Here is a 97,372-nt window from a genome sequence, read left to right on the forward strand (position 1 = left end):
GAAATCGCCGAACTGATCGAGTGCGAAGCCGGCGGCGCTGTTCACCAGCAAGGCCGGCGGCGGCAGGCCGTCGAGCGCGGCGATGATCGCCTCCGCCGCATCCGGATCGGCGAGGTCGGCCTGCACGGTTGCAGCGCCGAGGTCGCGGGCAAGGTCGGCCGCGTCCGAGCTGTGATGGTGGATCAGCAGCTGCCACCCGTCCGCCGCGAGCGCCCGTGCGATCGCGCAGCCGATCCGCCGGGCGCCGCCGGTGACGATCGCGGTGCGGGGGGATCCGAACTCCGGCGTCATGCCGTCGCTCTCGGCCGTGCCGAGGCGCGCCCGTGCCAGGCCGCGAGCGCGGGCGGCAGATTGCCGTCCGACAGGCGTGTGGCCTGCGCGAAGTCGACCGCCATCAGCGCGGTCAGGTCGGCAAAGCTGTAGCTGTCGGTCGCGATCCACGCACGCCCGTCCAGATGCTCTTCGAGCGTTTCGACGAACCAGCGCCACATATTCTGTCCGCGCATCACCAGCTCCGGCAATTGCGGCACCGCCGGCCAATGACCGGACAGCGCACGATCGACCATGTTCTTGTGCCGGTTGCGGAATGCGTAGACGACGCCGGCATAACCTTCGGCCTCGATCTTGCGCGTCCAGGCCTCGATCCGGGCGATCTCCAGCGGGTCCTGCCCGAACAGCGGCGGGTCGGGATGCAAGGCTTCCAGATAGCGGCAGATCGCGACCGAGTCGGCAATCCGCTCACCGCTGTCCAGCTCCAGCACCGGCACGGTGCCGCGTGGATTCACGGACAGGAACGGCTCGCGCAGATTCTCGCCGCCGGCCAGATCGACGATCCGCCGTTCGATCGCAATTCCCTTTTCGGCCAGGAACATACGCACCCGTCGCGGGTTCGGGGCCCAAGCGGCATCATACAGGATCACGGCAGCGAGCTCCCCCTTAACATTCAGCTTTCATTCTCAAATCGTGACGCTAAAGCGCCGCGCTCCGGGCGTCCATGCCCGGTGCTAGGAGCACATCGTTGGCCGTAACCCTGACCCCGCTTGCGAAAGCCGATCCCGAAGCTGTTGAAACGCTGCTCGATGCCGCGTTCGGCGCGGATCGACGCGGGCGCACGGCCTATCGGCTGCGCGAGGGGGCGGTCGCGATTCCGGAGCTGAGCTTCGCCGCTTGGGAGGACGAGCGGCTGGTCGGCACGTTGCAGAGCTGGCCGGTGGCGCTCGGCACCGCGTCGGGCACGGAATCGCTGGTGATGGTCGGCCCGGTCGCGGTCGAGCCCGACGTGCAGTCCACCGGCATCGGCAAGGCGCTGATGGCCGCCCTGATCGAGGCTGCCGATCGCACGGGCGCCAGCGCACTGATGATGATCGGCGACCCCGAATATTACGAACGCTTCGGCTTCACCGCAGAGCCGGCGGCCGGCTGGCGGATCGACGGCCCTTACGAACAGCGCCGCCTGCTGGCGCGCGTGCGTGGACAGGTGGCGAGCGAGGGCCAGCTTCTCCCTCGTCATTCGGGCGAACGCCGGAATCCACCTGTCTTTGAAGCCGCCGAATAGAAGATGGATTCCGGCTTTCGCCGGAATGACAGGGTGGCTAGTCCGGGCCCATGCCGATGGCCGCTCCGCCTGCCGATCTGACCGGCCTTTCGCTCACCGAGATCGCGCGGCTGGCGGCAGAGCAGAGGCTGCCGCCGGTCGAGAGCTGGAACCCCACGCATTGCGGCGACAGCGAGATGCGGATCGCGCGCGACGGCACCTGGTATCACCAGGGCTCGCCGATCGGACGGCTGCCGATGGTGAAGCTCTTCTCGACAATTCTCCGCCGAGAGCCGGACGGCAGCTACGTCCTCGTCACGCCCGTCGAAAAGCTCGACATCGCCGTCGAGGATGCGCCGTTCGTGGCGGTCGAGCTGAAGAGCGAGGGCGAAGGCCCCGCGCGCTGCCTCGCATTCCGGCTCAACACCGGCCACCTGATTGTGGCCGGGCCCGAACACCCGCTTCGCTTCGAAGAAAAGCCGGACGGTCCCCATCCTTACCTGCTGGTCCGCAAAGGGCTCGAGGCGCTGGTCGCACGCCCGGTCTATTACGAACTCGCCAACATCGCCCTCGATGAAGGCGCGATGCCGCCGGGCCTTTGGAGCGGCGGCCAATTCTTTCCGATCGCGTGACGCTGGCGGACAAACTCAGGACGCGGCTGGAGCGCAGCCGCGGGCGCGGCCCGCTGCTGATCGAGGGCGACATGCGCGATGCGGTGCTGGAGCCGGTCTCCGGCCTCACGCCTGCCGCGGTGCTGGTCGCGATCACCGATCGTGCCGAGCCGGGCGTCATCCTCACGCGCCGCACCGAAACGCTGCGCCGCCATGCCGGACAGGTCGCGTTTCCGGGTGGCCGGATCGATCCCGGCGAAGATGCGATCGCGGCGGCGCTCCGCGAGGCCGAGGAGGAGATCGCGCTGCCCCGCGACCGGGTCGAGCTGGTCGGGCCAGCCGACCGCTATGTGACCGTTACCGGTTTCCAGGTGACGCCGGTGATCGGCGTCGTGCCGCCGGACCTGCCGCTCATCCCCAGCGCCGCCGAGGTCGCCGACTGGTTCGAGGCGCCGCTCGCCTTCGTGCTCGATCCCGCGAACCATCTGGAGCGCGAGGTCGATTGGCAGGGCCGCCGCCGCCGCTATTACGAGATTCTGTGGAACGAGCGGCGGATATGGGGCGCGACGGCGGCAATGATCGTGAATCTCGCGCGGCGGCTGCGCGATGACTGACCGCGTGTCCGTGCCGCCGGCGGGCTGGGATGCCGAGGGGATCGCCCGGCTCGGCAAGGCGATCGGCTTCGATGCGGGCCGCAGCCGCTATATCGGCGGTTGGGTGCGCGACGCGCTGGCGGGCGCTGTGCCCGGCGACCTCGACATCGGCACGCAGCTGCGGCCGGAAGACGTGCGGACGCGCGCCGATGCCGCGGGCCTGGGCGTCTGGACCAGCCCGTCGGGCCTCGCCCACGGCACGGTCGGGGTCACGATCGCGGGCAAGCCGGTCGAGGTCACCACGCTCCGTCGCGACGTCTCGACCGACGGGCGCCGGGCCACCGTCTCCTTCACCGACGATTGGGAAGAGGATGCCGCGCGCCGCGATTTCACAATCAACGCGCTGTCGGCCGATCCGCTGACCGGCGACGTCTTCGACTATTTTGGCGGCGTCGACGATCTGCGCGCGGGTGTCGTCCGCTTCATAGGCGATCCCCTGCAGCGGATCGCCGAGGATCATCTGCGCATCCTCCGCTTCTTCCGCTTCCACGCGCGCTTCGGCACCGGCGTGCCCGAGGCGGCGGCCTATGACGCCTGCGCGGCGCGCGCGAACGACCTGATGGCCCTCAGCCGCGAACGGATTGCCGACGAGCTGCTGAAACTGCTCGGCTGCGCCGATCCGGTGCCGGCTTTCAGCTATATGCTCGCGCGCGACGTGCTGAAGCCGGTGCTGCCGGAGATCGACGATGCTGGCCTGAAGCGGCTGCGCACACTGATCGCGGCAGAATATGACGCGGCGCTGCCCGGCGATGCGGTGCGCAGGCTCGCCGCATTGATCCCGCCGGATCCCGCGCGCGCCGAAGACATCGCCGCCCGGCTGAAGCTGTCGAACGCGGTCCGCAAGCGGCTGTCGCTCGCCGTCTCGGCACGGCCCGAGCCTCCGGAAGAGCTCGCCTATCGGATCGGCGTCGAGAGCGCTGTCGACCGACTCTTGCTGGCGGGCGCCCCCCAGGACGCGACGCGGATCGCAAGCTGGACTCCGCCGCGCCTGCCGATCTCGGGCGGGGCGTTGGTGACGCGCGGCCTCGCCGCAGGGCCGATCGTCGCAAGAGGCTTGAAGATGGTCGAGGACCGCTGGGTCGCCGAAGGCTTCCCGGCGCGCGACCGTGTCGATCGGCTCGCAGATCAGGTCGCCGCCGAATTGCTCCGCGACCAGTAGGCGTACGCCGCCTCGGCATCGAGGGGAGCCGCGTAGAAATAGCCTTGCGCCCGCGTGCAGCCGAGCGCTGCCAGTGTCTGCGACAGCTCCAGCGTCTCGACTCCTTCGGCCGTGGTCCTGAGGCCCAGGGCTTCGGCCAGCGACAGCACCGCGCGCACGATCGCGACCTTGTCGCGGTCGCCCAGCATGCCGGTCACGAAGCTCTGGTCGATCTTCAGTGCATCGATCGGCAGCCTCTGCAGATAGGCGAGATTTGAATAGCCGGTGCCGAAATCGTCGAGCGCGATCGTCGCGCCGACCGATCGGATCGCTTCCATCGCCTTGGCGGCCCGGTCCGGGTCGGCGACGATCGCGCTCTCCGTCAGCTCAAGCACCAGACGCTCCGGCGCGACATTGTGGACGCGCGCCGCTTCCTCCAGCATCGCGGGCACGTCGTCGCGCGTCACCTGGATGGCGGAGACGTTCACGGCCATGCGTACCGGCAGGGTCATGCCGGCCCTGCGGTCCCATGCGCGCAGCGTGCGCGTCGCCTCGTCCAGCGCCCAGCGGCCGAGCGGCAGGATCAGCCCCGATTCCTCGGCCACGGGGATGAAGGTGGACGGCGCGATGTCGACGCCGTCCTCGCGCCAGCGCGCCAGCGCCTCGAACCCGCTGATCTCCCCGGTCTGCAGCTCGATGACCGGTTGGTAGGCAAGCGTCAGCCGCTCCGCCTCGATCGCGCGCCTGAGGCAGGTTTCGATCGTGAATTGCTGCCGGGCAAGATCGAACGCGCGCGGCTGATACAGCTCGGTCCCGCCGTTCGCCTTGGCCCGCTTCAGCGCGAATTGCGCGCGGCGGATCAGCTCATCCGCGCTGCAATCGCCGTCATGAACCGCGCAGCCGATCGCGCAGCCGATGCGGATTTCGAGTTCCGAAAGACGGCAGGGCGCGGCGAGCACCGCATTGATCCGCTCGGCGACGGCCAGCACTTCCTCGGGCGCGTCCTTGATGCCGACGAACACGCCGAATTCGTTGCCGCCGGTCCGCGCCAGCGCGTCGCCCGCGCGCATCGTCGAGAGCAGCCGCCGCGCGACGGTGATCAGCAGCTCGTCGCCGACGACATCGCCGATCGATTCATTGATACGGCTGAACCGAGTAAGGTCCACCGCCAGCACCGCGATTTCGCCGGCTTTCGCCTGCTCCAGAACCGACTCAAGCTGGTCGCCGAACCCCGCCCGGTTCGGCAGCCCGGTCAGGCTGTCGCTGAACATTTCGAGCTTCAAGCTCTTTTCGGTCGCCCGCTCGCCGGTGCGGTCGAGCAGGCTCAACAGGCAGCGCGGTCCGCTCGTCTGGATATGCAGCAGCCGCGCCGCCCTGACGCTGTACTGGCGCCCCGAGATCAGGTCGCCGTCGACCCATTCGAAGTCGACCGTCGTGTCGGCGCCCAGCAGGAACTGGTGAAGCTTGTCGCGAAAGTCGCAGCGATCGAGCAGCCCCCCGCCTCCGGCCGCGTCAAGACGCTCGAACTCCGAATTGCCTTCAACGAGCTCCAGTCCGTGTTCGCCGACGCCGACGATGGCGCCGGGAAGCGGCAGGGCCTCCAGAAAAGGCCGCCGAAGCTGTTCGGCCTGGCGCGTAAGGACAAGCGGGTCGGGCGCGACGGCGCCACGCCGCTCGCGGACCTGTTTGACTGTTGCCGACCCACCCATCGCATCCGGGCCTAGCGCGCGGATGGTTAAGACCGCCTAAACCGCCCTACCCGAAGCGATTATCGCGCGGGAAGCCGATCGGCGCCATCCGGCCCGCGGCACCGCGGGCGCTGCGCCAGGGCGACAGATCGGCCTCGGTCCGCGTGCGCCCGCTGCCGCCGCCCATCGACCAGCTGAGCCCGTCGGCAAAGCGCAGCGCGATCGCATCCGCCAGTCCGCCGTCGCGATAGCGCTGCAGGGTCACGCCTTGGCCGCGGCCCATTTCCGGCAGCTCGGACAGGGGAAACAGCACCAGCTTCCGGTTATCGCCCACCACCGCGACATAATCCGCCTCGTCGGACACGCGGCGCACGATTTTCAGCTTGGCGCCGGGCCGCAGGTTCACCAGCTGCTTGCCCTTGCGCGTCTCGGCGATCGCATCCTCCACCTTGGCGAGGAAGCCCCGCCCGTCGGACGAGGCCAGCAGCAATTGGCCGGTGCCCGCGGCAAAGCAGGCGGCAACACCGACCTGCCCGTCCAGGTCGATCATCAGCCCGATCGGCTCGCCGAACCCGCGCCCGCCGGGCAGTTTGTCGCCGGCCAGCGTGTAGAAGCGCCCATTCTCGGCGGCGATCAGGATCTTGTCGGTCGTCTGCGCATGGAAGGCAAAGGCGGGCCCGTCGCCTTCCTTGAATTTCATCGTCTCGGCCGAGGCGAGGTCGGCATGCCCCTTCAGCGCCCGGATCCAGCCGCGCTGCGACAGCACGACCGTGATCGGCTCCTTGTCGATCATCGCCTCGCGCGCATATTCGCGCGCCGGCCCGGCTTCCTCGATCGTGGTGCGCCGCTTGCCCAGCGCCGTCTCCGGCCCATAGCGGTCGCGCAGCGCCGCGAGGTCGCGCTTCATCCGCGTCCGCTGCCGCGCGGGGCTGGCGAGCAGGGCGGTGAGGCTCTCGCGCTCTTCCTCCAGCTTCGCGCGCTCGCCCTTGATCTCCATTTCCTCGAGCCGCCTCAAAGAGCGGAGCCGCATGTTCAGGATCGCTTCCGCCTGCCGGTCGGTCAGCGAGAATTCGGCCATCAGCACCGGTTTCGGCTCGTCCTCGGTGCGGATGATCTCGATCACGCGGTCAAGGTTCAGATAGGCGACCAGATACCCGTCGAGCAGCTCGATCCGGTCGCCGATCCGGGTCAGCCGATGCTCCGACCGCCGGCGCAGCACCTCGAACTGGTGATGCAGCCAGCCCTCCAGCACCGCCTTCAGCCCCAGCACGCGCGGCGTGCGGTGCGCGTCGAGCACGTTCATGTTCAGCGGCACGCGGACTTCCAGGCCGCTCAGCCGGAACAGGCTGTCCATCAGCATGTCCGGATCGACAGTGCGGCTGCGCGGCTCCAGCACGATCCGCACCTCGGCGTCGGATTCGTCGCGGACGTCCTCCAGGATCGGCAGCTTCTTGTCGTTGATCAGGGCCGCGATCTCCTCGATCAGCTTGCCCTTCTGCACGCCGTACGGAATCTCGGTCACGACCGCGACCCAGGTGCCGCGGCCGGTATCCTCCCTGGTCCAGCGCGCGCGCACCCGGAACGCGCCGCGCCCGGTCGCATAGGCCTCGGCGATCGCGCCGGGGCCGTCGACGATGATGCCGCCGGTCGGGAAGTCCGGCCCCTTCACATGCTCCAGCAGCTGCGCCGGCTCGGTATTGGGCTGGTCGATCAGCAGCATTGCCGCGTCGATCAGCTCGGCGGCATTGTGCGGCGGGATCGACGTCGCCATGCCCACCGCGATCCCGCTCGCGCCGTTGGCGAGCAGGTTCGGGAACAGGCCGGGCATGATCTCCGGCTCTTCCTCCTCGCCATTGTAGGTCGGGCGGAAATCGACCGTGCCCTCGTCCAGGCCGGCCATCAGGTCGATCGCGACCTGGGTCAGCCGCGCCTCGGTGTAGCGGTAGGCGGCGGCGTTATCGCCGTCGATATTGCCGAAATTGCCCTGACCGTCGACCAGCGGGTAGCGCAGCGCAAAGGTCTGCGCCAACCGGACCATCGCGTCATAGACCGACTGGTCGCCGTGCGGGTGATATTTGCCGATCACGTCGCCGACGACGCGCGCGCACTTCTTGTACCCCGCCGCCGGATCGAGCCGCAGCAGCCGCATCGCCCAGAGCAGCCGGCGGTGAACGGGCTTCAATCCATCGCGCAGGTCCGGAAGCGAGCGGGCGGTAATCGTCGAGAGCGCATAGACAAGGTAACGCTCGGAAAGCGCGCTATCGAACGGAGCATCGGCAATGGCGTCGAACGGGTCGGCGAGGTCGGTCATGCCGATATCGACTAGACCTAGTTACCCGCTGGCGAAATACCCAGGAATTGAAGCGCCTCGCTCGCGGGAACAAAAAAATTGATGCCTTGAGGCGCATCGTTGATGCGAACACCAGCTACGGTCACGGCAACCAGCCTGCCGTTCTTGTCGATGAGTGGTCCACCGCTGTCTCCTGGAACCACGGAGGCATCGCTCTGAATAAACGTATAGCCGTCCAGTACCCGTTGGGCAGAAATGATCCCACGCGTAACGGTACTCTGAAGGGATTTGTCCAACGGTGTACCAATAGCAAACACCTCGGTTCCTACAGGGATCGACTCTGCGCGAAGCACAATCGGCTTGCGGCCCCGCCCATCAGCCTTGATGATAGCTACGTCTCGTCCACGATCGGCCTTGATAACCTCACCCACCGATTCGAGACCGTCAGACCAGCGCAGTTTCACATATTTTGCACCGCCGACAACGTGATAGTTCGTGAGAAAATAACCATCTCCCGAGATGAGAAAGGCACTGCCGTGACCATCTCCGGACAAGACCAGAACTGTAGCTCCGACAGCATCACTGACCGTTTCAACGCCCGTGGCGGGAAGCGACACATTGAGCCGCTCAACGTTTGACGGCGCCTTCGCGACGTTAAGATCGGTAGGCCGACCTGTAAGGATTTTTTGCAGCTTCCCGGATGCTGCCAAAGCCCTGACATTTTCCGCAAAGGCCGAAAAAACGATTGTCTCTATGCCGCCCGATTGAGTCTTTTTCTGTCGATAACCCGTATCAGTCGTAAAGACGTCAACAACCTTCCTGTTGAGCCGGTCGTAAAGTTGCCACTCCACTTCCATCAGAGCCGAACCCTTTGCAGACATCAAATCCCCAAACCCAGAATTCGGAAAGCAGACATCGACATTCATCGATTTAATGGTGCCACCTACGAGGAATTCAGCTTTTGTAGAGTCTCCTGTATCAAACATCTGTCCGGATACAGAAATCACGTTAAATCCGATCTTGCTTAGCTCATCTTGAAAAACTTCATCGAAGTCTTCGGTGTTTAGCTGGAATCGGCCTCCTTTCCAAATTAGGGGCTGGCCGATTGCGCAAATCAGTCCACCTTTAACTCGTCCAAATGCCTCCCCTCGATTTAGCTTGATCAGCATCTTGCTCAGCTGGACTGGCCGCGTGGCTACGTCAGGGGGGAGGTTCTTCACCACGGCCGGGAGAGGCAAAGGTACCCTTGCGGTCGACGACTGCGCCCAGACCAACGCTGACGCGGCCATGCCGATGGCGCTGGCAAAGGCCAACGCGCGTGCGACTGTCATCGAATCCCCCCGTTTCTTCCCCCGTTCACATCAGTGTAAGCGCGATTCCTAACCTACCGCAAGATCGATTCTGCTCCGATTCGGAGCGGTAAAGGGGCGGCGGCTCCGATCGCCGCCGCCCTCATTCTCAGCGTCCCCTGAGCGTATTCAGCAGCGCGACGCCGACGACGCCGGCCAGCGTTGCTGTCGCCCACGGGCGGTCCTTCGCGAATTGCGTCGCCTTGTTGACCATCTGGTTGTTGCCGAGCGCGTTCTTGATCGAATCCATCGTGCCTGTGCTGTTGTTGCTGTTCGTGGTGTTGCTGTTCGCCTGGTCCGGTGCGGTCGTGGCCATGATCGTCTCCTTTATCCAACGGCAGAACGATCAGGCGGCGGCTTGGTGTCCATGCAGGGGGGCGACTTGCGGCGCGTCGCGCGCGAGTGTCGGCAGGTCGAGGATATAGACCGGCACCGGCCGCGGCAGCGCGACGCGTTGCTCGGGCCGATGCGGATCGGGTGCCGGCAATTGGCCGCCGAACAGCCAGCGGTAGAGCACGGCCGCATGCTCCAGCCGCACGCACCCCGAGCTGAACCGGCGCGACGCCGCGCGGAACAGCCGCGTGTCCGGCGTGTCGTGAAGGTAGATGCCGAGATTGTTGGGGAACATGAACTTCACCCGGCCCATCACATTGTACGGCCCCGGTTCCTGGCGCAGTCCCACGTCCGCATCGCCGGCAGCAACGGCCGTCCAGTCGACCGCTTCCGGATCGAGCGCCGGCGCATCCGGCGCATAGCTGGCGACGGGCTCCAGGCCGGTGCGGCGCAGCCAGCCCGGTCCGTCCGGCAGCACATGCTCGGCGACGCGGTCCCGCACCAGGTCCGGCGGCACGTTCCAATAGGGGTTCAGCACGGCATAGCGGATCAGCGCAGCCATCTTGGGCGTGTCCATGCCGGGCTTGCCGGTGACGACTTTCATCGTGCCGGCAACCCTGCCCTCGCCGATCATCCACAACCGGCCGCTCGCAATGTCGACCAGCACGAAGCGTTCGGCCGGCCCGATCAGCCGGAGCTGGCGAAGATCATGCGCGATCGCCGCCTGATCCTCGGCACTAGCGCTGCGCAGCCGGCTCTCCAAAGCCGCATAAAGCGGATTGGCCGTTCGTATTTCGGCATCGGACCAGCGCGGATCGGGCCAGAGCGCGCGATCGACGAAATGGATATCCGCTGCTTCGGGCGGGAGCTGCGGCGCGGCGACGACGGGCATTGAAGCGGGCGCCGCAGGCTCGGCCGCCGCCATCCGGCCCCATGGCGCGCGCGGGTCGCTGCAGGTGCCCAGGCCGAGAAAGAAGAGGCCGGCCAGGACCCAGGTCCCGGCCGGTCGAGAAGGTGGGATGAAGCGCCTTCGGCTCAGCCGCGCTCGCCGGCCCTCATGGAGCCGGAGCCAGAGGTTCCGCCGCTCATGCTGCCGGAACCGCTGGTCATGCCGTTATCGCTCATGCCGCCATTGGCATCGCTCGACATGCCAGAGCCGGAGGTGCCGCTGGACATGTTGCCGTTGCGCGACATGCCGGAACCCGACGTGCCGCTGTTCATGCTGCCGGACATGCCGGAGCTGGACGTTCCACTGTTCATGCTGCCGGACGTGCCGGTGGCGCCGGTCATGCCGCTGCTGCCGGTGCCCGACCCGCTGCCGGTCTGGGCCAGCGCCACCGAAGCGATCAGCGCTGCCGATGCCGCGCCCGCGATCAAGAAGTTCCGATTCATGAGCTGATCTCCTGCCGTTCAGCCCGCGTTCAACCGGCCGGAACCGGCCGCCGTTCCGCCGATCTGATATGAGTTAGGGAGATTTGCGGACCTGCGTCAGACCGCGAGCGGCCGCTACTCGATCGTTGCGATCATCAGCGCAATCAGCACTGCCATCTTCGACACCAGACGACGGGCTAACGCTCCGTCACGCGCGTCGCAAATGCCGCGACGTCGTCGACCACCGGCGCCTTGCCGCGAAACGGCTTCGCGATCGCGGTCAGGATGCCGATATGGCCGATACCCGGATAATGCTTCACCTCGACCGGCACGCCGCCCGCGCGCAGCTTTGCCGCCAACTTATCGCTGTTGCGGGGGCGCACGATCGTGTCCTCTGCTCCGGCCAGCAGCAGCGCGGGGGGATCGCCGGCGCCGGCCCAGGTCACGGGCTGGGTCTCGGCCGGATTTCGCCAGGCGCCGAACGCGTCGATGCTCGCGCCGATCGTGAACGGCGCAAAGTCGTAGGGCCCGGCGAGCCCCACCAGTCCGCGCACCGCGGCCCGGTCCGCGCCCAGCCAGCGATCGTCCACCGCCAGCATCGCCGCGATATAGGCGCCCGCCGAGTGCCCGGCGAGCACGATCCGGTCGCCGTCGCCGCCATAGTCCTTCGCATGCGCGCGTACCCAGCGCACCGCGCTCGCCCCGTCCAGCACGAACCCGGGATAGACCACTTCCGGCACCAGCCGGTAATCGGGGATCACGGTCACGAACCCCCGCGCCGCCAGCGCCCGGCCGACAAACGCATAGCCGCTCCGCGATCCCGAATTCCACGAGCCGCCATAGAAAAAGACGATGACCGGCCGCAGCCCGGCTGCCGCCCCGGTCGGCGCATAGATATCGAGCCGCTGCCGCGGCGCCTCGCCATAGGGAATCCCGGCCGCGACCCGCGCGCCGCCGCGATCCTTCGGCACCAGCGCGTCGAACGCGGATAGCGGAGAGCAGGCGACTGCGAACAGCCCGAACAGGGGCAGGCCGCGTCGCAGATGCGAGACCGCAGCCGGCCTCACCCGAACACGAAATCCTGCGCATTGATCGCGGCGAGCCGCGTTCCAGCCAATGTCAGGCTGGTATTCTCATCCAGTGTGAAAACCACGTCGTCGCCTTGCTGCGCAGCCTTGTTCATCAACGCGCCGAAGCTGCCGATCGTGCCCGGCAGGAACCGGATTGTGTCGCCGGCCGCCGCCCCGTTTCCGGCAAAGTCCGCGATCACGTCGCGCCCGAAACCGGGGCCGAACACGAAGCTGTCGTCCCCTGCATCCCCGAACAGCTGGTCGTTGCCGCCATAGCTCCAGATGCTGTCGTTGCCGCCGCCGCCATGAATCGTGTTCGCCGCAGCGTTGCCGACGATCGTGTTCCCCAGCCCGTTGCCGGTCAGGTCCGCGGCGTAGCTGGTCGATGATCCGAACGTCCGCAGTTCCTCAACCGCACTGTTGTCGGCCAGCGTATAGCTGGTCGCCGTATAGACCGTATCGGTGCCACCCCCGGCCGCCTCGATCACCACATCGCCGGCATTGTCGACATAGTAGGAATCGTTGCCGCCAAAGCCGGCCATCACATCCGCATCGCCGCCGCCGTTGATCGTGTTCCCCGCCGCATTGCCGTAGATCGTGTTTGCAAGTTCGTTGCCGGACAGATTGACGGCATAGCCGGTCGACGAGCCGAACGTGCACAGCAATTCGATCGACGAGCCTCTCGTCAGCGCGAAATCGGCCTTCGCATAAATGGTGTCGAAGCCCTCGCCGGCTCGCTCCATCACGACGTCGCCGACATTGTCGACATAATAGAAATCGTCGCCGGCATAGCCCCACATCACATCCGCGCCGGCGCGCCCGTCGAGCCGGTTCGACGCGGCATTGCCGACGATCGTGTTCGCCAGCTCATTCCCGGTCAGGTCGGCGGCATAGGTCGTGGCCGATCCCAGCGTCCGCAGCTCCTCGACCGCTGAGCCCGCCGCAAGGCTATAGCTCGTGGTGGTATAAACCGTGTCCTTGCCGCCGCCGGCCAGTTCCGACACCTTGTCGCCGGCATTGTCGACGAAATAGATATCGTCGCCGCCATAGCCCCACATCACATCCGCCCCCGCGCGGCCATCGAGCCGGTTGGCAACGGCGTTGCCGACCAAAGTGTTGGCGATCTCGTTGCCGGTCAGATCGGCGGCGTAAGTCGTGCTGGACCCGGTCGTGCGCACCGACTCGATCGAAAGGCCGGCGGCGAGGGCGTAGCTGGACCGAACGTAAATCGTGTCGTTGCCCTCGCCCGCGCGCTCGATGATCGTGTCGTCGGCATCGGCGAAGTAGCTGTCGTCGCCGGTTCCGCCGATCAGCAGATCGGCCCCGGCGCCCCCATCCAGGCGATCATCGCCGCCCATCCCTGACAGGGTGTCATCGCCGGCACCGCCATCGAAGAATTCGGCATACGCGGTCCCGGACAGCGCATCTGCGCCCGCACCACCGATAAAATCATTGTCCTGCAGCGCGATCGTCACGTCCATCGTGTCCGTGCCGTTCTCGAAGATTTCCGCAGTCGCACGAACGCGAATGGTGATCGTCTCCGTCCCTTCTGCTCGCAGGTCATCGAACAATGAAATTGACGGCAGCATGATCGCGTGATCGCCGCCCGGCAGATCGGTCAGGTAGAAATTCCTGTCGAACGCTGGAACTGCCGCATCGGAAGAATCCGCTGTCGAGAGGTCGGCAGCGAAGAAAACGGTCACCGATGTCACCACGCGCGTCACGTCCCGCAGGATGAGCTGGAGGGGCAGCGAGGCCGTATTTCCCTCGACGGCCGTGCCCGCGACCATGATCGTCGCTGTCGCAGCGTCAGCGGCACTGACGACGCGCGGCGTGAATCCACCGAAATGCGCCGCCGTGAGCTCGTTCGCGTCCACGTTCTGGAAACGAACCAGGTTCGCGTAGGGCGTGTCCTGGCCCGGGCCATCGTGGTCGAACTGCAGCATCGTATCAGACCCGTATTGCACGAGCCGCATGTGACCCGACGCAAAGGGGTCGTCGCCGATACGATTTTTTACGAAATAGGAATTGTAGATCGGAGCAACGTCGACGATGTCGCCGCCCGCGCCGGTCGCAAAGTCGGTGACCGTGACGATTCCGGTTTGCTGCCGATAGGACAGGGACTGCTGAAGGCGCAGCGTGTCGGCCCCGTCTCCAAGCGTGACGGTGGCGGAGCCTGTTTCGACTTCGGTGGTCACTACGTCGTTGTCCGAACCCGCGTTCACGTCGACATGGTCGTCGCCATAGATCGTGACCGCGATATCGTCGGCACCGGCATCGCCATCGATCGTACTGGCAAGGCCGCTCAGAGTGTACGAATAGCTGACGCCCATCCGATCGTTGCCGACGCCGCCGGACAAACGATCCGAGCCTCCATAGTCGTAGACCTGATCGTCGCCGTCACCACCGTTCAGGATATCGTTGCCTTGCCCGCCCTCAAGATAGTCGCGGCCGGCGCCCCCATTGATCGTGTCGTTGCCGAGATCGCCGGAAAGATAATCATCCCCGTCGCCGCCGTCGATCAGGTCGGCGCCCGCTCGGCCGTGGATCGAGTCCGCGCCCCCCTCTCCGCGCAGATTATCGGCCGCCACCGAGCCGTCGATCGCATCCTGTCCGGATGTGCCCACCACGACCAGCCCCTGGGGCAGGGTTCCGTCGGGCGGATAGCCGAGCCCGGATATCCTTGCCGCCGATGAATGGCGGATTCCCGACGATATAGTCCGCTTCCGGCCACTCGGGCCGGCGCGGGTTAGGCAGCTCGGTGCCGCTGCCGTCCGCCTTCGGACGTTCGGGATCATGGGCCAGCACCGCATCTATCGCACGGATGTTGTCGAGCCGTTCCAGGACGGGATCGTGAATCGATCCGCGATTGCGGATTTGCCATTGGAGATAGCCGAGCCACAGCACCAGCTCCGCGATCGCCGCCGCGCGCGGATTCAGCTCCAGCCCGAGGAAATTGCGCGGATGGACGCTAAGCGTCTCCATCGCTAGCGCTTCCTGGCCGCCGATGTCCAGCAGGACCTCCAGCACCTCGCCTTCCAGCCGCTTCATCAGCTCCAGCGCGACATAAAGGAAGTTGCCGGTCCCGCACGCCGGATCGAGCACGCGCGTGTTCGCCAGCTTCACATGGAAATCATGCGCGACGCGGATCGCTTCTTCGGGATTGCCGGCCCGCTCCCGCTCCACCGTCGGCAGCACGATCCTTTCCCATTCATCGCGGAGCGGATCGATGATCGTCGCCGTGACCAGCCGCTCGACATATGGCCGTGGTGTGTAATGCGCGCCCAGCCGCTTACGCTCGGCCTTGTCGAGCGCCTGCTCCAGAAGCGTCCCGAAGATCGCCGGCTCCACGTCGCGCCAGTTGTGCCGAGCCGCTTCGTAGAGCTCGCCGATTTCTTCCCGGGCCAGCGGGATCGCGGTCCGGTCCGCGAACAGTCCGCCGTTGAACTTGCGGACATTGCGGCGAAGCACCGGGGCGAAGCCGCCCTTGTCCATCGCCCGCCACAGATCCTCGACCATGGGCCCGAAGCTCGCCGGATTGGCGCGCGCGTGGTCGAGCAGTTCCGCGAACACGCCTTCATCGATCAGCGCCACGTCCTCGGCGAACATCGTGAACAGGCAGCGCATCAGGAAATGCGCGACTCGTTCCGGGGGCTGGCCGGCCTTCTCTAGCCGCTCGCTCACCTTGGCGAGCCGCTCCGCGATGTCGCGCGTGACCGCCGCCGATCGCCGCGCCGGGTCCAGGCTTTGGGGCGCGTCCCATATCGCGCGCAGCCGGTCCCGGATGTCCGGTCGCTTCAGGTCTTCAAGATAGATTCGGAACCCGTCGCGGTCCGGAAACTGGCGGTAATTCTTCCCCTGCCCCGAAAAGTCCGCGAACACCTCGATCACGTGCCCGACGTCGCAGACCAGGATGAAGGGCGGCCAGCCATGCGAGGGCGGCAACCCTCGCGCATAATCCTCGGCCTGCACGCGGGCATTGCGCATCAGCACGTCCCAGCCCCGGTGCGCGCTCCGCCGGCCCTGTGCGGTGCCGAGGCCTAGGTCCAGCTCCGGCGCGAACGGGACTTCCTTTGCCGCACCTTTGATACGACTCTGCTTCGCCTCCAGCACGAAAGAGCCACGACGATACAGATCGATCCGCTTGTGACTGATCTTGCCGTCGTCCTCGATCGTGGTGACGTCGCGCTCGAACACATAATCGTTATGCTCGTGCGTCGCGTCGGCCGGGTCGGGCTGCGGCAAGTCCAGCAGCGCGCACAGCTCGGTCAGGAACAGCGGAAAATTCGCCCGCTCCGCCCCGCCCTCATTCTTCCGCCACCGCTCGATAAAGCGGTCGAACGCCCCCTCGTCCGCCATGTTTCCCCCTGCGCTGGGCAGGTTGGCGAACGCCCGGGGCTTTCTCCACAGGAGACAAAGCCGTTTCGGACCAAGTGGTTGTCACCATTTCGGATCGACCCGCGCGCGACTGGCGAAGCCGCCACCCCGTTCCTATCTTCCTCTCTGGATTCCCCTTAAGAACAGAAGTAGAACGGCCTCCATGCTGACTCACATCCAGGTCCGCGGCGCGCGGGAGCATAATCTGAAGGGCGTCGACGTCGATCTGCCGCGCGACAAGCTGATCGTGATCACCGGGCTGTCGGGATCGGGCAAATCCAGCCTCGCCTTCGACACCATCTATGCCGAGGGGCAGCGGCGGTATGTCGAGAGCCTGTCGGCCTATGCGCGCCAGTTCCTGGAGCTGATGCAGAAGCCGGACGTCGATCACATCGAGGGCCTCAGCCCCGCCATCTCGATCGAGCAGAAGACGACCAGCCGCAACCCGCGCTCCACCGTCGCGACCGTCACCGAGATCTACGATTACATGCGGCTGCTCTGGGCGCGCGTCGGCATTCCCTATTCGCCCGTCACCGGCGAGCCGATCGCCGCGCAGCAGGTCAGCCAGATGGTCGACCGCGTGATGGCGCTGCCCGAAGGCACCCGCGCCTACCTGCTCGCCCCCGTCGTGCGCGGCCGCAAGGGCGAGTATCGCAAGGAACTCGCCGAGTGGCAGAAGGGCGGCTTCACCCGCGTCCGCATCGACGGGGTGTTCTACGACATCGAAGACGCGCCCGCGCTCGACAAAAAATACAAGCACGACATCGAGGTCGTGGTCGACCGCATCGTCGTCCGCGAAGGCATTGAGAGCCGGCTGGCGGATTCGTTCGAGCAGGCGCTGAAACTGGCCGACGGGCTGGCCTATGTAGACCCGGCGGATGCGGCAGGGGCCCCAAAATCGGTTCGGCCTGAGCTTGTCGAAGGCCTCCCTTCTTCTTCGGGCGAGGAAAAAACAGGGAGGGCTTCGACAGGCTCAGCCCAAACCGGTGTGGGTGGACAGCCCGAGAGGAAGCTGGTGGCCGGAGAATACGCCCCCCCCGGCCGCATCACTTTCTCCGAACGCTTCGCCTGCCCCGTCTCCGGCTTCACCATTCCGGAGATCGAGCCGCGCCTGTTCAGCTTCAACGCCCCGCAGGGCGCCTGCCCGGCCTGCGACGGCCTCGGTGAAAAGCTGATCTTCGACGAGATGCTGGTCGTGCCGAACGAGACGCTGTCCTTGAAGAAAGGCGCGATCGTCCCCTGGGCCAAGTCGCAGCCGCCCAGCCCCTATTACATGCAGGTCCTCGCCAGCCTCGCCCGCGAGTTCGACTTCAGCCTGGAAACCCCTTGGAACGAGCTCAGCCCCCAGGTCCAGCGCACGATCCTGCACGGCACCGAGGGCCGCGCGGTCACGCTCCGCTTCATCGACGGCCGCAAATCCTATGAAGTGAAGAAGCCGTTCGAAGGCGTGATCGGCAACCTCAACCGCCGCCTGCTGCAGACCGAGAGCGCCTGGATGCGCGAGGAGCTCGGCAAATACCAGTCCGCCCAGCCCTGCGAGACCTGCGGCGGCGCCCGCCTGAAGCCCGAGGCGCTGGCCGTGAAGATCGCCGGCGAGCACATCAGCCACGCCACCCGCATGTCGGTGGTCGACGCCCTCGCCTGGTTCACGTCGCTCCCGCCCCAGCTCTCGCCCCAACAGCGCGCGATCGCCGAACGCATCCTGAAGGAAATCGTCGAGCGCCTCGGCTTCCTCAACAATGTCGGCCTGGATTACCTGAATCTCGATCGCACCTCCGGCACCCTGTCCGGCGGCGAGAGCCAGCGCATCCGCCTCGCCAGCCAGATCGGCTCCGGCCTCTCCGGCGTGCTCTATGTCCTGGACGAACCGAGCATCGGCCTCCATCAGCGCGACAACGACATGCTGCTCGCGACCCTCAAGCGCCTGCGCGACCTCGGCAACACCGTGATCGTCGTCGAGCATGACGAGGACGCGATCCGCACCGCCGATTACATCGTCGACATGGGGCCCGGCGCCGGCGTGCACGGCGGCGAGATCGTCGCGCAGGGCGACCTCGCCGAGCTGCTCTCCCACGAGAACAGCGTCACCGCCGACTATCTCGCCGGCCGCCGCGAGATCGAAGTCCCGGCCAAGCGCCGCAAAGGCAATGGCAAGAAGCTGACCGTCCACGGCGCCCGCGCGAACAACCTGCGCAACGTGACGGCCAGCATCCCGCTCGGCACCTTCACCTGCATCACCGGCGTGTCCGGCTCGGGCAAGTCGAGCTTCACGATCGACACGCTCTACGCCGGCGCCGCCCGCGCGCTGAACGGCGCCCGCCTGGTCTGCGGCCCGTGCGAGCGGATCACCGGCCTCGAGCATCTCGACAAGGTGATCGACATCGATCAGTCGCCGATCGGCCGCACGCCCAGGTCCAACCCCGCCACCTACACCGGCGCCTTCACCCAGATCCGCGACTGGTTCGCAGGTCTCCCGGAGTCCCAGGCCCGCGGCTACAAGCCCGGCCGCTTCAGCTTCAACGTGAAGGGCGGCCGGTGCGAGGCGTGCCAGGGCGATGGCGTCTTGAAGATCGAGATGCACTTCCTGCCCGACGTCTATGTGACGTGCGACGTCTGCCACGGTGCCCGCTACAACCGCGAGACGCTGGAAGTGAAGTTCAAGGGCAAGTCGATCGCCGACGTGCTCGACATGACGGTCGAGGACGCCGCCGAGTTCTTCAAGGCGGTGCCCGGCATCCGCGACAAGATGGCGATGCTGGTCGAAGTGGGCCTGGGCTATATCAAGGTCGGCCAGCAAGCGACGACGCTCAGCGGCGGCGAAGCCCAGCGCGTGAAGCTGGCGAAGGAGCTGTCACGCCGCAGCACCGGCCAGACCCTCTACATCCTCGACGAACCCACCACCGGCCTCCACTTCGAAGATGTCCGCAAGCTGCTGGAAGTCCTCCACGCCCTGGTCGAACAAGGCAACAGCGTGGTGGTGATCGAACACAATCTCGACGTCATCAAGACCGCCGACCGGATCATCGACCTGGGACCCGAAGGCGGCGTCAAGGGCGGCGAAGTCCTCGTGACCGGCACGCCGGAAACCGTGGCCGCGGAGCCGCGAAGCTATACGGGCGCGTACCTCAAGCCGCTGCTGGAGCGGGGGCGGCAGAGCGCGGGCGCGGAGAAAGAGGCTGTGGCGGCGGAGTAACACGCACACCGGCTCCGACGCTCTGCTTGTATTGATAGCGCAATCTGCTATCACTATGTCGTGAACAGCAAACACCGTAAGACATTGGCCGCGGTGTTTGCAGAGCCAGCGCCGGCCAACATCGAGTGGGCTGCGATCGAGAATCTGCTGATTGCGATCGGCTGCACCGCGATCGAGGGAAGCGGATCGCGCGTGAAGTTCGAGCGGAACGGACTGATCGTCAGCTTCCATCGCCCTCATCCGGCGAAAGAGGCGAAGCGGTATCAGGTGCGCGATGCGCGCGAGTATCTGGAGAAACTGGGAGTCAAGCCATGACGGGCGCGCTCAGCTACAAGGGTTATCACGCGGCGGTAGCGTTCGATGCCGACGACGCCATTTTGACCGGACGGATCGCGGGCATCAACGATGTGGTCGGATTCCACGCCGAAGATGCGCGCGGCCTCGTTGAGGCGTTCCACGAGGCGGTCGACGACTATCTCGAAACCTGCGCGAAGCTCGGCAAGTCGCCGGAACGGGCCTATTCGGGCCGGGTGATGGTCCGCATCCGGCCGGACGTCCACGCCCGCGCCGCGCTCGCTGCGCAGCTTTCCGGCATGAGCCTCAACCAGTTCAGCGAAGAAGCGCTCGACACGCTGGCCGAACGACGCCTGGCCAGCGCACGCTGAACGGGCGCAGCACCGGCCAGACCCTCTACATATTGGACGAGCCCACCACGGGCCTCCATTTCGAAGACGTGCGCAAGCTGCTGGAAGTCCTCCACGCCCTGGTCGCGCAGGGCAACAGCGTGGTGGTGGCCGTAGGCCGGACAGCGCGGGGCGCTGTCCGATTGAACACATGCGAAGCACGACGTCATCAAGACCGCCGACTGGATCATCGACCTGGGCCCCGAAGGCGGCGTGAAGGGCGGCGAGGTGCTGGTGACGGGCACGCCGGAAACGGTGGCGTCCGAGCCGCGGAGCTATACGGGCGCGTACCTCAAGCCGTTGCTAGAGCGGGGGCGGCAGGGAGCGGGGGTGGAGAAGGAGGGGTGGCGGCGGAGTATCGCGCGCGCCACAAGGCAAACATTAATTTCAGACTTGACCGTAACCTACTCGCCTATCGGACTTCGTCCGATCTGGCGTAAATTAATGTGGATAAGGTGGAAGGTTACTAGACGCTTGAGTTGCTCTGCTTAAGGTCACGCCAACTCTCTCCTAGGGAGAATAACGTGACTGTTTCACACAAGGCGAAGGTGGTGGTGCAATACCTTGTACCAGCTTCGACGGCCTATTTTCTTCTCGGTGCGTACCTCGTTACAGGGGTTCTTGAGCAAGGCGAGCTGAAAAAGGGACTTGGCTATCTGGCTGTAGCGACCGTGGTCACGACTCTTGTTCAAGACATAATACCTAAGCCGGTTAAGGAAGCTTGGGTGTTCTTGAGAGCCCGCCACAGGCTGCCGGGATATCGCGCCTTTACGAATGCAGCGAGCCATCCAGATCGGATAGATACCGCTAGAATCTCTGAATACGCGACTCTTCGAGATGAGCGGCCCGATGTTCAACAGCGTTCGTTTTACCAGGTTTTCAAGCGGAACGCCGACAAGCCAAATGTAGAGCACTACAGCTTCAGGTATTTGGCCTGGCGCGATACGTCTGCCCTCCTGTTGCTTTTGTCACTAGTCACTGTCCCAGCTTGGGCACTCTCGGAGACTGATATCCCGTTGAGGCCTACTGTGTGGCTCTCCGGCCTAACCTTGCTCGCCAGTGTTCTAACGGCGACCGCGGCTCGACAGATGGGCAACGAGCTCGTCGTGCAAGTTCTATCGACTGAAACTCTTGGAGAGACCAAATGAGCTTCCCAAATGATTTCTTTGAAGTTGATTTTCTTGCTGTCGAAACCGCAAAGAGTGGTGACGCCATAACCATTCGGTCAGCGATCAATGGCATTCAGTACGTCAATGTGGTGGACGGTGGCTTCACCGATATGGGCGAGACCATTCTTGAACACCTTAACGCTCATTATTCCAACCAGAGTTATATCGACAATGTTGTTCTGACACACTCCGATGGTGATCACGCGCGAGGTTTGAAGCACATCCTAGAAAACGGGACCGTCAACGCACTTTGGATGAACCGACCTTGGTTATATGCAGATGAGTTAGTCAACAGATTCAAGAATTATACGAACGTAGATAACCTAAGAAAGAAACTCCGGGAGTGCTATCCCAATGTAGCTGACCTTGAAGATATTGCCATAGACAAGGGCATCCCAATTTATGAGGCCTTTCAAGGGGCTAATATTGGCCACTTTACCGTTATGGCTCCCTCGAAAGGACGATACCTAGATTTGATTGTCGATAGCGAAAAGACACCAGAGCCAGCAGCAGAATCTGCTACGTATCTTCTCGAATCCTTATACTCCAGCCTCAAGACTATTGTGAAAGCGACGGCGAACTTCATCAAAGCGGCATGGGGAGAAGAAGTCTTCCCCGCGCAAGGCACCAGTTGCGAAAACGAGATGAGTGTAATTCAATACGCAAATATAGGTGGCGTGAAGGTAGTATTGACCGGCGACGCCGGCAGAGGTGCGCTATCAGAGATGATTTCCTATTCTCCATACGTCGGGTTAACACTGCCCGGGATCGACCGCTTCCAAGTCCCGCACCATGGATCGAGAAGAAATGTATCAACCGAACTACTGGATACCATACTTGGCTCTAGGCTTGATGGGGCCGTCTCCGATGAAAGTGCAACGTTCAGTGCTTTCATCAGCTCGGCTAAGGCTGATCCCGATCATCCTAGAAAGGCTGTTGAGCGTGCAATGCACCATCGCGGTGGAAAGGTCTTGGCCACTGAGGGACAGAACATCAGAACGGGTTGGAACGCGCCTGCGAGAGTTGGTTGGAGTGGAATCGCTGGACGACCATACCCGACTGAGCAAGAGGAATAACGCGCGGATACGGTCCATTTGGCCCTTACGGGCTGGGCACCTCGCCAGCTGTTTGCGAGGGAATCAGCGCACGACGCGGAAGTGAATCCCGCGTCGTCGGTCGCGGCTGCTAGCGGCGCCGGCCGATCGCGCATCGAACCTCGAGCCTCGATTTAGCTGCGCTAAATCATTAGGCCGGCGCGATGCGCAACGAGGCGCGTCGGATCGGGTGATTGGCGTGCGCCGCGGCATAGGCCAGCGCTGCCCGCACGTCATCCTCGCTCAGATAGGGAAAATCGGCCGCGATCTCCGCCGCCGAGGCGCCGCCCGCCAGCATGTCCAGAATATCCGTCACGCGCACGCGCGTGCCGGCGATGACGGGCCGGCCGCCGCAGACGCCGGGATCGACAGCAATGCGGGGGAAGCCAGCGAGCGTCATGCGCAAAAGCTGGAGAAGGATCGGTCACCCGTCAAGGGTGGCGAGAGAGCGGCTTGCCCGGGCGCGCGGCATCGGCAACGATGCTGCCGTGACTGGCCCCGCCCTCCCCTGGCGCCCCGAATTCCTCGCGGCATTGCGCATGCTCGCCCGCGCCAGCGAGGGGCTCGCGCAGCGCGGCTACTCGCGGCCGGTGCTGGTCGGCGGCGGGGCGGTTGAGTTCTACACCGGCTCGGCGATCATGACCGGCGACATCGACATAACGACGCCCGTCCAGCCGGAGCTGGAGGAGGAGCTGCAGAAGCTCGGCTTCGTTCGCCCCTCCGGACCGGGGAAGAGCACGCGCGGCTGGATACACCCGGATATCGGCCTCGGCTTCGAAGTCGTCGGCAGCAGCCCGATGGGCGGCAGCGTGCCGGCCACGCGCCTCGCCATGATCCGCGCGATTCCGAACGAGCCGGAGCTGGTTGTGCTTTCGGTCGAGGACATGATCGCCGACCGGATGGGCCAATACGCCAGCGGCACCGCACGCGAGATGATCGATCAGGCGCGCACGCTCTTCGGCCTTAACGTCGCGTTGGACATAGACTATCTAGATGGGCGCATTCGCGAGGAGAGTGTTGGCGATTATGGCGTCGAAGACCTCGAAGCCTGACGTGGAGAATTGGCCCGGCCGCACGATCGACTTCGTCGAATACGGCCGAACCCTCGCGCGCGCCCGCGCCGAGTATGAAGCCAAGAACGGCCCCATTCCCGTCCCTCGCAACGCCGGCACGCGCCGCACGGCAAGCAAGCAGGCGCTGCTCGACGCCATCAACGCGATCACCGACAAGCAGGGCTGGCGCTGGTGATCGCCTAAGCACATTCCCCACAGCCGGTTTGGGCTGAGCGCGTCGAAGCCCTCCCTTGTTCCTTCTCCGATCGCGATAAGGCAGGCCTTCGACAAGCTCAGGCCAAACCTGTGGTTCGAGCGGCGGAACACACCGGCAACAATTCCCTGTCCTACACCCCCGCGCCCGTGCCAGGCTCCCGCCCGGGCGCTTAACCCGCGTGCCGGCTCTTTGACCTGGTCAATCCGTCATCGGCGATTTTCCCCGGCAAAGGGAAAATTTCCCGGAATCCATGTAAAAGTCGTCCAAGTTGGCCAGGTCGGGCCACGGCGGCCATCGCCGCCTGCACCTTAGTAGCTGCGCCCGACCAGCACCCGCTCCAACGCCGGGCGGCCCGTGAAGATGCAGGTGCCCGTCGCCGGCGCGGCCTTCTCCGGCGCGTTGCGGAGCGTCAGCTTCAACGCCTTCAGCCGCTGGTCGACCGCGTCCAGCTCGGCGCCGGTCGGCCGCGCCCATTCGACCTCGACCCAGCCGGGGAACTTCACGCTCTCGGCAAAGAAGCGCTCCAGCTCGGCGAAATCGGTCACGTCGCGGCGAATGTTCGCATCCGTTCGCGCCTTCGCCTCGGCGAACAGGCCGGCCTGGATTTCCTCGAGCAGGCCCGCGACGCTCGCCACGAACTCGGCGCGCGGCTGGACCAGCGAGGCGAGCTTGCCACTCTCCTGGTACAGCCGGTCGCGGCGGATCACGCTGACATTGCCGCCGGCCATGTCGCGCGGACCGACCTCGACGATCAGCGGCGCGCCTTTCTTCACCCAGGCCCAGCGCTTGTTCGCCGCCTTGGCCGGCCGCGCGTCGAGCAGCGCCCGCACCGGCTCGCCCAGCGCTGCCTGCGCGTTCAGGTCGGCGGCCAGCGCGCGGCAATAGTCGAGCACCGCCGCATCCTCCTCGGTGTCGCGCAGCATCGGCACGATCACCACCTGGTACGGCGCGATCCGCGGCGGCACGCGCAGCCCGTCGTCGTCGCCGTGCGTCATGATCAGACCGCCGATCATCCGCGTCGACATGCCCCAGCTGATCGTGTGCGCGAACTCGATCTCGCCGGCGTCGTTCTGGTAGCGGATGTTCTGCGCCCGCGCGAAATTGTCGCCCAGATAGTGGCTGGTGCCCGCTTGCAGCGCCTTGCCGTCCTGCATCATCGCTTCGATCGAATAGGTCGCGACCGCGCCCGGGAAGCGCTCATTCTCGGGTTTCTCGCCGGCGATCACCGGCAGGGCCACGCAGTCCTCGGCAAAGCTGCGATAGAGTTCCAGCGCCTTCAGCGTCTCGGCAAGCGCCTGCTTGCCGTCGGCATAAGCGGCATGGCCTTCCTGCCACAGGAACTCGGACGTGCGCAGGAACATGCGCGTGCGCATTTCCCAGCGCACCACGTTCGCCCATTGATTGATCTGCATCGGCAGGTCGCGCCAGCTCTGCACCCAGCGCGAAAAGGCGGCGCCGATCACCGTCTCGGACGTCGGCCGCACGACCAGCGGCTCCTCCAGCTTCGCGTCCGGATCGACGACCAGCTTGCCGCCCTCGGACTTCAGCCGGTGGTGGGTGACGACCGCCATTTCCTTGGCAAAGCCTTCGACATGCTCCGCTTCCTTCTCGAAATAGGACAGCGGGATGAACAGCGGGAAGTAGCAATTGTCATAGCCCGCGGCCTTGATCCGATCGTCGAGCAGCCGCTGCATCCGTTCCCAGATGCCGTAGCCCCACGGCCGGATCACCATGCACCCGCGCACGCCCGATTCCTCGGCCATGTCGGCTTCGGCGATGACGGCCTGGTACCAGGCGGCGAAATCCTGTTCCCGCGTGACGGGCAGCGCGTGCTTGATGGTCATGGTGTCGCCCTAGCGGCGGTCGAGATAGGCTTGCAACCGGGACTCGTCGACTTCGCCCGTCAAGCCCAATTTGGTCCGACGCCAGAGCACGTCCTCGGCCGTCCGCGCCCATTCCCGCTCGACCAGCCAGTCGAGCTCGCGGGCGGAAAGCCCGGCGCCGAATTCCTCGCCCAGGTCGGTCCGGTCGCCGATCATCGCTTCCAGCATCGAGCCATAGGCCCGCGCCATGCGCAGGCTGCGCGCGTCGCCCAGAAACGGCCAGCGGGCGCGGACCCGTGCGAGGAAATGGTCGAACCGGTCGATCTCGCCGCCGGGGAAAATGCGCGCGACCGTCGCCGGCACGGCCTCGAAGCTCATCGGCCTGGCGAGCTTCTCGATCGCGACCTGCCCCAGATGCCGCGCGGTCGTGATCTTGCCGCCGAAGATCGAGAGGAGCGGCGGCCCGTCATCGTCCAGCTCCAGCACATAATCGCGCGTCACCTGCCGTGCTTCGCTCGCGCCGTCGTCGTAGAGAGACCGGATGCCGGCATAGGTGGAAATGATATCCCCGCGGCCCGTCTGCTGGGTGAAATAGCGGTTCACCGCAGCCAGCAGATAATCGGTCTCGGCCTCGCTGATCCGCGCCGCGCCGGGCTCGTCCACCGGCACGTCGGTCGTCCCGACCAGCGTGTGGCCGTGATAGGGGATCGCGAACACGATCCGCCGGTCGGGCTGCTGCAGGATATAGGCGTGCTCGCCCTCGAACAGCCGCGGCACGATCAGGTGGCTGCCCCGGATCAGCCGGGCGCCCGCCTTGCCGTTGACGCCCAGCCGCGCCGCCACGTCGCTGATCCACGGCCCCGCCGCATTCACCAGCGCCCGCGCCGTCACTTCGCCGTCGCTCAGCACCGCGCGCCAGACATCGCCCTGCCGGTGCGCCGACAGCAGTTCGGTCCGCGTCCGGATCTCCGCGCCATGATCGGCCGCGTCGCGCGCGTTCAGCACCACCAGCCGCGCATCGTCGACCCATGCATCCGAATAGACGAACCCGCTGGTCGCCTTTGTCAGCGGCGCCAGACAGGGGCCGCCTTTGATCCCGCGCGACTTCGGCAGCGACATGCGGCCGCCCAGATGGTCGTAAAGAAATAGCCCGGCGCGGATCATCCATTTCGGCCGCACCGCATGTTCGTGGGGCAGCACGAACTGCAGCGGATAGATCAGGTGCGGCGCCGCCTTCAGCAGCCGCTCCCGCTCGATCAGCGCCTCGCGCACCAGCTTGAACTCGTAATATTCGAGGTAGCGCAGGCCGCCGTGGATCAGCTTGGTCGACGCCGACGACGTGCCCGAGGCGAGGTCGCCTTTCTCGACCAGCAGCACCGTCAGGCCGTTCAGCGCCGCTTCGCGCGCGATCGCCGCACCGTTGATGCCGCCGCCGATGATCAGGAGATCGTAACTGGACACGAACGCGTTCTTAGCCGTTCGTTTCGAGCGAAGTCGAGAACGTCTGTCGAGCGTTGTCAGAAATCCGTGTCTCGACTTCGCTCGACACGAACGGAGCTGGGGACGTAAGCGCAATCATGGCCAAGCCAAAACGACCCGCCGGACTTCCGAGCCGCGAGCAGATCCTGGACTTCATCACCTCCTCCAGCGAGCCTGCGGGCAAGCGCGAGATCGCGCGTGCGTTCGGCCTGCACGGCGCGGACAAGGTGGCCCTGAAGGCGCTGCTCAAGGACATGGCCGACGAAGGGCTGATCGACAGCGCGCCCGGCCGCGCCTTCCACAAGATGGGCGGCGTGCCCAAGGTTACGGTGCTCAGGATCGTCGATATCGACGAGGACGGGCAGGCCTGGGCTGTGCCGGAGCGCTGGGAAGCGGACACCGCCGCGCCGAAGCTGCGCATCCGCGAACGCAAGAAGCAATCGGCGCTCGGGGTCGGCGACCGAATCCTGGCCCGCACAGAGGAAGCCGGAAAGGGCTGGATCGCCCACCCGATGAAGAAGCTCGCGCGCGGCGAAGAGCTGATGCTGGGCGTGCTCCACCAGGAAGGCGAGCGCTGGTTCCTGCAGGGCGTCGAGAAACGCGAGCGGCGGGAATTCCCGGTCTCCGACCGCGGCGAGGCGCAGGCCGGCGACTTGGTTCTGGCCGAAAAAACCGGCCGCCCGCCCCGGCTCACCGCGCGCGTGGTCGAACGGCTGGGCGACCCGTTCGAGCCTCGCAGCTTCTCGCTGATCGCGATCCACCGCCACGGCATCCCGCACGTTTTCAAGGAAGAGGTGCTGGCCGAAGCCGTGCGAGTTTCAAAGCTGGAGCTCGGCAAGCGCGAGGACCTGCGCCATCTTCCCATCGTCGCGATCGATCCGGTCGATGCGCGCGACCATGACGACGCCGTCTGGGCCGAGGCAACGGAGGACGGCTGGAACGCGATCGTCGCGATTGCCGATGTCAGCTTCTATGTCCGCCCCGGATCGCAGCTGGACCGCGAAGCGCGGCGACGCGGCAACAGCGTCTATTTCCCGGACCGGGTCGTGCCGATGCTGCCGGAAACGCTGTCGGCGGACGTGTGCTCGCTGAAGGAAGGCGTCGATCGCGCCGCGCTCGCCTGCCATATGGTGATCGGCAAGGACGGCAAGCTGAAGAGCTGGCGCTTCACCCGCGCGGTCGTGCGGATCGCCGCGAACATTCCGTATGAGGATGCGCAGGCGGCGATCGACGAGCATGAGGCTCGCTCGTCCCGAGCGCAGCCGAGGGGCGCGGGTACAGGCTCCGAGAAGCGCCCCTCGACTTCGCTCGGGACGAGCGGACTTGGCGAGCTGACCGAGAAGGCCCTCCTCCCCCTCTGGGACTGCTGGCGCGCTCTCTACAAGGCGCGCGAAAAGCGGGAGCCGCTGGAGCTGGACCTGCCGGAACGTCGCGTCGTGCTCGACGAGAAAGGCCGCATCCTCTCGGTCGCCCCGCGCGAGCGGCTCGATGCGCACAAGCTGATCGAGGATTACATGATCGCGGCCAACGTCGCCGCGGCCAAGGCGCTGGAGGCGAAGAAGGCGCCGGTCATGTACCGCGACCATGAGCCGCCCGGCCGCGAAAAGCTGGTCGCGCTGAAGGATTATCTGAAGACCTTCGACCTCGAATTCGCGCTCGGCCAGGTGATCAAGCCCGGCACGTTCAACCGTATCATCGAACGGATCGGCGACGCGGACTTCCGCCCGCAGGTGATGGAGCAGATCCTCCGCACCCAGACCCAGGCCTATTACTCGCCCGACAACAAAGGCCATTTCGGCCTGTCGCTCGGGTCCTACGCGCATTTCACCAGCCCGATCCGCCGCTATGCCGATCTGATCGTCCACCGCTCGCTGGTCGGCGCCTACGGGCTCGGGCCCGAGGTCGACAAGACGGCGCTGACGCCGGCCGAGAGCGAGGCGATGGAGCTGATCGGCGAATCCATCAGCCAGCTCGAACGTCGCGCGATGGAAGCGGAGCGCGAGACGATCGACCGCTATGTCGCAGCCTATTTGTCGGAACGTGTCGGCGAGGTGCTGGAAACGCGGATCACCGGCGTGCAGCCGTTCGGCTTCTTTGCCACGGTCGAGGGGCTGGGCGGCGACGGGCTGGTGCCGGTCTCGACGCTCGGCGCCGAATATTTCCGCTACAACGAGGCCAGCCAGACGCTCGTCGGCGAGGACACCGAGACCGTCTTCGCGCCGGGCCAGCGGCTGAAGCTCCGCCTCGCCGAGGCCAATCCGGTGACCGGCTCGCTGCGCTTCGAGCTGCCCGAAGGCGGCTCTCCGCGTGCGGCCCCAAGCCGCCGCGACCGCGAACGGCCGGGGCGGCGACGCGGCCGCCCTGCCAACATCCGGCATCAAGGGCGGCGGCGCTGAAATCTGCCAACGGCGAGGATTGCTCGACCGGCGCGCTTGGCCGTGTCGGTCAAGCGTCTAGGCTGACGCCATGCTTGCCCTCCTTCTCGCCGCCTCGACCGCGACCTGGCAGCTGATCCCAGGCGGCTGGGATCGCGGGCGCGAGCCGGACGGCAATTCGGTGCTGCTCGACGCCCCGGCCGGACTGATCGTCTTCGACACAGGCCGCCACCCGGCGCACCAGCAAGCGATCCTCGCCGCCGCAAGCGCACGCGGCAAGTCGATTGCCGCGATCGTCAACAGCCACTGGCATCTCGATCACACCGGCGGCAACCAGGAGATCCGGGCGGCTTTCCCCGATGCGCAGATCGTCGCGAGCGAAGCGGTGAACGGCGCCCTGACCGGCTTCCTGAAGCGCAGCCGCGCCGGGGCGGAGGCGTTCCTCGCCTCGGGCAAGGCAACGCCCGATCAGGCCGCGGACGCGCGGCTTGATTTCGCGGCGATGGACGATGTCGCCGATCTTCGCCCGTCGCGGCCGGTGCGGAGCAGCGGTCCGATGACGATCGCCGGCCGCCGGTTCGACGTGCATCTGGAGCGCTATGCCGCGACCGCGGGCGACGTCTGGCTGTATGATCCGAAGGCGCGGCTGGCCGCCGTCGGCGACCTGGTGGTCGGACTCGCCCCTTTCATGGACACCGCCTGCCCGGACGGCTGGCGCACCGCGCTCGGCCACATCGCTTCCGTGCCATTCCGGACGCTCGTGCCCGGCCATGGCGCGACGATGACGCGTGCCGAGTTCACCCGGTGGCGGGCAGCATTCGACGCGCTGCTCGACTGCGCCGGCAGCAGCGCGTCACGCCAGACCTGCATCGACGGCTGGATGCAGCATGCCGCACCGTTCATCCCCGCCGCCGACAAGGACCGCGTGCCGGCCATGATCGGCTATTATATCGACAGCCGCCTTCGTGCCGCTCCCGACGAGAAAGCGCGCTACTGTCCGGGCGGTTTGAGTTAAGTCGCGCTTGCCAGTTTCGTTCGGAAACCTAATCTGGCGCGCGAACCAGACTCGGGAGTGCGCGGCGATGATGAGCTATCTGAAGCAGTATATCGATGGCCAGTGGGTCGAGAGCGAAGGCGGCAAGCGCCACCTGGTCATCAACCCCGCGAACGAAGAGCCCTGCACCGAAATCACGCTCGGCAGCGCGGCCGATGCCGACAAGGCCGTCAAAGCGGCGCGGCGCGCGTTCGAGACCTTCTCGCAGACCAGCGTCGAGGAACGCGCGGCACTGCTGGAACGGATCATCGCCGAATACAAAAAGCGCATGCCCGACATCGCGCGGGCGATCTCGATCGAAATGGGCGCGCCGATGGCGCTCGCGATGGGCGCGCAGGCGCCGGCGGGCCTCGGCCACTTCGCCTATACGCTGCGGGCGCTGAAGGAGTTCAAGTTCGAAGAAACGATCGGCAGCACCAAGGTGCTTCACGAGCCGATCGGGGTGGTCGCGATGATCACCCCCTGGAACTGGCCGATCAACCAGATCGCGGCGAAAGTGGCGCCCGCGCTGGCCGCAGGCAACACGATGGTGCTGAAGCCGTCCGAAGAGACGCCGGCCTGCGCCGCGATCCTGGCTGAAGTGCTCGACGCGGCAGGCGTGCCCGCGGGCGTGTTCAACCTCGTGCAGGGCGATGGCCCGACGGTCGGCGCGGCGCTGTCGGCCCATCCCGACGTCGACATGGTGAGCTTCACCGGATCAACCCGCGCCGGCATCGCGATCGCCGCCGCCGCGGCACCGACCGTCAAGCGTGTCCATCAAGAACTGGGCGGCAAGGCGCCGAACCTGGTGCTGGAAGGATCCGACCTGAACGCCGTGCTGCCGCCCACGGTGATGGGCGTGCTCGCCAATACCGGCCAGAGCTGCATCGCGCCCACCCGCGTGCTGGTCCACCAGAGCCAGCTCGACGAAGCGACCGCCTTCATCAAGGCAATGATGGAAGCGACGCCGGTCGGCGATCCGCTTGCCGAGGGGCAGCATATCGGCCCCGTCGTCAACAAGGCGCAGTGGGACAAGATCCAGGGCCTGATCCAGAGCGCGATCGATGAAGGCGCGACGCTCGTGACGGGCGGCACCGGCCTGCCCGAAGGCGTGAACCGCGGCTTCTACATTCGCCCGACGCTGTTCCGCGACGTGACGCCGGACATGCGGATCGCGAAGGAAGAGACGTTCGGGCCGGTCGCCACCATCATCGGCTACGGCAATGAGGACGAGGCGGTGCGGATCGCAAACGACACTGCCTATGGCCTGTCGGCGACGATCTCGGGCGATCCCGCCAAGGCCGCCAAGGTCGCGCGGCGGATGCGCGCGGGGCTGGTCACGATCAACAGCTGGTCGCCCGATCCCGGCGCGCCGTTCGGCGGCTACAAGCAGTCGGGCAACGGCCGCGAGAACGGCCGGTACGGCCTGACCGACTTCATGGAAGTGAAATCGGTCGTCGGCGAGCCCGCCTGATCCGCCACAGGTGCGGTCGATCGATCTGCTGATCCCGGCGCCGGACGACGTCTATGCGGCGCTGGCGGCGGAGCAGGTGCGCGACTATGTCGCGGCCTTTTCCCGAGTGGGAATTGCGGTTCGGCCGCGCGTCTGGTCGGAAGCGGGCGACGCGCCGGCGCTCGCGCTGATGGCCTGGGGCTATCACCTGGAGCCAGAGCGCTGGCTGGCGCTGCTGGACGGCTGGCCCGCAGACCTGCCGTTGTTCAACCCGGCGCCGCTGCTGCGCTGGAGCACGCGCAAGACCTATCTGTCGGCGCTCGAAGCGGCGGGCGTGCCCACCGTCCCGACTTGGTGCTGCGATGCCGATCCGTCGACGATCATGGCCGCCTTCGACGCGCTCGGGGCCGAGGAGTTGGTGGTGAAGCCGCAAATCGCCGCGAGCAGCCACGGCATCGCCCGCGTGAAGCGCGGCGACAGCCTGCCGACCGTCGGGCAGGCTATGATCCAGCCCTTTCTCCCGGCGGTCCAGAGCGAAGGCGAATATGCGCTGTTCTATATCGGCGGTGAGCTGAGCCATGCGATCCGCAAGGTCGCACGCAGCGGCGAGTTCCGGGTCCAGCCGCAGTTCGGCGGGACGAACACCGCTTGGCAGCCCGACCGTGAAGCGATCGCCGTGGCCGAAGCTGCCCTGGCCGCGGCCCCGGCAGAGCCGCTCTATGCCCGGATCGACCTGCTGCGCCGGCTCGACGGCCGGCTGGCGCTGACCGAGTTCGAAGCGATCGAACCCGAGCTGTATTTCGCGCATGGCGAGCAGGTGCTCGAGCGGCTGGCCGAGGCCGTGGCCCGGTCACTGTAGCACGCGGCAGCCCTGCTCCCGTTCGCTTCGAGCGAAGTCGAGAAGCGCAGGCCTGGCGTCAGCCGGTTTCTCGACTACGCTCGAAACGAACGGAATGTGAGAGGTTTGGCGGCGCGGCAAGGGAGGGGAGCCGCGCCGCCCGTCAACAGCCGGCCGCAGCAGGGGCGGACACCCTGCGCAGAACCATTGCCGCCGACGATCTCGTAATACATCAACGAGATAAGATCGCGGCCTGGCGGTTCAATAGTCCTTGGAGACTCGCAGGTTCGCACTCTGCCGGCCGATCGTCGAAATCGTCGACAGCACGGAGAGCCAGCGCGTGATCTGGAACTCGACGCGGGTCGCCGAATAGCCTTGGCCATCCGTGATCAGCTCCACGAACGCGCGGCGCGTGATATATTTTCCGGCCGCGATGGCGGTCCCTTGGCCGATCGTCGGATCGGCGGCGATGATCCGCAGCCGGTCGAGCCCGACCGCCCGCCGCAGTGCGTTGATCGGATCGAGCCCGCCGCCGCTCTGCAGCGCAGCAACCGCGGATGCGAGCTGCACCGCCTCGGGCGCGGAGAGGTTGGTGATCGACGTGCCGAACAACAGCCGCGACAGCAACTCGTCCTCCGGCAAAGCGGGGTTGCTGGTAAAGCTGACCTCCGGCTTCAGGCCGGTGCCGGTCACGCGGATCGTGGCGGACAGGCCCTGGATGTTCGCGTTGGCGGCGATGTCGAGAACCGGATCGGGCGGGTTGCCGCCGTTGAAGCGGATCGTGCCTCGATCGAGATCGAAGCGGCGTCCGGCGAATTCATAGCCGCCGCGCAGCAGCGTCGCTGAGCCGAGCAGGACCGGCTCCCCGACGGTGCCGGTGATCGCGAGCGCTGCCCGCCATTCGCTGTCGAGCCCCAGACCGGTCACCATCAGCCGGTTGCGCGCGTTCGCCTTCAGATCGAGCCGCCACGGCGCGGAGAGCGCGGGCGGCTCCATCTCGTCGGCGGGGCGATTGCGTTCGCTGAGGTTCGCGAGGCGGGCCACGGTCGTTGCCGCGCGCGCGCGACCCAGCCGGTAGCGGCTGCGGTCAAGCGTCACCTCGCCCGCAATCAACCCGCCATATCCGCCGGAGGTGATGCGGAGCGGCCCGGTTACGGTCGCCCCGATATCGTCGCGGTTGAGCAGCACCGCGTTCTGCGCGTTCACCGTCAGATCCATGCCGACGCCCTGCCGCGTCCCGAAATCGAACGTGCCGGTGCCGGTGACGGAGCCGCCCGACCCCGCCGCCGCCGTCATGTGATCGATCACCAGTTTCGAGCCGCCGAACCGGCCGGTCGCGTCGACGTTGGTGAGCACCGTGCCCGACGTCGCGCTCTCAAGCCGCGCGCCGCTCGTCCGGATCGATCCGCGGATCACCGGGTTCGGCAGCCGGCCGCCGATATCGGCCGCAATGGCCACCGGGCCGGACAGATCGAATTGCTGAATGCCGGTCAGCCGCCACAGCGTGTCCGCCGGCCCGGCGTAGCGCAGTTGGGCGAGCAGCGGCGCATCGGACAGGCGCGTCGCGAGATCGCCGCCGGGCCCGAGCGGGGCCAGCCGGGCCTGGGCGCGGCCGATGACCTTGCCGTCGCTGGCCGCGACGGCCCGCGCCGCGGCCTGACTGCCGTTCAGCACCGCCTTGACGCCAAGGTCGATGGGCTTCGAGGTCAGCACCAGGCTCGATCGGGTGAGGCGTCGCACCGTCAGGTCGAGGCTGCCTGACGGGAGCGCTCCGGCCGGCTCGCGATATTGAATGCGGCCGGTTGCCGTGCCGCCGAGACCCAGATTCGGCGTGACGATATCGAACACTGTCATCGGCACGCCCGTCAGGGTCGCGTCCACCTCGGTCGCTGGGCCCCCGAACATGCCGGCAAGCTTCAGCTGTCCGCCGCTGTAGCTGAGCGCGGTGGGTGCAAGGCGCCAGCCGCCATCTTCTGCGGTCAGCACCGCCGGGCTGTCGATGTGCACGGGCTTGTTGTCGATCGTGCCGCCGCCGGTGACCGTCAGCCGGTCCGGCGCGACCTGGGCGACGGTCTGCAGGTCGAACGCCCGTCCGCGCGATCCGGCGAACGCCGCCTTCACCTGGCCCCGGCCCCCGCGCAGATCGATGCTCGCGGCGAGCCGCGCGAGCGCCAGCGGCCCCCGTCGCAAGCCGCGCGCGGTGACGGTCGCGCGCGTGACGAGACCAGCCGGGTCCAGCACGACTTCGCCATCGAGCCCGCCGCGCAGGACGCGGATTTCCGGGCTGGTCGCGATCCGTGCATTGGTCGCGTCGAAACTGAGCGCGATGCGCTGCAGGTCGCTGGGGCGGTCAAAGCTGAGCATGCCGGTCAGGCCGGGCCCCGTAACCCTCAACCGCCCGTCGAAGCCACGGCCCTGCGATGTCAGCTCGCCGGTCGCGGTCAGCCCGGCCACGGCCAGCGTACCGATATCGATCCGCGCCGCCTCGCCCTTGGGCAGCAGGATCGCGCCGGCGCTGGTCCATGCCCCCAGCATCGATCTGCCCTCAGCGCGATAGCCGAAGCCGTCCGCGTTCGGGTCGAGCAGCAGCCGCATGTCGGCGATGCCGAGCGCATCCAAGGGACGGGACAGCAGGATGTCGAGCCGCGGCCGCTCGATCCGGCCGTCGAGCGTGAGCTTGACCGGGCCATAGGTCGCCTGCCGACCGCCGCCTTCGAAATGGAAGCTGCCGTCCCGGCGCCGGAAGCCGCTGCCGCTCAGGACCAGGTGCGGCGCCGTGATCCTGAGATTGACGAAATGCAGGATGCCGTCGCGGTCCCGGACCAGGCTGGATTCAAGATACGGCAGCCCGCCCGCCAGTCCGGCGAGGAAGCCGTTGTCGAACCGCCGCACCCAGGCCTGGGCACGGCCTGTGACGTGGGTGCCGAGCCGATTGCTCCCCGGCACCACCGACAAGCTCGTCTTGACGTCGACGATGCCGAGGCCGGGGATGTAATAGCGCGTCAGTTCGCCTGCGAGCCGCACGTCATAGTCGCCGGTGCGCAGGTCGACGAACAGCGATGCGCGGCTGGTCAGCTTGTCGGAACGCACGCGCAGATTGTCGCCGGTGATCGTCTTGGACGTGACCTTCAGCAGCCCATCGACCTGCAGGTTGGCGAGGATGCCGCCGGCGACATCGCCGTCTCCGGTCACGCGGCGCGCGGTGAAGCGGATCGGCACCGTCACCGGCGAGGGCGACAGCCGCCCCGCGCCTTCGATCCGCGCTTGCTCGAACCCGGTATTGTCGAAGAACACGACCGGGCTGGAGATCAGATAGCGGAACTTTGCGCGGCCATACGGCCCGTCGAAAAGCCCGCGCAGCTGGACGTCGCGGCCGCGCATATTCTTGAACAGGGCCGGCGGCTGGAGCAGCGCCGCATGGACGACCAGCGCGTCATATTGCCCGCGTCTGAGATCCAGGCCGCCGTCGGCCTGCACGGCCAGCGCGGCGGAGCGCAGCTTGAGCTTGCCGGTCAACACGCCGCGATCGAGCACGCCGCGCCCGTCGATGCCGATCCGCTTGCCCGCAAGACGCTGCAATCGGCCTTTGGTGACCGTCTCGAGAAACAGACCGCCGGTCAGCCGGTATTCGCCTTCGCGCACCTGGAGCGCGGTGTCGACGATGCGCACGCCGCCCGCGTCGAGTTGGGCGGTGCCGTTCCAGATGCTCCAATTGCCCTTGCCGGCGATCCGCAGGCCGAGCGGACGGGAGGTGCCGACCAGCTTGCCGATCACACCGCCTGCGGGTGCTGCGAGCTGTGCGCCCAGATCGAACCTGCGGCGCGACGGTTCGGCATCGAGCAGCAGCTTCAGCCGATCGCCTGCGCTGGTCCAGGCGGCGCCTTGCACCATCGCACGGCCGCTGCGCACATCGGCGGCAAAGGCGAGCGCGCCGACCCGCTCGGGGCCGGCAATCCCCTTCTCGATCCGCAACCGGTCGATCGCGACCCGGCCCAGCCGGATATCGAAGCTCGGCAGCGTGAAGGGCCTGCCGGTCGGGCGGAAATGCGGGATCTTGTGCAGCGTTGCGGTCGCAGCGGTCAGCTCGTCGATATCGAGCCGATTGATCGTCCAGCGCCACGGCGTCCAGCGCAGCCGCACGTCGGGCGCGGACAGGAACAGGCCCTTGGGGTCGTAGAGGCGCACGTCCTTCAGACGGGCGCTGCCATAGATCGACCCTTCGATCCGGCCGATGCGGATGCGCAGGCCCGACCGGATCTGCAGCCGCTCGATCCGGTCGATCAAGAAACGGTGACCTGCGCTGGTGTCCAGGCCCCAAATCCCCGCGAGCACCGCCAGCAGCAGCGCGACCGGCAGCAGCGCCAGACGCCAGCGGCGCCTGCGAGACGTCACCGGTGCGGGCGCGCCCTCCTCCATCTAGAAGGCCTGGCCCAGCGAGACGAACACGGTGATCCGGGAATCGCCTTTTTGCGGGTTGATCGGTGTCCCGACATCGACGCGGATCGGGCCGAAGCTGCTGTGATAGCGCACGCCGAGCCCGGCGCCGTAGCGCAGGCCGCTGAAGTCGGGCAGCGCGGCGCGGTAGATATTGCCGCCATCAAGGAACGGCACGATCCCGAAATTGCCGAACCGGATGCGGGCTTCCGCCCCAAACTCGGCGAGGCTGCGGCCCCCGGTCGGGTTGTTGTCGGCGTCGCGCGGACCGATCGCCTGGTAACCGAAGCCGCGTACCGATCCACCGCCCCCTGCGAAAAAGCGTCGCGACGGCGCGATGCGGTCCGCCGACGCCCCGACGATCGAGCCCAGCCGGATGCGCCCCGCCAGCACGACGCGGTCGCTGACCCGCTGATAGGCGCTGCCGTCGATCTGCAGCCGCGCATAGCCGAACACGGTGTTCTGCAGCGACACTTCGGGGCTCAGCCGCCCGGACAAGCGGAAACCCTTGGTCGGGTCGAGCAGATTGTCGCTGCCGTCATAGGCCAGCGTGCCGGGCAGCGCGCCGATCAGGTAGGTGCGGCGCACAGTGCTGGTCAGCGTGTTGATCGCACCGCGCTCGTTCGACGCGATCAGCTGGACGCCTGCGCTCCAGGTCCATTTCTTCTGGAAGATGATGTTCGATTGCCGCTCGATCCCGGCGCCGAGCAGGAAGGTGCGCGCTTCATAGCCCGGCTGGTCAAGATGGCTGAGCGCGACGTCGGCCGTCAGCACGTGATCGCGCTTGCGGTAATTGCTGCGGCGGAAGCTCGCGGCCGCCGATTGCTCGCGGGTGCCGGCGACGGCGCGAAGGGTCAGCGCGCCTTCCGGCGGGAACAGGTTGCGGTGCTGCCAGCTGATCGCCGCCCGCGCGCCTTCTCCGGTACCGTAACCAAGCTCGCCGGCGATCGTGCGCGGCGGCGCCCGGTCGACCTTGACGGCAATGTCCACCGTATCGGGCGTCGCCCCCGGCTCCGGCGTGACCGTTACCGCGGATGCAAGGCCGGTTGCGATCAGGGCGCGACGAAGGTCCTCGACATCGCTCGCTTCATAGGGCTGGCCGGGCCTGAAGCGGGCGATCTGCTGAACGTGCTTCGCGCTGAACAGCGCGCCCGGCGGCACGACGATCTTGCCATAGCGTCGCGCCCCGCCCGGTTCGACGTTCAGCACCAGGGTCGCCATCTTGCTCTCGTGATCGACGATCACCTCAGGGTCGGGAACCGATGCGAACGGGAAGCCGCCCTGGCCGATCCGCTGGCGCAATGCGGCCGTGCCGGCATTGATCGCAGCGGCGTCGACCGGGTCCTGCGGCTTGACCCCGAATGCCTGGCGTAGGGCATCCGCCTGCTTGGGCGCCGCGTCCAGCCCGCGAACCTCGACCTTGGCGAAGCGGTAGAGCTCGCCCGGATCGGCAGCGAGAGTGACGATCACGCGCCCGGCTTCGGGCGTCACTCGCGGCTCGACCTGCGCGTCGTAATAGCCCCGCGACTGAAGCAGCTCGGCAAGCAGATCGGCGTCTTCGCGCGCGCGGCGGTCGATCTGGGCGACGTTGGCGGGTTGCTTCTCGCCGGCTCTGAGCGTCGACAAGGCGTCGAACTGCGCGGTGATCAGCTCCAGCTCTTCGGGATCGAGGCCGTCGAAGCGCACCTCGTAATGAAGGTCGGCCCCGGCTTCGGTCGTCACGCCCCCTGCCGCAGGAGCGGGCTCGCCGGGCTGCGGCGTGAGGTCGGGCCAGTCGACCCCCAATCCCGGCAGCGGATCGAGCGGCGAATTGGGGTCGAGCACAGGCCCCGCCTCAGGCGTGGCCTGCGCGAGGAGGGGAGAAACGGGACCGGTCGCCGCAGCCAGGAACGCGGCCACGGCCAACGCCGCGCCGGGGCGCCGCGACGAGCAGCACATCATGGACCGTGGCTTATCGCGTCAGCGGGCGGCCCGCCAGCGTTAGTGAACGGTGCCGGTCACTTCGTCCGCGTTGAGCAGCACGACCAGTCGCTCGACCTGTCGCCAGCGACAGAAATGGACGACATTGCCGAGGTCCCGGCTGCGATCGGCGCGCGATGCAGCCTCGATCGCCGCATCGATGCCGAAGCGCGCGATCAGATCGGTCGCATCCGCCAGGACGGCGCGATCGGCGACATAGGGGGGTGAGGTGACGCGGCTCTTTTCCACGGCGGCGGCCTTAGCGCGGCGAAGCTTGCGGTCCGGCGGACGAGAAGGGTCAACGCCGTCTTGACCATCTTCGCTGGCGTCGGGCCTGTGGGCGTGGCATGCGCCGCCGCGATGTCCCGTTCGCCCAGCCCCCGATCCGCCGGAATCCTGTTCGCCATCCTCCCGCTTGCCGGCGCAATCGGGTTGGGATTCCGCGGCCAGCCGGTGATCGGCCTTGTCGGCGGACTGGCGCTGGCGGCCGTGCTGACGACGCTTTTCTGGCTTGCCGATCGGCGGCGCTGAGTTACGCCCGATATCCCCGTTATCCACAGCCCGTTGGGGGCAGATTCCGCTTTGCGCGACTCGGAGAGCGTGAGACCATCTGTTTCGTGATCGGAACGAGATCGCGGAAGGTTCCGCCCCCGGCGGAACCCAGGCGAAGCAGGGAAGATCATCGCCGATACGGAAGTCCGAGAGCTTCGGCTCAAGGTTCGACCCATCGGCACAGGCGCCGGAAGCGATGTTGCCGGCGCGCCTGCCAAAGCCTGAAAAGGTCGAGGCGAGCGCGACAGCGTCATCCCAAGAAGGGCCGCGGAACCGCCCCGATCTTCCCCGGAAGAGCGAGGCAGCGAAGCGACGCCTGAGTGCGAGAGACTTGAGGTCCGCAAGGACCAAGACGATCTTGAGGCTCGGCGCAGTGGGGGCTGGCGGCAACGCCGGCCCCCATTTCGATTCGGGTTGCCCCCCTTGCTCGTCACCCCGGACTTGATCCGGGGACCACCTTTCTTTGCACGCACTCGAAAGGCAGGTGGATGCCGGATCAAGTCCGGCGTGACGATGGAGCTTACTCCGCCGCCAGTGTGGCCGGCCCGTCGAGCTTGCCGACCTCATTCCCCCAGGCGTCCCAGCCGGGCCGCTCGCTGCGTGCGAACAGTTCGAGCTTGGACGCATCCGGATAGAGCCGGTCGATCGAATCGCGCACTGCCTCCGGCTTCTGCGAATGGGCCCGCTTGGGCGCGAGGATGACGTTGGGCACGCCTTCGTCGCCAAGCGCCATCGGCCGGCCCTTTGCGACGCGGCTGGCGGCGAGCACATATTCGGCGGTCGGCTTGACGATCGACGGCCGCACGCCTTGCGCGCCGATCGGCTGGCCGTCCTTGCGCGCCTTGACCCAGACGAAGGCGATGCCGCGGAAATGCAGCTGCCAGGTGGCGAGGCAGGCCATCGCGACGTCCAGACGCGGCGAGGTGGCCCACAGGAACAGCACGCCGCGATCGGACAGCAGCTCCGGCAGCGGCAGGCGCACGATCGCCTCGTCAGGAGCGGTCGCGTAGAATTTTGCTGCCGCGCCCCATTTGTCCTGCTGGCCGTAATAGGCCCAGGGCGGATCGGCGAGGATCACGTCGTAACGCCGGTCGGGCAAGTCGCGCCAAAGGGTCATGGCACCCGACTAGCGCATCCCGCACCGCCGCGTCAGCCCCGTGCGCACGCCATGGCGACGTGGGCAACATGGACGACATTCACATGGAATCGGGAAAATTTTCCCTTTCCGGCGAAAATCCGGAAACAGGTGTTGACCAGGTCAAAGAGCCGCGCGGCCAGCATCGGACGCCCCAGCAGCATGGCACAGCGGCGCGCCTGTAGGACAGCATTTTGTTTCTCGTCTGTTCCTGCGCCGATGGAGGCGATCCGCTACATCGCCGGTTCGACATTGTTCGGATTGGGCAAAGTTGCCGGGGCGAGAGCGTCGCGGCGGTCCTTCGGCACAGGCGCGGTCGGGTCGGGCCGGAAATCCATGTTCGCGCGGTCGCCCGGGCCGTGATGAGGCTGGTCGAGCGCGAGATCGGCGGCGCTGCTGCCGCCTTCGGTCGCGCCGAGACCGCGGCTGCGGCGTGCAAACGCGACCAGCCCGACAAGGCCGAGACCGCCGGCGATCACCGCCGCGATCGTGCCGGTGCTGGACGAGGTCCGCTTCGCCTTCTTGTTCTTCTTCTTCGCCATGACGCGCTCCGTTGATGCCGTTTCGGCTCCAACGGGCGGGCATGGCCCCTGTTCCGGCTATTGCTCGCCGTTCAGCATCCGGATGATGCCGGAGAAATCGAGCCCGGCACGGCCGCCGTTCGCAAAGGCCTGGTAGAGCGCCATCGCCTCCGCGCCCATCGGCACCGAGGCATTCGCGTCGCTGGCCGCCTGGACGGCGAGCTTCAGGTCCTTGAGCATCAGGCCCGCTGCAAAGCCGCCCTGATAATCGCGATCGGCCGGCGTTTCCGGGCCGACGCCCGGCAGCGGGCAATAGCTGGTCATCGACCAGCTCTGGCCGGACGAGACCGAGCTGATATCGAAGAAGGTCTGGGGGTCGAGCCCCAGCTTCCTGGCCAGCAGGAACGCTTCGCACGTGGCAACCATCGTCGCGCCGAGCAGCATGTTGTTGCAGATCTTCGCTGCCTGGCCCGCGCCGCTGGAGCCGGCGTGGATCACGGCCTTGCCCATCAGCGTCAGGATCGGCTCCGCGCGCGCGAACGCGTCCGCCGGTCCGCCGACCATGAAGGTCAGCGTGCCCGCCGCCGCCGCCGCGATGCCGCCGGAGACGGGCGCGTCGACCGCAGCGAGACCCTTCGCGGCCGCGGCTTCGGCCACCTTCTTTGCGGTATCGACGTCGATCGTCGAGCAGTCGAGCAGCAGCGTGCCGGGCGTAGCGGCGCCGAACAGCGAGTCTTCATAAACCTGGGCGACATGCTTGCCGGCGGGGAGCATGGTCACGATCGCCTCGGCACCGTCGGCCGCCGCCGACGCGCTCTCGACCGGAAGGCAGCCGGCGGCCTTTGCCTTGTCCAGCGCGTCCTGCGACAGGTCGAAGGCGCGCACGTCGTGGCCGCCCTTGGCGAGGTTCGCCGCCATGCCGCCGCCCATGTTGCCGAGCCCGATGAAACCGATGCGTGCCATTCCAATTCCCCTCCCGCTTGCGGGAGGGGTCAGGGGTGGGCCCGACCTCAACCGCGGCGTGTGTCTCTAGTGCCCACCCCCAGCCCCTCCCGCAAGCGGGAGGGGAGCATTTACCGCCCCTTCCACGCCCCCGGCCGCTTCTCGACGAACGCGGCCATGCCTTCGCTCTGGTCCTCGGTGCCGAACAGGCCGTGGAACAGGCGGCGTTCGAACAGGATGCCTTGCGCCAGGCCGGTTTCGAACGCGGCGTTGATCATTTCCTTGTTCGCGATCGCGGCCAGCGGCGGCATGTCGGCGATCGTCTTCGCGGTCTTCAGCGCCTCGTCGACCAGATCGGCGGCGGGCACCACGCGCGCGACCAGGCCCGAGCGTTCGGCTTCGCCCGCGTCCATCATCCGGCCGGTCAGGCACATTTCCATGGCCTTGGCCTTGCCGATCGCGCGCGTCAGCCGCTGCGAGCCGCCCATGCCGGGCGAGACGCCCAGCTTGATCTCGGGCTGGCCGAATTTCGCCGTGTCCGCGGCGATGATGAAGTCGGCCATCATCGCGACTTCGCAGCCGCCGCCCAGCGCATAGCCGGCGACCGCCGCGATCCAGGGCTTGCGCGTTGCCGTGACCTTTTCCCAGCCGGCGAAGAAGTTGCTGCCGTACATGTCGGCGAAGCTCTGGGACGACATTTCCTTGATGTCGGCGCCGGCCGCGAACGCCTTTTCGCTGCCGGTCAGCACCAGGCAGCGCTGCGCCGGATCGGCATCGTATGCGGCCATCACCTCGATCAGCTCGCCGAGCACCCGGCTGTTCAGCGCGTTCAGCGCCTGCGGGCGGTTGAGGCGGACGAGCGTGACCGCGTCGTGGCGCTCGATCAGCAGGGTTTCGTAGTCGGCCATTACCGTTCCTTCCCGTCATCCCGGCGAAAGCCGGGACCTACCTTTTTCTCTGCCCTCACGCACAAGAAGAAGGTGGGTCCCGGGTCAAGCCCGGGATGACGATTGCTCGCTCACGCCGGCGTCCACGCCTCGTCGTCCGGCAGCGGTGCGAAGATCGTGTCGAGCATGTGCTCGGTCACGCCCTCGGGCGTCGCCGGGTTCCATTTCGGCGCATTGTCCTTGTCGACGATCACCGCGCGCACGCCTTCCAGGAAATCGTGGCGCTGCACGACATGCGCGCCGACTGCATATTCCTGCCGCATCTCGTCGGCGAAGCTGTGCATGTGCGCGCCCTCCTTCAGCAGGCGCAGCGCCACCTTCATCGTTTGCGGCGATTTGGTGTGGAGCGTCGCCAGCTCTTTCTGCGCCCAGTCCGAGCCGTCCGCCCCTAGCGCGGCATAGATGTCTTCCAGCCGGTCGGACGCGAACAGCCGGTCGATGCGCTCCATATTCTGCTCGATCCGCGCCGGCGGCGGCTCTTCCGAGAAGGCGTCGAGGATCGCTTCGATCGCGGACGGATCGGCGGCGATCTTCGCCTTCACTTCGCCAAGCGCGGCGGCAGGGACGAAATGGGTGGCGAGGCCCAGATATACGCACTCGGCGCCGTCCATCTGCGCACCGGTGAGCGCGAGGAACTGGCCCGCCCGGCCCGGCAGGCGCGACAGATACCAGCCGCCGCCGACGTCCGGGAACAGGCCGATCCCCGTCTCAGGCATCGCGAAACGCGTGTTCTCGGTCGCGACGCGGAACTTGCACGGCAGCGCAATGCCGACGCCGCCGCCCATCGTGATCCCGTCCATGAAGGCGACCGTCGGCTTGCTGTAGGTGAACAGCCGGTGATTCAGCTGATACTCGGTATGAAAGAACTCCCGCGCCTCCGCTCCGTCCTTCGCTCCGCTGGCGGCCAGCATACGAATGTCCCCGCCCGCGCAGAACCCGCGCCCCTCCGCATGATCGAACAGCACCGCGCGCACGGCATCGTCGCTGCGCCAGGCGGCGAGCCGGTCCAGGATTGCGCGGCACATCGCCGTGGTCAGCGCATGGATCGCCTTGGGCCGATTCAGCCGGATCCGGCCGACATGGCCTTCGGTGAAGGCAATGATCTCGTCGGTCATGCGTGCGCCCCGTTGAGGTTCACGCGGAGGCGCGGAGGCGCGGAGGAAGAAGGGAAATGGGGTTCACGCGAAGACGCGAAGGCGCGAAGAGAACTCCGCGAAGCGGATCGCCTTGCCCCAACGCGACAGTGATTCTGAGGCTTCGCCTCACCAATCTTCGCGTCTTCGCGTCTTCGCGTGAACAACACCTTCTTTTCTCCGCGCCTCCGCGCCTCCGCGTGAACCATCGTCATTGCCGCGTCAGCTCGCGGCCGACGATCATGCGCATGACCTGGTTGGTGCCTTCGAGGATCGAGTGGACGCGCAGGTCGCGCCAGAAGCGTTCGACCGGATAGTCCATCAGATAACCATAGCCGCCGTGCAGCTGCAGCGCGCGGTCGACGACCGACGAGCCAGTGTCGGTCGCGAAGCGCTTCGCCATTGCGGCGAACTTGGTCTTGTCCGGCGCGTTCGCCGTCACCTTGGCGGCGGCGGTGTAGAGCAGCATGCGCGCCGCCTGGAGCTCGGTTTCCATATCGGCCAGCATGAACTGCGTGTTCTGGAAATCGGCGATCGCGGTGCCGAATTGCTTGCGTTCCTTGGTGTATTTGACCGCCTCGTCGAGGCAGCGCTGCGCGCCGCCCAGCGAGCAGGCGCCGATGTTCAGCCGGCCGCCGTCGAGGCCCATCATCGCGATCCGGAACCCCTCTCCTTCCGCGCCGACGCGGTTTTCGACCGGCACGCGCACGCCGTCGAAATTGACCTGCGCGGTCGGCTGCGAATGCCAGCCGAGCTTGCGCTCGTTGGCGCCGAAGCTGACGCCGGGCATGTCCTTTTCGATGACAAGGGCCGTGATGCCCTTCGGCCCTTCAACGCCGGTGCGGACCATCGTCACATAGACTTCGTTCTGCCCGCCGCCCGAGATGAACGCCTTGGAACCGGTCACGACATAATGGTCGCCGTCCAGCACCGCCTTGGTCTTCAGCGCCGCGGCGTCGGAGCCGGACGAGGGCTCGGTCAGGCAGTAGCTGGCGATCCGGTCCATCGTGACGAGGCTGGGCAGGTATTTCTGCTTCACCGCATCCGAGCCGAACCGGTCGATCATCCAGCTCGCCATGTTGTGGATCGAGATGAAGGCGCTGGTCGAGGGGCAGCCATAGGCCATCGCCTCCATGATCAGCGCCGCTTCCAGCCGGCCGAGGCCGATGCCGCCCATCTCCTCCGACACGTAGATCGACGCGAAGCCGAGCTCGGCCGCGGCCTTGATCGTGTCGCGGGGGAAGATGTGCTTTTCGTCCCACTCGGCCGCGAACGGCGTGATCGCGTCGGCGGTGAACTTCTGCGCCATTTCCTGGATCTGGCGCTGATCGTCGGTCAGGTCGAACTGAGTCATGGAGGGCGCCTAGCAGAGGCTTGGGGGCCGCCGCCAGAGGCTCACTGGCAGCGGGTATAGCGCAGCGGCTTCGGCAACTCCTTGTCCTCGCGGACGAGGGTGTTGCTGCTGTTGGTCAGCGACAGCGTCTCGGTGCGCGTCCAGCTCTGGCCCTCGCCGGTGAAGGCGAACTCTGCTTTCAGCTTTTCGGGCCAGTTGCCGACGATCTTGGTCAGCTTCGCGCGCGATTCGTAGAATTGCAGCGTGTCGGGCGTGATTGTCAGCAGGCCCTTGGCGTCGCCGCGGGTGGAGGTGCAGTCGGCGGGGACGAGGCCCCAGCGGCCGCGCATGCTTTTCGGGATCGCCGCCTCTGCGACATCGGCGTTGTCCGGCTCGACGACGGTCTCGTCGGGCGGCAGCGTTTCGATATCCTTGACCGGCGCCGCGGCCTGATTGGCGGCGATGGCGTCGTTTGCCGCATTGTCGGGCGCGTTCGCCTGGCACGCAGCGAGCGCGAGCAGCGGAAGGACGAGCAGCCTGGTCATTCGCCGACCAATGCCTCAGCCTCGATTTCGACCCGCCATTCGGGGCGGAGCAGTGCCGAAACCACGACCATCGTCGCTGCCGGCCGCACATCGGCAAAGCGGCGGCCGTGCGCGCGGCCGATCGCCTCGCCGTCTGCGGCGTCGGTGATGAACATCCGCGTCCGCACGATATCCGTCCGCGCCCCGCCGAGCTGACGGATCGCGTCGACGATGATGTCGAAGCAGCGGTCCGCCTGCGCCTCGGCATCGCCGGGCGTGCTGGAACCGTCCGCCTCGACCGGCGCCGTGCCGGAGACGAGGATGCGGTCGCCGACGCGAACGGCGCGGGAAAAGCCGATCGTCTCCTCGTAGGGCGAGGCGGAGGCAGTGCGCTGGCGTTCGGTCATTGTCCCTCCCTTGCCCTCCCCCTTCAGGGGAGGATTTTTAGCCCATCGTCGGGATCACGAACGCGTTTTCGCCCGTCACCGAGCCATCGGGCCAGCGCTGGGTGATGGTCTTGGTCTTGGTCCAGAAGCGGACGCCTTCCATGCCGTGCTGGTTGATGTCGCCGAACGCCGAGCGCTTCCAGCCGCCGAAGCTGTGGTAGGCGACCGGCACCGGGATCGGCACGTTGATGCCGACCATGCCGACATTGACGCGCGCCGCGAACTCGCGCGCCGCATGGCCGTTGCGGGTGAAGATCGCGACGCCGTTGCCGTACTGGTGGTCGGACGGGAGCTTCAGCGCCGTTTCGAAATCCGGCGCGCGGACGATCTGGAGGACCGGTCCGAAGATTTCCTCCTTGTAGCTCTGCATCGTCGGCTTGACGTGATCGAACAGGCTCGGCCCGACGAAGAAGCCGCCTTCATGGCCCTGGAGCGTGAAATTGCGGCCGTCGACGACCAGCTCCGCACCTTCGTCGACGCCGGTCTGGATCCAGTTCTCGACGCGCTGCCGGTGCGCCGCGTTGACGACCGGGCCGTAATGCGCATCCGGATCGGTCGAAACGCCGACGCGTAGTGCGGCGATCGCGGGGAGCAGCGCCTCGCGCAGCTCGTTCGCGGTCTTCTCGCCGACCGGCACAACCACCGGGAGCGCCATGCAGCGCTCGCCCGCCGAGCCGAACGCGGCGCCGGCGAGGTCCTTCACGACCTGGTCCATGTCTGCATCGGGCATGACGATGCCGTGATTCTTGGCGCCGCCCATCGCCTGGACGCGCTTGCCGTTCTCGACGCCGCGCCGGTAGACGTAGTGCGCGATGTCGGACGAGCCGACGAAGCTCACCGCCGAGATCGCCGGGTGATCGAGGATCGCGTCGACCATTTCCTTGTCGCCGTGGACGACCTGCAGGATGCCTTCGGGCGCCCCCGCTTCGACCATCAGCTCGGCGAGGCGGACCGGCACCGACGGGTCGCGCTCCGACGGCTTCAGGATGAAGGCGTTGCCGACCGCGATCGCGACGCCGAACATCCACATCGGGATCATCGCCGGGAAGTTGAACGGCGTGATGCCGGCAACCACGCCCAGCGGCTGGCGCATCGAATAGACGTCGATGCCAGGCCCCGCGCCATAGGTATATTCGCCCTTCAGCGCGTGCGGGATGCCGGCCGAGAACTCGATCACGTCGAGCCCGCGCTGCACGTCGCCGCGCGCATCCGCGACGACCTTGCCGTGCTCCGACGCCAGCAGATGGGCCAGTTCCTCGAGGTTGGCCTCGACCAGCTCCTTGAACTTGAACATCACGCGCGCGCGGCGCTGCGGATTGGTCGCGGCCCAGCCCGGTTGCGCCTTTTCGGCGGCAGCAACGGCGCGGTCGAGCGCAGCCTTGTCGCCGAACGCGACGCGGGCCTGCACTTGGCCCGAATTCGGGTCAAACACCTCGCCGAAACGGCTGGAGGAACCGCCGGGGCCGCCGACGATATGATGATCGATGTCACGCATGATGTGAGTCCTTTCTTCCCCTTGCCCCTAGCCCTTTCGGCGCTTTCGGGACAAGGGACGCGGCGTGACATCCGCCCCCGCCGAACGTCGTCTGCTCGCAATCCTGCTGCGGCTCGTCACCGCGCTTGCGCTGACGGCGATGTTCGCGATCGTGAAGCTGGCGGACGCGCATGGCGTGACGCTGTTTGAAAGCCTGTTCTACCGCCAGGCACTGGCGCTGCCGCTGGTCCTGGGCGTGGTCGGCTGGGGGCCGGGATTCCGGTCGGTCAGGACGCAACGGCCGGGCGCCCATGTCTGGCGCACGGTGCTGGGCATGACCGGCATGGCGCTCAACTTCCTGACCTTCACCCTGCTGCCGATCGCGGAGGCGACGGTGATCCTGTTCACGGTGCCGATCTTCGCGACGATCCTGTCGGCGGTCGTGCTGAAAGAGCCGGTCGGGCCACACCGCTGGAGCGCCGTGATCCTGGGCTTCGCAGGCGTGCTGATCGTCGTGCAGCCCGGCGGATCGACGCTGCCGCCCGAAGGGATCGCCGTCGGCCTGGTCGCGGCCACTGTCGTCTCTGCGATCAACATCACGCTGCGTCAGATCGGCCGCACCGAAAGCGCGACCACGACCGTGTTCTGGTTCACGATCCTCTCCGCCCTTCCCTTCGGCGCGCTGATGCCGGTGCTGGGCAAGGCGCATGACGGCTGGACGTTCGGCCTGCTGTTCGCATTGGGCCTGATGGGCGGCCTTGCCCAGCTGACCTCGACCGCGTCGCTGAGGCTCGCCCCGGTTTCCGTGGTGCTGCCGATCGACTATTCGAGCCTGGTCTGGTCGGCGCTGATCGGCTGGCTGGTCTTTTCGACCGTGCCGAGCCCGCACCTCTGGCTCGGCGCGCCGCTGATCATCGCGAGCGGCCTCTACATCGTGTATCGCGAGCAGAAGCTGCACCGCGAACGGACCGCGGGCGCAGTCGCGACGGACTGAACACTTAGGGACGAAGCGGCTTGTCCGTCATGACGAGCACAATCGAGAGCAGCGCGCAGGCGAGCCCGACACCGACCGCTTCCTTGAGCAGCCCGAGCGAGACGAACACCGCGCCGGCCAGCACCGGAAGAACCATTGCGAGCGCCAATTTCATATGCGGACCCTTAGCAGCCCTGTGCGGACGGGAAAAGCTGCGGCATCCGCTACAAGCGCCTGAAGATCACCGACAGGTTGTTGGCAGGCATTTCGACCAGACGTTCGAAGCGGAGCCCGACGCGCTCGGCAAGCGCGATCACGTCGTCGAGCTGCCGCAATCCCCAGGCCGGATCGCGTGCCTTCAGCGACTCATCGAACGCTTCGTTGCTGGGTGCGGTGGGCATAGCTGTGCGGCGATACGGGCCGTAGAGATAGAGCGGCGCACCCGGCGGAAGCAGGCGCGCGGCGCCGGCGAACAGGCCCTCGGTCGCGGCCCAGGGGCTGATATGGACCATGTTGATGCAGAGCATCGCATCGGCCGCCGCGATCGGCCAGTCGGGGTCGCGCGCGTCCAGCTGGAGCGGCGGGCGGATGTTCGGGACACCTTCGCTCCAGGCCGCGATCGAGGAGAGCGCGTCCGGATCGGGATCGCTCGGCTGCCATTCCAGCTGCGGGAAGCTCTCGGCAAAGAAACGGACATGCTCGCCGGTGCCGCTGGCGATTTCGAGGATCAGGCCGGATGTGGGGAGGCTATCGCGCAGGACGGCGAGGATCGGCTCGCGGTTACGCGCGGTCGCGGGGGCGTGGCGGGCGTGAGGGTTCGGCACCTGAAATCCGGTTTGGCCTGAGCTTGTCGAAGGCCTCCCTTCTTCCTTCGGCTCAGAAAAAGAAAGGGAGGGCTTCGACAGGCTCAGCCCAAACCGGTTCTCTACGGACTTGCCGGATTATTCCGCCACATACCGCCACGGATCGCCCGGCGCCGGTCGGGCCCAGATCGTGAAGAACGGAACCACTGTCGGCCCGCCGGGCTTCGGCTGGTTGATGTGGAGCAGGCCGTAGCTGAGGCCCATGTCGCCCGACGGCGCGACCATCACTTCGTCGGCGGCCCAAGTGACGGAGCTGACCGGTTCGGGTGGGCCGACCAGCTCGCCGATCGCCTGCGCGCCGACCGCGAGGCCGTCCGGGCTGCCGAGGTTGATCGAGTCCGCGCGGCCCCATTTCTGGAAGGCGGCACGCAGGCCGATCTTCTGCGCCTCATCGGAAAAGGCGCCTTCGGACGCCTTCAGCGTCGCACCGGCATCGTCCGGGCGGGTCGCGCCCCAGCCGACGATCGGGCCCGCGGGCGTGAGCGCGACCGCCTCGCGCATGCCGAGCCGCTTGTAGCCGGCGACGCGCCAGCCGTCCGGCCGCTTCACCCAATAAGCGAGATATTTGAGGGGCTGCGGCGCAGCCTGCTTTGGGCGGACGGTCATCGTGCCATAGGTGAAGCCGTGGCTGCCGTCGGCGGAGATGCCGCCGCCGACCGGCGCCCATTCGACCGCCGAAACCAGATTCTCCGGCTTGGCCGCGAGCCGGGCGCGAATCGCTTCGGGGCCACGGATCAGTTCCGACGCGCCGCCCGAGATCATCACGGCCTGTGAGTCCATCATGGCCGTGATCGCGGAGACCAGGTCCTTGTCGCTGGCCTTGTCGGACCAGCCGCGATCGGCAGCAAGCAGCGCCTGATAGGCGGCCTGCGACGCCGCGACCGGCGCCGGCTTCGCAGCCACGGGCACAAGCGGCGTGGCCAGAGCCAGCGCACAGAACAGCAGGTGACGCATTGATCCTCCCTCGTTTCGCGCCGCTCAACAGCGCGAACGAAAGGGAGGAACAACGCGGCTTCTATCGGCGGCGGCCCCGGTTCGACGAACCGACCGGCGGCGGCTCTTGTTCGACCAGCGCCGGGGGAGCCCTACTCCGCCGCCTGCGCGACCTCCGGGTCTTTCCAGACCAGCACCGGCTTGCGGGCCGCGAGCGTTTCGTCGAGGCGGCGGCGCGGCGCAAAATGCGGCGCCGCCTTCAGCGCTGGATCGCCGTTCTTCGCGCGCGCGGCGACGGAGCGGAGCGCGCCAATGAACTGGTCGAGATTGCCCTTCGACTCCGTCTCGGTCGGCTCGACCAGCATCGCACCATGGACGACGAGCGGGAAATACATCGTCATCGGGTGATAGCCTTCATCGATCAGGCCCTTGGCGATGTCGAGCGTGGTGAAGCCCTCGGCCATGCCCTCGTCGGAGAACAGGGCCTCGTGCATGCACGGCCCGCTGTCGCCGAACGGCGCGTCGAGCAGGTCGTCGAGCGAGCGCAGGATGTAGTTCGCGTTCAGCACCGCATCCTCGCTGACCTGGCGCAGGCCGTCGGCGCCGTGGCTCAGCATATAGGCGGCGGCGCGAGTGAACATGCCCATCTGGCCGTGAAACGCGACCATGCGGCCGAAGCTGTGCGCGTGATGCTCCTCAGCCGTTTCCTCTTCGACCAGGTGATAGTGATCGCCCTGCTTCTCGACGAACGGTAGCGGCGCGAACGGCGCCAGCGCCGCCGAGAAGACGACCGGGCCGGAGCCTGGGCCGCCGCCGCCGTGCGGAGTCGAGAAGGTCTTGTGCAGGTTGATGTGCATCGCGTCGACGCCAAGATCGCCCGGGCGGACGCGGCCGACGATCGCGTTGAAGTTCGCGCCATCGCAATAGACGAACGCGCCGGCGGCGTGGACGGCGTCGGCGATCCGCTTCATGTCGCGCTCGAACAGCCCGCAGGTGTTCGGGTTGGTGATCATCACCGCCGCGACATCGGGCCCGAGCCGGCGCTTCAGCGCTTCGAAGTCGACGCGGCCCTCGGGCGTGGCTGGGATGTTCTCGACCGCATAGCCGGCAAAGGCGGCGGTCGCAGGATTGGTGCCGTGCGCCGATTCCGGGACCAAAACCACGGAGCGCGCATCGCCCCGCGCTTCCAGCGCCGAGCGGATCGCGAGCAGGCCGCACAGCTCGCCATGTGCGCCGGCCTTCGGGCTCATCGCGACCGCGGGCATGCCGGTGAGCTTGCACAGCCAGTCGGCGACGAGGTGGATCAGCGCATAGGCGCCCTGCACCGTTTCCTGGGGTGCAAGCGGGTGGATGTCGGCGAAACCGGGCAGCCGCGCGACTTTCTCGTTCAGCCGCGGATTGTGCTTCATCGTGCACGATCCGAGCGGGAACAGGCCGAGATCGATTGCGTAATTTTGCCGCGACAGGCGGGTGTAGTGACGGATCGCTTCGGGCTCGGAGAGACCGGGAAGGCCGATCGGGCGGACGCGCTCCAGCCCTGCTCCTCCCCGGAACGGGGAGGGGGACCGCGCGCCGTCAGGCGCGTGGTGGAGGGGTCGAGGTACCGAAGGGCTCGCTTCGCTCGCGACCCCTCCACCATGCTTCGCATGGTCCCCCTCCCCGTTCCGGGGAGGAGCTAGGCTGGGCAGGTCGACCCCCGTCGTGTGCTCGTCGCCGATCTCGAAGATCAGCGGCTCTTCGAGCATCAGCGCGCGGTTGCCGGTGAAGGTTTCGGTGTTGGCGGCGGTCTCGCCTTCGGGGCGGGAGACGCGGCCCTGGCGGTTCATGCTCATGCGAGGTCCTCCTGGAGGGCGGAAGCCAAGGCCTCGACATCCTCCGGCGTGGTGGTTTCGGTGACGGCGACGACGAGGCCGTGCTCCAGCGCGTCGACGCCGGGATAGAGACGGCCCAGCGACACCCCGGCGAGGATGCCGCGATCGGCGAGGCGGCGGACCAACGGGCGGGCTTCCTTCGACAGCTTCAGCGTGAACTCGTTGAAGAAGCTGGTGTTGACCAGCTCGACGCCCGGCACCTTGGCCAGCCGCTCCGCCGCGGCGACCGCGCCGGCGTGGTTCAGCTCGGCAAGGCCACGCAGGCCCTTTTCGCCGAGCAAGGTCATGTGGATCGAGAAGGCGAGCGCGCACAGCCCCGAGTTGGTGCAGATGTTCGATGTCGCCTTTTCGCGACGGATATGCTGCTCGCGCGTCGAAAGTGTCAGCACGAAGCCGCGCTTGCCCTCCGCATCGACGGTCTCGCCGCAAAGCCTGCCCGGCATCTGGCGGACGAATTTCTCCTTGCACGCGAACAGGCCCACATAGGGCCCGCCGAACTGCAGGCCGACGCCGATCGACTGGCCTTCGCCGACAACGATGTCCGCGCCCATCTCGCCGGGCGACTTCAGCAGGCCGAGCGCGACCGGCTCGGTGACGACCGCGACCAGCAGCGCGCCTTTCTCATGCGCGCGGGCGGCGAGCTCCGACAGGTCGGCGACGCGGCCGAGAATGTCGGGATATTGGACCACGACGCACGAGGTGTCGCCGTCGATCTGGCCGATCAACGTGCCTATGTCGGTGTTCGCCTCCAGCTTCGGCAGCGCGGTGTGCAGCTCATCGCCGGTGAAGCGGGCCATCGTCTTCGCGACCGAGACGTAATGCGGGTGGAGGCCGGCGGAGATCAGCGCCTTGGCGCGACGCGTGATCCGGCGCGCCATCGTGATCGCTTCCCAGCAGGCGGTCGAGCCGTCGTACATCGAGGCGTTGGCGACGTCGCAGCCGAGCAGCCGCGCGACCTGCGTCTGGAACTCGAACAGCATCTGCAGCGTGCCCTGCGCGATTTCCGGCTGATAGGGCGTGTAGGCGGTCAGGAATTCGCCGCGCTGGATGATGTGATCGACGGTCGCCGGCACGTGGTGACGATAGGCGCCGCAGCCGAGGAAGAAGGGCACCTCGCCGGCCACGGTATTCTGCCGGGCGAGCGCGGCAAGCTGGCGCTCGACCGAGAGTTCCGAGGCATGGTTCGGCAGGCCGGCGATCGGGTCCGACAGCCGTGCTTCCTGGGGCACGTCGACGAACAGGTCGTCGATCGACTTGGCGCCGACAGCCTGCAGCATCGCGCTGCGGTCGGCGGGGGTGAGGGGCAAGTAACGCATCAGGGCTTTCTCATCGTGAAGCGGAGGCGGACGTAATCGGCGATCCAGCGGCCGTCGGGCTGCCTGAGCGCGGGCGCGGCGCGCTCTTCGGCCTCGGCGGTAACGGCATCGATTTCGGATTCGGGGACACGCGCGGAATCGAGGAAGCCGGCGCGGAAGGTCTTGTACCAGGCGGCGGCGCCCGCCGGGAGCGGCGTCGGGCGGTCGATCAGCCAAGCCTCGATATCGGCGAAACCGGCATCGGAATAGATGCCGCTAAACTCCGCGGGCGAGGCATACCATTGCGGGTCTTCGCCCGGCACCGGATAGCCGCGCGCCGTCAGCACCTCGCGCAGCGCGCCGCGAAGCTGGGCGATGTTCCCTGCCCCGCCCTGCTCGCCGACAAAGCGGCCGCCGGGCTTCAGCGCGCGAAACACGCCGCGCGCGACGGCGCCGGGGTCGAGCATCCAGTGGAGCGCGGCGTTCGAGAAGACCGCGTCGAACGCGCCGTCGAAGTCGAGCGCCTGCCCGTCCATCACGCGCGCGTCGAGACCGCGCGCCTTGGCGGCGGCGATCATCTCGGGCGAGGCATCGACGCCGACCACCTCCGCGCCGGCCGCGACCAGCGCCTCGGTCAGCACGCCGTCGCCGCAGCCGAGATCGAGGATGCGCTCGCCCGCCTTGGGCGCCAGCAGCTCCACCACCGCGCGGCCAAGCTCCGGCACGAAGGCGGCGTTCTTCGCGTAATCGGTCGGGGACCAGCGGGAGGTGGGGTTGAGCATCCTGTTTCTCCTCCCCTCCCGCTTGCGGGAGGGGCCGGGGGTGGGAACGTCAGGGGCGCGGCGCTTCTAGCAGGCCCACCCCTAACCCCTCCCGCAAGCGGGAGGGGAAATCGGCTCACAGCCCGGACACGTATTCCTTGTACGCGCCCTCATCCATCAGCCCGTCCAGCTCGGAACGGTTCGACAGCGTCAGCTTGAAGAACCAGCCGTCCGCTTCCGGCGAGGTGTTGACCAGGTCGGGCGTGTCGCTGAGCGCGGCATTGCCTTCGGTGACGGTGCCGGAGACCGGCGCGTAGACGTCCGACGCGGCCTTGACCGATTCGACGACCGCCGCTTCGCCGCCTTGGGACAGCTGGCGACCGGCATCAGGCACTTCGACGAACACGACGTCGCCGAGCTGGCTCTGCGCGTAATCGGTGATGCCGACGGTCGCGGCATCGCCGTCGACCTCGATCCATTCATGATCCTTGGTGAAATAGCGGGTCATTTGGCGGCTCCCTTGCGGTGATAGCGGTGGGGGACAAGCGGCATGGCGGCGACTTCCGCCTCGAAAATCTTTGCGCGCTGGTTGAGGCGCACCTTGGTGCCCGGCACGGCGGAGGCGGCAGGCACATAGGCCATCGCGATCGGCCGCTCGAGGCTGGGCGAGAAGCCGCCCGACGTGACCTTGCCGACCTCGTTGCCGTCGGCATCGACCACCGCGGCGCCTTCGCGCACCGGCTGGCGGCCTTCGACAAGCAGGCCGACGCGCTTCAGCACCGGCTCCTGTTCGCGCTCCAGCAGGATGCGCTCGGCGCCCGGGAAGCCGCCTTCCTCGCGGCGGCGCTTTTGCAGCGCGAACCCGAGATCGGCGGAGATCGGCGTCGTCTCTTCGTCCAGATCATGACCGTAGAGCGGCAGGCCTGCTTCCAGCCGCAGCGAGTCGCGCGCGCCGAGGCCGATCGGCTTTACTTCGGGCTGGTCGCACAGGAGGTCCGCGATCCGCTCGGCGTGTCCTGCGGCGATCGAGATTTCGAACCCGTCCTCGCCGGTATAGCCGGAGCGGCTGATCCAGGCGGGGACGCCGTCCAGGTCGAACGCGCCCGCTTCCATGAAATAGAGCCGCGCGACCTCGGGCTGGATGCGCGCGAGCGCTTCGCCGGCCTTCGGGCCCTGCAGCGCCAGCAGCGCGCTTTCCTCCAGGTGATTGAGCGTGATCTCGTCGGGCAGATGCTCACGCATATGGCCGATATCGTCATACTTGGTCGCACCGTTCACGACCATGTAGAAGCCGTCCGCCTGACGCGTCAGCATCAGGTCATCGAGGATGCCGCCGCTGTCGTTCAGCAGCAGCGAATAGCGCATCTTGTCGACGCCCAGGCCCTTCACGTCGGCCGGAAGGAGCTTTTCCAGCTCCGCATCGACATCGGGACCGCTGATCAGCAGCTGGCCCATATGGCTGACGTCGAACAGCCCGGCATTCTCGCGCGTCCAGAGATGCTCGGCCATGATGCCTTCATACTGGATCGGCATGTTGTAGCCGGCGAACGGCACCATCCGGGCGCCGCGCGCGCGGTGCCAGCCGTCCAGCGGCAGGCTCTGGGGGGGAAGGTCTTCCGTCTCGCTCACACTCGCCTCCGTGACCGGCAGCCGCGTCCCTTGATCGAAACGCATCCGCTGCCCCCTCTGTCACGGGACCTGAGAGCTTTCACCGGGCGCAAACCCGACTTACCCCTTCGGTGGCCCGCACTGGCGCACGGACGCTTTCCAGAGTGTCGCTGAACAGGCGGTCGCGGTCCTTTGACCTGAGAGATTCCGGGGCGGTTGCTCCTTCGGCGGAAGCCGGGTCCTTGTTGCTCAAATCGAACCGTCGGCTTGCGCCGCCTACGATTTGAGCGGGCCCTGCCTCACTCTCCCGCGAACGCCCGGCGGTTGCCCGCCGGCGACGTCAGCGCCTCTGGCCGGGGTCCGCGCCGGAGTCAACGCCCACGCCGTGCCGATAGACGAGCGTCGCGCCCTGCCAGCCCGAATAGCCGAGCAGCAGCACCACGACGGTCGAGAGCACCAGGCCGGTCGGCACGACATAGGCGGGGCCGCCGTTCATCCGCCAGATGAAGTTCGCGACCTGGATGCCGACGACGAGAAGGTTCACGACCAGGTGATGATGCGCGGCAGGAAGCGCGCGAATGCGGGCGTCGCCGAAATAGTCGATCAGCCCGAATATGGCCGCAAACGCCGCCAGCACGATGCCGAGCGCAAGCGCCAGCATGCCCAGCGTCGCCCAGACCAGGTCGTGCCGATGCCAGAACATCAGGTCGCAAACCCAGACCAGCAGGAACAGCACGACCGGGAACATCACCGTCATCGGGTGAATCGGGTGACCGGCGATCCTGGCCGTGCTGCGGAAGCGTTCCATCGGGCGATCCTCTTTCCCGCGCGAACGCGGGAGGAAACGCCCCCGTTCCGACGTCAGCGCGTCGCGTTGTACTGAAGCTGGTCCGGCGTGAGCTGGAACCCGATCAGCTGCTCGAAGCTCGCGCGGGCAACTGCGGCGCGGACGCCGGGCCGGGAGAAGGGATCGATCGCCGCGTCTTCCTCACCGGCCTTGCGCTTGCGGGTGATCTCCTCGCGAACCTTGTCGGGCAGCGTCGCCGCCGAGCGGCTGATGATGCTCGACCCCAGGCCGGTCGTTTGCGCCCGATCCTGGCCCGCGGCGAAATTCAGCGACACGCGGCTGATCCGCTTGGCGACGACCACGTTGCCGCCACGCACGATCGTGACGAAATAAGGCAGCACCACTTCGCGCGGCGCGCTGCTATCGCGGCGGCGCGCGATGACGTCGAACGTGGTGTTGGCGATCACGTCGGGGCCGCTCGTTTCGTCGCAGGTCGTGCGCAGGTTGGTGATCGTCGCGGTGACGTCGATCGCGCGCGCATCGCGGCTCTGCGGCGGGTCGAACAGCGTGATGTCGCCGGTGTAGGCGGGCACGCCGACCGCCGGACAGGTCGTGCGGGCGATGCGGATCCCCCCCAGATAATCCATCTCGCCGTTTCGGGAGCAGGCCCCGAGCGTCAGGGCAATGGCGGCAGCGGCAAGGGCAAGGCGAAGCGACAAAGACGGATCCTCGGGAGCGGGAAAGACGCGCAAAAGCATAGGAAGGCGCTTTGATGCAGGCAAGCAATCGCTTAAGGGGAGCAATCATGTCCTCTCTAACCAAGCTCAAGCTGCTGATCGCGGCTCCGCGCGGATTTTGCGCGGGCGTCGATCGCGCCATCCGGATCGTCGAACTCGCGATCGAGCGCCTTGGCGCGCCGGTCTATGTGCGCCACGAAATCGTCCACAACCGCTTCGTCGTCGACGCGCTGAAGGCCAAGGGCGCCGTCTTCGTCGAGGAATTGGAGGACGTGCCCGACGGCGCGCCGGTCGTCTTTTCCGCGCACGGCGTGCCGAAATCGGTGCCGGCAGAAGCCGAGGCGCGCGGCCTCGATTACCTCGACGCGACCTGTCCGCTGGTGTCGAAAGTGCACAGCCAGGCGGAGCGGCTGGTCGCAGCGGGGCGCCATATCCTGTTCGTCGGGCACAGGGGTCATCCGGAAGTGATCGGCACGTTCGGCCAGGTGCCCAAGGGCCGCATGACATTGGTTGAGACCGTCGCCGACGTGGCGGCGCTCGCGCCCGAAGAGCCGGACAATCTGGCGTTCCTGACCCAGACGACACTCTCCGTCGACGACACGGCGGAGATCATCGCCGCGCTGAAGCGGCGCTTCCCCAACATCCACGGTCCGCGCGGCGAGGATATCTGCTACGCGACCTCGAACCGCCAGTCGGCGGTCAAGGCGATCGCGCCACTGTGCGACGCGATGCTGGTGATCGGAGCCCCGAACAGTTCCAACTCGCTGCGGCTGGTCGAAGCCGCCGAGCGCGCCGGCGCACGGGCGATGCTCGTCCAGCGCGGGCGCGACGTCGATTTCGGTTGGCTGGAGGGCGTGTCGACGCTGGGCCTGACCGCCGGCGCGTCGGCACCGGAACTGCTGGTCCGCGAAGTCGTCGACCGCCTCGCCGAACGCTATGCGGTCGACGAGGAGCAGGTCGAGACCGCCCGCGAGCAGATGGTCTTCAAGCTCCCGCGCGAATTGCAGGCGGCGTAGCCTTTATAGCCCTCCCCCTGGTGGGGAGGGTTGGGCGGGGGCGCGAGATCGGCGAAGCCGGGCTCGCCAACAAAGACTTTTCTCGGCCCGCAGACGCGGGCCGGCCCCCTCCCCTTGCCCTCCCCACAAGGGGGAGGGAGTTCTTACCCGGCCCGCTTCACGGCGCCCTTGTGCGCGCCGACGCCGGAGCGGCGGCCGCGGAACGGGCGCTTCGGCCGGTCGCCGGCGGGACGGGCGCGCTGCTCTTCGTGGCGGCGCTGGGCGGTCGGCTTGGCCTGGACCGGCTTCGGCAATGACGCGCGCTGCGCCTCGAAATTCTCGGGCAGCGGCACAGGCTGGAGCTGGACGCGGGTCAGACGTTCGATCTGCTTCAGATAGGCGCGCTCCTCGCCGTCGACGAAGCTGATCGCGATACCGTCACGCCCGGCGCGCGCGGTGCGGCCGATGCGGTGGACATATTGCTCGGCAACGTTCGGCAGCTCGAAGTTGAAGACGTGGCTGACGCCCGACACATCGATGCCGCGCGCGGCGATGTCGGTCGCGACAAGGATCTTGATCTCGCCCGAACGGAACGCCTGCAGCGCCTGGGTGCGCTGCGGCTGCGACTTGTTGCCGTGGATCGCCGCGCAGCCGATGCCGGCCGCCTGGAGATGCTTCACGACCTTGTCGGCGCCGTGCTTGGTGCGGGTGAAGACCAGCGCGCGATCGATCGGTTCGGCCTTGAGCGTCAGCGTCAGCAGCGCCTGCTTCTCGGCCTGGTTGACGAAGGTCACGAACTGCTCGACGCGCTCGGCAGTCGAGGCGACGGGGGTCACCGCGACCTTGACCGGATTGGTCAGGAAGCGGTCGCCCAGCTCCGCGATCGTCTTCGGCATCGTCGCCGAGAAGAACAGGGTCTGCCGCTGCTTCGGCAGCATCTGGCTGATCCGCTTCAGCGAATGGATGAAGCCCAGGTCCAGCATCTGGTCGGCCTCATCGAGCACGAAGACTTCGACGTCACGAAGCGTCAGCGCGCGCTGGTCGATCAGGTCGAGCAGGCGGCCGGGGGTTGCGACGACGATGTCGACGCCGGGGCGCATCTTGTTGATCTGGCGCCCGATCGGAACGCCGCCGAACACGGTTTCGACGGACAGCCGCATGAAGCGCGCATAGTCGCGGAACGATTGCGCGATCTGCGCCGCCAGCTCGCGGGTCGGCGAGAGGACAAGCATCCGGCAGCCGCCGATCGGCGTCGGCTTCGGGTGGCGCGCGAAATAGTCGAGGGCAGGCAGCGCGAAGGCCGCCGTCTTGCCGGTGCCGGTCTGGGCGATGCCGCACAGGTCGCGGCCTTCGAGAACCGGCGGGATCGCCTTAATCTGGATCGGCGTCGGGGTCGCGTAGCCCTTGGCATTGAGCGCCTTGAGAATGGGCTCGGCGAGGCCGAGGTCGGTGAAATTGGTCATGAAATACTCGCAAAATGCGCAAGGCGGCGCGCGCAGTCGCGCGGCCGCATGACGCGGGGTTGGTTTGACAACCCGCGTGAAAAGGGAAGCCTGTTGCAGGGAGCGCTAAGCGGTGCGGCCGGGCTCGTATTCGAGCTGTTCACGCTGCCGTACCATCGGGGCCAGGCCCCGTGCGCGACGGTCATATGGAGGCCCATTACGGCGGAAGCAAGGCGCTAAAGCCGATCGAGCGTGAGAAGCGCCTTGTCGCCTTTCCAAAGCGTGTCGACCTGCGCGCGCGTGGCGGCGCTCGCCGCGGCGTCGCCCAGCGCGGCCTGGGCCTGAGCGCGGCCCCAGAGCACCCAGACATTGTCGGGCTGGCGGGCAAGCGCACGGCCGAACGCGGCATAGGCTTCGTGGGCGTCGCCGGCTTTCAGCAGCGACGCGCCGACGGCGGCATCGAGCGGCTGGAGCCAGATCGGCGCATCGGCCTTCGCCTCGATCTCCGCAGCGCGCCCGAAGCGCTGGGCGGCGCCGCGGTAATTCTTCGTGGCATAGTTGATGCGCGCGACGGCGACGTGCTCGGCAATCCGCAACTGCGGCGGCTCGTTGCCGAGGAATTTATCGCGCAGCGCCTCCTTGCGCATCAGCGCCAGCTCGTCGCGGGCCTGATCCACTTGCCCGCCCCGCGCCATGGCCTGGATCCGAAGCGCCCGCCAGATCTGGTGGAGCAGCAACTGGTCCGAGGTCGGTTCCGGCAGCTTCAGGAATTCGGCGCTGGGCAGGAATTGCGCCCGGATCTGAAGCGCCAGCGAACGGTCCGCATAGTCGGCCGATTTCTCCAGCCGGCCGGCGGCGGCGAGCGCTGTCGGCGCATCGCCCGTCTGCTCGGCGCTGATGGCGACGCGCTGTTCGCCGGCGACGGTCTGCGAAAAGGCGGGCGACGAGGCCAGCACCAGTGCAAGGATCAGCGTGCGCATAGAACCCCCTTCTTGCGCAGCGACCGTAAGAGCAGCCATGGGGCTTGTCGACACGAGCGCGCTTCTGCAAACCGCCCGCTGCACATAAGAATTGAGAGGTCGCCTTGAAATATTTGCCTGCCGCCCTGCTGCTTGCCGCCGCCACACCTGTCCTTGCCGCGCTGAGCCCGGCCGAGCAGAAAATGACCAAGACCGTCGATGCCGAATATGAGCGGTCGGTCGCGCTGCTCGAAAAGCTGGTCAACCAGAACTCGGGCTCGCTGAACATCGAGGGCGTGACGAAGGTCGGCGAGATGATGCGCGCCGAGCTGGAGCCGCTGGGCTTTCAGGTGACCTGGATCCCGATGGGCGAGGTCAAGCGCGCCGGCCACATCGTCGCCGTCCACAAGGGCAACGGCAAGGGCAAGCGGATGCTGCTGATCGGGCACCTCGATACGGTGTTCGAGAAGGACTCGCCGTTCCAGACATTCGTGCGCAAGGGTGAGAAGGCGGAAGGTCCGGGCGCGGGCGACGACAAGGGCGGCATGGTCGTGATGGTCGCGGCCCTGCGCGCGATGCAGGCCGCGGGCACGCTGAAGGACGCCGATATCGAGATCGTGCTGACCGGCGACGAAGAGGATTCGGGCGACCCGCACAGCATCTCGCGGCGCGACCTGGTCGCTGCCGGCAAGCGCGCGGACGCCGCGCTCGATTTCGAGGCCCTGTCGGTGATCGACGGCCAGGATTATGGCTCGATCGCGCGCCGCAGCTCGATCAGCTGGACCTTGAAGGTGACGGCCAAGAGCAGCCATTCGAGCGGCATCTTCACGCCGTCAGCGGGCGAAGGCGCGATCTATGCGGCGAGCCGCATCATCTCTGCCTTTCGCGACGAGCTGCGCGAGCCCAACCTGACCTACAATGTCGGGCTGATCGCGGGCGGCACCCAGGCCGCGTTCGACGCCGGCCAGATCCGCGCCACGGCGGCGGGCAAGACCAACATCATACCGTCGATTACGCTCGCCCGCGGCGACATCCGCACCCTGTCCGACGAGCAAAGCGACCGGGTCGAGGCCAAGATGAAGGCGATCGTCGGCCGCGCCTATCCGGGCGCGCAGGCAGAGATCAGCTTCGATCCCGGCTATCCGGCGATGGCGCCGACGGAGGGCAATCGGGCGCTGTTGCAAAAGCTGAACGGCGTGAACGCCGACCTGGGGCTGAAGGCGATGCCCGCGCTCGACCCGCTGAAGCGCGGTGCCGGCGACATCGCCTTTGTCGCCAAGGACGTGGACGGGCTGGTCGGGCTCGGCACCGACAGCGACGGCGATCATGCGCCGGGCGAGACGGTCGACCTCGATTCGATCCACCGCCAGGCCAAGCGCGCGGCGATCCTGATGACCCGGCTCAGCAAGGAATCGCGCTGAGGCGCAGACGAGGAGTCCCTGATGTCCTTTGGTATCTACCAAGCCTCGGTGCCGGTGTTCGTGAACGCCCTCACCAACATGCGCGCCTGGCTCGACAAGGCCGCGGCGGAAAAGCCGGAAGCCGAGCTGGTCGAGGCGCGACTTGCGCCCGACATGCGGCCCCTCACATTCCAGTATCAAAGCGCCTCTGACTCGGCGAAATTCGCGGTTGCGCGGCTAACCGGTGTCGAGGCGCCGTCAATGCCCGATACCGAAGCGAGCTTCGCCGAGCTTAGGGAAAGGTGCGACAAGACGATCGCGTTCGTGAAAAGCGTGGATCCGTCCGCCTTCGCGGACAGCGCCGGCCGAACGGTCGAACTGAAATTCCCGAACGGTATGGGCTATCGCCTCGATGGCCAAAGCTATCTGACCGGCTTCGCGCTGCCCAATTTCTTCTTCCACGTGACCACCGCATACGCGATCCTGCGGGCATCTGGCGTCAGCCTCGGCAAACCCGATTTCCTGCAGCATCTCGGGCAGCCGAACATCCAACCCGGAAGCTGATCGCGCCGCCTCGCCTCGATCCGGCGCCTGGCTAAACCGGCGCTGAACGCCGGGTTCAGGACTGACTCACGCAGCCCCTTCTATTTTCGCGCGTTCGGGCATGGGGCGCGGAGACAGGAGAGTCACATGCGCAAACTCTTGATCGGGCTGCTGCTCGCCGCCACCGCGGCGTCGCCGGCCCTGGCGGACAAGGGTGGTCACGGCCACGGCGGCGGCGATCATGGCGGCGGTGGGCATGGCGGTCCGCACGGGGGCGGCAACCCGCATTGGGGCGGCGGCAATCCGCATCGGGGTGGCGACAATGACCATGGCGGAGGCTGGAAGCATGCGGCTCCGGCGATGAGCTTCGCCGCCCCGGCCTTTCGCGGCAACAGAGGTGGACACGGGCCGCAGATAGCGCGCGGCTGGGAGCGCCCGGCCCCGTTCCGCGCCGCCCGCTTCGACGACAAGCAGGCGCGAAAGGCCTGGAAACACGAGGCGCAGGACCAGCGCAAATTCGCGCGGGCATGGGATCGCCAGGAGCGCTTTGGTCCTGCCCAGCGTGTCGTCCGGGTCGAACGCTACGTTCCGCCGCACATCGTCCGGTACGTCGAACCGCGCGTGGTCCGGTATGTCGAACCGCCCGTCCGCTACGTGCAGCCGCGCGTCGTCCGCTATGTCGCGCGGCCACCGGTCCGGTATGTGGCCCCGGTCCGGTATGCGACGCCGGTCCAATACGTGGCGCCGGTCCGCTATGCGCCGGTCTATGCGCAGCCAAATGCGGGTTATTGGCCCCGCCAGTACGGTTATGACGATTACACGCCGACCTACCCGGCAACCTATTATCACCCGGCGACCTATTACGGAGCCGCCGACTACTGGCCGGAGAGCTACAGCCCGATCGATCCGGCCTATCGCGCCGGTTCTGGCGGGCTGTTCGGCAGCGGCGGCAACGGCCTTCTCGGCGCGCTGCTGCCCATCGTGCTGCAGAGCATGATCGGCAGCAATATCGGCGGCCTCGGCTCCTATGGCTCGCTGGGCGGCTTCACCGGCCTCTACTCGCCGGACGTGCTGCCGCTGCAGGACGCGAGCTACGCGCCTTATGCCAACGGGCTTGGCAACACCGATCTCGCATCGCTGCTGCTGCCGTCGCTGTTGGGAAGCGGCTCGATCTTCTGATCCGTGGCCTTGATCGGCATGGACGTTCGGCCCACATGACGCCCATGCTGATCGAGACCGAAACGACGCCCAATCCGGCGACGCTGAAATTCCTGCCGGGCCGTCCGGTGATGACCGGCGGCACGCGCGACTTTGCCAGCCCCGAGGAAGCGGAAAGCTCGCCTCTGGCGGAAGCCCTGTTCGATCTTGGCGACGTCGAAGGCGTCTTCTTCGGCTCCGATTTCGTGTCGGTCACCGCTGCGCCCGGCGGCGACTGGCGGGACCTGAAGCCGAATGTGCTGAGCGTGCTGCTCGATCATTTCTCGGGCGACATGCCGCTGTTCCGCGCCGGTTCCGCTGCCGGAATAGCGATCGAGGACGAAGCGCCGCTCGAAAATCCCGAAGACGCCGACATCGTCAGCCAGATCAAGGAGCTGATCGACACCCGCGTCCGCCCGGCGGTCGCCAATGACGGCGGCGACATCGTCTATCGCGGCTTCCAGCAGGGCACGGTGTTCCTGAAGATGCAGGGCGCCTGTTCCGGCTGTCCGTCGTCAACCGCGACGCTGAAGCAGGGCATCGAGCAGCTGCTGAAATATTACGTGCCGGAAGTGACCGAGGTCCGGGCCGTCTGATGCCTGCCTTATCCGATCAAGCGCTCGACCAGCTGTTTCGCACCGCGCGCACCTATAACGGCTATCTCGACCGGCCCGTCGCCGAAGGCCAGCTCCGCGCGATCTGGGACCTGATGAAGATGGGGCCGACTTCGGCCAACATGCTGCCGGCGCGGATCATCTGGTGCGTGAGCGACGACGCCAAGGCGAAGCTCGCGTCGTGCGCCTCGGCGAAGAATGGTGCCAAGATCGTCAAGGCGCCGGTCACCGCGATCATCGGCATGGAGGTGGATTTCCACGAACTGCTGCCGGAATTCTTCCCGCACGACCAGACCGCGAAGACATGGTTCCCCGATCCCGAGGTGCGCAAGATTCACGCGCTTCGCAACAGCTCACTGCAGGGCGGCTATTTCATCATGGCGGCGCGGGCGCTGGGGCTCGATACCGGGCCGATGTCCGGCTTCGACAACGCCCGGGTGGATGAGCTGTTTTTCGCGGGCACGACCGTCAAGTCGAACTTCATCTCGACGCTTGGCTATGGCGATCCGTCGACGATCTTCGCCCGCTCGCCGCGCCCGGCGTTCGAACGCTTCAATCGCATCCTTTGAGACGGCTGGCGATCGAGACCGCGACCGAGGCCTGTTCGGTCGCGCTGTTCGAGGATGGACGGCTGATCGGCCACGTCCATGAATTGGTCGGCCGCGGCCATGCCGAGCGGCTGATTCCGATGATCGCCGAGCTGCCCGACAAAGGCCGTGCCGACTCGATCCTGGTCGATTGCGGTCCGGGCAGCTTCACCGGCGTGCGGGTCGGGCTGGCGGCGGCGCGCGCGCTGGCGCTCGCCTGGCGTGCGGAGGTTTCCGGTTATTCGTCGCTTGCGCTGATCGCGGCATCGGCGTTCGCGGAACCTGACGCTTTCGAAACGCTTTCCGTTGCAATCACCGGCGGACATGGCGAGTATTTCGTCCAGCGTTTCGAAAAGCAGGGAGTGCGCCCGATCACGCTGCTCGCGTCCTTGAAGCCCGACGACGCCGCGCGATTGTGCGGCACCGATGCGATCGCCGGATCGGGCGCCGACGCTTTGCGCGCAGCCGGCGCCGCCGGTCGGTCGATCGCGGTCGAGCCCGATGCGCGAAAGACCGTGCTGCTGCCGCCCGACCTCGCCGCCCTGCCGCCGAGCCCCATTTACGGACGCGCCCCCGATGCGCGTCTGCCTGGCTGACCTTGGCAACCGATCTCGCCATCCGCGTCGAACCGGGCGGCATGGCCGACCTTTCCGATGTCATGATTGCGATGAGCGACGCGTTCGATCCCGAATATGGCGAAGCGTGGACCGAGGCCCAGTGCGCCGGCATCCTCGGCATGCCGGGAAGCTGGTTGCTGATTGCGCGATCGGGCGCCGATCCCGCGGGCTTCGCGCTGCTCCGCACCGTTGCCGATGAAACCGAGCTGCTGTTGATTGCCGTCCGCAATCGCTATCGCCGGCAGGGCATCGCCCGCGCGCTGCTCGACCAGGCGATCGGCGACGCCGCAGCCGACGGGGTGGAAATGCTGCATCTGGAGGTGCGCGACGGCAATCCGGCGGTCGAGCTTTATCGCGGCGCCGGGTTCGTCCCAATCGGCGTCCGCCGCGCCTATTACCGCGGCCGAAGCGGCAAAGTCTTCGACGCATTGACCTTCAAAAGACGTCTTGGCGTCAACTGACGGCGGATCATCATTTTCGGCTTGAACTCATGTCGACTTCAAGACATGGGCAGTTCCGACCATCTTTCCGATGATCGCCCCAAGACGAGAGACAAAAGTCCGATGACCGAACAATCCGAAATGAAAGAAACGCTGATCACGCTGACCGCCGACATTGTCGCCGCGCACGTCAGCAACAACAGCGTTGCGGTGAATGATCTGCCGACGCTGATTTCGAACGTTCACACGGCGCTGACGGCGCTGGGCGGCCCGCCGCCGCAGCCGGAAACCAAGCCCGAGCCCAAAGTGTCGATCCGCGCTTCGGTCAAGCCCGACTATATCGTCTGCCTGGAAGACGGCAAAAAGCTGAAAATGCTGAAGCGTCACCTGATGACGCACTACAACATGACCCCGGACCAGTATCGGGCCAAGTGGAACCTGCCCGCCGACTATCCGATGGTCGCGCCGAACTATGCCGAGCAGCGCCGCACGCTCGCCAAGAAGATCGGCCTCGGCACCAAGCGTCGCCGCGGGCGGTAAGCGCCTTCAGCCCCTCCCCTTCACGGGAGGGGCTTTCCATGCCTTTCCCCTTTTCCCCAAACGCATTACACCGACGTCATGCATCGCAAGATCGACGTCGAAGCCCTGTGCGCTGAAAAGGGGCTGCGCATCACCGACCAGCGCAAGGTGATCGCCCGCGTCATATCGGAATCCGAAGATCATCCGGACGTGGAGAAGGTCCACGCGCGCGCCGCGTCGATCGATCCCGGCATTTCGATCGCGACCGTCTATCGCACCGTCCGTCTGTTCGAAGAGGCGGGCATTCTCGAGCGCCATGATTTCGGCGATGGCCGCGCCCGCTACGAAGCGGCCCCCGAAGCGCACCACGATCACCTGATCGACGTGGAAACCGGCCGGGTCATCGAGTTTGTCGATCCGGAACTTGAACTGCTGCAACGGCAGATCGCAGAGAAGCTGGGTTTCCGCCTCGTCGATCACCGAATGGAGCTTTATGGCGTCGCGCTCGATCGCAAAGGGTGAAGCAAGCCCCTCCCCCGAAGTGGAGGGGCTGATGAGACATGTGCGCGGCTGCGCACGCCTGCTGGCGTTGGCCCTTGCCTGCGCTTTCTGCGTCGCCGCTCACCTGCTGACGAGGGCGCTCCGTATGCAATCGCATTGGCCGCAGCGCTGCCTGGGCTGGACCGCGCGCATCTGCGGCGCCGTCGTCGAGCTGCGCGGAAGACCGCTGGCGCACGACGTCCTGTTCGTCTCAAATCACACGAGTTGGCTGGACATTCCGATCATCGCCGGCGCGACCGGGACCGCGTTCGTTGCGAACTCCGGCGTCCGGGACTGGCCGCTGATCGGCTGGCTCGCGGGTCTCAATAATACCGTTTACGTCGACCGCACCGATCGCAAGGGCGTGCAGGCGCAGATCGATATCATCCGCCAGGCGCTCGCCCGGCACCAGCCGATCGCGATCTTCCCCGAAGGGACGACGTCGAACGGGCTGGACCTGCTGCCGTTCAAGCCGTCGCTGCTCGAAGTGCTCGCATCCACTCCGCGCGCGATCCGGGTGCAGCCGCTCAGGATCGATTATGGCGCTGCCCGCGATCTGGCCTGGATCGACGACGAGCCCGCGCCGCGCAATGCCTGGCGCGTGCTGACGCGGCCCGGCCGCTTCGTCGTCCGGCTCGAATGCCTCGACCCCTTCTCGCCGGCCGAGATCGGCGACCGCAAGGCAGTCGCGGCGGAGGCGCGGCGCCGGATTCTCGCGGCTTCCGCGCGGAGCCCGTCAGGCGTATAGGCGCGCCGGTGAATCGCTCCCCCAAGACCTACCGCGTCAAATCCTTCGGCTGCCAGATGAACGTCTATGACGGCGAGCGGATGGCCGAATTGCTCGACGCCCAGGGCCTCACGGCCACGGATGGCGACGACGCCGATCTCGTCGTCCTGAACACCTGCCATATTCGCGAAAAGGCGGCCGAGAAGGTCTATTCCGATATCGGCCGCCTGCGCCGCGACGACGGCAGCCGGCCGCTGGTTGCCGTCGCCGGTTGCGTCGCTCAGGCCGAAGGCGCGGAAATCCACCGTCGCACCAAGGATGTCGATATCGTGGTTGGCCCGCAGGCCTATCACCGGCTGCCGGAGCTGGTCGCCGACGCCGCACAGGGCAGGCGCGTGGCCGACACCGACATGCCGGCGGACTCGAAGTTCGACGCGCTGCCGAAACGCGCGCGGCAGGTGCGGCCGAGCGCATTCCTCACCGTCCAGGAAGGCTGCGATAAATTCTGCACCTATTGCGTCGTGCCCTACACGCGCGGCGCCGAGGTCTCGCGGCCATGGGCCGCGATCGTCGACGAGGCGAAGGCGCTGGTCGACGCCGGCGCGCGCGAGATCACGCTGCTCGGCCAGAACGTCAATGCCTGGAGCGACGGCGGACGCGGGCTGCACGACCTGATCGAGGAATTGGCAAAGCTGCCTGCCCTCGCCCGCATTCGCTACACCACCAGTCATCCCAACGACATGGCTGACGGGCTGATCGCGGCCCATCGCGACATCGACAAGCTGATGCCGTTCCTGCATCTGCCGGTGCAGTCGGGCAGCGACCGCATCCTGAAGGCAATGAATCGCAGCCACACGTCGGAGTCGTACCTCCGCATCCTCGACAAGGTGCGCGCGGCGCGGCCGGACATCGCGATCTCGGGCGATTATATCGTCGGCTTCCCCGGCGAGACCGATGAGGACTTCGAAGCGACGCTGGAGATCGTCCGCCGCATCGGCCATTCGATGGCGTTCAGCTTCAAATACTCGCCGCGCCCCGGCACGCCGGCGGCAACGATGCCGGACCAGATCGCGCCGGAGGTGATGGATGAACGCCTCCAACGCCTCCAGGCGCTGATCGTCGAGCAGCAGCTCGCGTTCAACCGGCGGACGGTCGGCGCCCGCACCTCGGTGCTGCTCGAGCGCCCCGGCCGCCATCCCGGCCAGCTGATCGGCAAGTCGCCGTGGCTGCAGTCGATTGTTGTGGATGAAGGGGCCGTCGGCGATCTTTTGGACGTGGACATTGTCGCGGCGGGACCGAATAGTCTGACGGGCGTTCTGACTCGCAAACAGGCCGCCTGATTAGGAGGTGCATGTCGCGTAAGCCCGTCCCCGCCCAGCCGGGCGATCGCAGCCGGATCGAGGTCATGTTCGACCGGCCCCAGCTTCTCGGCCAGCTGTTCGGCCATTTCGACCAGAACCTGGTCGCGATCGAGAACAGGCTTGGCGTCTATATCGCGGCGCGCGGCAACAAGCTGCAGATCGAGGGAGAGGCGGAGCAGGCGGCGCGCGCGCGCGACGTGCTGACCGGGCTCTACAACCGCATCGTCCAGGGCCAGGAGGTCGATGCCGGCACCGTCGATGCGGTGATCGCCATGTCCTCCGAGCCGACGCTGGAAGGCATCATCCGCACCGATGTCAGCCAGCCGCCGCCGGTGATGATCCGCACGCGCAAGAAGACGATCGTGCCGCGCTCCGCGACCCAGATCCGCTATATGGAAGCGCTGGCGCGCGACGAGATCATCTTCGCGCTCGGCCCGGCCGGCACCGGCAAGACCTATGTCGCGGTGGCGCAGGCCGTGCAGCAGCTGATCGCGGGCTCGGTCGACCGGCTGATCCTGTCGCGTCCGGCAGTGGAGGCGGGCGAAAAGCTCGGCTTCCTGCCCGGCGATATGCGCGAGAAGGTCGATCCCTATCTGCGCCCGCTCTATGATGCGCTCTACGACATGCTGCCGACCGAGCAGGTCGAACGCCGCATGGCCTCCGGCGAGATCGAGATCGCGCCGATCGCCTTCATGCGCGGCCGCACGCTCGCCAACGCCTTCATCATCCTCGACGAGGCGCAGAACACCACGCCGATGCAGATGAAGATGTTCCTGACCCGCTTCGGCGAGAACAGCCGCATGGTCGTCTGCGGCGACCCGCGCCAGGTCGATTTGCCCGATATCGGCAAGTCGGGCCTCGCCGATGCGGTCGCTCGCCTCGAAGGCGTGCGCAACATCTCGATGATCCGCTTCGGCAGCGCCGACGTCGTCCGCCACCCGCTCGTCGGCGCGATCGTCGATGCGTATGAGGGCGGAGAGAGTTGAAGCGTTACCCGACGAGGAGTAGTCTTCAGACGTGGGCCGTATCGAACTCCGGGACGAACTTCTTACTCGACAGGCGAGCCGCCTCGCCGAACGCCTTGGCACGAGTGAAGAAGAAGCCATCGCCAAAGCGTTGGACGCTCTGGAAGAAAGCCTGAACAAGGCTGCCGCCTCGAAGCGAACGGCGCAATCGATGACAGAGTGGATTTTGGAGAGAAGAAAGCGGTTCCCTCTCAAGCCCACCGGCCTCGTCGCCGACAAGGCATTCTACGATTCTCTGAACGACGAGGATGAGGATTGAAGCGGTTCGTGGACGCGTCCGCTCTCGTTGCCATTCTCACGACCGAGCCGGGTTTTGAGCAGCTCATATTGTCCGCAAGCGAGGCTGATCAGCTCATTACCTCCGCCATAGCCCAATGGGAAACCATCCGAGCGCTTACGAGAACAAGTGATTTGACCCCAGAGGAAGCCGCTCGCGAGTTTGACGAACTCCTGATGCGCTTTGGCATTGGCACAGTCCAAATCGGTGCCCGCGAAGCTGAACTCGCGATCGAAGCCCACCGCCTACACGGCAAGGGCAATCACCACGCACGTCTGAACATGGGCGATTGCTTCGCCTATGCGTGCGCCAAGGCGAACGGCGCGAAGCTGCTCCACAAGGGCGACGATTTCGCGCTGACGGACCTCGCATGATCGACGTCGCCGTTCAGGTCGATCCGCCCTGGCCCCCGGGCGATTGGGAAGCGCTTGGCACGCGCGCGGTCGCGGCGGCGCTCGCGGCCACGCCGCATGCGGAGCTGGCGACCACGCCCGAGCTGGTCGAGGTGTCGGTGCGGCTGACCTCCGACGAGGAAGTCCATGCGCTCAACCGCCACTATCGCGGCAAGGACAAGCCGACCAACGTCCTCTCCTTCCCGATGGTCCAGCCCGACCTGCTCGAGACGGTGTCGCAGAACGGGGATGATGGCGAGCTGCTGCTCGGCGATATCGTGCTTGCCTATGGCGTCTGCGCGCGCGAGGCCGAGGAGAAAGGCGTGGCATTGGACGCCCACGCCACCCATCTGATTGTCCACGGCCTGCTGCATTTGCTAGGCTATGATCACCAGGGGTCGGTCGAAGCCGAGCACATGGAGTCGCTGGAACGCGACGTCCTGGCCCGGCTTGGCCTGCACGACCCCTATAACAGGGACGAACCGGAGTTCGATGCCAGAGGATTCGAGTAGCTCGGAAGGGGGCGGCAGACTTTGGCGTGGGTTGCGCGACATGCTCTTCGGGAGCGAAAGCGAGCCCACGCTGCGCGACCAGATCGAGGAAGTGATCGAGGAGCATGAGGGCGAACCGGCCGAAGCCGGCGACCTGACCCCGATCGAGCGGCAGATGGTCCGCAACCTGCTCCATTTCGGCGAGCGGACGGTCGCGGACGTGGCGGTGCCGCGCGCCGACATCATCGCGGTCCCGGAATCGGCGAGCTTCGACGAGTTGGTGGCCCATTTCGCCGAGGCGGGCCACAGCCGGCTGCCAGTCTATCGCGAAAGCCTCGATGCGATCACCGGCATGATCCACATCAAGGACGTGTTCGAGTTCCTTGCGAACGGCGCGCCGCGGCCCGACGGCATCGCCGGGCTGATCCGCGAGCCGCGCTATGTGCCGACGTCGATGGGCGTGCTCGACCTGCTTGCCGAGATGCGGGCGACGCGCACGCACCTGGCGATCGTCGTCGACGAATATTCGGGCACCGAAGGCCTGGTCACGATCGAAGACCTGGTCGAAGAGATCGTCGGCGAGATCGAGGACGAGCATGACGAGGCGCCCGAGGCGACTTTGGTCGATCTGGGCGGCGGCATGTGGGACGCCGATGCCCGCGCCGAGCTGGAGGACGTCGCGGCCGAGATCGATCCGCGCCTGGCCGATGTGGAAGAGGATGTGGAGACGCTGGGCGGCCTCGCCTTCGTTCTCGCCGGCCACATTCCGGAGCCGGGTGAAATCGTCACGCACCCGAGCGGCTGGCGGATCGAGGTCACCGCAGCCGACGCACGCCATGTGACTCGCGTCCGATTGCACGCGCCGGAACCGATTCTCGAGCAGGAATAGCCCGGATTCGTCCGCTTCTGCGGACAAGTCTGGGGATAAGAATTGAGCGTCTTCGTCCTGTCGCAAATCCGACTCGGTTCACCCGATGCCGATTGTGCCGCCCCCGAAATTGATTCATGTGGGCAACGAGAATTCTGTCTCATGCGGGGACGTTTCGAGGCCGAGCCTCAAGGCGAAGCCATCGGAGCCTGAGGGTCGCTATCAGGAAGCGCTTATCTTGCTTCCGCTGTGCCGCCGGTTCTTTCACCCCCTGGCCGGCGGCACTTTTTTGCCATGCCGATTGCGCCTAGAGAAAGGGCGACATTCCCTAATCCCGGAGTGCCGATGCTCGGCCGAATTACCCGCCCGCTGATTTTCCTGGTTGTCGTCCTGCTGCTGATCCTCGGCGGCATCTGGCTGATGACGCGCCAGCGCAATGCCGACCTGCCGGTAACGGCGGTCGAAGGGCAGCGGCCCAGGATCGCCGACCCGGATATCGAGCAGATCCCGACCATCGACATCGCGCCGCCCGTCGCCTGGGGCAATGACCGCCCGGCGCCCGCCCAGGGGCTGAAAGTCCAGGCGTTCGCGCAAGGGCTGGACCACCCGCGCTGGCTGTACACGCTGCCCAACGGCGATGTGCTGGTCGCCGAAGCCAATTCGCCGCCGCGCAAGGGCAAGAGCCTGGTCGACCGGGTTATGGGCTGGCTGCTGGGCCGCGCGGGCGCCGGCGTGCCGTCGGCCAACCGCATCACCCTGCTGCGCGACGCGAACGGCGACGGCGTTGCCGAAACACGCTCGGTGCTGCTGTCCGGCCTCAACTCGCCGACCGGCATGGCGCTGGTCGGTGACAAACTTTACGTCGCCAACACCAACGCGGTCATCGCCTTCCCCTACCAGCCCGGGCAGACGCAGATCACCGCCAAGCCCGAGAAGATCGTCAGCCTTCCCGGCGGCGGCAATCACTGGGCGCGGAACCTCCTCGCCAGTCCTGACGGGCGGCTCCTTTATGTGACGGTCGGTTCGGCGAGCAACATCGGCGAACGCGGGATGGACAAGGAAGAGCGGCGCGCGGCGATCTGGGAAGTTTATCCGGAGAACAAGACCTTCCGCATCTATGCCGCAGGCCTGCGCAACCCCAACGGCCTCGCCTGGGAACCGCACCGGCACGATTTGTGGACGGTGGTCAACGAACGCGACATGCTCGGCGGCGACGGCCCGCCCGATTACCTGACCTTCGTCGATTTCGGCGGCTTCTACGGCTGGCCGTACAGCTATTGGGGCGGCTATGTGGACAAGCGCACGGAATCGCGGCCGGACCTGCTCGAATATACCCGCCGCCCCGATTACGCGCTCGGCCCCCACACCGCCCCGCTCGGCCTTGTCTTTGCAGAGGGCGCGAAGCTGGGGGATCAGTTCGGCAACGGCGCCTTCGTCGCGCTGCACGGATCGTGGAACCGCAAGCCGCTTTCCGGCTACAAGGTGATCTACGTGCCGTTCGGCGACAACGGCATGCCCGTGAAGGGCGCCAAGCCGATCGACGTGCTCGGCGGGTTCCTCGACAAGGACGAACACGCCCGCGGCCGCCCGGCCGGCCTCGCCCTCGACAAAACCGGCGCGCTTTTGGTGGCGGATGATGTGGGCAACCGGGTGTGGCGGGTGAGCCGGTAGGACGGCCTCAGCTCAGTCCCGCGGCCAAGTCTCCGCCCCTTCCAGCGGCGGGTAGCAGATCGGCTTGTCACCGAAATAAGCGCGCACAATCGGCTCGCGGCGGTCGCCTTCGTCTTCGTCGGGCGACCAGCCTTCGCCGTAATCGAATTCGGTCCGGAACTCATTTCCGTTTACGAGCAGAGTAATGCCCCGCCATTTTTTGTCAGGCGGCGCGATCTCCCAAAGATGCATTACCACATCCAGAGGATCGTCCTCCCGCACGTCCAGCCAGACGATCCTATCTGGGTATGAAGCGAAAATGGACCCGCCAACCCAGGCTCGCCCGGCCTCCGCATAGAGGAGCACCGGAGCATTTTCAGCAAAACTTAGCTTGGCGACTCGTTCGGCGAGCTCATTAACGAGATCTGCTTCCACCCGCTTATCCACTGCGGCCTCCCGCTTGGTTCCTAAACTTCGCTTGCCGCGCCATCCCAAGACCCGGCTTGGCTGAGCCTGTCGAAGCCCTCCCTTCTTCTTTCTGCGCCTCTATAAACGGGAGAGGCCTTCGAGCGGCCAGGCAAGCCGGCGAAAAGAGCGGCGCCCGATTCCGAAGGTCCGCTATCGGTGGGTAGAAGACATTAAGGCGCCCTTCGCCAGACCGGGAAAACGGCGTTTTCAGTGGAGGCCATGGCTTTGATCATGGCCTCGTAGTCAAATGCCGGAAGCCTCATGATGTAGTCGATCACAGCCTTCTCTCCGGTCGCGCCTTGAGGGAAGGCGCACGCCAGTCGATCGCTACAGTCGAACAACAGCCACCAAACATCCGCTCCCCACGGTCCGCTGTCGTTCGTCTCGACGGCAACGGCCGAAAGATCGCTTTTAGCGACGGTTTTGGTCTCACCAACATTATCACGGACGCTGATCCTCTCGCCGTCTATGGCGATCGCCCACCTGCTCTCCGCCTCAAGAGGCCGAGTCTTCCGTTTGAACCAGTCAAACACGCGTAATCCCCCGCAAAGAACCAACAGTCATCGGCGAGGGCAGACGTCCGCCATTGGACGATTGCCGTCATTGACCGCTCGTCGCAATCGCTCAGAGCCAGCGCGCTATTCCAGCAGCTTCGGCCCTTCCTTCGCCAGCTTGGCGCGGATCTTGTCGGCGAACAGCGCCAGGAACGGCGGCAGGTCGAAGCTGGCGTGGACCTTGTCGTCGAACACGGTGAGGCGGCTCGCGACGCGCTGGCCCATGGCCTCGACCGCGAACCTGAGCGTGTCGCCTTCCCAATGATGCTCGGTGACTTGCCCGCCGGGGATGAAGCTTGCGAGCCTGCCGAAGCCCTGCTCGATCCGGGCGCGGGCGGCGGCGCGGCCGAGCTTGTGCGGCAGGTCGAGTTCGATCGGCGCAGTCATGACGTCAGCATTGCCGAGCGCCGCGCCGGCTGCAATGGGAAAGGAACAGCGGACGGGAGATCGACCATGAAGCCTCGCCTCAACCCCTATCAGGCCGCGCCGGCCGCGATCAAACCGATGCTCGATTTCGAGAGCGCAGTGCAAAGCCTGGGGATCGAGCCCAAGCTGATGCACCTGATCAAGATGCGCGCGTCGCAGATCAACGGCTGCGCCTTCTGCCTCGACATGCACGCGCACGAGGCGCGCGCGGACGGCGAAGCGCAGCAGCGGCTGGACGTGCTGCCGGCCTGGCGCGAGACCAACCTGTTCGACGAGCGCGAGCAGGCCGCGCTCGCCTGGACCGAAGCGCTGACTCGCATCGCCGACACGCATGCGCCGGACGACGTCTATGAGCGCCTGGCGGCGGCGTTCGACGAAAAGGAGCGGGTCGCGATCACGCTCGCGATCGTCGCGATCAACGGCTGGAACCGCATCGCGATCGGTTTCCGTTCCGTGCCGGGACGCCGCCACGGCTGATCGCGCCAAGGCTTGACCCCCCGCCGCAACAGGAGGACCATCCAGCCTTCGACTCACAGACGCGCCCGGGCCCGCGTCTCCCTCGTGGGTCTGCCGCGCGGCAGACGAAGGAGACAATCATGCCTGGTAGATCAGCTGGCACACGCGCGATCGCGCTTGTCGGGCCCGGCGGAGCTGGCAAGACCAGCCTTGCCGAGGCCCTTCTTTTTTGCAGCGAGGCGATCGCCAGGCAGGGCAGCGTCGATGCCGGCACCTGCGTCGGCGATTCGTCGCCCGAAGCCCGCGCCCGCCGCGGCTCGACCGAGCTGAATGTCCTGCATTTCGATTATCTCGGCGATCATTTCGCGCTGATCGACTCGCCCGGATCGGTCGGCTTCGCCGCCGACGGGGCGCTCGGCATCGCCGCCTGCGATCTGGCCGTCGTGGTGATCGATCCGGATCAAAACCGCGCCCAGCTCGCCGAGCCGACGCTCAGGCAGCTCGAGGCGATGGACATTCCGCACATCATCTTCGTCAATAAGATCGACCAGGCGCGCGGGCGCCTGCGCGACTTGCTCGAAGCGTTGCAGCCCCTGTCCGCCAAGCCGCTGCTCGCCCGGCACATCCCGATCTGGGAAGGCGACCGGATCACCGGCTTCGTCGATGTCGGGCTTGAGCGGGCCTTTCACTATGTGGCCGGCAAGCCCTCCGAGCGCACCGAAATCCCGCAAGCGCTGATGGACCGCGAGATATCGGACCGCATGCACCTGCTGGAACAGCTCGCCGATCACGACGATTCGCTGCTTGAGCAATTGCTGATGGACGAGACGCCGGACCAGCAGACGGTGCTCGCCGATCTGGCGAAGGAAACGGGCCAGAATCTGGGCGTGCCGGTGATGTTCGGATCGGCGCAGAACGGTTTCGGCGTGCGGCGGCTGCTGAAGGCGCTGCGCCATGAAGCTCCGGCTCCCGATCGCGCGGCCGAGCGGCTGGGCGCGGACGGCGCCTGCGCGCTGGTGTTCAAGGTTTCCAACGGCAATCAGATCGGCCGCCTCGCGCTCGCCCGCTTGTTCGGCGGGTCGCTGCAGGAAGGCGCGGACCTGAACGGCACGCGGATCGGCACCTTGCTCCGCCTGCAGGGGGACAAGACGGTAAAAATCCCCCGCGCCGAAGCCGGCGACGTGATCGCTATCGCCAAGCTCGAGGGCGTCCAGGCGGGCGAATGGCTGACAGCCGACGGCAAGGCCGCTCCCGCACCCGCGACCGAAAGCCTGGTCGCCAACCATGTCGTCGCGATCGCGCCCAAGAACCGCAACGACGACGTGAAGCTGTCGACCGCACTGCATAAGCTGACCGAGGAGGACTGTTCGCTCACCTGGGAACAGGACGAGGTGCACCACGAAACCCTGCTTCGCGGCATGGGCGACGAGCATCTGAACGTGGTGCTGGCGCGGCTGAAGCGCCGCTATGGCGTGGACGTCAGCGCCAGGCCGGCGACGATCGGCTACAAGGAATCGATCCGCAAGACCGTGACCCAGCGCGGCCGGCACAAGAAGCAGTCGGGCGGCCATGGCCAATATGGCGATTGCGTGATCGAGCTCCGCCCCCTGCCCCGCGGCTCCGGCTTCGTGTTCGAGGACAAGATCACCGGCGGCGCGATCCCGCGGCAGTACATCCCGGCGGTCGAGGCCGGCATCAAGGACGCGATGGCAAAGGGCCCGCTGGGCTTTCCGGTGGTCGATGTCGCGGTCACGCTGACCGACGGCAGCTTCCATTCGGTCGACAGCTCCGAACTCGCCTTCCGCACCGCCGGCCGGATCGCGATGAGCGAAGCGCTGGCCGCCGCCGCGCCCTATCTGCTCGAGCCGATCGTGAAGGTGACGATCCTCGCCCCGAACGCGGCGACCTCGCGCGTCACCTCGGCGATCTCGTCGCGGCGCGGACAGATGCTGGGGATGGAGCCGCGCGAGGGCTGGCACCGCTGGGATCGGGTGGAAGCACTGATGCCCGAAGCGTCGCTGCGCGGGCTCGATGCGGAGCTGCGCTCGCTGAGCCAAGGCCTCGCCACCTACGTCGCCGAGTTCGATCACCTGCAGGAAATCAGCGGCAAGCTGGCTGACGAGGTCGTGCAGCAGAAGCAGCTGGAAGCGGCTTAGTTCAAGAACAATCCGTTCGTATCGAGCGAAGTCGAGATATGCTTCTCGACTTCGCTCGAAGCGAACGGCTCTAAATTACCGGCACTCCACCTTGCGCGTGGCCTCGCGGCCGAGCAGCGCACCGGCGGCGGCGCCCAGCACGGTGCCCGTGGTACGCTCCCCGTGCGTATCGATCGCGCGGCCGAGCAGCGCTCCGGCGCCGGCGCCGACGATCAGGCCGGTGGTACCGTTCGAGCGGCGGCAATAGACGCGACCGCCACGGCCTTCCCACACCGGACCCGAATAATGCTCCCCGCGATAATATTGGCGAGCCTCCCGATCATGGGCGCGGCGACCATGCGCCGGCGCCCAGGACGGCGGATCGGCCAGAGCCGGCATCGGGGCCGCAACAGCCGCAAGCGCGACACTCAGAATCAACTTACGCATTACTCTTCTCCTCCCAGTGAACTGATTAGCGGTAGCAATTCCGCGTCTGGCGATTGCGCTGGACCTCGCGGCCCAGCAGGGCGCCACCAGCGGCGCCGACGACGGTGCCGAGCGTATGATCGCGGCCGCCGTCAAGCGATCGGCCCAGCAGCGCACCCAGCGCACCGCCCAGAATCAGGCCGGTCGTGCCATTGCCGCGACGGCAGCCATAGTAGCGCGGGGCGGCCTGATAGGTGCGGCCGTGGCTGTAGTAATGCGGCCGGGCCTGCGCGGGCGCTTCGATCGCGGGAACCGCGGTGCCTGCCACTGCAAGGGCCATCATCAGCTTACGCATGATCTTCTCCTCTTAAGAACTTGCGAATCAGGGTTTGCCAGACCGCGCCTGAACCGATTCCAATCGGCTCGTTCATCACAGGGCAGGAATGATTGACGCGCGTGACGTGCGGCCGATTGCCCGCTAAGGAGCCGCTTTGATGTCCGACGCACGCATGTTCCCCCACCGCCATCTGCTCGGGATCGCGGGGCTCCAGCCGCACGAAATCATGTTCCTGCTGGATGAGGCCGAGCAATGGGTGGAGCTGAATCGGGCCACGTCCAAGCATGACGACCGGCTGCGCGGGCTGACGCTGATCAATGCCTTTTTCGAGAATTCGACGCGGACGCTGTTGAGCTTCGAGATCGCGGGGAAGCGGCTCGGCGCCGACGTCGTCAACATGCACGCCGCCCAGTCGAGCGTGAAGAAGGGCGAGACGCTGATCGACACTGCGATGACGCTGAACGCGATGCGGGCCGACATGCTCGTCATCCGTCACGCCAGCTCCGGCGCCGTGCAGCTGATCGCGGACAAGGTCGACTGTCCCGTGCTGAATGCCGGCGACGGCCGCCACGAGCACCCGACCCAGGCCTTGCTCGACGCGCTCACCATTCGGCGGCGCAAGGGCCGCGTTCATGGGCTGACCGTCGCCATCTGCGGCGACGTGCTGCACAGCAGGGTCGCCCGTTCGAACATCCTGTGCCTGACGTCTTTGGGCGCAGACGTGCGCGTAGTCGGGCCGCCGACGCTGATCCCCGCCGACGTCGCGCGGATGGGGGTGACGACCTTCACGGATTTCGATGCCGGGCTGGACGGCGCCGACGTGGTCATGATGCTGCGCCTGCAGATGGAGCGGATGACGGGCGGGTTCGTGCCCTCCTTACGCGAATATCACGCCTTCTGGGGCCTGACCCCAGAGCGCCTGGCCCACGCCAAGGCCGACGCGCTGGTGATGCACCCGGGACCAATGAACCGCGGCGTGGAGATCGCGTCCGGCATCGCCGACGATCCGGAGCGATCGGCAATCACCGAGCAGGTCGAAATGGGCGTTGCCGTCCGCATGGCCTGCCTGGACGTGCTGACCCGGCGTCGCCGCGGCGTGGAGGGCTGGGCATGAAGGCCTTCACCAATATCCGCCTGCCCGACGGCCGCGCCGCCAACGTCCTGATCGACGGCGAACGCATTGCCGGCATCGGCGGCGACCTTCCGGCCGGGGCTGAGGTCATCGACGGCGGCGGCAAGCTGCTGGCGCCCGGCATCGTCGATCTGGGCGTGTTCCGCGTCGATGCGCCCGCCTTCCGCTTCGGCGGCATCGTCCGGGCCGCCTTGATGCCCGACCAGTCGCCGCCGCTCGACGATCCCGGCCTGATCCAGCGCGCCGCCTATTCGGGCAAGCCCGACATCTGGGTGCACCCGCTCGCCGCCGCCACGCGCGGCCTGAAGGGCGAGGAGCTGGCCGAATTCGGCCTGATGAAGGCGGCCGGCGCGAAGGCGGTCGCAACCGGCCGCCATTGGATTCCGGATTCAGGCGTGATGCTGCGCGTGCTGAGCTATGCCTCGGCGTTCGGCCTGACCGTCGTCGCCCATGCCGAAGATGGCGGCCTGACCGCAAATGCCGTCGCGACCGCCGGAGAAACGGCGACCCGTCTCGGCCTTCCCGCGGCGCCGGCCGTTGCCGAAGCGATGGCAATCGCGCGCGATATCGCGCTTGCGGACATCAGCGGCGCCCGCATTCATTTCCGGCAGGTCACGACGCGCGCGGGCTTCGACCTGATCCGCGCCGCGAAAGCAAAGGGCCTGCCTGTCACCTGCGGCATCACGCCGGTGCACCTGTTCCTGTCGGACATGGCGGTCTCGGACTTCCGGACCTTCGCGCATCTGTCGCCGCCGCTGCAGAGCGAAGCCGACCGCCAGGCCGCGATCGAGGCGGTGCGCGACGGCACCATCGACGTGATCGCCTCAGGTCATGATCCGCGCGGGCCCGAAGACAAGCGGCTGCCTTTCGCCGATTCGGCGCCGGGCGCGGCGGGTGCGGAAACGCTGCTCGCGCTGTCGCTGAACCTCGTCCGGGATGGCGTGATCGGCCTGGAGCGGCTGTTCGAGCTGCTGGCGACCAATCCGTCGCGCATTCTGGGCCTGGACGGCGGCACGCTGGCCCCCGGCGCGCCGGCGGACCTGATCCTCGTCGATCAGGATGCCCCCTGGCGAGTCGATTCGGACAAGATGCGCGCGGCCGCCGGCAACACGCCGTTCGACAAGCTGCCGGTGCAAGGCCGCGTGCTCCGCCTGTTCAAAGGCGGCCGCGAGATCGCCTAGCGCGCCGCGAATTTCGGGCCGCTGCCGCGTTCCGCCCATTGCAGCGGCGCGTCGCCGGCCTGTTCGCGGACGAAGCATTGGCCGCCGCGCGTGCGGAAGGTCTCGCAGAAGCTCACCGCCGTCGCCCGCGTGTCGAAACCCGCGACCGACAGGCGGTAGAAGGTCCGCGAACCCTTGACGAACACGGCCGTGGACGGCGTGAACGCGCGGAAAGCGGCAATGCGCGTCGCCATGCGGCCCCAGGCATCCTCAGCCACGCCGACGCTGTCATAGGCGCCGAGCTGGACGACATAGCGCCCGCCCTCGGGCTGCACGAACGCAGCGCGTTGGAGGCTGGCAGCCGGCTTGAGGACGGCCGGCGCCGTGGCCGGCTCGGCGATCGCCTGCACGATTTCGGACCGCGGCCCGAATTTCACGGCCGGCTCCGGCGTCGCGAACAGCGCCTTCGCTTCGGCGGCGACGGTCTGCACCGCCGGCGCCTCGATCGTCTGCGGCTGCGGGACCGAGACTTCGGCGACCTCAGGTGCCGGCATTTCGGCGGCGGCCGTCTGGACCGGCTGCGCGTCGGCCATTGCGACCGGCGGCGGCGGGACCGAGGCTTCCGCCGTCTGCACCGGCGCTGCTGCCGTCACGTGCAGCGCCAGCCGCTCCGGCCGGCCGGAATCGTCGGTTGGTTGCACGCCGAGCAGCGACGCGACCTGTGCCGTCGGCCCGTTGTCGAGCGCGAACTGCGACCATTGCAGCATCCGCTGCGTCAGCATGTGCGGGTCGAGATCGTAGGAGGCCATCACCTTGGCTTCGGCCCAACGGCCGGCAAGCGCGTAGGAAAGGGCGAGGTTCTGGCGGGTCTTTGCATCCGCGCCGCCGCTCCGCACCGCCGCCTCGAGCAGCGCCACGCCGGCCTGCGGATCGCCGGCAAGGGCCAGCGCGAGACCGCGGTCACCTGGAGCGATCGCGGTGCCATATTTGCCGAGCACCGCGCGCGCGCCGTCCCGGTCGCCGGCACCGATCCGCGCCAGCGCAAGGTTCAGCGCCGCACCGTTCTGCGCCGGATCGAGTTCCAGCGCGTCGGCGAAGCTTGTCGCCGCGGAATGGAAACGGCCGCTCTGCAAATAAGCGCGGCCGAGCAGCACCCGGTAATTCGCGTCGCGTGGGGCAGCGGCGACCGCCGCTTCCGCCTCGGAGACCGCGGTCGCGGGCTTGTTCTTGTCGAGCGCCTTTTCCGAACGGAGCGCAGACTTCGCCGCATCGCTGATCTGCGCCGCGTGCGCGGCCGCCGACAGGACGATGACGGAAGCGGCTGCGAACCGCAGCATCGACGATTTAGGCATGACCCTTCCCCGGATTGCGCCCGGCCTTGGCGACCATCTCGTCGAGACCAGGCATCGAATTCAGGAGCTCGTCGAGCGCTTCCGTCACCAGGCGCTGCGACGAACGCCGCTGCAGTGCGGAGGCGAGGCGCAGCCGCAGGTGCCGCTCTTCGTCCAGACGCAGCGTGAACGCCGCCTTGTGGCCGTTGAGCGCGACACTCTGCCGCGGGGCGCGCGGCTTGGCGGCCGGCTTATCCGTGACCGGCGGCGGCGCGCTGAAGGTCGCGGCCAATGCTTCCTGCTGGTGAACGACCGCGGGCGCGTCGGCGGGTGCCGGACGCGGCGTGTCGAACCCCATGTCGTTCCAGCCCAGGTCTTCCTGCGGCGTACCGAATCCGTTGAACCCCTGCGGGCGCATCGCAGGCTTTGCCTGACCCTTGCGTGCGAGCAGCGAGGAACTGAGCGAAGCGAACGGCTTTGCTTCCATGTCCGCGCCCCCTTACTGGCCGACGACGCGACGGCCGAAGCCGCCGGCCTGGCGCTGCGTGCCTGCAGCGGAACTTGCGCCCGGCACGCTGAACACGGTGCGACGGAAATTCTTTTCCAGCCGGTCGGAGATGTAGCTCCACAGGCCTTCGACTTCCTGCGCCGACTTGCCCTTCGGATCGACCTCCATCACCGTGCGGCCGTCGATCATCGAGGCGGCGAAATCGGTGCGCTGGTGGATCGTCACCGGCGCGACGGTGCCGTGCTGCGACAGCGCGACGGCGGCTTCGGCGGTGATCTTGGCCTTGGGCGTCGCCGCGTTCACGACGAACATCAGCGACTTGCCGGCGCGATCGCACAGGTCGACCGTCGCGCCGACGGCGCGCAGGTCGTGCGGGCTCGGCCGGGTCGGGATCACGATCAGCTCGGCGACGGCGATCACGCTCTGGATCGCCATCGTGATCGCCGGCGGCGTGTCGATGACGGCGAGCTTGAAGCCCTGCTGCCGCAGGATATCGAGGTCGCTCGCCAGCCGGGCGACGGTGGTCTGGGCGAAGGCGGGCAGTTCCGCCTCACGCTCGTTCCACCAGTCGGCGAGCGAGCCCTGGGGGTCGATGTCGATCAGCACGACGGGGCCTGCGCCCGCCAGCTGGGCCTGCACGGCGAGATGGCCGGATAGGGTCGTTTTGCCCGATCCGCCCTTCTGCGATGCCATTGCGAGTACGCGCATAGGATCCCTTCGGCGTATGGTGTTCCGAACCCGAAGTCGCACCCAGAGGCTAAGATGTGGTTAAGCGCGCGGGCCAACTTTCCCGGCGCGCGCTTCGCCTCTAAGGCTGCGGGATGCTTACTCCTGCCCAGGCCGATCAGCTTGTCCGCGACGGCGTCGCCGCCATGCAACGCGGCGACGGCACGAGCGCCCGGCGCGCGTTCGAGCAGGTAGCGTCCGCGGGAAACGGCATCGCGCCGCCCTGGCTGCTGATCGCCCAAGCCTGCCGCCTCCAACGGGACGAAGACGCCGAGCTTGCGGCGCTCGACAGATTGCTCGCCGACCAGCCGCGGCACCTGCGCGGGCTGATCATGAAGGGCGATCTGTTCGGCCGCCGCGGCGACCTGCGCGCGGCGCATAGCTTCTATCGGGTCGCGCTCGGCGTTGCGCAGAACACGCCCAACCTGCCGCCAAGCCTTGCGGCCGAGGCGCAGCGAATCGCGGCGGAGCTCCAGCGCGGCCAGGGCGATTATCGCGCGCATCTCGACCAGGCGCTGGCAGCGGCGGGCTTTGCGGGCGCGGCGCTCAAGCCCCGCGTTCGCGATGCAGTGGAGATCGCCAGCGGCGAGAAGCAGCTCTACCTGCAGCAGCCGACCAGCTTCTATTTCCCCGGCCTGCCGCAGATCCAATTCTATGAGCGCGAGGCGTTCGATTGGGTACCGGCGGTCGAGGCGCAGACCTCTGCGATCCGCGCCGAACTGGACGCCGTGCTGGCCGAAACCCACGATTTCCCGCCCTATGCGGAAGACGAACCCAATCGGCCGAACAAGTCGCATTCATTGGTCGACAATCGCGACTGGGGCGCCTTCCACCTGCTGAAGGGGGCACCGGTCGAACCGAATGCCTCCAAGTGCCCGAAGACAATCGCCGCGCTGAAGGCCGCGCCGCAGCCGGTGATCCGCGGCCGGTCGCCAATGGCGCTGTTCTCGCTGCTGAAGCCGGGCGCCCATATCTTCGCGCACAACGGCCTGCTCAACACCCGGCTGATCTGCCACCTGCCGCTGATCGTGCCCGATGGCTGCCGCTTCCGCGTCGGCAACGAAGTGCGTCAGTGGGAAGAAGGCAAATTGCTGATTTTCGACGATTCGATCGAGCACGAAGCGTGGAACGACGGCACCTCCCGCCGCGTGGTGCTGCTGTTCGAGATCTGGCGCCCCGAGATCGACGAAGAGGAACGCGCCGCGCTCACGGCCCTGTTCGAAGCGATCGACGAATTCCGAGGCGCCCCGCTGGATGTGAGCTCCTGAACCACCCTCTCCCTACAGGGGAGAGGGCGACTCGGCCCTGCGGGGCCGAGCGGGGAGAGGGTTCCTGTGGTACGCGGCCAACCACCCTCTCCTAGCTGCGCTAGGCAGTCCTTCGACAAGCTCAGGACTGCCAAGCTCCGCTGTTCCTCTCCCCTCAAGGGAGAGGAAGGCTCGTAACCCACTCCCCACGCGGTACGCCCAGGCCGTGGAGCACCGCCGTCAAATCTCCGAAGCGCACCGCCGCGTCGGCCGCTGCCACCACCGCCGGCTTGCCGTGATAGGCAATGCCGAAGCCGGCGGCCTGGAGCATCGGAATGTCGTTCGCGCCATCGCCGATCGCGACCACGGCGGCCGGGTCGATCCCCTGGTCCAGCAACTCCGCACGCTTTGCCTCGGCCCCGAGCACCGGGTCCGCAACCGTCCCGTCCAACGTGCCGGCGCTCACGCCGAGGATATTGGCGCGCCCTTCGTCAAACCCGATCGCCTGCGCGACCCGTTCGGCGAAGACGGTGAACCCGCCCGACACCAGCAGCGTCCGCACGCCCCGCGCGCGCAGAGTCCGCACCAGCGTCGTCGCGCCCGGCATGATCCGCACGCGCTCGTCATGGCAGCGGCCGAGAACGGCCGTGTCCAGCCCGGCAAGCAGCTTCACCCGCGCCCGCAGCGAGCCGGCGAAATCCAGCTCCCCGCGCATCGCCGCTTCGGTGATCTGGGCAACCTGGGGCTTCACGCCGGCATAGTCGGCCAGCTCGTCGATGCATTCGACGGTGATCATCGTCGAATCCATGTCCGCAACCAGCAGCCGCGGCGCCGGCGCATCGACGGGGCGGACGAAGATGTCGGCCGGAAGCTGCTCGAGAACCCGGCGGGCCTCGACCGGATCTCCGTCGAAGGACATGCGCCACACCTGCGGCTCGACGGCCTCGACCGCGCGCGCGCCCGGCATTCGCGGAAGTGACTGCTCCGTTAACCATTCCGCTGCTACGACTGTCGCGATGAACACGCCCGACCTCCCGCCGCTGGCGCTCATCGCAGGGCCGACTGCCAGCGGCAAGAGCGCGCTCGCGCTGGCGCTTGCCGAGCGGGCGGACGTCACGATCATCAATGCCGATTCAGCCCAGGTCTATCGCGACCTGCGCATTCTCTCCGCGCGCCCCGACGAGCTCGACATGGCGGCCGCTCCGCACCGGCTGTTCGGCTATATCGACGGCGCCGAAGCCTGCTCGGCCGCGCGCTGGGCGACGGATGCGCGCGCCGAAATCGCAAAAGCCCATGACGCCGGCCACCTTCCCGTCCTGGTTGGCGGCACCGGCCTTTACATCCGCACGCTGCTGAACGGCATCGCCCCGATTCCGGAGATCGAGCCCGCGATCCGCGCCGCCGTCCGCGGCATGGCCGTCGACGCCGCGCACATCGCGCTTCGCCAGGAAGACCCGGAAAGCGCGGCCCGGCTGGCGCCTGCCGACACCACCCGCGTCCAGCGCGCGCTGGAAGTGGTGCGCTCGACAGGCCAGCCGCTCGCCTATTGGCATCAGCGGCGGACCGGGGGGATCGGCTCCTTGATGCAGCTTCGCCCGTTGGTCCTCGTGCCCCCGCGCGAATGGCTGGTGCAGCGCAGCGATACCCGTTTCGTCGGCATGGTCGAAAGCGGGGCGATCGACGAGGTCGAGCGCCTGCTGATGCGCCGCCTCGATCCCGACCTGCCCGTCATGCGCGCGATCGGGGTCCGCGAAATCTCCGCCTGGCTGCACGGCGAGATGACCCGCGGCGAAATGGTGACCGCCGGCCGCCTCGCCACGCGCCAATATGCAAAGCGCCAATACACCTGGTTTCGCCACCAGGCGCCGGAGGACTGGCAGCGGATCGAGGAGCCGCTGACGCCGTATCTGACCGAACGGCTGGCCAGGCAGCTGATCGGATAGGATCGAAAATATCCGAAAAGTTGGTTTGCCTTTAACAAAGTTGCTGCTACCGAGCAGTCGATGACTCGGGCCGCCCTTCTTCGCGACTGCCGCAGCGCCGCCGGCGCCGTGGTCGCGCGCGCGCTCGTCCTCTCCGTACGGAACCTTATTATTATCCCCTGATTCGCCGTCCGGAGCCTATGGCCACATGCAGGCCGCTCGGTTCTCCGGGCGGCCTTTTTCTTCGCCCTCGTCTATTGCTGCCAGCAATAAAGTTACGCGTGCGGGCCCCATCGAATCGTTTTCGATCTCCAAGCGGCGCCTGCAAACAAGGTTGATGAAGATGCCACGAGAATTGAGCGGAGCCGATATCCTGGTCCAGGCGCTGACGGATCTCGGCGTCGAACACGTCTTCGGCTATCCGGGCGGCGCGGTGCTGCCGATCTACGACGCGCTGTTCCGGCAGTCGCGGATCAAGCACATCCTCGTCCGCCACGAGCAGGCGGCGACCCACGCGGCCGAAGGCTATGCGCGCTCGACCGGCAAGCCCGGCGTCGTGCTCGTCACCTCCGGGCCCGGCGCGACCAACGCAGTGACCGGCATCACCGACGCGCTGCTCGATTCGATCCCGATAGTGGTCATCACCGGCCAGGTGCCGACCGCGCTGATCGGCACGGACGCGTTCCAGGAAGCCGACACCGTCGGCATCACGCGTCACTGCACCAAGCATAATTATCTGGTGAAGGACCCGGCGCAGCTCGGCACCGTCGTGCACGAGGCCTTCCATATCGCGATCTCCGGCCGCCCCGGTCCGGTCGTCATCGACGTGCCGAAAGACGTGCAGGTCGCGACGGCCACCTACCGCACGCCGGGCACCATCCAGCACAAGACCTACCGGCCGCAGGTCAAGCCGGACACCGCGCTCGTCGAAGCGGCCGTCGAGATGCTGGCGGCCGCCGAACGGCCGATCCTCTACACCGGCGGCGGCGTCATCAACTCAGGGCCGTGCGCCAGCATGCTGTTGCAGGAACTGGCCCGCATCACCGGCGCGCCGGTCACCTCGACGCTGATGGGGCTGGGTGCGCTGCCGGCCTCGTCCGACCAGTGGCTCGGCATGCTCGGCATGCACGGCACTTATGAAGCGAACATGGCGATGCACGATGCCGACCTGATGGTCTGCCTCGGCGCGCGGTTCGACGATCGCGTCACCGGCCGGCTCGACGCCTTCAGCCCGCGATCGAAAAAGATCCACGTCGACATCGATCGCTCCTCGATCAACAAGACCGTCCGCGTCGATCTCGGCATCGTCGGCGATGTCGGCCGCACGCTCGAGGACATGGTCCGCATCTGGAAAGCCCGCGGCCATCAGAAGAACGACCTGACCGGCTGGTGGCGGCAGATCGGCGAATGGCGCGCGAAGGACTGTCTCGGCTTTCCGGAGGACGGGCCCGAGATCATGCCTCAACGCGCAATTCGCGCGCTCTATGAAGCGACCCGGCAGAGGAAACCGATCGTCACCACCGAAGTCGGCCAGCACCAGATGTGGGCGGCGCAGCATTTCGGCTTCGAGCGGCCGAACAAGTGGCTGACCTCAGGCGGGCTCGGCACGATGGGCTATGGCCTGCCCGCCGCGATCGGCGCGCAGATCGGCAATCCGCAGGCACTGGTGATCGACATTGCCGGCGAGGCCTCGATCCAGATGAACATCCAGGAGCTGGCGACCGCGAGCCAGTACCGGCTGCCGGTCAAGATCTTCATCCTGAACAACGAATATATGGGCATGGTCCGCCAGTGGCAGGACCTGACCTATGAGGGCCGCCATTCGGAAAGCTATTCGGAAGCGCTGCCCGATTTCGTGAAGCTCGCCCAGGCCTATGGCTGGACCGGGCTGCGCATCGAGCGCCCGGACGAACTCGAGGGCGGCATCGCGATGATGCTCGACACGCCGGGCCCGGTGCTGGTCGATTGCCGCGTGGCCAAGCTCGCCAACTGCCTGCCGATGATCCCGTCGGGCGCCGCGCACACCGACATGATCCTGCAGGAAACCCAGGTCTCCGGCACCATGGACGATGAAGCGAAGGCGCTGGTCTGATGGGGCCCGCGATCAAATTTAGCCCCTCCCCTTCAGGGGAGGGGAAAGGGGTGGGGAAGCAGACGGAGCGGCTCGATGCCGCTTCGGCTGCTGCGACGCCGGCACGGCAGAGTCTTTTGGGCGCGCAGACGCGCGCACCCACCCCAACCCCTCCCTTAAAAGGGAGGGGCTAAGCTCATGCACATCCACCCCGAACTTCACGAGCGGCACACCCTGTCCGTCACCGTGGACAATGAAGCCGGCATCCTCGCCCGGATCGCGGGCATGTTTTCCGCGCGCGGCTACAATATCGAAAGCCTGACCGTCGCCGACGTGACGGAAGACGAGAGCGTCAGCCGGATCACGATCGTCACCTCGGGCGCGCCGGCGAATATCGAGCAGATCATCGCCCAGCTCGACCGGCTGGTGCCGGTACACAAGGTGAACGACCTGACCGCGCTCGGCCCGCATGTCGAACGCGAGCTGGCGCTGGTGAAGGTCGCAGGCGCGGGCGACCATCGGATCGAGGCGCTCCGCCTGGCCGACGTCTACCGCGCCCGCGTGGTCGACGCGACGACCGGCAGCTTCGTCTTCGAAGTGACCGGCAGTTCCGAAAAGCTCGACACCTTCATCGGCCTGATGCGGGAGGTCGGGCTCGTCGAAGTCGCCCGCACCGGCGTCGTCGCCATCGCCCGCGGGCGGGAGGCGGTGTAAGCGAACAGAATAGAAGAAGGGAGGCCTTCGACAAGCTCAGGCCAAACCGAGCTTGTGTTGACTTCCTCACTTGCCACGGTTTGGGCTGAGCTTGTCGAAGCCCTCCCTTTCTTTTCAAAACTCAGGGAGCAAAGAATGCGCGTTTATTACGACCGGGACGCCGATATCGGCCTGATCAAGGGCAAGAAGATCGCCGTCCTCGGCTATGGCAGCCAGGGCCATGCCCATGCCCTCAACCTGCGGGATTCGGGCGTCGCCGAGGTCGCCGTCGCCCTCCGTCCCGGCTCCGCGACCGCGAAGAAGGCGGAAGCCGCGGGCTTCAAGGTTCTGTCCAACGCCGAAGCGGCGACATGGGCGGACCTGATCATGATCCTCGCGCCCGACGAGCATCAGGCGGCGATTTATGCCGAGGACCTTGCTCCGAACATGAAGCAGGGCGCCGCGCTTGCCTTCGCGCACGGCCTCAACATCCATTTCGGCCTGATCGAGCCGCGCGCCGATCTGGACGTAATCATGATCGCACCCAAGGGGCCCGGCCACACGGTCCGCTCCGAATATCTGCGCGGCGGCGGTGTGCCCTGCCTCGTCGCGGTTCAGCAGGACGCATCCGGCAATGCGCACGACCTCGCCCTCGCCTACGCTTCGGCGATCGGTGGCGGCCGCTCCGGCGTGATCGAGACCAATTTCCGCGAGGAGTGCGAGACCGACCTGTTCGGCGAGCAGGCCGTGCTGTGCGGCGGCCTGACCCATCTGATCACCGCCGGGTTCGAGACCTTGGTGGAGGCCGGCTACGCGCCCGAAATGGCCTATTTCGAGTGCCTCCACGAAGTGAAGCTGATCGTCGACCTGATGTATGAAGGCGGCATCGCCAACATGCGCTATTCGATCTCGAACACCGCCGAATATGGCGACATCACCACCGGCCCGCGCATCATCACCGACGAGACCAAGCGCGAGATGAAGCGGGTGCTGGACGATATCCAGGCCGGCCGTTTCGTCTCCAGGTTCGTGCTCGACAACCGCGCCGGGCAGCCCGAGCTGAAGGCTGCCCGCAAGCGCGCCGCGGCCCATCCGATCGAAAAGGTCGGCGCCGAGCTCCGCGCCATGATGCCCTGGATCGGCGCCAACAAGCTGGTCGACAAGGAGAAGAACTGAAAGACCTCGTCATGCCGGACTTGATCCGGCATCCACCTTCTTCAAGAAGTGAGGTGGACCCCGGCTCAAGGCCGGGGTGACGAGGAGAGAAGCAATGCGCCTAGCCTATGCCGCCGCTCTGGCCCTTGCGTCGACTATTGCCGTCGCCCAGGCGCCGATGTCGAGGCCGGGGTCTCCGAACCCGGCGGCGGTGACCGGCGGGACCTACAAGGCCGATCCCGATCACACGCTGGTCGTGTGGACCGTCGATCACCTTGGCTTCACGCCGTACACGGGCATCTTCGGCGGCGTGACCGGCACGCTGACGCTCGATCCGAAGAACCCGAATGCGGCCAAGGTCGACGTCAGCACCCCGGTCTCGAAAGTGACGACTGCCAGCGCCGGCCTGACCGACCACCTGCTCCGCGCCGGCAAGGATGGCGGCAAGCCCGATTTTTTCGGCGCCAACCCCGCAGACGCGCGCTTCGTCTCGACCCGCGTGACTGCGAATGGCGACAAGGCCAGCATCACCGGCAATCTGACGCTGAACGGCGTCACCAGGCCGGTCACGCTCGACGCGACCTTCTACGGCGCGGGCAAGATGCCGCCGGAAATGGGCGGCCAGGAAAATGTCGGCTTCCGCGCGACCGCGAGGATCAAGCGCAGCGATTTCGGCGTGTCGATGGGCATTCCGCTCGTTTCCGATGACGTCGCGCTCGAGATCGCGGCCGCGTTCCAGAAGTGAGCGCGGACGAACCGGAAGGGCGCGCCGGCGTCGGCCGGATCGAGGCCTTTTCCGACGGCGTGATCGCGATCATCATCACGATCATGGTGCTGGAGCTGCACCCGCCCGTGTCCGAGCGGATGGATCAGCTCTGGAGCCTCTGGCCGGTCTTTCTCGCCTATGTGCTGAGCTACGCCTATGTCGCGATCTACTGGGTGAACCATCACCGCATGTTCGCGCATGCGACGCATGTCTCCAACGCGCTGCTCTGGTCGAACATCCTGCTGCTGTTCACCCTGTCGCTCGTCCCGTTTTCGACTTCCTATCTGGGCGAGCACCATATCGGGCGCAACGCGACCATCCTCTATCTCGGCACGATGCTGCTGCCGTCGATTGCCTATGCGTGGCTGCAGCGGGTCATCCGCCGGACGGGGCGGCAGACGGAGGCGGCGCTCGCCTATCACCGCCAGACGCTGCGCAAGGGCGCGCTCAGCAGCTTTCTTTACCTGCTCGGGATGCCGCTGACTCTGGTTTCGCCATGGCTCGGCATCGCCTGTGCTGCCGTGGTCGCCCTTCTGTGGATCCTGCCGAGCGGTCCGGCGGACCGATTATTCGGCGGCCGGGCCTAGACATCCTTAACCCGCAACGGCTAACCCGCACGCGATGACCGCGCTTCGCGCCCTTCTTCTTCGACTTACGCGCCCTTAGGCGCGTCGTTTCCGCGCGCGGGTCCGTCCCGCGGGTAAGCGCCTAAGGGCCCATCAGACCCCGCTGTTCCCGCCCGAGGAAGACACCCATGTTGCGCGATCCGTCCGTCAAATACCGTCCGTTTCCCCAAGTTCCCCTCCCCGACCGGCAATGGCCCGGCCGGACCATCACCCAGGCGCCGCGCTGGCTGTCGACCGACATGCGCGACGGCAACCAGGCGCTGATCGACCCGATGGACGGCGAGAAGAAGCAGCGCTTCTTCGACCTGCTGGTGAAGATCGGCATCAAGGAGATCGAGGTCGGCTTCCCCTCCGCCGGGCAGACCGAATTCGACTTCATCTCCGGCCTTGTCCGCGCCGGCCGCATTCCCGACGACGTGACGATCCAGGTGCTGACCCAGTCCCGCCGCGACCTGATCGAGCGCAGCTTCGAAAGCCTGGAAGGCGCGAAGACCGCGATCGTGCATCTCTATAATGCCGTGTCGCCGTCATGGCGCCGGATCGTGTTCGGCCTCGACGTCGCCGGCGTGAAGGCGATCGCGGTCGAAGGCGCCTCGATCCTGCGCGACGAGGCGGCGAAGCGGCCGGAGACGGACTGGCGCTTCGAATATAGTCCCGAAACCTTCTCCACGGCCGAGCTGGACGTGTCGCTGGAGGTCTGCACGGCGGTGATGGACGTGCTGCGCCCCACTCGCGAACGCCCGATCATCTTCAACCTTCCGGCGACGGTCGAGGCTGCCACGCCCAACATCTATGCCGACCAGATCGAATATTTCTGCCGCAACATCCCCAATCGCGAGGCGGTGATCGTCTCGCTGCACACCCACAACGACCGCGGCACCGGCGTAGCGGCGACCGAGCTGGGCCTGCTCGCCGGCGCCGACCGGGTCGAGGGCTGCCTGCTCGGCAATGGCGAGCGCACCGGCAATGTCGACCTGGTGACGGTCGCGCTCAATATGTACTCGCAAGGGATCGATCCGGGGCTCGATTTCTCGAACATCGACGAGGTGGTGAACACGGTCGAATATTGCACCGCGATCAAGACGCACCCGCGCCAGCCCTATGCGGGCGAGCTGGTGTTCACCGCCTTTTCGGGTTCGCACCAGGACGCGATCAAGAAAGGCTTCGCTGCCCAGGCACAGCGTAACGACGAGACGTGGGACGTCCCCTATCTGCCGATCGACCCGGCCGATCTCGGCCGCTCGTACGAAGCAGTGATCCGCGTCAACTCCCAATCCGGCAAGGGCGGCGTCGCCTGGGTGCTGGAGCAGGACCGCGGGCTGAAGCTGCCGAAGCGCCTGCAGGCGGATTTCAGCCGCCACGTCCAGGCGCTCGCCGACGAGACCAGCCGCGAACTGAACGCCGAGGATATCTGGTCGGTATTCGAGACGACCTATCTGGCGCCCGGCCGTTTCGCGCTGATCGACTATCGCGAGCAGCAGGACGCCAGCAAGCGCATCTTCGCCGGCCGCATCGCCTGCGATGGTGAGGAACGCAGCGTCAGCGGCCGCGGCAACGGCCTGATCTCGTCGATCCTTGCCGCACTGCGCGAAAGCTACGGCATCGAGCTCGACGTCGCCGACTATAATGAGCACGCGATCGGCCACGGCGCCGATGCGCAAGCCGCCGCCTTTCTCGAATGCCGCACCCCGGATGGCCGCACGGTCTTCGGCGTCGGCATCGATTCGGACGTGGCGACGTCAAGCGTGCAAGCCGTGCTCGGCGCAGCGAACCGCCTCTAGCGCGGACCGGCTCGCTCGTCCCGAGCGAAGTCGAGGGGCGCTGCTCGGAGCCCTACGCCCCTCGACTTCGCGCTTCGCGCTTCGCTCGGGACGAGCGACAAAACCAGTGCGGTTACAAACGGTTCTAGCGCAAGCTGGTCGCGATCTTGACCGATTTGTCGGGCGAGCCGGAGAGCTGGACGAGGTAGCGGCCGGGCGCGACCTTGAAGGCGAGCATCTTCTGCACGCCCTGGCAGCCCTTCATCTTCGGCTCGGCCGCGAGCGCGAGCGGCTTGCCGGCGCGCACCAGGTCGACATAGGTCTTGTTGTCGACCGCCAGCTCGAGCGTTCCGGCCTTCGGCACGTCGATCGCCGCCAGCCCGGCATAGCCTTTGCGCGTCGCCTTGCCGGCCGCGAACGTCACCTGATCCTGCGGCAGCAATCCGATCTGCACCGCTCCGCCCGGTTTCAGGCCGAACTTCATCTCCGGCACGCGGGCCGCCAGATGCCGCTCCGGCTTCGCCCAATCCTGCGGTTTCGGGCAGCTTTGTGCCAAGGCCGGGCCGGAGCCCGCCAGCACCATCGCCGCAATCAGCACACGCATAGAACCTCCCCCTGCTGTTCAGCAGGGGGTCTAGCGCGTGATTTCAATGTTGCGAAGACGTTCCGGAAGCGGAACTTATGCGGCTTCGGCGTACTCGTCGTCGGTCTGGACCGGGCCCGAATCCTGACCCTTGGCCGAAACGTCGCGGTCGACGAACTCGATGATCGCGATCGGCGCCGCGTCCGAGGCGCGGATGCCGGCCTTGATGACGCGAGTATAGCCGCCGGCGCGCTCGGCGTAGCGCGGGCCGATCACGTCGAACAGCTTCTTCAGCTGCGTGTCGTCGAGGAGCCGCGCGTGGGCGAGACGGCGGTTCGACAGCCCGCCCTTCTTCGCCAGCGTCACCAGCTTTTCGACATAGGGCCGCAGCTCCTTCGCCTTGGCGACGGTGGTGGTGATCTGCTCGTGTTTGATCAGGGCAGCCGCCATGTTGCGGAACAGGGCTGCGCGGTGAGAGGCGGTGCGCTGAAGCTTACGGCCGCCGACGCGGTGACGCATGGTCTTTCCTTTCGTTCGTCAGGGCCCCGTATCAGGTAAGCCCAGCCAGGCGGCACCCGGATGGCATCCGCCGAAGCGCGGGCCTAAAGCGGAAGGAGCGCGAAAAGTCAACCGTTCAGAACCGCCGTGCGATCCCGGCGATCAGTTCCAGGTCGGGGCTGGCGCGGTTGAGGCCTGCGACCGCGCCGATATCGAATTGCGTGTTCGGCCCCGGCTGCCAGGCAAGCGATGCCTCTCCCAGCGCCCGCGTGCTGTGCCCGGCCGGATCGCGGTCGCGGATCAGCTGCGCCTCGACCGACATCGAAACCGCGGCAGTCAACGCGACCTGCACGCCCGCCGCGCTGCCCCAGGCGAGGTGACGACCGCTCCCGTCCTGATCGGGCGCGGCATCGATCTCAGGCGTCGCGATCAGCTGCGCGCCTTTGCCGAGGGAATAGCTGACCGGCAGCAGCAGTCCGGTGCTCCACGTGCCCGCCCCGATCGCCTGACCGCCGGTCGGGAGCGTCGCCACGGGCTTGAGTGCGATGGCCAGCCCACCGCCGCCGGGATTGAGCAGGCCGAGCTTCAGCGCGAGCGTCACGTCGCCGACACCCGCCATATGCATCACGCCCGACTCATCGCGCGTGCGGACCCTGCCGAACGCAGTCCAGCCGATCTGCGCTTCCAGCCGATCCGTCATCCCTGCCCGCATCAGCGTGTCGCCGACCAGCAGCGTGTCGACCCGGCTCCCCGGCTGACGATCGAGCGTCCAGTCGACCGCGCTCGATTCCAGCACGACATGACCGCGATCGACGATGCAGGGCGGCGTGTCGAGCCCCGGCCGCTCCGGGCAGAAATCCCGCTCCTCCGCCAGAGCAGGCGCCGACAGCGTGACCAGCGCCGCGATCAGGTGACGCACGCATTGGCTTCGGCTAGCAAAGGGCATGGCCACGCGCGCTCGTCCCCGTTCCGTTTCGCGTTCTCGCACCCGCTCCTTCCGCCCGTTCCGGTTCCTGATCAAGATGGTGATCGGGCTGATTCTGTTCTCGATCGCCTGGGTTGCCGTCTACCGCTTCGTGCCGCCGCCTTTCACGTTCACGATGCTGGGCGACGTGCTGTCGGGGCGCAGCGTCAACAAGGACTGGATGCCGCTCGACCGCATCGATCCGGACATGGCGCGCGCGGCGATTGCGGCCGAGGATTCCAAATTCTGCAGCCATCACGGCTTCGACGTCGACGCGATCGGCGCGGCGATGATGCGCAACGCGGCGGGCGGCCACATTATCCGGGGCGGCTCCACCATCAGCCAGCAGACCGCGAAGAACGCGTTTCTGTGGCAGGGCGGCGGCTATGTCCGCAAGGGAATGGAGGCCTGGTTCACCGTCCTGATCGAGGCGATCTGGGGCAAGCACCGGATCATGGAAGTCTATCTGAATGTCGCCGAGACAGGCATCGGCACCTATGGCGTCAACGCCGGGTCGCAGCGCTATTTCAAGCACGATGCCTCGCGGATGAGCCCGGTCGAAGCCGCGCGCATCGCCGCCGTCCTGCCGCTGCCGAAAAAGCGGCCCGGCGTGGCCCCGACCGGCTACACCCGCCGCTACGGCAACGCGATCGTCCGCCGCCTGGGCGTGGTGCGCCGCGAGGGACTGGATGCGTGTGTGCGGTAGGGTCGGACGTAAGCCCCTCTCCCGCTT

Annotated in this window: 98 protein-coding genes, 2 pseudogenes and 2 riboswitches (1 of these 102 running past the window's edge); of the genes and pseudogenes, 51 read left to right on the forward strand and 49 right to left on the reverse strand. The window is 66.9% G+C overall.

Annotation, left to right across the window (positions count from 1 at the left end):
- Positions 1 to 291, reverse strand: partial view of an SDR family oxidoreductase gene (locus tag SCH01S_RS14295; protein ID WP_046349500.1) — the 5' end (the start) only. 462 nt of this gene lie to the left of the window's left edge; the window shows 291 of its 753 coding nt (coding positions 1–291); the start codon lies at positions 289 to 291; the stop codon falls past the left edge of the window.
- Entirely contained in the window at positions 288 to 920 is a 633-nt protein-coding gene (locus SCH01S_RS14300; RefSeq protein ID WP_046349501.1) for a glutathione S-transferase family protein, read from the reverse strand. The genes SCH01S_RS14295 and SCH01S_RS14300 overlap by 4 nt, the downstream gene beginning before the upstream one ends.
- A gap of 98 nt (positions 921 to 1,018) precedes the next feature.
- Here SCH01S_RS14300 and SCH01S_RS14305 point away from each other — a divergent pair, with 98 nt between their 5' ends.
- From SCH01S_RS14305 to SCH01S_RS14320, 4 genes are read left to right on the forward strand one after another with little or no spacing between them, the layout of a single operon-like run.
- Positions 1,019 to 1,555, forward strand: a complete 537-nt coding sequence (locus SCH01S_RS14305; protein ID WP_245612281.1) for a GNAT family N-acetyltransferase — start codon at positions 1,019 to 1,021, stop codon at positions 1,553 to 1,555.
- A 50-nt stretch (positions 1,556 to 1,605) separates the two neighbouring features.
- Positions 1,606 to 2,166, forward strand: a complete 561-nt coding sequence (locus SCH01S_RS14310; RefSeq protein ID WP_046349503.1) for a DUF1285 domain-containing protein — start codon at positions 1,606 to 1,608, stop codon at positions 2,164 to 2,166.
- Positions 2,163 to 2,759 (forward strand): CoA pyrophosphatase, encoded by a 597-nt coding sequence (locus SCH01S_RS14315; protein WP_046349504.1) that lies wholly within the window; start codon positions 2,163 to 2,165, stop codon positions 2,757 to 2,759. Before SCH01S_RS14310 ends, SCH01S_RS14315 begins: the two co-directional genes overlap by 4 nt.
- A complete protein-coding gene (locus SCH01S_RS14320) occupies positions 2,752 to 3,957 on the forward strand; it encodes a CCA tRNA nucleotidyltransferase (RefSeq protein WP_046349505.1) in 1,206 nt (401 codons plus the stop codon). The genes SCH01S_RS14315 and SCH01S_RS14320 overlap by 8 nt, the downstream gene beginning before the upstream one ends.
- Here the strand turns inward: SCH01S_RS14320 and SCH01S_RS14325 are convergent.
- The 5 genes from SCH01S_RS14325 to SCH01S_RS14345 all read right to left on the reverse strand — a co-directional run bounded on the left by SCH01S_RS14325 (position 3,924) and on the right by SCH01S_RS14345 (position 10,488).
- Positions 3,924 to 5,645: a putative bifunctional diguanylate cyclase/phosphodiesterase gene (locus SCH01S_RS14325; RefSeq protein WP_084689592.1), complete on the reverse strand. Its 1,722-nt coding sequence runs from the start codon at positions 5,643 to 5,645 to the stop codon at positions 3,924 to 3,926. The two genes, SCH01S_RS14320 and SCH01S_RS14325, sit on opposite strands and share 34 nt — an antisense overlap.
- A gap of 46 nt (positions 5,646 to 5,691) precedes the next feature.
- Entirely contained in the window at positions 5,692 to 7,935 is a 2,244-nt protein-coding gene (gene parC / locus SCH01S_RS14330; RefSeq protein ID WP_046349506.1) for a DNA topoisomerase IV subunit A, read from the reverse strand.
- A gap of 17 nt (positions 7,936 to 7,952) precedes the next feature.
- Positions 7,953 to 9,245, reverse strand: coding sequence for a S1C family serine protease (locus SCH01S_RS15935; RefSeq protein ID WP_052733958.1), 1,293 nt, complete (start codon positions 9,243 to 9,245; stop codon positions 7,953 to 7,955).
- A gap of 127 nt (positions 9,246 to 9,372) precedes the next feature.
- Positions 9,373 to 9,579 (reverse strand): hypothetical protein, encoded by a 207-nt coding sequence (locus tag SCH01S_RS14340; RefSeq protein WP_046349507.1) that lies wholly within the window; start codon positions 9,577 to 9,579, stop codon positions 9,373 to 9,375.
- Between the two features lie 30 nt (positions 9,580 to 9,609).
- Entirely contained in the window at positions 9,610 to 10,488 is an 879-nt protein-coding gene (locus SCH01S_RS14345; protein ID WP_052733959.1) for a L,D-transpeptidase family protein, read from the reverse strand.
- 216 nt (positions 10,489 to 10,704) lie between these two features.
- On the opposite strand from SCH01S_RS14345, the gene SCH01S_RS14350 reads away from it, so the two are divergent.
- Positions 10,705 to 10,995 (forward strand): hypothetical protein, encoded by a 291-nt coding sequence (locus SCH01S_RS14350; RefSeq protein WP_157032989.1) that lies wholly within the window; start codon positions 10,705 to 10,707, stop codon positions 10,993 to 10,995.
- A gap of 169 nt (positions 10,996 to 11,164) precedes the next feature.
- On the opposite strand, the gene SCH01S_RS14355 is transcribed toward SCH01S_RS14350, so the two are convergent.
- The 3 genes from SCH01S_RS14355 to SCH01S_RS17005 are packed head-to-tail and all read right to left on the reverse strand — an operon-like array spanning position 11,165 to position 16,396.
- Positions 11,165 to 12,034, reverse strand: coding sequence for an alpha/beta hydrolase (locus SCH01S_RS14355; protein ID WP_052733960.1), 870 nt, complete (start codon positions 12,032 to 12,034; stop codon positions 11,165 to 11,167).
- The gene (locus tag SCH01S_RS16880) at positions 12,031 to 14,667 is read right to left on the reverse strand and encodes a beta strand repeat-containing protein (RefSeq protein ID WP_157032991.1); all 2,637 of its coding nucleotides are present in this window, start codon (positions 14,665 to 14,667) and stop codon (positions 12,031 to 12,033) included. Before SCH01S_RS16880 ends, SCH01S_RS14355 begins: the two co-directional genes overlap by 4 nt.
- Positions 14,615 to 16,396, reverse strand: coding sequence for a type IIL restriction-modification enzyme MmeI (locus SCH01S_RS17005; RefSeq protein ID WP_217995440.1), 1,782 nt, complete (start codon positions 16,394 to 16,396; stop codon positions 14,615 to 14,617). Before SCH01S_RS17005 ends, SCH01S_RS16880 begins: the two co-directional genes overlap by 53 nt.
- A gap of 181 nt (positions 16,397 to 16,577) precedes the next feature.
- Between SCH01S_RS17005 and uvrA the strand changes: the two genes are divergently transcribed.
- The 6 genes and pseudogenes from uvrA to SCH01S_RS16245 all read left to right on the forward strand — a co-directional run bounded on the left by uvrA (position 16,578) and on the right by SCH01S_RS16245 (position 22,535).
- The gene (uvrA, locus tag SCH01S_RS14370) at positions 16,578 to 19,607 is read left to right on the forward strand and encodes an excinuclease ABC subunit UvrA (RefSeq protein ID WP_046349510.1); all 3,030 of its coding nucleotides are present in this window, start codon (positions 16,578 to 16,580) and stop codon (positions 19,605 to 19,607) included.
- A gap of 60 nt (positions 19,608 to 19,667) precedes the next feature.
- A complete protein-coding gene (locus SCH01S_RS14375) occupies positions 19,668 to 19,922 on the forward strand; it encodes a type II toxin-antitoxin system HicA family toxin (RefSeq protein WP_046349511.1) in 255 nt (84 codons plus the stop codon).
- Positions 19,919 to 20,272: a type II toxin-antitoxin system HicB family antitoxin gene (locus SCH01S_RS17370; protein ID WP_046349512.1), complete on the forward strand. Its 354-nt coding sequence runs from the start codon at positions 19,919 to 19,921 to the stop codon at positions 20,270 to 20,272. The genes SCH01S_RS14375 and SCH01S_RS17370 overlap by 4 nt, the downstream gene beginning before the upstream one ends.
- A pseudogene (locus SCH01S_RS17295) lies at positions 20,263 to 20,605 on the forward strand (hypothetical protein); the annotation flags it as partial. The gene SCH01S_RS17370 and the pseudogene SCH01S_RS17295, both read left to right, overlap by 10 nt.
- A gap of 209 nt (positions 20,606 to 20,814) precedes the next feature.
- On the forward strand, positions 20,815 to 21,438 hold the full coding sequence (locus SCH01S_RS16630; RefSeq protein ID WP_157032993.1) for a hypothetical protein: 624 nt from the start codon (positions 20,815 to 20,817) through the stop codon (positions 21,436 to 21,438).
- Positions 21,435 to 22,535: an MBL fold metallo-hydrolase gene (locus SCH01S_RS16245; protein WP_084689595.1), complete on the forward strand. Its 1,101-nt coding sequence runs from the start codon at positions 21,435 to 21,437 to the stop codon at positions 22,533 to 22,535. Before SCH01S_RS16630 ends, SCH01S_RS16245 begins: the two co-directional genes overlap by 4 nt.
- Positions 22,536 to 22,704: 169 nt before the next feature.
- On the opposite strand, the gene SCH01S_RS14385 is transcribed toward SCH01S_RS16245, so the two are convergent.
- Positions 22,705 to 22,953, reverse strand: a complete 249-nt coding sequence (locus tag SCH01S_RS14385) for a DUF433 domain-containing protein (protein ID WP_046349513.1) — start codon at positions 22,951 to 22,953, stop codon at positions 22,705 to 22,707.
- Positions 22,954 to 23,041: 88 nt separating this feature from the next.
- Between SCH01S_RS14385 and SCH01S_RS14390 the strand changes: the two genes are divergently transcribed.
- Together SCH01S_RS14390 and SCH01S_RS14395 are read left to right on the forward strand one after the other, a co-directional pair.
- Entirely contained in the window at positions 23,042 to 23,605 is a 564-nt protein-coding gene (locus tag SCH01S_RS14390) for a hypothetical protein (RefSeq protein WP_245612282.1), read from the forward strand.
- A complete protein-coding gene (locus tag SCH01S_RS14395) occupies positions 23,580 to 23,801 on the forward strand; it encodes a hypothetical protein (RefSeq protein ID WP_157032995.1) in 222 nt (73 codons plus the stop codon). Before SCH01S_RS14390 ends, SCH01S_RS14395 begins: the two co-directional genes overlap by 26 nt.
- 329 nt (positions 23,802 to 24,130) lie before the next feature.
- On the opposite strand, the gene proS is transcribed toward SCH01S_RS14395, so the two are convergent.
- Complete coding sequence (proS, locus tag SCH01S_RS14400; protein WP_046349516.1) at positions 24,131 to 25,666, reverse strand: proline--tRNA ligase; 1,536 nt, start codon at positions 25,664 to 25,666, stop codon at positions 24,131 to 24,133.
- A 9-nt stretch (positions 25,667 to 25,675) separates the two neighbouring features.
- Entirely contained in the window at positions 25,676 to 27,106 is a 1,431-nt protein-coding gene (glpD, locus tag SCH01S_RS14405) for a glycerol-3-phosphate dehydrogenase (RefSeq protein WP_046349517.1), read from the reverse strand.
- Between the two features lie 116 nt (positions 27,107 to 27,222).
- Between glpD and SCH01S_RS14410 the strand changes: the two genes are divergently transcribed.
- From SCH01S_RS14410 to SCH01S_RS14425, 4 genes are all read left to right on the forward strand, one after another.
- On the forward strand, positions 27,223 to 29,520 hold the full coding sequence (locus SCH01S_RS14410; protein ID WP_046349518.1) for a ribonuclease R family protein: 2,298 nt from the start codon (positions 27,223 to 27,225) through the stop codon (positions 29,518 to 29,520).
- Positions 29,521 to 29,590: 70 nt separating this feature from the next.
- Positions 29,591 to 30,514 (forward strand): MBL fold metallo-hydrolase, encoded by a 924-nt coding sequence (locus tag SCH01S_RS14415; protein ID WP_046349519.1) that lies wholly within the window; start codon positions 29,591 to 29,593, stop codon positions 30,512 to 30,514.
- Between the two features lie 67 nt (positions 30,515 to 30,581).
- Positions 30,582 to 32,006, forward strand: coding sequence for an aldehyde dehydrogenase family protein (locus SCH01S_RS14420; RefSeq protein ID WP_046349520.1), 1,425 nt, complete (start codon positions 30,582 to 30,584; stop codon positions 32,004 to 32,006).
- A 10-nt stretch (positions 32,007 to 32,016) separates the two neighbouring features.
- The gene (locus SCH01S_RS14425) at positions 32,017 to 32,844 is read left to right on the forward strand and encodes an ATP-grasp domain-containing protein (RefSeq protein WP_052733961.1); all 828 of its coding nucleotides are present in this window, start codon (positions 32,017 to 32,019) and stop codon (positions 32,842 to 32,844) included.
- Positions 32,845 to 33,084: 240 nt separating this feature from the next.
- Here the strand turns inward: SCH01S_RS14425 and SCH01S_RS14430 are convergent, their stop codons facing one another.
- Genes SCH01S_RS14430 through SCH01S_RS14440 form a run of 3 tightly spaced genes read right to left on the reverse strand, consistent with a single transcriptional unit; the run spans position 33,085 to position 39,465 of the window.
- Positions 33,085 to 37,215, reverse strand: coding sequence for a translocation/assembly module TamB domain-containing protein (locus SCH01S_RS14430; protein ID WP_369385566.1), 4,131 nt, complete (start codon positions 37,213 to 37,215; stop codon positions 33,085 to 33,087).
- 24 nt (positions 37,216 to 37,239) lie between these two features.
- Positions 37,240 to 39,198 (reverse strand): autotransporter assembly complex protein TamA, encoded by a 1,959-nt coding sequence (locus SCH01S_RS14435; protein ID WP_439645815.1) that lies wholly within the window; start codon positions 39,196 to 39,198, stop codon positions 37,240 to 37,242.
- 39 nt (positions 39,199 to 39,237) lie between these two features.
- A complete protein-coding gene (locus SCH01S_RS14440) occupies positions 39,238 to 39,465 on the reverse strand; it encodes a hypothetical protein (RefSeq protein ID WP_046349522.1) in 228 nt (75 codons plus the stop codon).
- 60 nt (positions 39,466 to 39,525) lie between these two features.
- On the opposite strand from SCH01S_RS14440, the gene SCH01S_RS14445 reads away from it, so the two are divergent.
- On the forward strand, positions 39,526 to 39,747 hold the full coding sequence (locus SCH01S_RS14445; RefSeq protein WP_046349523.1) for a hypothetical protein: 222 nt from the start codon (positions 39,526 to 39,528) through the stop codon (positions 39,745 to 39,747).
- Between the two features lie 541 nt (positions 39,748 to 40,288).
- On the opposite strand, the gene SCH01S_RS14450 is transcribed toward SCH01S_RS14445, so the two are convergent.
- Positions 40,289 to 40,885: an MT-A70 family methyltransferase gene (locus tag SCH01S_RS14450; RefSeq protein ID WP_046349524.1), complete on the reverse strand. Its 597-nt coding sequence runs from the start codon at positions 40,883 to 40,885 to the stop codon at positions 40,289 to 40,291.
- 68 nt (positions 40,886 to 40,953) lie between these two features.
- Between SCH01S_RS14450 and SCH01S_RS17375 the strand changes: the two genes are divergently transcribed.
- Complete coding sequence (locus SCH01S_RS17375; protein WP_281175001.1) at positions 40,954 to 41,088, forward strand: hypothetical protein; 135 nt, start codon at positions 40,954 to 40,956, stop codon at positions 41,086 to 41,088.
- Positions 41,089 to 41,136: 48 nt separating this feature from the next.
- On the opposite strand, the gene SCH01S_RS14455 is transcribed toward SCH01S_RS17375, so the two are convergent.
- The 8 genes from SCH01S_RS14455 to SCH01S_RS14490 form a co-directional block, all read right to left on the reverse strand.
- Complete coding sequence (locus SCH01S_RS14455) at positions 41,137 to 41,445, reverse strand: hypothetical protein (protein WP_046349525.1); 309 nt, start codon at positions 41,443 to 41,445, stop codon at positions 41,137 to 41,139.
- Positions 41,446 to 41,502: 57 nt separating this feature from the next.
- On the reverse strand, positions 41,503 to 42,393 hold the full coding sequence (gene mmsB, locus SCH01S_RS14460; RefSeq protein ID WP_281175002.1) for a 3-hydroxyisobutyrate dehydrogenase: 891 nt from the start codon (positions 42,391 to 42,393) through the stop codon (positions 41,503 to 41,505).
- 104 nt (positions 42,394 to 42,497) lie between these two features.
- Positions 42,498 to 43,274, reverse strand: a complete 777-nt coding sequence (locus SCH01S_RS14465) for an enoyl-CoA hydratase (RefSeq protein ID WP_046349527.1) — start codon at positions 43,272 to 43,274, stop codon at positions 42,498 to 42,500.
- 110 nt (positions 43,275 to 43,384) lie between these two features.
- Positions 43,385 to 44,428 (reverse strand): enoyl-CoA hydratase/isomerase family protein, encoded by a 1,044-nt coding sequence (locus SCH01S_RS14470; protein ID WP_046349528.1) that lies wholly within the window; start codon positions 44,426 to 44,428, stop codon positions 43,385 to 43,387.
- Positions 44,429 to 44,657: 229 nt separating this feature from the next.
- Positions 44,658 to 45,800 carry an acyl-CoA dehydrogenase family protein gene (locus tag SCH01S_RS14475; protein ID WP_046349529.1) on the reverse strand — a complete coding sequence of 381 codons (1,143 nt, stop codon included), beginning with the start codon at positions 45,798 to 45,800 and terminating at the stop codon, positions 44,658 to 44,660.
- A gap of 41 nt (positions 45,801 to 45,841) precedes the next feature.
- Positions 45,842 to 46,324, reverse strand: a complete 483-nt coding sequence (locus SCH01S_RS14480) for a hypothetical protein (protein WP_157032997.1) — start codon at positions 46,322 to 46,324, stop codon at positions 45,842 to 45,844.
- Positions 46,321 to 46,710: a RidA family protein gene (locus SCH01S_RS14485; RefSeq protein ID WP_046349530.1), complete on the reverse strand. Its 390-nt coding sequence runs from the start codon at positions 46,708 to 46,710 to the stop codon at positions 46,321 to 46,323. Before SCH01S_RS14485 ends, SCH01S_RS14480 begins: the two co-directional genes overlap by 4 nt.
- Positions 46,711 to 46,747: 37 nt before the next feature.
- On the reverse strand, positions 46,748 to 48,244 hold the full coding sequence (locus SCH01S_RS14490) for a CoA-acylating methylmalonate-semialdehyde dehydrogenase (protein WP_046349531.1): 1,497 nt from the start codon (positions 48,242 to 48,244) through the stop codon (positions 46,748 to 46,750).
- 64 nt (positions 48,245 to 48,308) lie between these two features.
- Here SCH01S_RS14490 and SCH01S_RS14495 point away from each other — a divergent pair, with 64 nt between their 5' ends.
- Positions 48,309 to 49,217, forward strand: coding sequence for a DMT family transporter (locus SCH01S_RS14495; protein ID WP_046349532.1), 909 nt, complete (start codon positions 48,309 to 48,311; stop codon positions 49,215 to 49,217).
- A 4-nt stretch (positions 49,218 to 49,221) separates the two neighbouring features.
- Here the strand turns inward: SCH01S_RS14495 and SCH01S_RS16635 are convergent, their stop codons facing one another.
- From SCH01S_RS16635 to SCH01S_RS14540, 10 genes are all read right to left on the reverse strand, one after another.
- Positions 49,222 to 49,371, reverse strand: a complete 150-nt coding sequence (locus SCH01S_RS16635; RefSeq protein WP_157032998.1) for a hypothetical protein — start codon at positions 49,369 to 49,371, stop codon at positions 49,222 to 49,224.
- Between the two features lie 49 nt (positions 49,372 to 49,420).
- The gene (locus tag SCH01S_RS14500; protein WP_046349533.1) at positions 49,421 to 50,020 is read right to left on the reverse strand and encodes a DUF938 domain-containing protein; all 600 of its coding nucleotides are present in this window, start codon (positions 50,018 to 50,020) and stop codon (positions 49,421 to 49,423) included.
- 117 nt (positions 50,021 to 50,137) lie between these two features.
- Positions 50,138 to 51,013 (reverse strand): hypothetical protein, encoded by an 876-nt coding sequence (locus SCH01S_RS14505; RefSeq protein WP_046349534.1) that lies wholly within the window; start codon positions 51,011 to 51,013, stop codon positions 50,138 to 50,140.
- Positions 51,014 to 51,144: 131 nt separating this feature from the next.
- Positions 51,145 to 52,824, reverse strand: a complete 1,680-nt coding sequence (gcvPB, locus tag SCH01S_RS14510) for an aminomethyl-transferring glycine dehydrogenase subunit GcvPB (protein ID WP_046349535.1) — start codon at positions 52,822 to 52,824, stop codon at positions 51,145 to 51,147.
- The gene (gcvPA, locus tag SCH01S_RS14515) at positions 52,821 to 54,179 is read right to left on the reverse strand and encodes an aminomethyl-transferring glycine dehydrogenase subunit GcvPA (protein ID WP_046349536.1); all 1,359 of its coding nucleotides are present in this window, start codon (positions 54,177 to 54,179) and stop codon (positions 52,821 to 52,823) included. The genes gcvPB and gcvPA overlap by 4 nt, the downstream gene beginning before the upstream one ends.
- Positions 54,179 to 54,940, reverse strand: a complete 762-nt coding sequence (locus SCH01S_RS14520) for a class I SAM-dependent methyltransferase (protein WP_046349537.1) — start codon at positions 54,938 to 54,940, stop codon at positions 54,179 to 54,181. The genes gcvPA and SCH01S_RS14520 overlap by 1 nt, the downstream gene beginning before the upstream one ends.
- Positions 54,941 to 55,055: 115 nt before the next feature.
- On the reverse strand, positions 55,056 to 55,427 hold the full coding sequence (gene gcvH, locus SCH01S_RS14525; RefSeq protein WP_046349538.1) for a glycine cleavage system protein GcvH: 372 nt from the start codon (positions 55,425 to 55,427) through the stop codon (positions 55,056 to 55,058).
- Entirely contained in the window at positions 55,424 to 56,593 is a 1,170-nt protein-coding gene (gene gcvT / locus SCH01S_RS14530; RefSeq protein WP_084689596.1) for a glycine cleavage system aminomethyltransferase GcvT, read from the reverse strand. Before gcvT ends, gcvH begins: the two co-directional genes overlap by 4 nt.
- Before the next feature lie 2 nt (positions 56,594 to 56,595).
- Positions 56,596 to 56,700, reverse strand: a riboswitch (glycine riboswitch).
- Between the two features lie 2 nt (positions 56,701 to 56,702).
- Positions 56,703 to 56,847: riboswitch (glycine riboswitch) on the reverse strand.
- A gap of 20 nt (positions 56,848 to 56,867) precedes the next feature.
- A complete protein-coding gene (locus SCH01S_RS14535; protein WP_046349539.1) occupies positions 56,868 to 57,335 on the reverse strand; it encodes a DUF2231 domain-containing protein in 468 nt (155 codons plus the stop codon).
- Between the two features lie 53 nt (positions 57,336 to 57,388).
- Complete coding sequence (locus tag SCH01S_RS14540) at positions 57,389 to 57,961, reverse strand: hypothetical protein (protein WP_245612284.1); 573 nt, start codon at positions 57,959 to 57,961, stop codon at positions 57,389 to 57,391.
- 158 nt (positions 57,962 to 58,119) lie between these two features.
- Between SCH01S_RS14540 and ispH the strand changes: the two genes are divergently transcribed.
- Positions 58,120 to 59,067 carry a 4-hydroxy-3-methylbut-2-enyl diphosphate reductase gene (ispH, locus tag SCH01S_RS14545; RefSeq protein ID WP_046349540.1) on the forward strand — a complete coding sequence of 316 codons (948 nt, stop codon included), beginning with the start codon at positions 58,120 to 58,122 and terminating at the stop codon, positions 59,065 to 59,067.
- A gap of 143 nt (positions 59,068 to 59,210) precedes the next feature.
- Here ispH and SCH01S_RS14550 read toward each other — a convergent pair whose 3' ends face one another.
- Positions 59,211 to 60,509: a DEAD/DEAH box helicase gene (locus SCH01S_RS14550; protein WP_046349541.1), complete on the reverse strand. Its 1,299-nt coding sequence runs from the start codon at positions 60,507 to 60,509 to the stop codon at positions 59,211 to 59,213.
- Between the two features lie 215 nt (positions 60,510 to 60,724).
- Complete coding sequence (locus SCH01S_RS14555) at positions 60,725 to 61,468, reverse strand: hypothetical protein (RefSeq protein ID WP_046349542.1); 744 nt, start codon at positions 61,466 to 61,468, stop codon at positions 60,725 to 60,727.
- 104 nt (positions 61,469 to 61,572) lie between these two features.
- Here SCH01S_RS14555 and SCH01S_RS14560 point away from each other — a divergent pair, with 104 nt between their 5' ends.
- The 17 genes and pseudogenes from SCH01S_RS14560 (at position 61,573) to SCH01S_RS14640 (ending at position 74,716) form a co-directional block, all read left to right on the forward strand.
- Positions 61,573 to 62,868 (forward strand): M20/M25/M40 family metallo-hydrolase, encoded by a 1,296-nt coding sequence (locus tag SCH01S_RS14560; RefSeq protein WP_046349543.1) that lies wholly within the window; start codon positions 61,573 to 61,575, stop codon positions 62,866 to 62,868.
- Between the two features lie 21 nt (positions 62,869 to 62,889).
- Positions 62,890 to 63,411, forward strand: a complete 522-nt coding sequence (locus tag SCH01S_RS14565) for a DUF1993 domain-containing protein (RefSeq protein ID WP_046349544.1) — start codon at positions 62,890 to 62,892, stop codon at positions 63,409 to 63,411.
- Between the two features lie 126 nt (positions 63,412 to 63,537).
- Positions 63,538 to 64,569 carry a hypothetical protein gene (locus SCH01S_RS16890; RefSeq protein WP_052733962.1) on the forward strand — a complete coding sequence of 344 codons (1,032 nt, stop codon included), beginning with the start codon at positions 63,538 to 63,540 and terminating at the stop codon, positions 64,567 to 64,569.
- A gap of 44 nt (positions 64,570 to 64,613) precedes the next feature.
- Complete coding sequence (locus tag SCH01S_RS14575; RefSeq protein WP_046349600.1) at positions 64,614 to 65,183, forward strand: NifU family protein; 570 nt, start codon at positions 64,614 to 64,616, stop codon at positions 65,181 to 65,183.
- Positions 65,180 to 65,770, forward strand: a complete 591-nt coding sequence (locus SCH01S_RS14580) for a malonic semialdehyde reductase (protein WP_157033000.1) — start codon at positions 65,180 to 65,182, stop codon at positions 65,768 to 65,770. Before SCH01S_RS14575 ends, SCH01S_RS14580 begins: the two co-directional genes overlap by 4 nt.
- Positions 65,767 to 66,384, forward strand: a complete 618-nt coding sequence (gene tsaB / locus SCH01S_RS14585; RefSeq protein WP_046349546.1) for a tRNA (adenosine(37)-N6)-threonylcarbamoyltransferase complex dimerization subunit type 1 TsaB — start codon at positions 65,767 to 65,769, stop codon at positions 66,382 to 66,384. The genes SCH01S_RS14580 and tsaB overlap by 4 nt, the downstream gene beginning before the upstream one ends.
- Positions 66,385 to 66,386: 2 nt before the next feature.
- Complete coding sequence (locus SCH01S_RS14590; protein ID WP_046349547.1) at positions 66,387 to 66,866, forward strand: GNAT family N-acetyltransferase; 480 nt, start codon at positions 66,387 to 66,389, stop codon at positions 66,864 to 66,866.
- Between the two features lie 102 nt (positions 66,867 to 66,968).
- On the forward strand, positions 66,969 to 67,385 hold the full coding sequence (locus tag SCH01S_RS14595; protein WP_046349548.1) for a Ros/MucR family transcriptional regulator: 417 nt from the start codon (positions 66,969 to 66,971) through the stop codon (positions 67,383 to 67,385).
- Positions 67,386 to 67,463: 78 nt separating this feature from the next.
- Positions 67,464 to 67,886, forward strand: coding sequence for a Fur family transcriptional regulator (locus tag SCH01S_RS14600; protein ID WP_046349549.1), 423 nt, complete (start codon positions 67,464 to 67,466; stop codon positions 67,884 to 67,886).
- Between the two features lie 31 nt (positions 67,887 to 67,917).
- Positions 67,918 to 68,652, forward strand: coding sequence for a lysophospholipid acyltransferase family protein (locus SCH01S_RS14605; protein ID WP_046349601.1), 735 nt, complete (start codon positions 67,918 to 67,920; stop codon positions 68,650 to 68,652).
- Positions 68,649 to 69,971, forward strand: a complete 1,323-nt coding sequence (miaB, locus tag SCH01S_RS14610; RefSeq protein WP_174436046.1) for a tRNA (N6-isopentenyl adenosine(37)-C2)-methylthiotransferase MiaB — start codon at positions 68,649 to 68,651, stop codon at positions 69,969 to 69,971. Before SCH01S_RS14605 ends, miaB begins: the two co-directional genes overlap by 4 nt.
- 11 nt (positions 69,972 to 69,982) lie before the next feature.
- Complete coding sequence (locus SCH01S_RS14615; RefSeq protein ID WP_046349550.1) at positions 69,983 to 70,978, forward strand: PhoH family protein; 996 nt, start codon at positions 69,983 to 69,985, stop codon at positions 70,976 to 70,978.
- A gap of 31 nt (positions 70,979 to 71,009) precedes the next feature.
- Positions 71,010 to 71,276, forward strand: coding sequence for a hypothetical protein (locus SCH01S_RS14620; RefSeq protein ID WP_046349551.1), 267 nt, complete (start codon positions 71,010 to 71,012; stop codon positions 71,274 to 71,276).
- Positions 71,277 to 71,284: 8 nt separating this feature from the next.
- Positions 71,285 to 71,641: pseudogene (locus SCH01S_RS14625) on the forward strand (type II toxin-antitoxin system VapC family toxin); the annotation flags it as partial.
- A 23-nt stretch (positions 71,642 to 71,664) separates the two neighbouring features.
- Entirely contained in the window at positions 71,665 to 72,198 is a 534-nt protein-coding gene (gene ybeY / locus SCH01S_RS14630; RefSeq protein WP_046349553.1) for an rRNA maturation RNase YbeY, read from the forward strand.
- Positions 72,179 to 73,066, forward strand: coding sequence for a hemolysin family protein (locus SCH01S_RS14635; protein WP_046349554.1), 888 nt, complete (start codon positions 72,179 to 72,181; stop codon positions 73,064 to 73,066). Before ybeY ends, SCH01S_RS14635 begins: the two co-directional genes overlap by 20 nt.
- Positions 73,067 to 73,390: 324 nt before the next feature.
- On the forward strand, positions 73,391 to 74,716 hold the full coding sequence (locus tag SCH01S_RS14640; protein WP_046349555.1) for a PQQ-dependent sugar dehydrogenase: 1,326 nt from the start codon (positions 73,391 to 73,393) through the stop codon (positions 74,714 to 74,716).
- A gap of 12 nt (positions 74,717 to 74,728) precedes the next feature.
- Here SCH01S_RS14640 and SCH01S_RS16645 read toward each other — a convergent pair whose 3' ends face one another.
- The 3 genes from SCH01S_RS16645 to SCH01S_RS14655 form a co-directional block, all read right to left on the reverse strand.
- Positions 74,729 to 75,142: a hypothetical protein gene (locus SCH01S_RS16645; protein WP_157033002.1), complete on the reverse strand. Its 414-nt coding sequence runs from the start codon at positions 75,140 to 75,142 to the stop codon at positions 74,729 to 74,731.
- Positions 75,143 to 75,333: 191 nt separating this feature from the next.
- Positions 75,334 to 75,696: a hypothetical protein gene (locus SCH01S_RS14650; RefSeq protein ID WP_046349557.1), complete on the reverse strand. Its 363-nt coding sequence runs from the start codon at positions 75,694 to 75,696 to the stop codon at positions 75,334 to 75,336.
- A 105-nt stretch (positions 75,697 to 75,801) separates the two neighbouring features.
- On the reverse strand, positions 75,802 to 76,104 hold the full coding sequence (locus SCH01S_RS14655) for a polyhydroxyalkanoic acid system family protein (RefSeq protein ID WP_046349558.1): 303 nt from the start codon (positions 76,102 to 76,104) through the stop codon (positions 75,802 to 75,804).
- 66 nt (positions 76,105 to 76,170) lie between these two features.
- Between SCH01S_RS14655 and SCH01S_RS14660 the strand changes: the two genes are divergently transcribed.
- On the forward strand, positions 76,171 to 76,620 hold the full coding sequence (locus SCH01S_RS14660; protein WP_046349559.1) for a carboxymuconolactone decarboxylase family protein: 450 nt from the start codon (positions 76,171 to 76,173) through the stop codon (positions 76,618 to 76,620).
- A 119-nt stretch (positions 76,621 to 76,739) separates the two neighbouring features.
- Positions 76,740 to 78,755 carry an elongation factor G gene (locus SCH01S_RS14665; RefSeq protein ID WP_046349560.1) on the forward strand — a complete coding sequence of 672 codons (2,016 nt, stop codon included), beginning with the start codon at positions 76,740 to 76,742 and terminating at the stop codon, positions 78,753 to 78,755.
- A gap of 75 nt (positions 78,756 to 78,830) precedes the next feature.
- Here the strand turns inward: SCH01S_RS14665 and SCH01S_RS14670 are convergent, their stop codons facing one another.
- Both SCH01S_RS14670 and SCH01S_RS14675 read right to left on the reverse strand, forming a co-directional pair.
- The gene (locus SCH01S_RS14670; protein WP_046349561.1) at positions 78,831 to 79,181 is read right to left on the reverse strand and encodes a glycine zipper 2TM domain-containing protein; all 351 of its coding nucleotides are present in this window, start codon (positions 79,179 to 79,181) and stop codon (positions 78,831 to 78,833) included.
- Between the two features lie 25 nt (positions 79,182 to 79,206).
- Positions 79,207 to 79,515: a glycine zipper 2TM domain-containing protein gene (locus tag SCH01S_RS14675; protein WP_046349562.1), complete on the reverse strand. Its 309-nt coding sequence runs from the start codon at positions 79,513 to 79,515 to the stop codon at positions 79,207 to 79,209.
- Between the two features lie 139 nt (positions 79,516 to 79,654).
- On the opposite strand from SCH01S_RS14675, the gene SCH01S_RS14680 reads away from it, so the two are divergent.
- A complete protein-coding gene (locus SCH01S_RS14680; protein WP_046349563.1) occupies positions 79,655 to 80,611 on the forward strand; it encodes an aspartate carbamoyltransferase catalytic subunit in 957 nt (318 codons plus the stop codon).
- Positions 80,608 to 81,810 (forward strand): dihydroorotase, encoded by a 1,203-nt coding sequence (locus SCH01S_RS14685; RefSeq protein WP_046349564.1) that lies wholly within the window; start codon positions 80,608 to 80,610, stop codon positions 81,808 to 81,810. The genes SCH01S_RS14680 and SCH01S_RS14685 overlap by 4 nt, the downstream gene beginning before the upstream one ends.
- Here SCH01S_RS14685 and SCH01S_RS14690 read toward each other — a convergent pair.
- The 3 genes from SCH01S_RS14690 to SCH01S_RS14700 are packed head-to-tail and all read right to left on the reverse strand — an operon-like array spanning position 81,807 to position 84,336.
- Positions 81,807 to 83,141, reverse strand: a complete 1,335-nt coding sequence (locus tag SCH01S_RS14690) for an SPOR domain-containing protein (RefSeq protein ID WP_084689598.1) — start codon at positions 83,139 to 83,141, stop codon at positions 81,807 to 81,809. The genes SCH01S_RS14685 and SCH01S_RS14690 overlap by 4 nt on opposite strands.
- The gene (locus SCH01S_RS14695) at positions 83,134 to 83,607 is read right to left on the reverse strand and encodes a hypothetical protein (protein ID WP_046349566.1); all 474 of its coding nucleotides are present in this window, start codon (positions 83,605 to 83,607) and stop codon (positions 83,134 to 83,136) included. The genes SCH01S_RS14690 and SCH01S_RS14695 overlap by 8 nt, the downstream gene beginning before the upstream one ends.
- A 12-nt stretch (positions 83,608 to 83,619) precedes the next feature.
- Positions 83,620 to 84,336 (reverse strand): AAA family ATPase, encoded by a 717-nt coding sequence (locus SCH01S_RS14700; RefSeq protein WP_046349567.1) that lies wholly within the window; start codon positions 84,334 to 84,336, stop codon positions 83,620 to 83,622.
- Between the two features lie 113 nt (positions 84,337 to 84,449).
- On the opposite strand from SCH01S_RS14700, the gene SCH01S_RS14705 reads away from it, so the two are divergent.
- On the forward strand, positions 84,450 to 85,622 hold the full coding sequence (locus tag SCH01S_RS14705; protein ID WP_046349568.1) for an aspartyl/asparaginyl beta-hydroxylase domain-containing protein: 1,173 nt from the start codon (positions 84,450 to 84,452) through the stop codon (positions 85,620 to 85,622).
- A 154-nt stretch (positions 85,623 to 85,776) separates the two neighbouring features.
- On the opposite strand, the gene serB is transcribed toward SCH01S_RS14705, so the two are convergent.
- Positions 85,777 to 86,568 (reverse strand): phosphoserine phosphatase SerB, encoded by a 792-nt coding sequence (gene serB, locus SCH01S_RS14710; RefSeq protein ID WP_245612285.1) that lies wholly within the window; start codon positions 86,566 to 86,568, stop codon positions 85,777 to 85,779.
- 49 nt (positions 86,569 to 86,617) lie between these two features.
- Between serB and miaA the strand changes: the two genes are divergently transcribed.
- The 7 genes from miaA to leuA all read left to right on the forward strand — a co-directional run bounded on the left by miaA (position 86,618) and on the right by leuA (position 94,615).
- On the forward strand, positions 86,618 to 87,544 hold the full coding sequence (gene miaA / locus SCH01S_RS14715; protein WP_046349570.1) for a tRNA (adenosine(37)-N6)-dimethylallyltransferase MiaA: 927 nt from the start codon (positions 86,618 to 86,620) through the stop codon (positions 87,542 to 87,544).
- Between the two features lie 322 nt (positions 87,545 to 87,866).
- A complete protein-coding gene (locus tag SCH01S_RS14720; RefSeq protein ID WP_046349603.1) occupies positions 87,867 to 89,615 on the forward strand; it encodes an acetolactate synthase 3 large subunit in 1,749 nt (582 codons plus the stop codon).
- A gap of 177 nt (positions 89,616 to 89,792) precedes the next feature.
- Positions 89,793 to 90,308, forward strand: coding sequence for an acetolactate synthase small subunit (gene ilvN, locus SCH01S_RS14725; RefSeq protein WP_046349571.1), 516 nt, complete (start codon positions 89,793 to 89,795; stop codon positions 90,306 to 90,308).
- Positions 90,309 to 90,443: 135 nt separating this feature from the next.
- Complete coding sequence (gene ilvC / locus SCH01S_RS14730) at positions 90,444 to 91,463, forward strand: ketol-acid reductoisomerase (RefSeq protein ID WP_046349572.1); 1,020 nt, start codon at positions 90,444 to 90,446, stop codon at positions 91,461 to 91,463.
- Between the two features lie 94 nt (positions 91,464 to 91,557).
- Positions 91,558 to 92,187 carry a YceI family protein gene (locus SCH01S_RS14735; protein WP_046349573.1) on the forward strand — a complete coding sequence of 210 codons (630 nt, stop codon included), beginning with the start codon at positions 91,558 to 91,560 and terminating at the stop codon, positions 92,185 to 92,187.
- The gene (locus SCH01S_RS14740; protein ID WP_052733963.1) at positions 92,184 to 92,795 is read left to right on the forward strand and encodes a TMEM175 family protein; all 612 of its coding nucleotides are present in this window, start codon (positions 92,184 to 92,186) and stop codon (positions 92,793 to 92,795) included. Before SCH01S_RS14735 ends, SCH01S_RS14740 begins: the two co-directional genes overlap by 4 nt.
- 167 nt (positions 92,796 to 92,962) lie before the next feature.
- A complete protein-coding gene (gene leuA / locus SCH01S_RS14745) occupies positions 92,963 to 94,615 on the forward strand; it encodes a 2-isopropylmalate synthase (protein ID WP_046349574.1) in 1,653 nt (550 codons plus the stop codon).
- 124 nt (positions 94,616 to 94,739) lie between these two features.
- Here leuA and SCH01S_RS14750 read toward each other — a convergent pair whose 3' ends face one another.
- The 3 genes from SCH01S_RS14750 to SCH01S_RS14760 all read right to left on the reverse strand — a co-directional run bounded on the left by SCH01S_RS14750 (position 94,740) and on the right by SCH01S_RS14760 (position 96,594).
- Positions 94,740 to 95,198 (reverse strand): hypothetical protein, encoded by a 459-nt coding sequence (locus tag SCH01S_RS14750; RefSeq protein ID WP_046349575.1) that lies wholly within the window; start codon positions 95,196 to 95,198, stop codon positions 94,740 to 94,742.
- Between the two features lie 75 nt (positions 95,199 to 95,273).
- The gene (rplQ, locus tag SCH01S_RS14755; RefSeq protein ID WP_046349576.1) at positions 95,274 to 95,696 is read right to left on the reverse strand and encodes a 50S ribosomal protein L17; all 423 of its coding nucleotides are present in this window, start codon (positions 95,694 to 95,696) and stop codon (positions 95,274 to 95,276) included.
- A 115-nt stretch (positions 95,697 to 95,811) separates the two neighbouring features.
- Positions 95,812 to 96,594 carry a transporter gene (locus SCH01S_RS14760; protein WP_046349577.1) on the reverse strand — a complete coding sequence of 261 codons (783 nt, stop codon included), beginning with the start codon at positions 96,592 to 96,594 and terminating at the stop codon, positions 95,812 to 95,814.
- A gap of 25 nt (positions 96,595 to 96,619) precedes the next feature.
- Here SCH01S_RS14760 and mtgA point away from each other — a divergent pair, with 25 nt between their 5' ends.
- The gene (mtgA, locus tag SCH01S_RS14765; RefSeq protein ID WP_084689601.1) at positions 96,620 to 97,345 is read left to right on the forward strand and encodes a monofunctional biosynthetic peptidoglycan transglycosylase; all 726 of its coding nucleotides are present in this window, start codon (positions 96,620 to 96,622) and stop codon (positions 97,343 to 97,345) included.
- Positions 97,346 to 97,372 lie beyond the last annotated feature (27 nt).

Origin of the sequence: Sphingomonas changbaiensis NBRC 104936 (genome assembly GCF_000974765.1) — a bacterium.
GTDB lineage: Bacteria > Pseudomonadota > Alphaproteobacteria > Sphingomonadales > Sphingomonadaceae > Sphingomonas_B > Sphingomonas_B changbaiensis.

Bases quoted from the DNA above. Each gene is read 5' to 3' on its own strand.
- SCH01S_RS14690 (WP_084689598.1), bottom strand. From the start codon at position 83,141: ATGCCTAAATCGTCGATGCTGCGGTTCGCAGCCGCTTCCGTCATCGTC.
- SCH01S_RS14595 (WP_046349548.1), top strand. From the start codon at position 66,969: ATGACCGAACAATCCGAAATGAAAGAAACGCTGATCACGCTGACCGCC.
- SCH01S_RS14505 (WP_046349534.1), bottom strand. From the start codon at position 51,013: ATGCGTCACCTGCTGTTCTGTGCGCTGGCTCTGGCCACGCCGCTTGTG.
- SCH01S_RS14685 (WP_046349564.1), top strand. From the start codon at position 80,608: ATGAAGGCCTTCACCAATATCCGCCTGCCCGACGGCCGCGCCGCCAAC.
- SCH01S_RS14670 (WP_046349561.1), bottom strand. From the start codon at position 79,181: ATGCGTAAGTTGATTCTGAGTGTCGCGCTTGCGGCTGTTGCGGCCCCG.
- uvrA (WP_046349510.1), top strand. From the start codon at position 16,578: ATGCTGACTCACATCCAGGTCCGCGGCGCGCGGGAGCATAATCTGAAG.
- SCH01S_RS14565 (WP_046349544.1), top strand. From the start codon at position 62,890: ATGTCCTTTGGTATCTACCAAGCCTCGGTGCCGGTGTTCGTGAACGCC.
- SCH01S_RS15935 (WP_052733958.1), bottom strand. From the start codon at position 9,245: ATGACAGTCGCACGCGCGTTGGCCTTTGCCAGCGCCATCGGCATGGCC.
- SCH01S_RS14395 (WP_157032995.1), top strand. From the start codon at position 23,580: ATGGCGTCGAAGACCTCGAAGCCTGACGTGGAGAATTGGCCCGGCCGC.
- SCH01S_RS14750 (WP_046349575.1), bottom strand. From the start codon at position 95,198: ATGCGTGTGCTGATTGCGGCGATGGTGCTGGCGGGCTCCGGCCCGGCC.
- gcvH (WP_046349538.1), bottom strand. From the start codon at position 55,427: ATGACCCGCTATTTCACCAAGGATCATGAATGGATCGAGGTCGACGGC.
- SCH01S_RS14535 (WP_046349539.1), bottom strand. From the start codon at position 57,335: ATGGAACGCTTCCGCAGCACGGCCAGGATCGCCGGTCACCCGATTCAC.
- SCH01S_RS14385 (WP_046349513.1), bottom strand. From the start codon at position 22,953: ATGACGCTCGCTGGCTTCCCCCGCATTGCTGTCGATCCCGGCGTCTGC.
- SCH01S_RS14640 (WP_046349555.1), top strand. From the start codon at position 73,391: ATGCTCGGCCGAATTACCCGCCCGCTGATTTTCCTGGTTGTCGTCCTG.
- SCH01S_RS14455 (WP_046349525.1), bottom strand. From the start codon at position 41,445: ATGGCGAAGAAGAAGAACAAGAAGGCGAAGCGGACCTCGTCCAGCACC.
- SCH01S_RS14340 (WP_046349507.1), bottom strand. From the start codon at position 9,579: ATGGCCACGACCGCACCGGACCAGGCGAACAGCAACACCACGAACAGC.
- gcvT (WP_084689596.1), bottom strand. From the start codon at position 56,593: ATGCGTTTCGATCAAGGGACGCGGCTGCCGGTCACGGAGGCGAGTGTG.
- SCH01S_RS14575 (WP_046349600.1), top strand. From the start codon at position 64,614: ATGCTGATCGAGACCGAAACGACGCCCAATCCGGCGACGCTGAAATTC.
- SCH01S_RS14480 (WP_157032997.1), bottom strand. From the start codon at position 46,324: ATGACCAGGCTGCTCGTCCTTCCGCTGCTCGCGCTCGCTGCGTGCCAG.
- SCH01S_RS14345 (WP_052733959.1), bottom strand. From the start codon at position 10,488: ATGCCCGTCGTCGCCGCGCCGCAGCTCCCGCCCGAAGCAGCGGATATC.
- rplQ (WP_046349576.1), bottom strand. From the start codon at position 95,696: ATGCGTCACCGCGTCGGCGGCCGTAAGCTTCAGCGCACCGCCTCTCAC.
- SCH01S_RS16635 (WP_157032998.1), bottom strand. From the start codon at position 49,371: ATGAAATTGGCGCTCGCAATGGTTCTTCCGGTGCTGGCCGGCGCGGTG.
- ispH (WP_046349540.1), top strand. From the start codon at position 58,120: ATGTCCTCTCTAACCAAGCTCAAGCTGCTGATCGCGGCTCCGCGCGGA.
- SCH01S_RS14655 (WP_046349558.1), bottom strand. From the start codon at position 76,104: ATGACTGCGCCGATCGAACTCGACCTGCCGCACAAGCTCGGCCGCGCC.
- leuA (WP_046349574.1), top strand. From the start codon at position 92,963: ATGTTGCGCGATCCGTCCGTCAAATACCGTCCGTTTCCCCAAGTTCCC.
- mtgA (WP_084689601.1), top strand. From the start codon at position 96,620: ATGGCCACGCGCGCTCGTCCCCGTTCCGTTTCGCGTTCTCGCACCCGC.
- SCH01S_RS14680 (WP_046349563.1), top strand. From the start codon at position 79,655: ATGTCCGACGCACGCATGTTCCCCCACCGCCATCTGCTCGGGATCGCG.
- SCH01S_RS16245 (WP_084689595.1), top strand. From the start codon at position 21,435: ATGAGCTTCCCAAATGATTTCTTTGAAGTTGATTTTCTTGCTGTCGAA.
- SCH01S_RS14695 (WP_046349566.1), bottom strand. From the start codon at position 83,607: ATGGAAGCAAAGCCGTTCGCTTCGCTCAGTTCCTCGCTGCTCGCACGC.
- SCH01S_RS14540 (WP_245612284.1), bottom strand. From the start codon at position 57,961: ATGGATTATCTGGGGGGGATCCGCATCGCCCGCACGACCTGTCCGGCG.
- proS (WP_046349516.1), bottom strand. From the start codon at position 25,666: ATGACCATCAAGCACGCGCTGCCCGTCACGCGGGAACAGGATTTCGCC.
- SCH01S_RS14720 (WP_046349603.1), top strand. From the start codon at position 87,867: ATGCCACGAGAATTGAGCGGAGCCGATATCCTGGTCCAGGCGCTGACG.
- ilvC (WP_046349572.1), top strand. From the start codon at position 90,444: ATGCGCGTTTATTACGACCGGGACGCCGATATCGGCCTGATCAAGGGC.
- SCH01S_RS14700 (WP_046349567.1), bottom strand. From the start codon at position 84,336: ATGCGCGTACTCGCAATGGCATCGCAGAAGGGCGGATCGGGCAAAACG.
- SCH01S_RS14485 (WP_046349530.1), bottom strand. From the start codon at position 46,710: ATGACCGAACGCCAGCGCACTGCCTCCGCCTCGCCCTACGAGGAGACG.
- SCH01S_RS14450 (WP_046349524.1), bottom strand. From the start codon at position 40,885: ATGACCCTTTGGCGCGACTTGCCCGACCGGCGTTACGACGTGATCCTC.
- SCH01S_RS14615 (WP_046349550.1), top strand. From the start codon at position 69,983: ATGTCGCGTAAGCCCGTCCCCGCCCAGCCGGGCGATCGCAGCCGGATC.
- SCH01S_RS14465 (WP_046349527.1), bottom strand. From the start codon at position 43,274: ATGGCCGACTACGAAACCCTGCTGATCGAGCGCCACGACGCGGTCACG.
- SCH01S_RS14470 (WP_046349528.1), bottom strand. From the start codon at position 44,428: ATGACCGACGAGATCATTGCCTTCACCGAAGGCCATGTCGGCCGGATC.
- SCH01S_RS14665 (WP_046349560.1), top strand. From the start codon at position 76,740: ATGCCTGGTAGATCAGCTGGCACACGCGCGATCGCGCTTGTCGGGCCC.
- miaA (WP_046349570.1), top strand. From the start codon at position 86,618: ATGAACACGCCCGACCTCCCGCCGCTGGCGCTCATCGCAGGGCCGACT.
- SCH01S_RS14350 (WP_157032989.1), top strand. From the start codon at position 10,705: ATGCCGTTATCGCTCATGCCGCCATTGGCATCGCTCGACATGCCAGAG.
- SCH01S_RS14705 (WP_046349568.1), top strand. From the start codon at position 84,450: ATGCTTACTCCTGCCCAGGCCGATCAGCTTGTCCGCGACGGCGTCGCC.
- SCH01S_RS14660 (WP_046349559.1), top strand. From the start codon at position 76,171: ATGAAGCCTCGCCTCAACCCCTATCAGGCCGCGCCGGCCGCGATCAAA.
- ilvN (WP_046349571.1), top strand. From the start codon at position 89,793: ATGCACATCCACCCCGAACTTCACGAGCGGCACACCCTGTCCGTCACC.
- SCH01S_RS14410 (WP_046349518.1), top strand. From the start codon at position 27,223: ATGGCCAAGCCAAAACGACCCGCCGGACTTCCGAGCCGCGAGCAGATC.
- SCH01S_RS14325 (WP_084689592.1), bottom strand. From the start codon at position 5,645: ATGGGTGGGTCGGCAACAGTCAAACAGGTCCGCGAGCGGCGTGGCGCC.
- SCH01S_RS14415 (WP_046349519.1), top strand. From the start codon at position 29,591: ATGCTTGCCCTCCTTCTCGCCGCCTCGACCGCGACCTGGCAGCTGATC.
- SCH01S_RS14475 (WP_046349529.1), bottom strand. From the start codon at position 45,800: ATGACTCAGTTCGACCTGACCGACGATCAGCGCCAGATCCAGGAAATG.
- parC (WP_046349506.1), bottom strand. From the start codon at position 7,935: ATGACCGACCTCGCCGACCCGTTCGACGCCATTGCCGATGCTCCGTTC.
- serB (WP_245612285.1), bottom strand. From the start codon at position 86,568: ATGCCGGGCGCGCGCGCGGTCGAGGCCGTCGAGCCGCAGGTGTGGCGC.
- SCH01S_RS14635 (WP_046349554.1), top strand. From the start codon at position 72,179: ATGCCAGAGGATTCGAGTAGCTCGGAAGGGGGCGGCAGACTTTGGCGT.
- SCH01S_RS14320 (WP_046349505.1), top strand. From the start codon at position 2,752: ATGACTGACCGCGTGTCCGTGCCGCCGGCGGGCTGGGATGCCGAGGGG.
- SCH01S_RS17005 (WP_217995440.1), bottom strand. From the start codon at position 16,396: ATGGCGGACGAGGGGGCGTTCGACCGCTTTATCGAGCGGTGGCGGAAG.
- SCH01S_RS14555 (WP_046349542.1), bottom strand. From the start codon at position 61,468: ATGCGCACGCTGATCCTTGCACTGGTGCTGGCCTCGTCGCCCGCCTTT.
- SCH01S_RS14435 (WP_439645815.1), bottom strand. From the start codon at position 39,198: ATGATGTGCTGCTCGTCGCGGCGCCCCGGCGCGGCGTTGGCCGTGGCC.
- SCH01S_RS14600 (WP_046349549.1), top strand. From the start codon at position 67,464: ATGCATCGCAAGATCGACGTCGAAGCCCTGTGCGCTGAAAAGGGGCTG.
- SCH01S_RS14675 (WP_046349562.1), bottom strand. From the start codon at position 79,515: ATGCGTAAGCTGATGATGGCCCTTGCAGTGGCAGGCACCGCGGTTCCC.
- SCH01S_RS14490 (WP_046349531.1), bottom strand. From the start codon at position 48,244: ATGCGTGACATCGATCATCATATCGTCGGCGGCCCCGGCGGTTCCTCC.
- SCH01S_RS14605 (WP_046349601.1), top strand. From the start codon at position 67,918: ATGAGACATGTGCGCGGCTGCGCACGCCTGCTGGCGTTGGCCCTTGCC.
- SCH01S_RS17375 (WP_281175001.1), top strand. From the start codon at position 40,954: ATGGACGACATTCACATGGAATCGGGAAAATTTTCCCTTTCCGGCGAA.
- SCH01S_RS14735 (WP_046349573.1), top strand. From the start codon at position 91,558: ATGCGCCTAGCCTATGCCGCCGCTCTGGCCCTTGCGTCGACTATTGCC.
- SCH01S_RS14420 (WP_046349520.1), top strand. From the start codon at position 30,582: ATGATGAGCTATCTGAAGCAGTATATCGATGGCCAGTGGGTCGAGAGC.
- gcvPA (WP_046349536.1), bottom strand. From the start codon at position 54,179: ATGCGTTACTTGCCCCTCACCCCCGCCGACCGCAGCGCGATGCTGCAG.
- SCH01S_RS16890 (WP_052733962.1), top strand. From the start codon at position 63,538: ATGCGCAAACTCTTGATCGGGCTGCTGCTCGCCGCCACCGCGGCGTCG.
- SCH01S_RS17370 (WP_046349512.1), top strand. From the start codon at position 19,919: ATGACGGGCGCGCTCAGCTACAAGGGTTATCACGCGGCGGTAGCGTTC.
- gcvPB (WP_046349535.1), bottom strand. From the start codon at position 52,824: ATGAGCATGAACCGCCAGGGCCGCGTCTCCCGCCCCGAAGGCGAGACC.
- ybeY (WP_046349553.1), top strand. From the start codon at position 71,665: ATGATCGACGTCGCCGTTCAGGTCGATCCGCCCTGGCCCCCGGGCGAT.
- SCH01S_RS14550 (WP_046349541.1), bottom strand. From the start codon at position 60,509: ATGACCAATTTCACCGACCTCGGCCTCGCCGAGCCCATTCTCAAGGCG.
- SCH01S_RS14310 (WP_046349503.1), top strand. From the start codon at position 1,606: ATGCCGATGGCCGCTCCGCCTGCCGATCTGACCGGCCTTTCGCTCACC.
- SCH01S_RS14520 (WP_046349537.1), bottom strand. From the start codon at position 54,940: ATGCTCAACCCCACCTCCCGCTGGTCCCCGACCGATTACGCGAAGAAC.